Genomic DNA, 115,343 nt, shown 5'->3' with positions numbered 1-115,343 from the left:
GCCGTGGTCGGCATCACCCTGGTGCTGACTGCCGTGTTCATCCCCATGGCCTTGGCCAGCGGTTCCGTGGGCGCCATCTACCGCCAGTTTACGCTGGCCATGGCCGTGTCGATCCTGTTTTCGGCGTTTTTGGCGCTGACCCTGACGCCGGCCCTGTGCGCCACCATGCTGAAACCGATCGGCCCGCACGACCACGATAAAAAGGGATTCTTCCTGTGGTTCGACCGCCAGTTCGAGCGCATGACGGCCCGCTATGAAAAGGGCGTGGTGGCGATGCTGAAACGCGCCGGCCGTTCGATGGTGCTGTATGGCGCCATCGTCGCGGCGCTGGGCGTGGCCTTCATGCAGCTCCCATCGGCCTTTTTGCCCGAGGAAGACCAGGGTTATTTCATCACCTCGATCCAGCTGCCGTCCGACGCCACCATGGAGCGCACGCTCGATGTCGTCAAACTGTATGAGCAGCACGTGGCCACGCGGCCCGGCATTGAGGTGAATCAATCGATCCTCGGCTTCAGCTTTTCCGGCGCGGGACCAAATGCGGGCCTGGCGTTCACCATGCTGAAGGACTGGAAAGAGCGCAAGGGCGCCACGGCGCAGGAAGAAGTGGCGCTGGCGCAGGCCGCCATGTCGCAGGCGAAGGAGGGCGTGATCATGAGCCTGATGCCGCCCGCCATCGATGAACTGGGCAACTCGTCCGGCTTTTCCCTGCGCCTGCAAGACCGCGCCAACCAGGGTATCAACGCTTTGCAGGCGGCGCAGAACGAGTTGCTGGGCCTGGCCGCGCAAAGCAGCAAGGTGGCGGGCGTGTATCCGGACGGCTTGCCGCCCGGCGCCAGCGTGCGCCTCGATATCGACCGCACCAAGGCCGAGGCATTGGGCGTGTCATTTACAGCCATCGCCGACATGCTGACGGCGGCCATGGGCTCGACCTATGTCAATGATTTCCCGAATGCTGGCCGCATGCAGCAAGTGATCATCCAGGCCGATGCCGCCGCGCGCATGCAGTTGAACGACGTGCTGGCCTTGCGCATCCGCAACAACGCGGCCGGCATGGTGGCCTTGGGCGAGCTGGTGCGCCCCGTGTGGAGCGAATCGCCGCTGCAACTGGTGCGCTACCAGGGTTATCCGGCGGCGCGCATTTCGGGCAGCGCGGCGCCCGGCGTGTCCAGCGGCGAGGCCATGCTGGAAATGGAACGTCTGGTGAAACAGCTGCCGCCCGGCTTCACGCTGGCGTGGACGGGACAGTCGCTGCAAGAGAAGGAATCGGCTTCGCAGGCGCCCATGCTGATGGCACTGTCGATGCTGGTGGTCTTCCTCGTGCTGGCGGCCCTGTATGAAAGCTGGTCGATTCCCGTCTCCGTGATGCTGGTGGTGCCGCTGGGATTGCTTGGCGCCGTGCTGGCCGTGATGGTGCGCGGTATGCCGAACGATGTGTTCTTCAAGGTGGGCATGATCACGATCATCGGCCTGTCGGCGAAGAATGCCATTTTGATCGTCGAATATGCGCGCCAGTTGCAGGCGCAGGGCAAGGGGCTGGTCGAAGCGACAGTGGAAGCGGCCCGCTTGCGTCTGCGCCCGATTCTGATGACGTCTTTGGCGTTCGCGCTGGGCGTCGTGCCGCTGATGCTGGCCACGGGCGCCAGCGCCGAGACGCAGCATGCAATCGGCACGGGCGTGTTCGGCGGCATGATCACCGCCACCGTGCTGGCCGTGTTCTTCGTGCCCGTGTTCTTTGTCGTGGTGCTGGGCGCCGTGGACAAGATGGGCAGGTACTTCAACAAACGCAGTAATCGCATCGCCGTCAAGGCGGTGGAAGGAGAGTTGTAATGCGTTTATTTTTTATTACGCCGCTGGCTGCGCTGGCCTTGTCGGCGTGTTCCTTGACGCCGCCGCTGGTCAAGCCGGCGCCGCTCATTCCCGCCAGTTATGAGGCGACGCCGACAGTGGCGCCAGGCATGGCGGACACTGCGGCCGACCTGGGCTGGCGCCAGATGCTGCTCGATGCGCGCCTGCAGCGCCTGGTCGACATCGCACTGGAAAACAACCGCGACTTGCGCGTGGCCTCGCTCAACGTGGAAGCCGTGCGGGCCCAGTACCAGATCCAGGATGCGGGCCGCACTCCGGCCATCGGCGCCAATGCGGGCGGTGTGCGCCAGCGCGGCGCCGATGCGGTGACACAGAATCAGTTCACTTCGGGCATCGCCATGAGCGCGTTCGAGATCGACCTGTTCGGCCGCCTGCGTTCCCTGTCGGACGCCGCGTTTGCCCGCTACCTGGCCACGCAGCAGGGCCAGCGCGCCGCGCACATGGCCTTGATCGGGGCCGTGGCCGATGCCTACCTGGAACAGCGGCTGGCGGAAGAGCAACTGGCGCTGGCCCGGCAAACCCTGGCCGACTGGCGCCAGGCTTTGATCTTGACGCAGCGCCTGCACGGCGCGCAGCAGGGCAGTGGCCTGGACGTGGCGCAGGCCGAAGGGCAGGCCGCCACGGCGGAAGCGGATGTGCAGGCCCGGGAGCGGGCCAGCGCCTTGGCGCGCAACAACCTGGAGCTGCTGCTGGGCGCGCCCCTGCCAGCAGATTTGCCGGCCGGCCGCGCACTCGACGGCCAGCCCGTGCTGACGCAGCTGCCGCCCGGGCTGCCGTCGGACTTGCTGGTGCGCCGGCCCGATATTTTGCAAGCCGAGTACACGCTGGTGGCGGCAAATGCGGAAATCGGCGCCGCCCGCGCCGCCTTCTTCCCCCGTCTGTCCTTGACGGCGTCGCTGGGCATGGCCAGCCCGGAGCTCGGTGACCTGTTCCGTGGCAGCGCGCGCAGCTGGTCGTTCGCGCCGCAAATCACCCAGCCCCTGTTCCAGGGCGGCCAGCTGCGCGCGGAGCTGCAACTGTCGCGCCTGCGCAAGGACGTGGCCGTGCTGCAGTACGAGCAAGCGATCCAGGCGGCGTTTCGCGACGTGCGCGACGGCCTGGCCGGCAGCGCCACGTATGCGCAGCAAATCGATGCGCAGCAGCGCGTGGTGGTGGCGGCGCAGCAGCGCCAGCGCCTGTCGCAGCTGCGCTACGACGCGGGCCAGGACAGTCGCCTGGAATTGCTGGATGCGCAGCGCCAGTCATATGCGGCCCAGCAAACCTTGCTCGACGTGCGGCGCGACCAGTTCAAGTCGGCCGTGGCCCTGTACAAGGCGCTGGGGGGAGGGCTGGAAGAGTAGTCGCTGCGCGGGCCTGGCCCGTACACGCCCCGATCGATCGCTTGCGCTCCAGGCTCCAGCCCGTCGTGTGTTCGGCTGCAGGCTGGCCGTCCGCCTGGTGCAGGCTGTCGGTCCAGAGGATTTCCGTCAAGCGCAGCTTGAACTGCTCGGTCGGCATGTCATTGGGATGGGTTTGCAACTCGATTTCGCTGATCAGGGCGTCGCGCAGGGCGATGGCGATGACGGGGCGCCCCTGGATGCGCGCCGCGTTGCTGACGTCTGTCGTTAATTGCTGCTGTATGCCCTGGCCCTGGTGCAGCGAAACCAGTTCCATGCAGTTCGTCCTATCCTGGAATGTGGCGCCATCGTCCCAGATGGCATCGTTGCCAACCCTGACCTCGTGTTCGGCGCCTTGCCGAACACGAGGTCAGGGTTGGCGGGTTCCGGCAAAATCAAATCCATGACGCGCTCCTCCGCCTGATGTCAGGCGCCGCCGTGCGACAGGCAGCCCTTGTACCGATGTGGCCTGGCCCAGCCTGCCTCGCTGGCCTGGTCGACAAAACAGATGGTCAGCTGCGCAAAGCCTTGCGAGGTGAAATACACGCTGGCCGTGGCATCCTGGCGCTCACGGGTGATGAACCACTGCGCGTCGCCATGCGCCAGGCCCAGGCTGGCAACGCGGTGCACGAACAAGTCGGCGTTGCCGCGCGGCACGATGGCCACCCGCAAGTCGGCTTCGGCCATGTTGTTGGTCTGAAAGATGCGCGCCACTGTCCTGCCTCCTGTTTCAATCGTGCCTGCGACTATACATCGATTATGTTGCTTAACGACAATTAAAAACGGCGGTGGAGACACTTTTTTTCCACCGCTGCATCCAAAAGCGCGCATGGGGGGTAGTACCGGGGTGCGCTCGCTGCAACAGCGGCTTGGGCGGCACTTCCATTCACTCACTTACCGGAGTCACGCTCATGTCCACACTGCCATCCTTGCCATTTGCCAAGCTGTTGCTCGCTTCCGCCGTCGCCATCACCTTGTCCGCCTGCGGGGGCGGCGACAGCCACGATGATGTCGTCGTCACGCCTCCGCCGCCACCGCCGCCAGCGGTCGTCACGGGCGACGTGTTTGTGCTAACGGCCAGCAATAAACTGTTGTCGTTCGACCGCGCCGCGCCGGGCACCATTCGCAGCACGGTCACCGTGACGGGCCTGCAGGCGGGGGAAAACCTGCTGGGCATCGATTTCCGGCCCGCCGATGGCCAGCTGTATGGCGTTGGCAGCACGGGCCGCATCTACACCTTGAATGGCAGCACGGGCGCCGCCACCGTGAAAGCCAGCCTGGCGGCCGATGCAGCCGACACCACGGCGCCCTACACGGCGCTGGCCGGCACGGAATTTGGCGTCGATTTCAACCCCGTCGCCGACCGCCTGCGCATCGTCAGCAACACGGGCCAGAGCCTGCGCATCAATGTCGATACGGGCGCCACCACCACGGATGGCAACATCAATGGCGGCGTGGCCAGCACCGCCATCACGGCTGCCGCCTATACCAACAGTTTCGCCGGCACGGCCAGCACCACTTTATTTGTCATCGATGGGGTCAACGCTACCCTGTACACGCAAAATCCGCCGAACAACGGCACCCTGGCCGGCGCCGTGCCGCTGGGCGTCACCGCCACGGCGGTGGCCGGTTTCGACATCGATGCGCGCACGAACACGGGCTACGCCGTCATGACGGTGGCCGGTGCGCGCAAGCTGTACAGCGTCAACCTGGCGGCGGCCAGCGCCCCGGCGACCCTGGTAGCGGCCATCGGCGTGACGGAAGAGCTGCGCGGCATCGCCTTGACGCCGCTGGCGGCGCCCGTCGCCTACGGTTTGACGGACGATGGCCGCATCGTCACCTTCAAGACGGCTACGCCAAACACGCTCGATGCCAACGTGGCCGTCACGGGCCTGGCGGCGGGCGAGCGCCTGCTGGGCTTTGATATTCGTCCCAAGGATGGCCTGCTGTACGGGATATCCTCGACGGGCCGTATCGTCACCATCGACCCGGCTACGGGCGCCGTCACCGTCAAGGCGACGCTGGCGGCCGAAGCGGCGGACACCAGCGCGCCGTACACGGCCATCGCCGGCACGGCCTTCGGCGTCGACTTCAATCCCGTCGCCGACCGCCTGCGCGTGATCGGTAACACGGGGCAAAGCCTGCGCATCAATGTCGATACGGGCGCCACCACCACCGATGGCGCCATCAACCGCGCGGGTGCGGCGCCTGTCGTCACGGCAGCGGCCTATACCAACAGCTTTGCGGGCACGGTGACGACCATGCTGTTCGATATCGACACGGCCAGCGCCAGTCTCGCGCTGCAAAACCCGCCGAATGACGGCACCCTGGCCAATGTGGGGCTGCCGGGCGCGCTCGGTGTCGCCGTGGCGGGCGACGTAGGCTTCGATATCGCGGGCGGCGCCAACGGGCTGGCGCTGGCGGCCCTGCGCACGGCGGCCGGCGGCCCCAGCTCGCTGTACCGCATTGACCTGGCGACGGGGGCGGCGGTGCTGAGCGGCGGTGCGGCCACGCCGGCCCTGTCGGCTATCGGCAATGGGACGGTGGGATTGAGCGATATCGCCATCGTACTGAAATAGGGCAGCTTCGCCGCAGCCTTTGCATTCATTCAATAATTCCAGTATTATGGAATTATTGTTGACATTCACAGGCTGCGGCGCATGGTGCCCGCGATGCCGCATCGCACGGGACCATAGCCGCATGCTGACCGCTTTCCTCATCTTTCTCGCTACCCTGATCCTCGTCATCTGGCAACCGCGCGGCCTGGGTATCGGCTGGAGCGCCGTCATCGGCGCTTGCGTCGCCTTGCTGGCCGGCGTGATCCACTGGGGCGACATCCCCGTCGTCTGGCATATCGTGTGGAACGCCACTGGCACCTTCGTCGCCGTGATCATCATCAGCCTGCTGCTGGACGCGGCCGGCTTCTTTGAATGGGCCGCCTTGCACGTGGCGCGCTGGGGCGACGGCAGCGGGCGCAAGTTGTTTGTCTTGCTGGTCTTGCTGGGCGCCGCCGTGTCCGCCGTGTTCGCCAACGATGGGGCCGCGCTGATCCTGACGCCCATCGTCATCGCCATGTTGCGGGCGCTGAAGTTTTCCACCAGGGCCACGCTGGCCTACGTGATGGCGGCCGGTTTCATCGCCGACACGGCCAGCTTGCCGCTGGTGGTGTCGAACCTGGTGAATATCGTCTCGGCCGATTTCTTCAAGATCGGCTTTGCCGAGTACGCGTCTGTGATGGTGCCCGTCAACGTCGTCGCCGTGCTGGCAACCTTGGCGGCCTTGCTGCTCTTTTTCCGCCAGGATATTCCACGCGACTATGAAGTGGCGCAGCTGAAACGCCCGGACGCCGCCATTCGCGACCTGGCCACCTTCCGCGCCGGCTGGGTGGTGCTGGCGCTGCTGCTGGTGGGCTTTTTTTCCCAGGAACACCTCGGCGTGCCGATCAGCCTGATCGCCGCCGCCGGCGCCGCACTGCTGCTGGGCGTGGCGGCCAAGGGCCACGTGATTTCCACACGCCACGTGATCCGCCATGCGCCGTGGCATATCGTTGTCTTTTCGCTCGGCATGTATCTGGTCGTGTATGGCTTGCGCAATGCGGGCTTGACGGCTTACCTGACGGGCATGCTGAATCACTTTGCGCAGTACGGCGTGTGGGGCGCGGCCATGGGCACGGGCGTGCTGACGGCGTTATTATCTTCCGTGATGAACAACCTGCCGACGGTGCTGGTGGGTGCGCTGGCCATCGACCCCACGACGGCGCAGGGAGCTGTGCGCGAAGCAATGATCTACGCGAACGTCATCGGCAGCGACCTGGGGCCGAAGATCACGCCTATCGGCAGCCTGGCTACCTTGCTGTGGCTGCATGTGCTCGACAGCAAGGATATCCACATTTCCTGGGGCTACTATTTCCGTGTCGGCATCGTGCTGACCGTGCCCGTGCTGCTGGTGACCCTGGCGGCATTGGCGCTGCGCCTGGGGTGATGCCAGAGGCGAATATCGTTTACTAGACGATCGGTCAGATTTGTTGCTATACTGGTCGCATGAGCAAAAAATCCTCCGCTGACATGCGCCAGCACCTGATCAATATCGCCAAGGCACTGATGGCAGAGAAGGGCTACACGGCCGTGGGCCTGGCGGAACTGGTGGCGGCGGCCGGCGTGCCGAAAGGTTCCTTTTACTATTATTTCAAGTCGAAAGAAGAGTTTGGGCAAGCCTTGCTCGACGATTATTTCAGCAGCTATCTGCAGACGGTCGACGCCTTGCTGGCGGGGCCTGGCAATGCCCGTGAGCGCCTGCTGGCCTATTTTGACAACTGGAGCGCGACCCAGGCAAGCAGCGCGCCGGAAGGCAAATGCCTGGTGGTCAAGCTGGGTGCCGAAGTGTGCGACTTGTCGGTGGACATGGGCGCCGTGCTGCAGCGAGGCACGGGCGCCATCCTGGAACGCCTGATGCTGTGCGTGGAAGCGGGCCATCTCGACGGTTCCGTGGCGACGACGACGCCGGCGCGGATGCTGGCGGAGTCCCTTTACCAGTTGTGGCTGGGCGCTTCCCTGATGGTCAAGGTCGCCAGGAACGGCGGGCCGTTCGACTCGGCGATGGTGACCACGCAACGGCTGCTGTCGTAGGCATTTTTTTAATCACAAACTAGACGACCGGTCAGTTATGTCGGTTTTTTCTCACAGAACATGAAAGCAATACGATGATCGAGCAGCATGAAAGCGATTTGTTTTCTCCCGTCAAACTGGGTGCGCTGGCCCTGGCGAACCGCATCGTCATGGCGCCGCTGACGCGCAGCCGCATGGACGACGATGGCGTGGCGCTGGCCGTGGCACCGCGCGAGGCGTATTACGGTGGTGGCGCCCATGGCTACACCGACTGGCTCGCAAGCCCGTACTGATTTCTTTTTCACCCAACTAGGGAGCGCAACATGAACAACACCACTTATGTACAGGATTACCAGGCGATTGTCGCCGTGCTGAATCGATACAATGCGGGCGGCGCGCAGGCCGACAGCAGCATCATGCGCCCGGCTTTCAGCAGCCAGGCCACCATTTTCGGCGTCGATGGCGAAGATAAACTGACGGGCGGGCCTATCGAGGGCCTGTTCGAGATCATCGACAGTGCCTTCCGGCCATCGCCGCAGGCGCAGGCGGCTATCGTGCGCGTCGATATCGTGGGCACGGCCGCCAGTGCGCGCGTCGACACGGATGATATCTCGGGTTTCCGCTTCACCGACTTTTTCAACCTGCTCAAGGTGCAAGGCGAGTGGAGCATCGTCAGCAAAATCTATCACACGCACGCAGGCGCCTGACGCACAGGCGGGTACAGGGGCATCAGATGCTGTATCGTGTGGCGTCGAGCATGCGGGGAGAAGGAATGAAACTGATACTGATAGGCGCCACCGGCCTGGTGGGCCGCGAAGTACTGCGCCTGGCGCTGATGGACGCGCGCGTCAGCAAGGTTGTGGCGCCAGCGCGCAAGGCTTTGCCGGCGCATCCAAAACTGGAAGCGCCCGTCGTCGACTTCGATCACTTGCCGCCCGACGCGCCCTGGTGGCAGGCGGATGCCGTCATCTGCACCCTGGGCACGACCATGAAGGTGGCCGGCACGCGGCAGATGTTCATGCGCGTCGACCACGACTATCCCCTGGCCGTGGCGCGCCTGGCACTGGCGGCCGGCACGCGCACGTATGCGCTCAACTCCGCCGCCGGCGCCAACGCCGCTTCGCGCTTTTTCTACAACCGGGTCAAGGGCGAGCTGGAACGCGACCTGGAAGCGCTGGGCTTTGCCTCCCTCACGCATGTGCGCCCCGGCCTGATCGGCGGCGAGCGCGACCTGGCCCGGGCGGGCGAGGGCGCCGCCTTGCGCCTCCTGCGTGTGCTGGGCCCCGTGCTGCCGCGCCGCTGGCGCATCAATCCCGCACCGCGCATCGCCCGTGCCTTGCTGGAGGCGGCCATCGCCGCTGCGCCAGGCGTGCATGTGGTGACGTCGGAACATCTGCTGTGAAGGGCGGAGCCGACTAATTTCCCTTCCTGTTTTTGAAAGGATAACAATGCAGACAGTACGTCCTTACCGGGCCAGTGACCGCGATAGCTGCCTGGCCCTCTTCGATGGCAATACGCCGCGTTTTTTCGACCTCTCGGAGCGCGCCGGCTTTGCCGCCTGGCTCGATACGTCGACGAACCCGTATCTGGTCATCGAGCGCATCGTCGATGGTGACGCGCGCATCGTCGCCTGCGGCGGCCATGCGCTGGACGCGGGCGGCGCCGTTGCCAGCCTGTGCTGGGGCATGGTGGCGCAGGATCTGCATGGGCAGGGACTGGGCCGCGCGCTGACGCAGGCGCGCCTGGACGCCATCCGTGCCCTGCCGGGAGTCGCCAGCGTGAGCATGAATACCAGCCAGCACACGCAGGGTTTTTATGCGCGCTTCGGTTTTGAGACAGTTAAAGTGACGCCGGACGGCTTCGGGCCAGGCATCGACCAGTGGGATATGCACCTGTCCCTGAAAAACGGGGAGCCTGAACATGGTCATATCGCCCCCGTGCCACTGGAAAAAGCCTATCGCCTGCTCAACCACGGCCCGTCCATCCTCGTCTCTGCCCGCCATGCTGGCATCGACAACGTCATGGCCGCCGCCTGGGCTTGCGCCCTTGATTTTGCGCCACCGAAACTGACCGTGGTGCTGGACAAGGCCACGCGCACGCGCGCGCTGGTCGAGAGCAGTGGCACGTTTGTCATCCAGGTGCCGACGGCGGCGCAGCTGCAACTGACGTATGCCGTGGGCACGCACAGCCTCGACGCGCAGCCCGACAAGCTGGCGCGCGCCGGCGTGCAGCTGTTTCACATGGCAGGTTTTGATTTACCGTTCGTCGCCGGCTGCTCAGCCTGGCTGGCCTGCCGTTTGATTCCCGAGCCGCACAACCAGGCTGCGTATGATCTGTTCATCGGAGAGGTGGTGGGCGCCTGGGCCGATACGCGCGTGTTTCGCGACGGGCATTGGCATTTCGAGGAGGCCGATCCATCCTGGCGCAGCCTGCACTATATCGCGGGCGGGCGCTTTTACGCGATTGGCGAAGCGCTCGACGCGGATACCTAACTAATCGAGGGCGATGATACGGTCGTTTGCTCCGGGCACGCAGCCGTCGGCGATCGGTTCCCAGCCCCGGTGCACCACCACCTGCTTGCCGTCGTGGCAGATTTCCACGCGTTCGCTGGCGGGCAGGCGCTGGCGCGCGAACGCTTCCAGACTGGCCGGCAGGCTCACTGCCAGCTGCATCGTGCCGATGGCCTCCGGCGGATGGTCGTCCATATGTACCAGGGGGACGAAAATCGAACCGACCATCAGCCAGCGCGCGCCCACGTCGACGGGGGCGGGCGCATACGGCGCGGCGCGCAACCAGTCCTGGGCGCGCGCGCGCAAATCACTGCCCTCGGCCAGCTCGCCCCAGGCGGCGGCCAGCAATTCCACCACCCATTGATTGCAATTCTGGTATTTCAGGCTGAACGCATAGGCGTTGGCGCTGTAGCGGCCAGCCAGCAACTGCTGCACGCGCACCGGGTCGAGCAGGGCGCGGCGCAGGGGCGGCACGGTTTCCGCAGGCAGTTTCACGACAGAGATGTAGCCGAGTGAGGGATTGTCCGTACCCAGTGCGAAACCGGCCGTGCCCTGGTCGAAGATGCGCGGGCGGCCTTCGTCGCAGGCGTAGTAGAGCTGGCGCGCGGACCAGCCCTTGTCATCGTCATGACGCCAGGCCAGCGCAGCGTGCGAATAGCGGATGCCGAAGCGGGCCAGGTCCAGGCCGGAGCGGCTGATCAGGGCCACGCTGCCTTCGCTGGCGGCCAGCTCCTCGCGCACCACGGCGGCAAAGCGCAACAGGCGATCCTGCTCCGTGGCCGTGAGTTCCTGTGCGCGGTCGCAAAAGCGCGATGAGGCGAGCGAAGTAGCTGCCTGGGCGGTGCCAGCCAGGACCAGGGCGGCGCAGCAGGCCAGCAGCCGCGCCAGGTGACGCGAGGTCAAACGAGGGATCAAAGGCTGACGGGACGCGTGGCCAGTTCGCCGTACCAGTCATCGGCCAGCACGAGGAAGAAGGCGGCGCGCGTGTCGTCGCGCGAGAATTCGATGCCGTAGGCGCGGTTTTGCGCATGTACCATGTCGCCCTGCGCCAGCTGCTGCTTGTCGAGCGCCGCTTGCGGCAAGTCCAGCACCAGCGGCGTTGCCGTGGCATCGGCCTGCATCGTCAGGCGCGTCATGCCGTCGCGGCCCGGCATGGCGGCCACGTCGATGATGCGGTAAGGGCCATTGGCCACCTTGTTGTCGCGCGAGGAGCTGTTGCTCGAACCGTTGAGCGAATCGGAAATGCTGCCGCTCGACTGGGAACCGGCGCTGGAGGCCGAAGAAACGAAGCTGTCGGCGTTGGCGTTGCACGCCATGGTCAAAGCTGCGGCCAGGCCGAGCATGCGTAGGGAGGTAGTCAAGGCAGTTTTCCAGTGGACGTCAATGAAAGCGGGGCCGGGTCCATCCCGGCTGCGCCATCATAGCAGATCGGCTATCAGCTGAGCAGTACCTCGATCAGGCCCTTTGCTTCGGCCGACGGCTCGGTGCGCAGCGCCTGCAGCACGGGATCGTGCTCCAGGTAGGCTTGCAGCGGAGCGCTGACGGTGACGTTGGCCTGCGGTAGCGGCGAGGGCACGGGCGCGAGCGCCTTGGCCAGCAGCAGGGTATCGCGCAAGCCTTCGGGCGGCAGCATGATGGTCGAGCCGGGCAAGGCATTGACGGCATCAGCGACGGGCAGCGGCACGCTCAGCTGGCGCATCAGCGCGCGGCCAATCACTTCCAGGGTGGATGCCATCTGGATTTCCAGCTGGGCGTACAGGCCCGGGGTCTTGTCGGCCTGGGCCAGCATGTAAAAGCCGGCCACTTCATGCACGATGCCGGCGAACAGGGCCGTATCGGCATCCGTGTGCGTGACGGTGCCAGCCAGCGCATGCGCCAGCGCCGCCACGTGCACGGTGTGTGCCCACAGCTGGGTGGCCCGGGCGCGCAAGGCTTCGTCGCGGATGCCGGCGTTCAACTGGCGGATCACGGCCGCCGTCGCCAGCGCATACAGGTTGCGGTGGCCAAGCCGTTCGACGGCGGCGCGCACGCTGGTGATGGCGGGCGCCTGGCCCGGCGAGAACAGGGCCGAATTGGCCAGCGCCACGGCACGTGCCGACAAGGTCGGTTCGCACAGCAGCAGCCGGCTGATGTCGGACGAATGGCAATCCGGGTTGGCCAGTTCCTTTTGCAGGAGCAGGGCCGTGTTGATGCTGGTGGGAAAGGCCAGGGTTTCCGTTTCGGCACTGGCCAAAAGTTGCGCCAGGCTGCTGAGCGTGTTGACGTGCATGGATAGGGGGGAGCGAGAAGTAGCAATGCCCCATCTTATCAGGCAATCCGGCTCGCATGGCGCCCGCCAGCCTTTTCAGCCATGCGCCTGCCCGGGGGCAAGCTGTTGCGCGGCGTTGCCGAGGCCGTCACTGTCAAGGCAGCAGCAGCGTATGCTGGCTGGCCGTATGAAAATCGCGCCACACGCGGTTGATGGTGCTGTCTTCGCGGGCTGCGTACAGGCCGCAGTAAGGATACAACGCGTCGACGGCCGCGCGGCAGACGGCCACCAGGGCCAGCGAAGTGGTTTGCACGGCCTGCATGGCGTCGTCGTCCAGCGCCGCGCCGGCAGCCACTTGCGCCCAGCTGTCGTCCAGCACGGTGTAGTAGCGGGTGCGGGCGGCGGTGAACGCATCTTTCCTGTCCTGCAACATGTTGGCCACTTCCGGCACGTCCAGCAGCGGCAAGCCGGCGCGCGCATGGCGGCGATGGCGCATGCATGCTTCGGCCAATTCCATGAAATGCCCGGCCATGCCGGCCATATTCGCGGCCAGGGTCACATAGGCTAGCGAGTAAAACGGGTAGCGGTACAGGGGGCCGCCAGCCGTCGCGGCTGCGGGGCTGATCGTAAAACCGTGTTCCTTGCTCAGCCACTGGCCGTCGATGCGGTAGCTGTGCGAGGCGCTGGCGCGCATGCCGATGCTGTTCCACGATGGCACCAGTTGCACCAGCGCGGCAGGGACCAGGAAGGCGCGGATGCGCGGCTTGCCTTCTGCATCGAGCAGGGGCTGGCCATCGCGCTGCAGCCGGGCGTTCAGGGTGAAATGCGTGGCCATCGGCGCGCCGCTGGCGTAATCCCAGCTGCCCGTGATGCGGTAGCCGTCGCCTTCCTCGTCCGCGCAGCCCGTGGCCGCTCCGCTGCCGCCCAGGCAGACACGGGGCGTGCCGATGATGCTGCGCGCCATGTCAGGGGCCAGAAAACCCGCGAACCAGCCCGCGCCCGCGCACAGGGTCAATACCCAGCCCATGCTGCCGTCGACGGCGGCCACTGCTTCTTCCAGGCGCACCACGTGCGGCAAGGGCAGCTCGGCGCCGCCCGCGCTGCGCGGCGCCAGCATCGTCAGCCAGCCGCGCCGGTGCAGCAAGGCTTGCTGGGCCGGATGCAAAAAGCGGGCGGCGTCGGCTGCCGGCGCATGGCGGGCGATGCGGCGGGCGTCGCGCTCGCAAAGGGTATCGATGACAGCGTGCGGCATGGGCAGAATCCGGCAATGGCGAAGGCGGGCATTTTCGCACAGCCCGGCGCGCCGGGGCCAGCCTTCGCCCGTTATCGTCCCAGTCCGGTGCCTCCAAGCTGCAGGAACGGGGACGCCATGAGCAGATCGGGAACGTCATCTATGCCACCACCGCAGTGCTGCGCAGGTGACAGCGGTGATCGTTCCCGTCGGACAATAAGGGTGGCGATAGGGCCGGACGGCAAGGCTATTTGCCGATTTGTTTGCTGACCACATTTTCCTGCTGGTTCAGGGCGCGCTGGTCTGCCTTGGTGATATGGCCGTTATCGAGCTTGGCCATACTGCGCTCTTCGCGGCGGATGCTGCGGTCTTCGCGGTGCAGGGCGGCCGCCTGCCCTTTGGTGATGTCGCCTTCCTTGACTTCCTTGTGGATGCGCGCGTTTTGATGCGCGAGGCGGTTGTTCACCTGTTCGCGGCGCGGATGGTTTTTCTGCCAGGTCGTTTCTGCGGCAAAGCTGCTGGCGGTAGCCGAGGCAAGAGTCATCAGGAGGATGGCGGACAGAGTGGTGGTTTTCATTGCAGTCTCCAGGTGGATGGTCAGGGATGTGACCCTGCTCAAACGTGCCGCCGGGGCCGCTGGTGCACAGCATATTTGTTTCAAATGTAAGCAAATGTGGCTGGAACGGCGGTTTTGCCGCATCATTGAGCGGACCAGTGCCACCACCAGGAACATCGCCATGAGCGCATCGGCTGCGACGCAATTGAACCGCTGGCAAGATGTCAGTGCCGGCCTGTCGATCGCCGGCCTGCTGCTGCCGGAAGCGGTGGCGTATGCCAGCATCGGCAATCTGGCGCCCCAGGCGGGTATCCTGGCCCTGTTCGCCGGTTTACTCTGCTATGGCGTGCTGGGCACGAGCCGCTTTGCCATCGTTTCAGCCACGTCGTCATCTGCCGCCGTGCTGGCCGCCGCCATGGCGTCCATGCCGGGCGGTACGGCGGGGCACCGGCTCATGCTGATGGCGGGATTGGTGATGTTGACGGGGGCATTTTTCCTGCTGGCCTGGGTGGCCCGGCTGGGCAGCGTCACGCAATTCATCGCCAAGCCGGTATTGCGGGGCTTTTCCTTCGGCCTGGCCATCGTCATCATCGTGAAACAGCTGCCCGGCGTGCTGGGCGTGCAGCCGCCGCAGGGCGACATGCTGCACCTGGTGCCCGGCTTGCTGGCGCGGGCAGGGCAGTGGAACGGGGTTGGCGCGGGCCTGTGCGCGGCGGCCCTGCTGTTGCTGTTCCTGCTGCGGTGCCGGCGGCGCTGGCCCGCCGGCCTGATCGTCATTGCGCTGGGCATAATTGCAGGCCGCTGGCTGGATCTGCCTCGCCACGGCGTGGCCCTGGTGGGCGCCATCGATGTCAGCCTGGCCATGCCCGTCCTGCCGCGCCTGACGCAAGAGGAATGGACGCGCCTGGCCGAGCTGGCGTTTGCACTGGCGCTGATCCTGTATGCCGAATCGTATGGCGCCATCCGCAGTTTTGCCTTGAAGCACGGCGATCCTGTGGCGCCCGAGCGCGACTTGCTGGCGCTGGGCGCGGCGAATGTGTTGGCGGGATTGCTGCAAGCCATGCCGGTGGGCGCCGGCTATTCGGCCACCTCCGCCAACGAGGCGGCTGGCGCCACCTCGCGCCTGGCGGGCCTGGTGGCCGCCGCCGTGGTAGGCCTGATCGTGCTGACCCTGCTGCCGCTGGTGGCGTTCACGCCCGTACCCGTGCTGGCCGCCGTGGTCATCCACGCGGTCAGCCATACCCTGAATCCTGTTTCTTTGCAGCCATACTTTGCCTGGCGCCGCGACCGCCTGCTGGTGCTGGCGGCGATTGCCGGCGTGCTGCTGTTCGGTGTCCTCGACGGCTTGCTGGTGGCCATCGCCATCAGCCTTCTGCTGATGCTGCGCCGCCTGTCGCGGCCGGGCATGTCCGTGCTGGGGCGGCTGGGCAACAGCCACGACTACGTCAAGCTGGCGCTGCATCGCGATGCCCGGCCGCAGCCGGAGCTGCTGATACTGCGTCTCGATGAACCCCTGTTCTTTGTTAACGCCGAGCGCAGCCTGCACCTGGCGCGTGCCATGCTGGAAGAGCGGGCCGGTCCGCTGCGCAAGGTAATCCTCAGTCTGGAAGAGTCGCCCGACCTCGATGGCAGCAGCGTCGAAGCCTTGCGCGACTTTGCCGCGTTTGTGCGTCAGCAGGGGCTGGCGCTGGCGCTGGCGCGGCTGAAGGAGCCGGCCTGCAGCGTGCTGCAACTGGCCTTGCGCGACATGCTGGCTGTCCAAGCCGGGCCGGCACTGCTGCTCAGTGAGTTGAGCGTGGCCGAGGCCGTGCGACTGCTGGACGGCGCCACGCCTGAACAGTAGCGGCGACTATGCTACGCTGGCGGCCAGGCGATGCACCTTGGGAGATGGCATGACAAGCGCGAAACCGCAACTGGTCAAGGCAAGGCTGAACAAGCTGCTGCCCACGCAAATCACGGTCGGCATGGCTGAGGTGGCGCTCAAGCGCGCGCACTGGGCCAGCCTGGGCAGGAAGGCACGGACGGCGGCGCTGGCCGATCACTGGTTTCCCAGCATCATCGGCCCGGAAGGACGCCACTACATCGTCGACCATCACCATTTCGGCCTCGCGCTGCACCAGGAAGGCGTGAAAACCGTCAGCCTGATGATACTCAAGGATTTGTCCTGGCTGGAGCCGCTGCACTTCTGGCATGTGATGGACCACCACCAGTGGGTGCACCCCTACGACAGCGAGGGCTTGCGCCGCGATTTTTCCGCCATTCCCCGGCACCTGAGCGGCTTGCACGACGATCCTTACCGCAGCCTGGCCGGCGAATTGCGCGGCGCAGGCGGTTATGCCAAGGATGTGACGCCGTTCAGCGAGTTCCTGTGGGCCGATTTCCTGCGCAGCCGTATCGCGCCCGCAAGCCTGCAAAAGAATTTCTCCAAGGCACTGGCGCAAGCGATGAAGCTGGCGCGCGGCCAGCAGGCGCGCTATCTGCCAGGCTGGAGCGGCGTCGTGCCACCCGCCTGACAGCGTCTACAGCAGGAAGGCGCTGCCGGCCGCCAGTATGCCGGCCGCGGCCGCGGCCGCGCCCACGGAGTCCCACAGCCGCCAGCGGCGCCGCGTCAGCACCGTGATGGCGGCCAGCGCGACGGCGATCTGGATGAAGGTCAGGGCCATGGCCAGGCGTTCGTGCGGGCGCAGCTTGGCTTCCGATTCCTCGCCCAGCTTTCTTGATTGAACTTCCAGCTGGCGCGCGATGGATTGCACCACCAGTTTTTCCCTTTCCTGTCTGGCCTGCTTTTCGCGGGGGCAGGTGGGAACGAAGGAACTGGTATTGACATGATGTCACTACCGCATCTGCCATGCAAGCTGGCGAGCGCCGCAACATGGTGCGAACAGGCATAAGCGGGTACAGTACAGCGTTCCGTCCCTGAAAGCGTATAGCCCATGAGCACGACCCGTCTTCCCGACCCGCAATTTGCCGACAGAGTCCGCGCCAGTTTTGATTTGCAGAATGCCATGACCCTGATTCAGGCCAGCCTGCCCTTGGTGGCGCATGGCAGTACGGAAATCCACGTGCCGCACTGGAGCGGCATCGAGCAGCAGCACGGTTTTGTGCATGGCGGCGTGGTGGGCATGATCGCGGACTCGGCCGCCGGCTACGCGGCCATGAGCATGGTGCCGGACGGTGCTTCCGTGCTGACCGTGGAATACAAGATGAATCTGGTGGCGCCCGCCGATGGCGAGAAACTGATCGCGCGCGGCAAGGTGGTGCGCCCGGGCCGGACCCTGATCGTCACGCAGGCCGAAGTGTTCGCCGTCAAGGATGGCCGGGAAACGCTGTGCGCGCTGATGCAGCAAACCATCATGGTGATGCACGGCAAGTCGGAAAAAACCTGAACCGTACACCACGGCACGCGATTCAAGCGGCTTTTGCCAGGCCTTCCGCTTCCCAAGCAGCCTTGACGCTGTCGCGCTGGGCAATTCTGCCCAGGAAGGCCTGCATATTTGCCAGGCCCGACAAATCCACGCCCACGCGCGGCGCCCAGCCCGTGATGACGAACAGGTAGGCATCGGCCACGGTGAACGTGTCGCCCGTCAGGTAGGCCTGGCCTTCCAGGCGGCTGTCCACCCATTTGAACTTCTTGCCAAGTTGCTCAATGAATAAGGCCTTGGTGGCGGCGTCGTAGCGGGGATCGAACAGGGGACTGAACGATTTGTGCAGCTCGGACGTGATGTAGTTCTGCCATTCCAGCACCTTGTAGCGGGCAAAGTTGCCCACAGGGGGCAGCAAGTCCTGCCTGCCCGCCAGTTCGGCGATGTATTGGGCGATGACGGGGCCTTCGCTCAATGTCGTCCCATTGTCGAGCGCCAGCAGCGGCACCTGCCCCTTTGGGTTAAGTTCGTAGTAATTGCCGCCTTCCTGCGTCTGGTGCTGGCCCAGGTCGACCTTGACCAGAGTGAATGGTGTGCCCGTTTCGCGCAGGATGATGTGCGGTGCCTGGGAGCAGGCGCCCGGCGAGTAAAAGAGTTTCATGGCGATCCTTGAACAGGTGGGAAAGAAGCCACTATAGACCTGCATCGCCGCACGGTAAACGCGTGTTCGTGTGGTGACTGTGCACGTCGTGTGTCGTTTGCGCGTCAGTACGTTGTTCGAGCAAGCCACGCATAAAGAAAGTCGAGGTCACGTCCAAGTCCTATCCTTCCTCCTGTGGCTAGGGGGGCGATCACAGGAGCCGCACGACTGGCACGGTGGCTGTAGTGGACGGTGAGATTTTTCATCAAGCTGCCTTTGCTGCTGCTACTGTCATATCGCCGCAGCCGCTGACCACTCGCGCAGCAATTGCCCGAACGCTTCGGCCGCCGCCGTGGTACTCGCGGCACGCCAGAGCAGCTGGAACTGGGCGGCGGGCAGGGCGGGCAAGCCATGCTGGCCATCGATGACCACCATGCCCGGCTCCAGATCGCCCTGTGGCAGGGCCGTGATCGCCAGGCCCGCCAGCACGGCGGCGCGCAAGCCCTGCTGGCTGGGCGAGGTGAACGCCACGCGCCAGTCGAGGCCGGCGCCGTCGAGGGCGTCGACGCCCACTTGCCGGTGCATGCACGGCGCCGGTGAAAACGCCAGCGGCAGCGGCGCCTGGCCGTCATGGCGAAAATCCTGCGCCGCCGCCCAGACGAAGCGCGTGCGGCGCAGCACGGCCGGCTCATCTTGCCCGCCGGCCAGCGCCATGACGACGGCCAGGTCCAGCGCATCGGCGGCGACCAGTTTCTGCAAGTCGAGATACGTGCCGACTGTCACATCCAGGCGCACGGCGGGAAACAGGTGCGCAAACTGCGCCAGCAGGGCCGGCAGGCGCGCACCCATGAAATTTTCCGGTACGCCAAAACGCACGGCGCCAGCGATCGAGGAACGCTGGAAGCGCCGCGACAGCGCATCCTGGGCCGCCAGGATTTGCCGTGCGTGGCGCAGGAAATCCTCGCCATCTTCCGTCAGGCGCAGGCTGCGCGTCGTGCGTACCAGCAGCGCGGCGCCCGCCTGCTCTTCCAGGCGGCGGATCTGGTGGCTGATGGCGGACTGGCTCAGGTGCAGCCGTTCGGCGGCGCGCGTAAAGCCGCCTGTGTCCTGGACGGCGACGAAGGCGCGCAGCAGGGCGGTATCGAAGTCCATCGTGTCTGGCTCCTGTGATTCATGATGAAAATGAATGAATTGTACAAAACTTTATCATTTCCCTCATGAGTCGATGCTTTCTAAAATGGTGGCTCCAGCGCGCCGGCACCACGCGCTCCTCCATGACTACCGACATCAAGGCTTCGATGCACCTGACTACTTCGCAACAAAATGCACTGATCCTGGCCGCCGTGTGCCTGGCCTCGCTCATGTTCGGCCTGGAAATTTCCAGCGTACCCGTCATCCTGCCCACCCTGGAAACCGTGTTGCACGGCGACTTCAAGGACTTGCAATGGATCATGAACGCCTACACCCTGGCCTGCACCACGGTGCTGATGGCAACGGGCACCCTGGCCGACCGTTATGGCCGCAAGCGCTTGTTGCTCGCCAGCCTGGCACTGTTCGGCCTCAGTTCGCTGGCATGTGGATGGGCCGGCAGCACCGGCCTGCTGATCGCCGCGCGCGCGCTGCAGGGCATGGCCGGTGGCGCCATGCTGATTTGCCAGGTGGCCGTACTGTCGCAGCAATTTCCGGCCGGCGCCGCGCGGGGCAGGGCGTTTGGCGCCTGGGGCATCGTCTTTGGCCTGGGCCTGGGTTTTGGCCCTATCATAGGCGCGGCCATCGTCGCGCTGTCAAACTGGCAATGGGTATTTCTCGTGCACGGGCCGCTGGCGCTGGCGGCCCTGCTGCTGGTGGCGCTGTGCGTGAGCGAATCGCGCGATCCGCAGCAGCGCAAGCTGGACGTGGCGGGTATCTCCACCCTGTCGCTGGCCGTGTTCAGCCTGGCATGGTGCCTCACGCAGGGGCCGGCGCTGGGTTTCACGGACCCGCTCACGGTGGCCAGCCTGGCCGTGGCGCTGCTCAGCCTGATGCTCTTTGTCATGATCGAGCGGCGCCAGCCTGAACCGATGATCGACTTCAGCGTATTTCGCATTCGCCGTTTTTCGGGAGCACTGCTCGGTTCGGCGGGCATGAACTGCAGTTTCTGGCCGCTGATGATTTATCTTCCCCTGTACGTGCAACATGGCCTCGGCTACAGCAGCCTGGGCACGGGCCTGACCTTGCTGGCCTACACCTTGCCCACCTTGCTCGTGCCGCCCCTGGCCGAACGGCTGGCGCTGCGCTACCAGGCCGATACGGTCATTCCTGCCGGCTTGCTGGCCATCGGCCTGGGTTTTCTGCTGATGCTGTGGGGCAGCAGTGTGGATGCCGCCAACTGGCTGACGATCTTGCCCGGCTGCCTGCTGGCCGGCACGGGCCTGGGCTTGACGAATACACCCGTCACCAACACGACGACGGGCGCCGTGCCCGGCGAACGGGCCGGCATGGCGTCCAGCATCGACATCAGCGCGCGCATGGTCAGCCTGTCGATCAATATCGCGCTGATGGGCTTTATCCTCGTCGAAGCCATACAGTCCGCCTTGCGGCCCCATCTGCCAAATGGACTGGACGCGGCCACATTGCGCGCCATGGCGGAAGATTTGTCTGCCGGCAAGGGGGCCGTCGAACTGCCGGCCGGCGTGGCGCAGCTTGCGCTGGCACAAGGCTTCGGCGCCGTGATGCTGTACGGCGGCGTGGCCGCCTGCCTGTTCGCCGTGGCCAGCTGGCTGGTATTTGGCGCCGGGCGGACGCGGCAGGCAGCCGGGCAGCCGGTGCGCTGAAATCCAGGAGCAGGGGAGGCTATAATCTGGGCACGTTGGCAAGTGTTGCTCAACGTCATAACGAGGCTGCCCATGCATAAACTGATTTCCGAACTCACCCGCCTGTACCTGTTCGAGGAACAGCAGCATTATCTGGATGCGGATGGCGGCGCGCAAGCGCTGACGCCGGCTGTGCTGGCGCGCCATCTGTCGGGCGAGCAGACGGTGGCCGTAGAACTGGTACAGGATCGCGGCCATGGCGGGCTGACGCGCGCGCTGGTGCTGGAGTTTGGCGGCAAGGGCGGCGGCGAAGCGCACTGGAGCGCGCTGTGCACGATCGCCAATGCCGTGCAGCACGAGCTGGACTTGCCGGCGCCCGCCGTCAGCATCTCGGGCACGGCGTTCCAGTTATGGCTGTCGCTGGCCACGCCCGTACCCGTCGCCCAGGCGCGCCAGTTCGTGCAGCTGCTGCGCTCGACCTTTTTACCCGCCGCGACCGACATCCTTGCCGTCGCGCCGCCAGGCGACGTGGAACAGGTGGCGCTGCCGCCATGTTTGCAGCCGTCGGGCAAGTGGGCAGCTTTCATCCACCCCAGCATGGGGGCCGCCTTTGTCGACGAACCGGGCCTGGACATGCCGCCACCGCCAGCCGCCCAACTGGGCTTCCTGGAAAGCTTGCGCAGCATCAACCCGGCCCAGTTCGCGCAGGCGCTGGCGAAGTTGCAAAGACATGCGGGCTTGCTTGATGTCGTGTCAACTTCCGTGCCCGTGCCCGTGCCCGCTCCCGTCGCCGCCGCATTGCCAGCGCCTATGCCTGTTACACAACCAGGCTTGCTGCTGCAGGACGCCACCCTGGAAGACATCGTGCGCTGGCTGCACGCGCGCAATATCGAGCCCACTTTCCGGCACCGGCTGCCGTAACGGGGGAGCCTGCAGATAACGGCAGCGGGCGGCCAGCAGTGGATATTTCCACTGGTGTGACAATGTATGCATTTTTCTTACCGGCAATTTGCTATCGTTCACGGCCGCTCTCGACTCATGTTTTCAATGAAAAGCCAGGCCGAGCATCGCAACAAATCAAATCCAGGAAACCGTCAATGCAACTGCCAGCCGATAAAAATGCCCCCCGGGATTTTGATTTCATCATCGGTGACTGGCTCGTGAAACATCGCCGGCTCAATTCCAGATTCACCGATTGCAAGGAATGGACGGAATTTGACGGGCTATCTTCGACCGTAAAGACACTGGGTGGCTTTGGAAACCTGGAGGATAACGTACTCTACTTCCCGGAAGGCAGCTTCCGCGCCCTTGCACTGCGCTCGTTTTGTATTAAATCCGACACCTGGTCGATCTGGTGGCTCGATGCACGCAAGCCGACAACGCTCGATGTCCCAGTTGTTGGAAAATTCTCCAATCACGTCGGCGTATTTTTTGCCGATGACCTACTCGATGGTCAAGCAATAAAGGTGCGCTTTACCTGGACTGCAACACCTGGGAAAAATCCTCGCTGGGATCAGGCTTTTTCCAAGGACCAGGGAAGAACATGGGAAACGAACTGGACTATGGATTTCATGCGCACCGCACAGGCAAGGGCACCCATTCAGCCTTGAAGGCTGCCACTGCCAACGGTAGCAAGCGGCCAGAAGCGGACGTAGTGAAAATGAGGACAGATGGTTATGCTTCCAGCTATACAGATCTTCACAGCCATCATCAGTGCAGCGTGCGCCGTTATGATCGCCTCGTATGCAACGTGGTTGTTGATGCATCGGCTGAGGCAACAAGAGTCCAAACGCCTCGCGTTTAGAAATTGGGTTCGTCATCTCTTCGAGGCTGTTATGGGCCTCTAAGATTTATAGTGCTTGCGCCGGGTGAATGTCCGCAGGCGGAACCTGGCAACGGCGGCAACCGGCCACAAGCGGCCAGTCAATTTACCCTAGGCAAGCGGAATGAACAGAATCCCACGTGAATGGCTGAAACTTACTTACCATCGCCCTAGAATAATCTTAAATGGGTTGAGACGCATTCAATGTGGCGGACAGTTAAACGGCTTGCCATATACAATTGCAGCGCTTCGTACTCGTGAATTGAAGCCATTTTTGGAAGGTCGTCAAGCAGCTCTTTTTTGCCATGGCATTGGAACGCGTATCGGTCGGGAAGTGTCCTTCGCTCTCTTCGAGTCAGCGGACTATGACATTGTGGCTAGATACGAAGATGGCGGCGTTATGAGAATGGTGCCGGTTCAATTAAAAGAGCTTCCGCCTTCGGCGGTCAATTCAAATGTCGATTTACAGCAGATATTGGATAAGCTTGGAAAGAAGCTTCCAGACTCTAAGGATCTCGTGGTGGCCATTCACCTGAATCGAGATATACAGGGATTACATACAGAGGGGTTACGAATACCGACAGGGTTTGGTCAAATCTGGTTGTATGGTGGAAAAAATCATACGCAGCAGGCTTGGTCTTTGATAGGTGATTTGCTAAAGAATTCGAACCTTGTTAGCGACTTCCACTATCCTTCCGATATGATCTACTCGGCAATGTGGCAACAGGACATAATAGGACGTTGTTTAGGAAGCATCAGTTTGTCATTTGGATTAAATCCTATATGTCAGTAAAAAATATGAGCGTCTGCAAATTCGCCGGTCCGCAAGGGAGCGGCTTCAGCCCGGCGTGACAATTCGATAGCTTCTCACATAAGCAAAATGCTACCCCTGCTATGGACCGAGTTCGGCCAATAGCAGCCTCCGACATGAAATTTAAATTTTCAAACTTACCTCCGGTCCTTAAATGCATATAGTGAATTTCGTTGCGCGTGCGCCAACTGCCGCCGTTGGGTGGAGTGTATATGTTCCGTTGTATAGTGCACTCATAGCTTCGTTTGTAACAATTCTGGGGATAATCTTAAATAATTATTTTTCGCGGGTACACAAGAAGGAAGAACAAGCGCACTCCATTAAAAAGGAGATTTTTTTAAATTTTGCCGAATATATTTCTAGTTCGATGGCATTGTTGCAGTCTGTGGCAGACCCGAATTCTGACCTGCAAGGTCTACTTTCGAAGTATAAGGAGCAGACTGGGGTTATCGGAAAAATGTATGTGGTTGCAGAGCCAAGTCTTTTACTTGAGGCGAGGGCGCTGGTAACAGAACTCGAAGAATGCGGCTCTGAGATGGTTGCATTGCGCCAAGGTGTGGATCAAATAAAATTAAAGGTCGAAAGTTTGAAGGGGCAGCGTGTGGATACCTCGAAGGCGCTTGATAATCTTACCAATCATCATTTATCGCTGATTAGGACGGGAGTAATGCCTCCTGAAAATGTTCAGCTTGCTCTTCAGTGGGAACGTGATTTTACGACGAAGCGATTGGATAGTCTTAGCGATGAGATTTATAAAGCCGAGGTTGAGGCATATCATTCGGCATTATCTCTTTTCGAATTCGGTATCCTGGCCTCTCAGAAGGTGGAAGCCAGTACGTTACCAACTTTACGGCGAATAAAAAGTGAATTGGGCATTCCTCATGACGCGCTTAACTATGAAAAGGTAGTTGAAGCGCAGAATAAGAGGAGAATTGAAGCGGCGAGGAAGCAAATTGGGTTGCAAAAGACTACCAACCCTGATGCTCAGAAAAATGACTGAAATACATTGCCTCCAATTTTTCTCCAGCAATAGTCAAATCTCGAATTCCGCAAATTGCGGAAGGTCGGCTTTGGGGCGAATCCAGCATGACGATGCAGCCGCTAGATTTTCACCCTGACAACCTGCTATGCTGCCCGAACGGCCGGGTTCGGCCACAAGCGGCCAGTCAGCATACATCCTTTGGACCGATGATTATGAGCAATCTTGAACGGATCGATGAGTACAAGTATCTATGGGATGGATCTCAGCCAGGGTGGGTTTTGAAGCGGTTCTGCGGTAACTATATCGATCTTTCGCTGGCTTTTCCTAGCACCGGTCCATCGACACGTGAGCTAATGGCTGTAAGGCGGACTGTTGCGCCCTATAGGGCCCTGCCAGTGAAAGAAGTGGTGACCCAGTTGCGTGGGCAGGAATCGCTGCTTCTAGGGCGATTTGAGCCGAAAGAAGCCCGCGTAATTGCTGCAGCGTGTCGCCGCGAGGATTTGAACCTCGTCGAGAGTATCGTCGACGCGCCAGAATTTCTACCGATGAATGAGTTAACCGGCGTCGCATTGATCATCGAGGATGATCTACTTGCCGAGCATGTATATACCGAAGCGCTACTTCACGGGATACCTGTGCGTCAGGTTGAATTGTGAGAGCAGTGACTCACGCAAACAACGCGAACGGCTGCTATGGGGCGATTGCTGACGTAAAATCTGCGCTGTAGAATGAAGTAAATTTCAGAACTGTGTTAAGGATTTTTCAATGTTCCTATCTCTTCCAGATGTGTTGCGTACGCAAAGAATGATATTGCGTAAACCGCGTCAATCAGATGTCCGGATTATTTTTGATGCATATGCCCAAGATGTTGAAGTAGTACGCTACATGGTATGGCGTCCACACCGCACATTGGCCGAGACTGAAGCCTTCATTTCATATTGTATCGAGGAGTGGGATAGTGGTCGTAGCCGTCCTTATGTTTTGGCCCTTGAGGAAAATGACGACGAGCCAATTGGTATGTTGGAAGCAAGTTTGCATGATCACATGATAGATATTGGATACGTTTTGCAACGCAAGTATTGGGGCGCGAAACTCATGTCCGAGGCAATAAATACTTTGAGTGAAGCAGCCTTGGCGCTGCCGCACTGTTTTCGTATTCAGGCAACCTGTGACACAGAAAATTATGCATCTGCGCGTACATTGGAAAAGTCCGGGTTTGTACTTGAGGGCAAGCTTGCGCGACACCTGGTTCTACCAAATCTTGCTGACGAACCTCGGCCATCTCTGATGTATGCCCGCTGCAGGTAAGGCGCCAAAGGTACGGACTTGAAAGGAGGTCGCTACCGTTCAGGAGCAGATTTTTAAGAATCCGTATGCGTGTACCTTATGATTGCGCTCAGAAAATGTATACTCACTAGACATTCAATAGTTTGCGATAGGTGCCAGTGTGCATCTTCTGACGATTGGATGTCCGCAAAGGCGAAAGCGGATACTCCTGTGTAGCCGTAGCGCCGGGCCACCTTTTTATCTCCAGGTAACACATGGCCTGTGGCATAGCTGTCCTGGCGGCAATCATGTCAACGGCATGCTGAAATCAGCGCCCCATTTCCCTAGCCAAAGTCAACACCAGTTCCTCCGCGCCCATTTCCCGCGCCAGCGGCGCGCCCTGGCCGGCCCATTGCGCGGCGAATTCACTGTTGCCGTGCTGGCTGGCTGCTGCGTTCAATTGTTTTGCGGCATCGTAGGCGACCGGGTAGTCGGCCGGCGGTGGGCTGCCTGGCGCTTCGCCATGTTCGATCAAGCGGTTCACCATGCCGCGCGCCAGCCGGCCCGACAAGGTCGCCGTCAATCGCGTACTGGCGGCCCGTTCGCTTTTCAGGTTGGCGCGGTAGCCCGCGTTGGCCGCCGATTCCGGGCATAGCACGAATGCCGTGCCCAGTTGGACGGCGGCGGCGCCCAGGTCCAGCGCGGCGCGGATGCCTTGTCCATCCATGATGCCGCCGGCGGCGATGAGGGGCAGGGCAGTGCGGCCCGCCAGCAGGCGCAGCAGCACGCTGGTGCTGTGGCGCTCGTCGTGCGCTTGCGGATCGAAGACGCCGCGATGCCCGCCCGCTTCCACGCCCTGCGCCACGATGGCGTCGACCCCTGCCTGTTCGATCAGGATCGCTTCGCGCACGCTGGTGGCCGTGGCCATCGTGTAGATGCCGGCCTGGCGCAGGGCGGCAATCTGCTGCTGCGTCGGCAAGCCAAAATGAAAGCTGACGACGGCAGGGCGCTGCTCCAGCAACAGGGCGAATGCCGCCGCATCGCCGATAAACGTCCGGTAGATTTCTTCCAGTCCTGCCGGCACGGCCGCGCCCAGCTCCGCAAACAGGGGCGCCAGATGGGCCAGCCAAGCCGCTTCGCGCCGCGCATCCCTTGCCGCAGGCGCATGGCAAAACACATTGATGTTGAAGGGGCGGTCCGTCAGCGCGCGCGTCTCTTCGATCATCTGGCGCGCCTGCGCCACGCTGCCGGCGCCAATGCCCAGCGAACCGAGGCCGCCCGCATTCGAGACGGCGGCGGCGAGGCGCGGCGTGGAGACGCCCGCCATTGGCGCCTGGATGATGGGCAATTGCAGGCCGAGGCGGTCGAGGAAGCGCTGGGACGAGCTCATGATGTTTCCTTCAGGAAGTTGAGGATGCTGTGTCGTACGCATATTCGTATTCGTATTTTAAGAATATAATAGCATAATCATTTCGAATGAGAGAACATGATGGACATGGAGTCATTGACGATTTTTTGTGCCGTGGCCAGTGAACTGAGCGTCACCCAGGCCGCAGCCAGGCTGGGCCGCGCGCCGTCCAGCGTCACCACGCGCATCCAGCAGCTGGAAGCCGATATAGGCGCCGCACTGTTCGTGCGCACGAACAAGCGCATGGCCCTGACGGCGGCCGGCGAGCGCTTTCTCGAGTATGCGCAGCGTCTGCTGGCGCTGGCAGAAGAGGCCAGGCATGTCGTCACCGGCGGGCGCGAGGGCGGCACCTTGCGCGTCGGCAGCATGGACAGCACAGCGGCCAGCCGCCTGCCGGCGCTGCTGGCCGCATATCACGCCCGCTATCCGGCGACGCGGCTGGCGCTGAGCACGGGGCCGTCGCGCCCCCTGATCGAGCAGGTGCGCACAGGTTTGCTCGACTGTGCTTTTGTCGCCTTGCCGCCATCCTTCGGCGGCGCCGCCGCCTTGGCGGAGCTGGGCCTGGCCGCGACAGCCGTGTGGCGCGAGGAATTGTGTTTGCTGCTGCCGGCCAGCGAAGCGCAGGCGCGCCGCGCCGCGGACGTGCGCACGCGCTCGCTGGCGGCGTTTCCGCAGGGCTGCACCTATCGCGGCATCGCCGAAGAGTTGCTGGGCGTGGCCGGCGGCACGCAGTGGCGGGTGCAGGAAATGAGTTCGTATCACACTATGATCGCTTGCGTGGCGGCCGGCGCCTGCGTGACCCTGCTGCCGGCGAGCGTGCTGGCGCTGTCCGAGGCGCCGGCCGCCTTGGTGACGCTGTCCGCTGGACAAGCCGACACCTTGCTGGTGTGGCGCGCCGGATTCGACGTGCCCGCCTTTCAACACTTGCTGGCGCAGCTGGGCGAGGTGGCGCCGTGAGCGCGCCGGCCAGGCTGCGTGCAGCCATCGCCGCAGCGGCCATCCTCGCCATCGGCATGGGCTTCGGCCGCTTCGCCTTCACGGCCATCTACCCGCATATGCTCGGCGAAGGCGTCTTGAGCCTGCGCGATGGCAGCCTGGCCGCTTCGGCCAACTATGCCGGTTACTTGCTGGGCGCCATCCTGGCCATGCGCGCGCGGGCCCACAGCGCGCACCGGCTATGCCTGTGGTCGGTGGCTGGTACGGCGCTATGCCTTGGCGTGCTGGCCTTGACTATGCCGGTCTGGCTCATCGTGACGGTGCGGGGCGTGGCGGGCGTCTTCAGCGCCCTGGCCATGGTCGCCGCGTCATTGTGGCTGCTGGAACAGCGCCGGCATGGTCGCGGTGCGCCGCTGCTGTACGCGGGCGTGGGCGCTGGCATCGCCGTGTCGGCCGAATTGCTGGTGCTGGCATCGCACCTGGGCTGGGACAGCGCCGGCATGTGGCTGCTGCTGGCCGGCGTCACCGTGCTGCTGGGGCTGGCGGCTGCGCCCGCCATCGCCGCCAGTGGCCAGGCGACGCTGGATGCGCCGCCGCATGCCGCTGCATCAACCTTGGCGCCCGTGGCGCCGTGGCCGCTGGTGCTGATCTACGGACTGGCGGGGCTCGGTTACATCGTTACGGCCACGTATCTGCCCGTGATGGTGGGCGTCGCCTTGCCCGGGCTCAATTCCGCCCATGTGTGGGCCATGTTCGGCCTGGGCGCGGCGCCGTCGTGTTTCCTGTGGCACCGGCTGCACGAGCGCCTGGGCACGCGCCAGGCACTCAGGCTGAACTTGCTGCTGCAGGCGCTGGGCGTGGCCTTGCCCGTGCTGGCGCCTTCGGCCGCCGCTTATCTGCTCAGCGCCATCCTCGTCGGCGGCACGTTTGTCGGCACGGTGACCATCGCCATGCCCGCCGCGCAGCGGGCCGCCGGCAAGGTGGGCAAGTTTGGCACCAACATGATGGCCATCATGACGGTGGTGTATGGCATCGGCCAGATCATCGGCCCCGTGCTGGCGGCCAGCCTGTATGCGCAGTCGCACAGTTTTAATAGTGCACTATTGGCGGCGGCCGGCGCGCTGCTGCTGGCCATCGCCGTGAGCTTGCGCCTGTAAGAACGCCTATCAACACCTGCTGCGCGTCGTAATTTGCGGCCTGCGATGCTCGCTGCCTCGGCGGCCCCGTACTTCGTACAGTTGCGCTTCTCGAGCCAACGGGGCGCCGAGCCTTCCTTCCGCTCGCTACGGTTTGGTTAGGCGTTGTAAAACTTAGAGATCGAACGCGTAGCGCATGACGTCGCTCCGCAGCGCGTTGATCCTGGTGAAATCGCGCGTGTAATACAGCTTGTTCGTCAGCAGCACCGCATAGCGGCCGCGCCTGGGGCTGATCCACATGGCCGTGCCGGTGAAGCCCAGGTGGCACCAGACGTCGTCTTCCGGCCCGGTGCCTGCCGCCGGATGCCAGAACAGGCCGCGCGACGGAGTCAGCGAACCGGTCTGCACCGTCAGCGAAGCGCGCACCCAGTTGGCGTCCAGCACCTCGCCCTGCAGGTCCTGCGCCAGCATCGCCTGCAGGAAGCGCTGCAGGTCGGGTACGTTCGAAAACAGCCCGGAGATGCCGCACACGCCCCCCAGCAGGCGGGTGGAGAAATCATGCGTGACGCCAGAAAGGTGTGCACCCGCCTGCTCGCAATATTCAGTCGGCGCGACCTGCTTGCCATGCGCAGCTGCCAGCGGGCCGAAGCCCGTGGCAGCCATGCCCAGCGGCCGCAGGACATGCTCGGCCAAGGCCTGGTCCAGGGGCAGATCCAGCAACCGCTCGATGACCAGGCCGAGGATCAGGGCCGCGCGGTCCGTGTATTCCACGGCTAGTCCCGGCGTGCCTTCCAGCGGCTCGCGCAGTACGCCACGCACGATATCGTCGTACACCTCGCCATAGCTGGCCCGCAGGCGCGCGCGCAACGGCAAGCCAGCCGTATGGGTGAGCAGCTGGAAAATCGTGATGGGCGCCAGCGCATGGCCCTGCGTGCCGGGCAGCACGTCGGCCAGGCAGCTGTCCAGGCGCAGGCGATTTTTGCGCAGCAGCCAGCCCATCAGCGACCAGACGCTGATGATCTTGGTCAGCGAAGCGATGTCGAACAAGGTGTCGACCTGCATCGCTGCACTGCCGGGCTCGGGCGTGAGCCGCCCGGCCGCGCCCGCCACGCCGTGGTCGCTGGTGCCCATGGCCCAGGCCGCGCCTGGAAAAATCTGTTCCTGGACGCCGGCTTGCACCAGCGCTGTCAGCTGTTCTGTATGGTCCGTCAGGTTTGCTATTGGCATATTGATTGTGTCGTGGAGGTCTTGTCATGCACTGCCGCGTCCACCCCCAGCCAGCGCGCCACCGATTGCGCCACCCATTCCCCCTCGTCCAGCGGCAAGTCGTGCCCGGCGTCGCGGTGGATCAGGCAGTCGGCCTGCCAGGCGCGCGCCAGGCGCTGCGAGCAGCGGTGGTCGACCAGCCGGTCTTGCGCGCCGGCCATCACCAGCACGGGCATGGCGGGGCGGATGAGGGGGGCGCGGTAGCGGGCGGCCGACAGTAGCTGGCGCAGCGCGTTGCGGCGGCTGACGGGATATTCTTGCTGATATGCACACCAGTCGGCCAGCAGGGCGGCGTTGCCCTGTGCATGCCGGCGGCTGGTCAGGCGCAAGATCAGCGCTTCCTGGCTGCGTTGGTCGCCCAGCAGCAGTTGGCGCAGCAGGGCGCCGTAGTTTTGCCAGCGCAGGCGCCGGTAAAACGGATTGAACGGTCGCATGCTGGTGTTGAGCAGCACGCAGCGGGCGATTTCCTGCGGGTAGCGGCTAGCCCATTCGACGGCCACCATGCCGCCCAGCGACAGGGCCAGCAAGTGGTACGGTGCAGCGATGCCCCGCGCCGACAGGTCCTGGCGGCAAGCTGCCACCATATCTGCCACACGGGTGGCGCTGTCCTGCGCGTGGCGCCTGCCATTGCCGGGCAAGTCGGGCGTGACAATGCTGGCGCCGGGCAGGGCGCGCGCCAGGGTGGCGGGGAAGTCACCCCAGTGGCGTTGTTCGCGCATCAGGCCGCGCAATAAAATCCATGTGGGCTGCGTCATGACTCATACCATTGCGCCAGGGCGCGCCGGCGCTGCGCCTTGCGCAGCAAGCCTTCCGGCATCCAGCGGCCGTGGCTGCTGGCGGCGCGCATGAGGAAATCGAACCACACCAGGTGCCGCCGCAACACCCGCTGCAGGCGGTGCGCGGCCGTGGGGTTGAAGATGCTGACCCGGTTGAACAGCTGGCGCGGGTTTTTCTTGACCCACAGCCACGAGCCCATTTCCAGAGTCAGCGGCAGGAACACGCGCCCGCTGTAGCTGGTGCCGTTCAGGTACAGATAGTCCCACAGGTCGCCATGCGTGCGGTATTGCCGGCTTTGCGGCTCGAACACATAGTTGTGGTTGGGGTAGCTTTGGCTGAACAGTTCTTCCAGGGCGCCGATCTCGGCCAGGTGCTCTATCGGCACCTTGGTATGCGCATGGGGAAACCAGATGCGGTCGCGCAAGCCGAAGCCGGAATGGCAATCGAGGGCGATGCTGAACTGGCGCGACAGCAGCTCACGCTCGACCAGGTCGCACACGGCCTGGCTTTCCTGCTCCATGGGCGCATCGGCTGCGCCCCGGTACCAGGGCAGTCGGGCGCTGTAGCGCTGTCCACCCAGCATGAACGGCACTTTTTCGCGCGCGCTCAGCGGTGCGTTGCGCATCAGGTCCACGCCGCGCGGATTGCAGCGCGTGGCTTGCCACATGCCGCCCGGGTTGACCAGCGGCATGAATACGAGGCGCATGGTTTCCAGCTGCTGGTGCAGGGTGGCATCCCAGCGCAGGCGCGCGATCAGGCTTTCGAGGAAGGACAAAAGCACTTGCGTGCCGATGCGTTCGAGGCCGTGGATGCCGCCAAAAAAGCCCAGCACGGGCACGTCGGGGCCGGGATTGCCCAGGGCGATGGAGTACACGGGAAAGTCGCGCCCATCCATGGCGATGCTGCAGGGCGCGGCCACTTCCAGGTGGCTGCCACCTTCGTCAATGAGACGCTTTAGCATGACCAGCTCGGGCAGATTCTTTTCGATCATCAGGCGTCAGAAAGGGAAAGTAACAGCCAGTGTAGCCGAAATAATTGCTGCGCCAGACGTCCCGCATGGCGAAATTTATTGGTGGCAAGCATGTCACGAAGCCGTCATGTTTGCTGTGTAGGCTATTGCAGCTGACACAAGAATTATTACTCGGCACTACCCCATTTCCACGCCGTTCCACCCTCACGCAATAGCGACGCGATAGCAATATGACAGGCAGGTCGGCATCCGTCCATGTGCTGGCGCTGGGGGATATCTGGTGCTGCCGGGCTTCCTGATTGCGGTAGGGCCCGCACGGGCCATGCGGCGCTGGGCGGCGCCGGCACGACCCGGCGCAGCCTGAGGCTGAACGTTCGTTCGCGTACAGACGCGTCACATTCCTGCCGCCAGACTGGCACTTCGGGCCTGCATGCGCCCACCCAGCCAGTTAACAGCCAGGAGGAAGCGCGAGATGACAGAGTGTAATCACATCAATGCCGGCCGGCGCGGCTTGCTGATCGCCGGCGCGCTGTCGGCCACGGCCGTGGCTGTGCCCGGCGTGGCCGGGGCCGCTGAAGCTGCCCATGCTGCGGCCCAAGCCGGCCAGGCGCCGCCCGTCCTGATGAAGGTCAATCTGGATATCAACGGCCAGCGCCATAGCCTGGAACTCGACACGCGCACCACCTTGCTCGACGCCTTGCGCGAATACCTGCATCTGACGGGAACCAAAAAGGGCTGCGACCACGGCCAGTGCGGCGCCTGCACCGTCATGCTGGACGGCCAGCGCATCAACGCCTGCCTGAGCCTGGCCGTGATGCACGAGGGCGCCCGCATCACCACCATCGAGGGACTGGGCACGCCCGACAAGCTGCACCCGATGCAGGCCGCCTTCATTGCGCATGACGGCTATCAATGTGGCTATTGCACACCGGGGCAAATCTGCTCTGCCGTCGCTGCACTGGGAGAAATCCGCCAGGGCATCCCCAGCCACGTCAGCGTGGACTTGAACGCTGCCCCGCAGGCGACACCGGAAGAGTTGCGCGAACGCATGAGCGGCAATCTCTGCCGCTGCGGCGCCTATTCCAACATCATCGAGGCGATTTCCGAGGTGGCGGGGAGGCCGGCATGAGAGTGTTCAGCTACCAGAAGGCTGCCACGCCGGCCGAAGCGGCGGCCGCCGCCTTGAACACGCCGGGTGCCCGCTTTATAGCCGGCGGCACGAATCTGCTCGATCTGATGAAACTGGAGATCGAAACGCCTACGCATTTGATCGACGTCAATGGCCTCGCGCTCGATCGCATTGAAACGACTGCGGACGGCGGCTTGCGCATCGGCGCCCTGGTACGCAACACGGCGCTGGCCGCCCACGTCACGGTGCGGCGCGATTATGGCGTATTGTCGCGCGCCTTGCTGGCCGGTGCTTCGGCACAATTGCGCAACAAGGCGACGACGGCGGGCAACCTGCTGCAGCGCACGCGCTGCCCGTATTTTTATGACACCAACCAGGCCTGCAACAAGCGCGTGCCGGGCAGCGGCTGCTCCGCCATCGGGGGTTTCAGCCGGCCGCTGGCCATCCTGGGCGGCAGCGATACCTGCATCGCCACGCATCCCAGCGACATGGCCGTGGCCATGCGCGTACTCGACGCCGGCATCGATACCGTGCGGGCCGACGGTGCCGTGCGCACCATCCCGATTGCCGATTTTTACCGCTTGCCGGGCACCACGCCGCAGCTGGAAACGCTGCTGCAGCCGGGCGAACTGATCACCAGCGTGACCTTGCCCCCGCCCGTCGGCGGCACGCACGTCTATCGCAAGGTGCGCGACCGCGCTTCTTACGCGTTCGCGCTGGTGTCCGTGGCGGCGATTATCTTGCCCGATGGCACGGGCAGGCTGGCTCTGGGCGGCGTCGCGCCGCAGCCGTGGCGGGTTGCCGGCGCGGAGCAGGCGATGCCCGCTGGCGCCGCCGCCGTGAACGAACGCCTGCTGGCCGGCGCCAAACCGACTGCCGACAATGCCTACAAGCTCATCCTGGCGCAGCGTACCGTGGCAGCCGTGTTGAGGGAAACACCAGTAATGAAAGGCTAAGTCCATGAAATTCACGACACCCGCCACTACCAACCCCATCGACCAGCTGAAAGTCGTGGGCCGCCCCACGGACCGCATCGACGGCCCCCTGAAAACCACGGGCACGGCGCCGTACGCGTACGAGCAGCACGCCGCGGCGCCGCATGCCGCCTACGGCCATGTCGTCGGCGCGGCCATCGCCAAGGGGCGCATCGCCTCCATCAACACCAGCGCCGCGCGGCGCGCACCGGGGGTGCTGGCCGTGGTGACGGCGGAATCCGCAGGAAAACTGGGCAAAGGCAAGATGAACACGGCGCATCTGCTGGGCGGCCCGGAGATTGAGCATTATCACCAGGCCATCGCGCTGGTGGTGGCGGAAACCTTCGAACAAGCACGCTCGGCCGCGCAATTGCTCGACGTAAAGTATATCGAGCAGCCGGGCGCGTTCGACTTGGCCAAGGCGAAGAACACGGCGGCCAAGCCGAAGGACGGCAAGCCCGACAGCAAGGCTGGCAATTTTGCCGGCGCCTTTGCCCATGCCCCCGTGCGCCTGGACGCCAGCTACACGACGCCTGACCAGTCACATGCCATGATGGAGCCGCACGCCTCGATTGCCGCCTGGGAGGGGGACAAGCTGACGCTCTGGACGGCGAACCAGATGGTGGACTGGAGCAGGGGCGACCTGGCCCGCACCCTTGGCATTGCAAAAGACCAGGTGCGCATCGTCTCGCCCTATATCGGCGGCGGTTTCGGCGGCAAGCTGTTCTTGCGCGCCGAAGCGCTGCTGGCGGCCCTGGGCGCGCGCGCGGCACAGCGTCCCGTAAAGGTGGCCCTGACGCGGCCCTTGATGTTCAACAACACCACGCACCGGCCCGCCACCATCCAGCGACTGCGCATCGGCGCCACGCGCGACGGCAAGATCACGGCCATCGGCCACGAATCGTGGTCGGGCGATCTCAAAGGCGGGCAGCCGGAAACTGCCGTGATGCAGACGCGGCTGCTGTACGCGGGACCAAACCGCATGACGGCCATGCGCCTGGCCATACTCGACTTGCCGGAAGGTAATTCCATGCGGGCGCCGGGCGAGGCGCCGGGCCTGATGGCGCTGGAAATCGCCATGGACGAGATGGCGGAAAAGCTGAACATGGACCCTATCGTCTTGCGCATCCTGAACGACACGAAAGTGGACCCGGAAAAACCGGGCCGCCCGTTTTCCCAGCGCCGCCTGATCGATTGCCTGCGCACGGGCGCCGTGGAATTTGGCTGGAAGGAGCGGCAAGCACAGCCCGGCAAGCGGCGCGACGGCCGCTGGCTGGTGGGCATGGGCGTGGCGGCCGCCTTCCGCAATAATCTCGTCATGCGGTCCGCCGCCCGGGTGCGCCTGGACGGCAAGGGCATGATCACGGTGGAAACGGACATGACGGACATCGGCACGGGCAGCTACACCATCATTGCCCAGACGGCGGCGGAAATGCTGGGCGTGACCCTGAACCGTGTCGTGGTGCACCTGGGCGACTCGGATTTTCCCGTCTCGGCCGGTTCGGGTGGGCAATGGGGCGGCAACAGTTCCACGGCGGGCGTGTATGCGGCTTGCGTGCGCTTGCGCCAGGCCATCGCAGGCAAGCTGGGCTTTGACGAAAATCAAGCGCGCTTTTCCGATGGGCAAGTAAGTCAGGGCGAGCGCAGCGTGCCGCTCGCTGCCGCTGCCTTGCATGGCGATGTGGTGGCGGAAGACCACATGGAATACGGCGACCTCGACAAAAAATTCCAGCAATCCACGTTTGGCGCCCATTTCGTGGAAGTGGGCGTGGACAGCGACACGGGCGAAGTGCGCGTGCGCCGCATGCTGGCCGTCTGCGCGGCCGGCCGCATCCTGAATCCGAAAGCGGCGCGCAGCCAGGTGATCGGCGCCATGACCATGGGCGTGGGTGCGGCCCTGATGGAAGAACTGGTGGTCGACCGGCGCCGCGGCTTTTTCGTCAACCACGACCTGGCCGGCTACGAAGTGCCCGTGCACGCCGATATCCCGCACCAGGACGTCATTTTCCTGGACGAAACAGACCCCATATCCTCGCCCATGAAAGCCAAGGGCGTGGGCGAGCTGGGCATCTGCGGCGTGGCGGCGGCCATCGCGAATGCCGTGCATAACGCCACGGGGGTGAGGGTGCGCCACTATCCGCTGACCCTGGACAAGCTGCTGCGTGGGCTACCCGAGGTCACCTAGCACCGTTGCGCCGCCGCGCGCGTGACAAAGCGTGTATTTTTGGTAATTTTCAAGTGCTATGCTCGGAACGCATGCTGCGGGGCAAGTTCCCGGTCCGCAAGGTCATGCCGCCAGGAGAATGCATGAATAGCTCATCAATGCCGCCGCGTATCCTCATCGTCGATGACGAGCTGGCGCATGTGTACGCGCTGTGCGATACCTTGCGGGGGCAGGCGTATGACACGACGGGGCTGGCTTCGGGCGAGGCGGCGCTGTCCCTGCTAGCCGTCGAATCGTTCGATCTGCTGCTGGTCGACCTGATGATGCCGGGCATGAACGGCATCGCCGTGGTGGAAGCGGCGCGCCTGATAGATCCGGACCTGGCCTGCGTCATCATGACGGGCGAAGGCACGATTGCCTCGGCCGTGCAGGCCATGAAGGCGGGCGCGCTCGATTATGTGGTCAAGCCGTTCAAGGTATCGGGCATCCTGCTGATACTGGCGCGGGCGCTGGAAACGCGCCAGCTGCGCATCGCCAATGCGCGCCTGGAATTGCTGCTGCGCCAGCACACGGCCGAACTCGACGCCATGAACAAGGATTTGCAGCTGGCCCGCGAAGTGGCCGAGCGGGCGAACCAGGAAAAGACCAATTTCCTGTCCAGCATGAGCCACGAGCTGCGCACGCCGCTCAACGCCATCCTGGGCTTTTCGCAGATGCTGATGTCCGATTCCATCCCCTCGACGGCGCAGGAAAAGAAAACCTTTGCCTCGCACATTTTCGGCGCGGGCCGGCATTTGCTGACCCTGATCAACGATATCCTCGATATCGGCAGGATCGAGTCGGGCAATATGTCGCTGGCGATGGAAGCCGTGGAACTGGCCGGCATCTACCATGAATGCTGGCAAATGATGGAACCGCTGGCGCACAAGCGCGGCATCACCTTGACGTTCGTCGATGCGGGCGGCATGCATGTGCTGGCCGACCGCACGCGCCTCAAGCAGGTGCTGCTCAACCTGCTGTCGAACGCCGTCAAGTACAACCGTGAACAGGGCGAGATCCACGTTGATTGCCAGCCCGTCGATGCGCGGCAACTGCGCCTTTCCGTGCGCGACACGGGCGGTGGCATGAGTAGCGCGCAGCTGGAGGCGCTGTTCCAGCCCTACAACCGCCTGGGACGCGATGCGCGCGACGAAGAGGGCACGGGCCTGGGGCTGGTGGTCAGCAAGCGCCTGGCCGAAGCCATGCAGGCCAGGCTGGGCGTGGACAGCACGCCCGGACGCGGCACCACCTTCTGGCTCGATATCGCCAGTTGCCCGGCGCGCCAGCCGCTGCAGGAAAGCCCACGCCTGTCCGCCATTGCCCGACCCGCAGAAACGATACGGCTGCCGGACCGCAAGACGCTGCTGTATGTGGAAGACAATCCCCTGAATCTGGCCCTGGTGGCGGGCCTGATCCATTTTCGCCCCGATCTTGACCTGCTGTCGGCCGGCGACGGCCAGACGGGCCTGGAGCTGGCGCGCCGCCACCTGCCGCAACTGATACTGATGGACAGCGACCTGCCCGACATCAGCGGCACGCAAGTCATGCAGCTGCTGCGCGCCGATGCCCGCACCGCGCATATCCCCGTCATCGCCCTGACGGCCATGGCCGGGCCGGGCGATGTACGCCAGGGGCTGGCGGCGGGCTTCTACCGCTATCTCACCAAGCCGATCGACGTGGTGGCGTTTTCCGAGGCCATCAACAGTGCGCTGGAATCGGCCACGGCGCAGCGCAGCGCATGAATGGCGAGGCGCCGGTGCGGCGGGCGATCTGGCTGGCGGCCGCAGTGCTGCTGGCGCTGGCCGCTGCAGCCGTCTGGCTGCTCAATGCCCGTCCTGGCCCGCCGCCCGGCCCCGTGGAAGTATTGCGCGTGGCCGTGAATGCGGAATATGTGGGCAGCTGCCCCGTGCTGGCCGCGCGCGCACAGGGCTATTTTGCGCGTGAAGGCATCGACGCGCTGCTGCAACCGTATTCCTCGGGCAAGGCGTCGATGGAAGCCGTGTTGGGGGGCAGGGCCGACCTGGGCACCGTTTCCGACATCCCCGTGGTGCTGGCCAGCCTGAAGAACCAGTCCGTCGTCATCATCGCCAGCATTTTCGAGGCCGAGCGCGACCACGGCATCGTGGGGCGCCTGGACCGCGGCGTGTCCACGCCCGCCAGCCTGAAAGGCAAGCGCATCGGCGTCACCCTGGGCACCTCCGGCCATTTCACGCTGGACGCCTTTTTGAACCGCCAGAAACTGTTGCCCGCTGAAGTCACCTTGCGCAACTACACGCCGGACCAGCTGGCCGGTGCGCTGGCCCGGGGCGATGTCGACGCGGCGGCCGGCTGGGAACCGTTCCTGACGGGCATGACGCATGCTATCGCTGGCAACGCGGCCATCTTCTATGGCGAAGACGTGTATGCGGGCCTGTTCAACGTGGCCGGCACGGGCGATTATGTGCGCAGTCACCCGGCGACGATGCGCAAGGTGCTGCGCGCGCTGCTTGCCGGGGCGCGCTTTTGCCGCGACGAACCCGACGCCGCGCGCGCCCTGTTTACCACGGCGTCGGCCAGCGAGGCGGCGCGCCTGCAAGCGGCCTGGCACGGTTATCAGTTCGGCATCGTGCTCGACCAGGGCTTGCTGCTGGCGCTGGAAGACGAGGCGCGCTGGGCCATCAAGAACCGGCTGGCCGAACGCGGCGAGATGCCGAACTTCCTCGATGCCGTCTACCTGGACGGCCTGGAAGCCGTGGCGCCATCGGCCGTGACGGTCATTCATTGAGAAAGCCACCGTGAAAATCGTAACGCGCTTCAAGCTGGCAGAACTGTTTTGCGTGGTGCTCGTGGCCATCATCGTCGCCATGCTGTTCTCCACCACCATGGCGATGCAGCGCGAACTGGCGAAGAACAAGGCTGCGGGTGATATCCTGCAAGCCGTCACGTCGCTGCGCTACCTGTCGATCGAATATGCGCTGCACCACGGCGCGCGCACGCGCGCCCAGTGGCAGCTGCGCAGCGAATCGCTGTCCACGGGCTTGCTGGCCACGCCCGCCTTCAGCACCGGCGAGGAGCGCGCGCTGCTGCGCGAATTGCAGACCGACCTGGCCGGCGTGGGCGCTCTGTTCGAGCTGTTTGTGGCGAATCACCGCGAGCTGGGGCAGGACCCGCTGCGGCGCGAGGTGCTGGGCGAACTGGAGTCGCGCCTGTCCGGCCAGATCATGGGCAAGGTGCAGGGCATGATCTCGGACGCGATGCGGCTGTCCGAATTGAGCCGGCAAGGCGTGCTCGATGCGCAGCAGCGGGCCAATGTCGCCGTGATGTTGTTTGGCGGCGTGATCATCGCCCTGGTGGCCGGCCTGATTTACTTCACCATGACCAGCGTCACGGGACCGCTGGAAAAGCTGCGCCAGGGGACCTTGATCGTCGGCGCTGGCAAGCTCGATTTTGCGCTGGGCGTGCACACCAAAAATGAAATCGGCGACCTGGCGCGCGCCTTCGACGGCATGACGGAAAAGCTGCGCCGCACCACCGTCTCGCGCGACGAGCTGGCGCACACGAATGCCGCCCTGGAAACGCAGATCGCCGAGCGCCAGCTGGCCGAGCGCAAGGTGCATGAGCAGCTCGAGCGCCTGAACCTGCTGCAGCAGATCACGCGCTCTATCGGCGAGCGGCAGGACTTGCGCAGCATCTTCCAGGTGGTGGTGCGCAGCCTGGAAGACCAGCTGCCCATCGATTTCAGCTGCATCTGCCTGTACGAGCCGTCCCAGCACGCGCTGCAGGTAACGTGCGTGGGCGTACGCAGCGAAGCGCTGGCGCACGCCTTCATGATGGGCGAACAGGCGCACATTCCCATCGACGAGAATGGCCTGTCGAGCTGCGTGCGCGGCAAGCTCGTGTATGAAGCCGACATCGCCGAGGTAGCGTTTCCGTTCCCACAGCGGCTGGCGCAAGGAGGCTTGCGCGCCCTCGTCATGGCGCCGCTGCTGGCCGAAAACACGGTTTTCGGTATCCTGATCGTGGCGCGCCGCACCGCGCACAGCTTCACCAGCGGTGAATGCGAGTTCCTCAGCCAGCTGAGCGAGCACGTGGCGCTGGCCGCCAACCAGGCTCAGCTCTACGGCGCACTGCAGCGCGCGTATGATGATTTGCGCCAGACGCAGCAATCGGTGATGCAGCAGGAGCGCTTGCGCGCGCTGGGGCAGATGGCCAGCGGCATCGCGCACGACATCAATAACGCCATTTCCCCCGTGGCCCTGTACACGGAATCGCTACTGGAGACGGAAACCAGCCTCAGTCCACAGGGCCGGCATTGCCTGGAAGTGATCGAGCGCGCCATCGACGACGTGGCCGCCACGGTGGCGCGCATGCGCGAATTCTACCGCCAGCGCGAACCGCAACTGGCGCTGTCGCCCATCAATGCCAACCTGGTGGTGCAGCAGGTGCTCGACCTGACGCGCGCGCGCTGGAGCGACATGCCGCAGCAGCGCGGCATCGTCATCGCCCTGCGCACGGAGCTGGCGGACGAGCTGCCCATGCTGCCCGGCAGCGTGGGCGAACTGCGCGAAGCGCTGACCAACCTGGTCTTCAACGCCGTCGACGCCATGCCGGACGGCGGCACCCTGACTGTGCGCACCAGCTGCATTGGCGTGCCCGGTCAGGGGGCGCGCCAGGTGCAGATCGAGGTGGGCGATACGGGCATCGGCATGGACGAGAATACGCGCCGCCGCTGCCTGGAACCGTTTTTCACCACCAAGGGCGAGCGGGGAACGGGCCTGGGCCTGGCCATGGTGTACGGCATGATGGAGCGCCATGGCGCCAGCATCGACATCCTCACGGCGCCGGGGCAGGGCACGGCGGTGCGCCTGGCTTTTCCCGCCTGCGCGGCAGGCGAGGGGGAGGAAGCGCCCGACACGGCCCACGCCGTGCCGCCGCGCCTGCGTATCCTCGTGGTGGACGATGATCCGATGGTGCTCAAGTCCCTGCGCGACATCCTGGAAATCGATGGCCACGAAGTGGTGTCCGCCGATGGGGGGCAGGCCGGCATCGATTGCTTCCTGGCCGCGCGCGACCGGCACGAACACTTTGCGGTGGTCATCACGGACCTGGGCATGCCCCACGTGGACGGGCGCAAGGTGGCCAGCGCGGTGCGCCAGTGCTCGCCGGACACGCCCATCATCATGCTCACGGGCTGGGGCCAGCGCCTGGCTGCCGACAGCGATTTCCCCGAACACGTCAACTGCGTGCTGGGCAAGCCGCCCCGGCTGAAGGAGTTGCGGCGCGCGCTGAACGCGGTCATGTCGATAGGGTAAGGACATGCAGGCAGGAGCAAGGCCGTCGGCGCCTTGCCGCGTTGCCGGCCGGGGAGGGGCTTACTATGCTCCCGTGCAAGTCGTTTCGGTCATATTCATATTTGCGGGATTGATGCGGGCATTCAGGCGGAATTCCCGGCCCCGTCCAATTGGCGCATCTTGCGTGCTATAGATGCCGGCGCCGCCATCATGCGCGGCACCGGGACCCGTGATGATGCCCTGGTTAAGATTAGCGTGTGTACCGATGCCCCAGATACGGGTAGTGGGCGAGGCCAGATATCTGCAAGGTATCGCCGGCGCCGTCGGCGATCTGTCCCAGGGCCTGCGAGCCCGTTGCACACTTCCACTTGCCGTCCGATGTACCGCTGCTGATGGCCGCGATGCGCGATGGCGCGGTGGCATCGCCACCGCTATCGCTCTCTAGCAATGTAAAAAACCGGAGCCGTCGCGCCTGGCCTGCTCCGGTGCCGGGGTTCAGAACCGGTACGTCAAGGTTCCCCGCACGCTGCGCGGCGCGCCATACGTGCCTTGCGCATAGGTATTGATGTTGATGTATTTTTTATCCAGCACGTTTTCCACGTTCAGCTGGGCCGTCAACTGGCGCGACAGCTGGTACGTGGCCATCAGGCTCACCGTGCTGTAGGCCTCCTGCGTCACGCGCTCCTTGCCGTTCGGCCCTTCGTCGTCAAAGTAGAACTTGCTTTGCCAGTTGACGCCGCCGCCCACGGTGAGGCCGGGCTTGACTTTCCAGGTGGTAAACAATCGCGCCGTCGAGCGGGGCGACAGGGTGTTGATGTCCTGCTGCTCGCGGTCCCTGGCCCGGAAGTGGCTGGCGCTGGCCGTCACATTCCAGCCCGGCGCCACGCGGCCCGACAATTCCCCCTCGATGCCGCGGCTGGTGGCACCCCGCGCCGCATAATACGCTTGCGTGGTGGTGCCGGGGACGCGGTGCGCGCCGTCCGGCTGGGCCAGCTTGTCCTGCTTGATTTCAAAGATGCCGATGGAACCGTTGGCCCGGCCCTCCGCCAGTTCTCCCTTCAAGCCCACTTCCATGCTTTGCCCTGTCAGCGGGTCCAGCCAGGCACCTGTGCGGTCCTGGTTTTCCTGAGGGCGGAAGATGTCCGTGTAGCTGGCATACAGCGAATACGTGTCGTTGAGGTCCACCACCACGCCCGCGTAGGGAACAAACTTGCTCTTGGCGAAGGCAAAGCGGGCGCTGCCGTCAAAGCCGATGCGCTCCTTGTCCCAGCGGCTCAAGCGTCCACCGAGGATCAGCTTGGTGTTCTCGGCCAGATTCAGGCGCGCGGCGCCATACGCGCCATATTGCTTGGTGGTATATTTTTCCGACAGCACGGGTTCGCCCCAGGCCGGCTGCGGGTAGCTGCCATCCCAGGCGAGGAAATTGCCGATCGGTTCAGGGTCGAGCGCTTCCTTGACGCTGAACTCGGCGTGCTGCAGCGTGTAATTGGCGCCGACGATGACTTCATGCTGGCGTCCGCCCAGGGTAAGCGGGCCGGACAGCTTCACGTCGGCGCTGCTCTGGTCGCGCGCGCCGATGTAGCGGTTCGGGTAGCCGAGCATGCCCAGGCCCGTGATGCGGTCCGGCCGCTCGGCCAGGAACACCAGCGGCGTGTCTTCCGTGTGCTTGCTGTACATGGCTTGCGCCTGCGCCTTCCAGCCCTGGCCCAGCGCGTGTTCCAGGGTGGCGTGCACATTCGTCTGTTCCGTGGCCCAGGCGGCCCAGCGGGGCGCCGTCGTGACGGAACGGTCGAAATCGGTGCGCGAGCCGTCGCTGTACCACAGGGGGAAGCCGCCCCAGTTGCTGCCTTTCGGATCGTTCTTCTGGTAGCTGGCGCCCACCATGGCCACGCTGCCGGGAGCCAGGTCCGCCTCGACGGTCGCGTAGGCGAGCTGGCGCTGGTTCGAATAGCCATCGGTAAACGATTTGCGGTCCTGCCAGGCGCCCGCCACCCGGCCGCGCACGGAGCCGTCCCCGTTCAGCGGCGTGGCCAGGTCGAGCGTGCCCCGGTAATCGCTCCACGAGCCGGCCGCCAGCGACCATTGCCCTTCGAATTGCCTGGCGCTGGCGCGCTTGCGCACCAGGTTGATCGAGGCCGACGGGTAGCCGGCGCCCGTCAGCAAGCCCGTGGCGCCCCGCGTCACCTCCACGCGGTCGTAGATCAGCGAGTCCATTTCCGACTCGCCGCCAGAATACTGCACCTTGTAAGTGGTGGGCACGCCGTCGTACTGGAAATTGTCGACGTCGAAGCCGCGCGCGGAAAAGGTGCTGCGTTCCGTGTCGAACTGGTTGACGGCGATGCCGGGCGTGTTGCGCAGCACGTCGCGCACTGTCAGCAAGTCCTGGTCGTCCATGCGCTGGCGCGTGATGACGCTGACCGATTGCGGCGTCTCGCGCAACGACAGTACCAGTCCCGTGGCGCTGGCCGTGGCCGGCGTCGTGTACGAGCCCGTGCCTTCCGTGCTGGTGCTGCGTTCGGCCGTGGCGCGCACGGAGATGCCGGGCAGGGTGGCCGCGTCGGCTATCGAGGGCAGCCTGCGCACGGCGTAGTGGCCGCCGCCCTGGTCGACGGCAATGAGGCCGCTGCCATCGAGCAGGCGGGCGAAACCGTCAGCCACCTGGTAGTTGCCGTTCAAACCGCGGCTGTGCAAGCCCGCATACAGGCTGGCGGCGCCGGAAATGCTGACGCCGGCGTCGGCCGCAAACGCGGACAGGGCCGTGCCCAGGGGGCCGGGCGCCACCTGGTAGTGGCGCGCGGGCGCCTGCTGCGGTTGCTGCTGGGCGAATGCGGGCGCGGCCAGGGCCAGGCTGCCCAGCAGGGCCAGGGTCATGGTAGTGTGGCGGGGGTGCTTCATCAGGTGTTTCCCTTCGTTCATGTGTTGGTCCTGTGTGGATTGACGGGGTACATGCGCGAAAGGGACATACTTTTCCAAAAACTTTATGCGGACTCGACAGAAATCCACCAACGGCTGTGGCGCCGTACGCGGATGGGCAGCGACGCCTGCAACAGGGCCAGCAGGGCGTCCGTGTCGTGCAACTGGTACACGCCCGACACGCGCAGCCGCGCCACGACCGGATCGCAGCGCACCACGCCGGGGCGGTAGCGGGCCAGCTGCGTCAGCACCTCGGCCAGCGGCGTGTCGTCCGCGTACAGCAGGCCATTGAGCCAGGCGGCCGCATGCGGTGCCAGCGGCCGTGGCGCGCTGGCGGCCATTCCATCGAAACTGGCTTGCCAGCCCGCCTGCACGATGACGGGCCTTCCATCGGCAGGCCGCACTTCGACGGCGCCCTGTGACACGGCCACGTGGGTATGCGCGCCCAGCAGGCGGTCCTCATGGCGCACCGTGAAGCGCGTGCCGATGGCGCGGATGCTGCCATTGCTGGTGCGCACGAGGAAGGGCCGCCGCAGGGGATCGGGGCTGGTCGCCACGTGGATTTCGCCGGCACGCAGGTGGACCAGGCGCAGGGACGCGCCGAAGACGATGTCGGCGGTACTGGCCGTATTCAGGCTCAGCGCGCTGCCATCGGCCAGGGGGACATGGCGGATTTCTCCCGTGGCCGTGTGCAGGTCGGCCGTCCATGCCTGCCATGGCGCCACGCGCAGCAAGGCCCAGCCGGCTGGCCCTGCGACGATCAGCACGGCCAGGGTTCTCAGGATGGCGCGGCGCTGGGCGCGGGCCGGGCGGTCCAGCACTTGCCTGGACAACGGCATGGCCAGCGGCGGGGGCAGCATGCCAAAGGTGCGGCACACTTGCTCGGCCCGCTGCCACGCCGTTTCATGGTCAGCGTGAGCGGCGCGCCAGCGGGCCAGCCCCTGTTGCGCGGCAGCGTCCAGTTCGCCGCCTTGCAGGCGCATCATCCAGTGCGCCGCTTCGCGCGCGGCGCGCGCATCGATGGCTGCGCTCATGTCAGGCCAGCAGCAGGATGCATCGTTCGAACGCCTGCACCATGTAGCGCTTGACGGTGCGCTCGCTGACGCTCAGGCGCGCGGCGATGTCCGCATACGCCATGCCTTCCAGCTGCGACAGCAGGAAGGCCGTGCGCACTTTCGCACCCAGGCCGTCGAGCATGGCGTCGATCTGGTGCAGGGTTTCCAGGATCAGCAAGCGGTCTTCCGCCGACGGCGTGACGGGGGCGGGCAACTGCGCCAGGGTGGCCAGCCATGCCTGCTCCAGCGACTGGCGACGGTAATGGTCGATCAGCAGGCGGCGCGCCACGGTAGTCAGGTAGGCGCGCGGCTCGCGCAGGGTGACGGCGCGTTCGCCGGGCGTGGCCAGCAGCTTGACGAAGGTATCCTGCGCCAGGTCGGCCGCGTGATCCGTGCAAGACAATTTTCCGCGCAGCCAGCGCAGCAGCCAGGGGTGGTGCTGGACATACAGATGAGCTAAAGAATCGGCGGCAGGCGATACGGCATACGTCACGGCACACTCCAGGTTGGCGCGGAAGTCCCGTGCCGCTGGCGCATGCAGGCCCTTCTTAAATGCGAATGGTTCTCATTTTACATTGGCGCGCCTGAATGTCAATGCGGCAAGCTCCGTTGGCAGGGCAATCACGGTCTTTCCGCTATACTGGCCCCCCGATATTGCCGCCATTCTTAGAAAATCACCATGGACCTGAGTACCCACGCCGCCGTCGTCAATTGCGAAGCCTATCGCGATGGCAAGAAAATCGCCCATTTCGACATCGACAAGGTGGGCGACTTCCTCGGCGACTCCGATTGTTTCGTCTGGATCGGCATGGCCAGCCCCGACGTCACGGCCATGCAGGCGTTGCAATCGGCCTTCGGCTTGCATGAACTGGCGGTCGAGGATGCGCAGGGCGCGCACGAGCGGCCCAAGCTGGAAGAGTACGGCGACACCCTGTTCATGGTGATGCACACGGCTACCCTCGACGGCGACGCCATCGTTTACGGCGAAACCCACGTCTTTCTCGGCCCCCGCTTCATCATCACGGTGCGCCACGGCGCCTCGGCCGGCTATGCGAAGTTGCGTGAGCGCAAGGAAAGCGTGCCCGAGAAATTGGCGAGCGGCCCCGGCTACGTGCTGTATTCCATCATCGACTTCATCGTCGACCAGTACCAGCCCTGCATCGACCATTTGCAGTCCCGCTTCCAGCACTATGAGCTGCAACTGTTCAAGCCCAGTCTCTCCGAAGACAAGTTGCAGGATTTCTACCAGCTCAAGACGGAGCTGCTGAAGCTGGACGCGGCCGTCAATCCCCTGCATGACATTTGCACTCAGCTGATCCGTTTCCATGGCGATATCGTGCCCAAGGAAAACCGCATCTATTACCGCGATATTCTCGATCACGTCAAACGGGTCACGCACACGGCGGGACAGATGCGCGAACTGGTCAATTCGGCCATGCAGGTGGCGCTGGGGCAAATTTCGATCCGCCAGAACGAGGTGGTCAAACGCCTGGCCGCCTGGGCCGCCATCCTGGCCGTGCCCACCATGGTCTTCAGCCTGTATGGCATGAACTTCGAATTCATGCCGGAACTGAAGTGGCGCGGCAGCTATCCGGCCGTGATCGTTGTCATTATCGCCGGCTGTTACTGGCTGCACCGGCGCTTGAAGCGCGAAGGCTGGCTGTAGGCAGCAGGCCGATTTTTAGGCCACCGCGCCGCTTCCTGGATCGACGCAGCCGCTCCTGCTCATGTGCTACCCCTGGTGTGGGGTGGGAACATCGGCGCCGTGCATGAAGCACGGCTAAGCGCCGCATGAAGACAGGCTGAAGGGCGGTGCGCGCTACAGCATGCGCTGGAAGACGCCGTCCTTGTCCAGCAGCAGATGCTTGACGCCCGCCAGTACATGCAGCACGATCAGACCGGCCAGGGTCCAGGCGCCCAGTTCATGCAGGCCGAACCACTGTTCGGCCAGCGCATGGTTGGGCGCAAACCAGCGCGGCAGCACCAAACCGAAGAAGGCCACGCCGCTCTTGCTTAGCAGCGCCCCCGCCAGGCCAGCGGCAGGCACCAGCAGCATGCCCGCATACAGCAGGCCGTGGCCCAGGCGCGACAGGCGCGCCTGCAACGGCGCCACCGACGGCGGCAGGCTTGCCGGCCTGTGGCCCAGGCGCCAGGCGGCGCGCGCGGCGAGCAGCAGCAATAGCAGCAGGCCCAGCGATTTATGCAGATTGAAGTACACCTCGCTGCCGGGATCGTCTTCGACCTCCATCATATACCAGCCCAAGGCCAGCATAACGGGGATCAGCACCGCCATCAGCCAGTGCAGCAGCCGTGCCGGAGCTGCATAGCGCCAGTCTTGCGTCGTCCATTTCTCGGTGTTCATGGTGTTTCCTTTTCGGTGAGTCGCATGGATGAATCGTGTAAGCGCCGCATCAGTCGATGGACCAGATGGCGTGGGCGTCGAGCTGCAGGCGCGCCTGGGACGCCAGCGCCTCGATCTGGGCCGTCTGCGCCGTCAGCGCCGCGTCGAGCGCCTGCCGCCTGCCGGCCAGTGCTTCGGCCAGTGTGCATTCGCCCGCCTGGTAGGCGCGCTGCATCAGTTCGGCCTGGCGGATGGTTTGTTGTTGTACCTCTTGCAATGTAGTCCATATTGCGTGGCTATGCACGCTGTCGCTGGCGGCACGCCGGGCCGCCAAAGCGACGCGCAGCTGTGTCTGCGCCACCCGTTCGCGCGCCATCGAAGCCTTGATGGCCGCCGCCGACCTGTCCGCTGCACGTCCGGCGCCGGGCAGGGGAAACGACAGGCTGACGCCGAATACCCGCTCCTGGCCGTCGCGCTCGCGCGCGGCCCGCAGTGCCAGCGTCGGGTCGGGCATGGCGTCGCTGGCCAGCCGGCTGGCGCGCATGGCGTACAGGTCCGCTTCCGCCTGGGCCAGCTGCAGTTCGTGGTTGTCGTGCACGATGCGCTCGGCCAAGCCGTCTACGGCTTCGCTGCCGGCTTGCGGCAGTGGCAGCGAGTCGGCCAGCGGACGTGGCAAGCCGGGGTAGCTGATGGCCAGCAGCGTGAGCGTCTGTTCGCTGCGCTGGCGCGCCTGTTGCAGCAGGGCCAGCACGCGCCGCTGTTCCGTGTTGGCCTGCAGCAAGTCGAGCGCGGCGCCGTCGCCGGCCTGCACGCGGCGCGCGGCAATCGATTGCAAGCGCTGCGTCACGGCCAGCTGCTCTTCCAGCCGCGCTACGCCGGCCAGGTCGCGCAGCGCGTCGAACCAGTCGCGCAGCAGGGTGCGTCCCGCTTCGTGCCAGGCGTCGCCATGCAGCGCGCGCGCCACAGTCAGCCCTTGCTCGCCCAGCGCCTGGTCCAGGCTGGCCTTGCCGAACCAGCGCAGGGGCCGTTCCAGCGCCACTTCCTGCTCCAGGTAGCGTTCCGCGCCGGGGGCGGTGCGCCGGCTGGCGCCGGCACGCACCGTCCATTCATAGGGGCCGGCGGCCAGTTTGTCCCGTTCCGCGCCGGCCAGTGCGGTGTTTTGCATCCCCTGGCGCAGCGCAGGCAGGCTGGCCAGCACGCGCCGCACCTCGGCTTCGGGCGGCAGCGCGGAAGGGTTGCCAGGCGCCGCCTGCGCTCCCGCCGCGAGGAACAGCAGCGCCAGGGCGCGCGCCTTCATGCCAGCCTCCCGTGGCACAGCACGGGGCTGATCCAGTAGGCGATGTCGGGTTTGGGCAGCTGTGCCGCCAGCGCCTGCACGAGCAGGCGCAAGTTGGTATCGGCGCCGGCGATCAGGACCAGCTTGCGCCGTCCCCGTCCCCGTACTTGCTCCAGGCTGGAGGGGTAGGCGGCGCCCGGTCCCATGCCTTGCGCATCGAGCACGGAAAAACCGGCCGCCCAAGCCGGGTGCAGCAGCAGGAAATCGAGGACGTCCTCTTCGAGGGCTACGGGCATGGCCAGCGTCAGCATGGCGTCGCAGGGGGAATGGTCAGGGTGCTGCATGGTGGGCTCCAGTCAAGGCAATGGTAGGGACAGATGGCCGCGCCACGCCGTAGCGGCGGAACAGCAGGGGCAGCAGCACGAGGGTCAGCACGGTGGCGCTGAGCAGGCCACCGATGACGACGATGGCCAGCGGCTTCTGGATTTCCGAGCCAGGCCCCGTGGCCAGCAACAGCGGCACCAAGCCCAGGCCTGTAATACAGGCCGTCATCATGACGGGACGAAAACGCCGGACGGCGCCTTGCAGGACCAGGTCGCCGACGGCCGCGCCGCGCGCATGCAGATCGTTGAAACAGGTGATCATCACCAGGCCATTGAGCACGGCGATGCCCATCAGCGCGATGAAGCCCACCGAGGCGGGCACGGACAGGTATTCGCCCGTCAGGGCCAGCGCATACACGCCGCCCGTCAGCGCGAACGGGATGTTGACCAGCACCAGCAGGGTTTGCCGGATGCTGCGCAAGGTACAGAACAGCAGCAGGAAGATCAGTGCCAGCGCCACAGGCACGACCAGCGCCAGGCGGGCTGCCGCGCGCTGCTGGTTCTCGAACTGGCCGCCCCAGGCAATGCGGTAGCCGGGCGGCAGCGGCACCTGGCGCGCCACCAGGGCCTTGGCCTCGTCGACAAAGCCGACCAGGTCGCGGCCGCGCACATTGGCGCGCACCACCACCAGGCGCGCGGCGTTTTCCCGTTCCACCTTGACGGGGCCGTCGACTGTGCGCAGGCTGGCCACCTGGCTCAAGGCGATGGCCGGGCCGTCGGCCATGGGCAGGCGCAGCTGCTGGAACAGGTCGGCCGACAGCTGCAGCTGTTCGCCGCCGCGCAGCAGCAGGGGCAGCCGCTTGCCGCCTTCGATGACGATGCCCGCCTGGCGCCCTTCGACAAGGGTGCGCAAATCGCCCTGGATCTGTTCCACGGAGAGGCCCAGGCGGGCGGCCGCCACGCGGTCGATATCGACCTGCAGGTATTGCACGCCCGAGTTTTGCGTCGTCAGCACATCTTCACTGCCGGCCAGCGTTTGCAGCTGCGTCACGATGCGCGCGGCCAGCGCGCCCAGCGCCTTGCTGTCCGGGCCGTAGATCTTGACGGCCATGTCACCGCGCACGCCGGACAGCATTTCAGAGGTGCGCATTTCGATGGGCTGGGTAAAGCTGATGTTGACGCCTGGAAAGCTTGCCGTGGCCGCCCGCAAGGCATCGACCAGCGCTTCCTTGTCCGCGCTGCGCCATTGCGCGCGCGGTTTGAGCACGAGGAAGGAGTCCGTTTCGTTCAGGCCCATGGGATCGAGTCCCAGTTCGTCCGACCCCAGGCGTGCCACGATGCGCTGCACCTCGGGCACCTGTTCCAGGATGCGGCGCTGGATGGCCTGGTCCAGGCGCGCCGATTCCTGCAAGTTCACGGATGGCAGTTTTTCGATCTGCATGATGATGTCGCCTTCGTCCAGCGTGGGCATGAACGATTTGCCCACGTGCAGGAAGACGCCGGCGGCCAGCAGCAGCGCCGCCACGGCCACGCCGCCGACCAGGCGCTCGCGGCGCAGGGCGCGCCCGAGCAGAGCCAGGTAGGCCGCTTCCATTTTCTGCACCAGGCGCGGCGTGCCCGCGTGGCGTTCGGACAGCAGCAGCGAGGCGAGCACGGGAATGACGGTCAGCGACAGCAGCAGCGAGGCGGCCAGCGCGAAGAGGATGGTCAGCGCCACGGGGACGAACAGCTTGCCTTCCAGGCCCTGCAGGGTCAGCAGGGGCAGGAAGACGATCATGATCACCAGCATGCCGGCGCTGACGGGCAGGGCAACCTCGCGCACGGCCCGGTAGATGCGGTGCAGGCGCGGCACGCCCGGCTGGGCATGGGCGCCATGGGCCTCGATGTTTTCCACCACCACGACGGCCGCATCGACCAGCATGCCGATGGCGATGGCCAGGCCGCCCAGCGACATCAGGTTGGCGCTCAGGCCATATGCCTGCATGAGCAGGAAGGTGCCCAGCGCCGCCAGCGGCAGGATGCAGGCGACCACCAACGCCGAGCGCAAGTTGCCCAGAAAAACAGTCAGCAGCACGATCACCAGCACGGTGGCTTCGGCCAGGGCGCCCGTGACGCTGGCCACGGCCCGCTCCACCAGCTTGCCGCGGTCGTAGAAGGTGCTGATGCGGGTGCCTTTGGGCAGGCTGGGGCCCAGCGCATCGAGGCGGGCGCGCACTTGCTGCACCACTTGCTGTGCATTCGAGCCGCGCATGGCCAGCACCAGCGCCTGCACGGCTTCGCCGCGCCCATCCTGCGTGACGGCGCCGTAGCGCGTCAGCTGGCCGATGCGCACCGTGGCCACCTGGCCCACGTTCACCGCCATGTCGCCGCGCCGCGTGATGCCGATGGCGCGCACGTCAGCGAGCGTGCGGATGCCCGCGTCGCTGCGGATCAGCAGCGCCTCTTCGCCGCTGCCCAGGCGGCCCGCGCCATCGCTGCGGTTGTTCGCTTCCAGTACCTGCTGCAGCTGGGCCAGCGACAGGCCGCGCGCGGCCAGGGCGGCCAGGTCGGGTACCACTTCGAAGCTGCGCACCATGCCGCCAAGCGAATTGACGTCGGCTACGCCGGCGATGTTGCGCAGCTGGGGACGGATGGTCCATTCGAGCAAGGTGCGTTTTTCCATCAGGCTCAAAGGCCCCTCGATGGTGAACATGAAGATTTCACCCAGCGGCGTGGTGATGGGCGCCAGGCCGCCGCTGACGGAGGCAGGCAAGTCCTTCAGCACGCCGGCCAGCCGCTCGCTCACCTGCTGGCGCGCCCAGAAGACGTCCGTGCCTTCCTGGAAGTCCAGTGTGATGTCGGCGATCGCATACTTGGACTGCGAGCGCAGCACGGCCTGGCGCGGTATGCCCAGCAGTTCCTGCTCGATGGGGGCGACGATGCGCGCCTCGACTTCTTCCGGCGTCATGCCAGGCGCTTTCAGGATCAGCTTGACCTGGGTGCCGGCGACATCGGGAAAGGCGTCGATGGGGAGCGCGCGGAAGGCTTGCACGCCGGCCGCCGCCATCAGCGCGGCCAGTACCAGTACCAGCAGGCGCTGCGACAGCGACAGGGCGATCAGGCGGGCCAGCATCACTGGCCTCCTTGGGCGGGCGCGTCCGCAGCTTGTCCCAGGCCGCTCCAGCTGCCCTTGAGGGCCGCCAGGCCGCGTACCGCCACCGCGTCGCCTGCGGCCAGTGCGCCGCGCACCCAGGCCATGCCGCCGCCGGCCGGCGTGGCTTGCACGGGGGTGACCAGGAAGCCCCTGGCGTTGGCGACAAAGACATAGTCTTGCCGCGCCTCGCCCATGCCGCGCACCAGCGCCACGGCCGGTACGGCCACGCCGCCCACCGCGCCCGCCCGTTGCGCCGGGCGCAGCAGGCGCGCTTCGACAAAGGCGTTCACCTTCAGGCACGGATCCTGGCCCACTTGCTGTGCGCGCAGCTGCGCGCTTTGCGTGGCGCCGTCGACGACGGGAGAGATGGCCGTCACGCGCAGCCTTGCGCAGCCGTCCACCTGCAGCAGGTCGCCCACGTGCAGCAGCGGCAGTTGCACACGGCTCGCCTGCAGCTGCACCCACAGCGGGCCGCTGGCGGCCATGCGGGCCAGCAGCGCGCCCGCTTCGACATGCTGCCCCTCCTCGACAGGCAATGCCAGCACGCTGCCGGCGCGGCTGGCGCGCACCGTCAGCAGGGGCGACAGCGTGCGTTGTTCGCGCAGGCGCCGCAGCGCCACGCCATCGAGGCCGGCGCTGCGCAGCGCCTGTTCGCGTTCGCTGGCCGCCAGCGTGGCCAGCTGCGCCGCATCGCGGCTTTCATCGAGACGGGCACGGGCGATGATGCCGTCGCCGTACAGTCCTTCGTCGCGCGCCAGCCTGGCATGCGCCAGCCGCGCCGCACTGGCCTTTTCCAGGTAGGCGCGCTGCCACTCCAGCCAGCCCTGGCTGTACAGGGTCAGCAGCGGCATGCCGGCACGCACCTGTTGCAGCGGCGTCACGTGCACCTGCTGTACCACGCCGCCCTGCACGGCGCTGGCCACGGCGCCCGAGCTGGGCGGCGCCACCACGGTGCCCGACAGGACCAGGTCGTTGCCCGCCGGCGTCCCTTCGCCGGCCAGCGTGGCGACCGCCGGCGTGGTGGCGATGCCGGCACGGCTGATTTGTTGCGGATTCAGCAGAAGTTGCTGTGGCGCTGCCGCCGATAGCAGCGGCCAGCCGAACAGGGCCAGTATTGTCCAGCAAGGCTGGCAGCGGTTAAGATGGGGAGAAGCGGGCATGGGAGGCAGCCGGAAGTGGATGATGGACGGATAGTCGCCAGCAGATGTTAAGAAGTTCTTAATGTCCGGCGCCTACGCTGCCAGCATGAAATTCGGACACGACATCCAGACAGGACAAGCCACGATGCGCATATTGCTGACAGAAGACGACCCCCAGCTGGGGCGCGCCACGCAGATGGGGCTGGAGCAGGCCGGCTATGCGGTCGACTGGGTACAGACGGCTGAAAGCGCGCATATGGCCGTGCGCCTGCACCGCTATGGCTGTTTGCTGCTCGACCTGGCCCTGCCGGGCGAGGATGGCATGCAGGCGCTGGCGACCTTGCGCCGCGGCGGTTACGACGGGGCGATCCTGATCGTCACGGCGCGCGACCAGATTGCCGACCGCGTGACGGGCCTGGATGCGGGCGCCGACGACTTCATCGTCAAACCCTTCGACCTCGATGAGCTGGCGGCGCGCATGCGCAGCGCCTGCCGCCGCGCGGCCGGGCGCACGCACGAAGAACTCGTGCATGGCGATATCGTCATCGATGTCGCCGCCCGCCAGGTGCGGCAGGCTGGCGTGGCGGTGCCAGTGACGGGCAAGGAGTTCAGCATCCTGCTGATGCTTGTCGAGCAGCGCGGGCGCATCCTGAGCCGCGTGCAGCTGGAAGAAGGCGTCTATAGCTGGGGCGAGGAAGTCGACAGCAACGCGCTGCAGGTACATATCCACCATTTGCGGCGCAAGCTGGGCAAGGCGCTGATCCGCACCGTGCATGCCATCGGCTACAGCATCGACAAACCCGATACCCAGGAGTGTCCATGACGACGCGCGCCCTGCGCGCCGCCGGCGCATGGTCGCTGCGGCGCACGCTGCTGGCCGTGTTGCTGGGACTGACGTTCACCTTATGGGGCTTCAGCGCCGCCATCGTGTACCTGGAAGCGGGGCGCGAAAGCCAGGAACTGTTCGACCAGTCGCTGGCCGAGACGGGGCATTTGCTGCTCTCCCTGGCCGAGCACGAGGTGCAGGAACATGGCGCGAGCACGTCGCTGGTGATGCCGGTGGCGCAGAACCGCAACCACCGCCAGTATCTGCTGTTCCAGGTGTGGGATGCGCAGCGGCGCCTGTTGTACAAGAATGCCGGCGCGCCGGACCAGGCGTTCGCCGCGCCGGCCGATGTCGGCTACAGCTGGCACGACAACGATGGCCAGCTGTGGCGCATCTACACGAGCTGGAATCATGACGCGCAGCTGCAGATCCAGGTGGCGGAACCGGCCAGCCACCGCCAGGAAATCAGCAGCCGCTTCGCCCTGAAGCTGCTGGCCATCGGCTTGCCGATGGCGGCCCTGGCGGCGCTGGCCATCTGGTGGAGCATCAACCGCGTGTTTCGCGCCCTGCGCCGTAGCGCCGATGAAGTGGCGCAGCGCACGCCCGACGATCTCGCCAGTGTCAGCGTGACGGGCGCGCCGCTGGAAGTGCAGCCGCTGCTGCAGGCCATCAACCGCCTGTTCGTGCGCGTGCGCCAGACGCGCGAGCAGGAGCAGCGCTTCACGGCCGATGCCGCGCATGAATTGCGCACGCCGCTGGCGGCCATCAAGACCAACCTGCAGGTGTTGCAGCGCGCGCGCAGCGATGCGGAACGCAGCGAGTCCGTGACGGGCCTGGGCTTGAGCGTGGACCGTGCCACGCGCCTGGTGGGGCAGTTGCTGACCCTGTCCCGGCTCGACCCGCAGTCGCAGCCGCCGCCCGACCTGCCCGTGCTGGACCTGGCCGCCGTGCTGGCTGAACAGCTGCCTGGCTGGATGGCGCAGGCGCAGCGCCAGGATCTGCAACTGCGGGCCGACCTGGCCACGGCGCCGTGCCGCCTGCAGCTGGACCATGTCCTGATCCTGGTGCGCAACCTGATGGACAATGCCATGCGCTATACCCCGGCCGGCGGCACGCTGATGCTGGCCTGCCGCACCGAGGCCGATGGCGTGCTGCTGCGCGTGAGCGATACGGGGCCCGGCATCGCCGAGCAGTTGCGCGAGCGCGTGTTCGAACGCTTTTTCCGCGCCGCCGGCGCGCACCAGCCAGGCAGCGGCCTGGGCTTGTCGATCGTGCGGCGCATCGCCGAAACGCATGGCGCCAGCGTGCAGCTGGCCGCCGGACCGGATGGCGCGGGCCTGGTGGTGACGGTGCACTTCCCCGCGCCCGCCGGCGCGCCCATTCATGAATAAAGGAGGCTGACCATGCCATTGCGACACCGCGAGTTTCACCGGATGGACAACGTGGGCTGGCTGCGCGCCGCCGTGCTGGGCGCCAATGACGGCATCGTTTCGACGGCCAGCCTGGTGCTGGGCGTGGTGGCGGCGCACGCCACGCACGACAGCATCCTGGTGGCCGGCGTGGCTGGCCTGGTGGCGGGCGCCATGTCGATGGCCACGGGCGAATATGTCTCGGTGCAGTCGCAGGCCGATACGGAACAGGCGGCGCTGGAACGCGAGGGCGGCGAACTGTTCGATGATCCCAAGGGGGAGCTGCACGAGCTGACGCACATTTATGTGGCGCGCGGCCTGGAACCGGCGCTGGCCGCGCAAGTGGCCAGGGCCCTGACGGCGCACGACGCGCTCGGCGCGCATGCGCGCGATGAACTGGGCATCACCGAAAGCATGCGCGCGCGCCCGCTACAGGCGGCGCTGGCCTCGGCGCTCAGTTTTGCCGTCGGCGCGGCGTTGCCGCTGCTGGTGGTGCTGCTGGCGCCCATGCCCATGCTGGCGCCGGCCATCGTTGCTTCCGCGCTGCTATTTCTGGCGCTGCTCGGTGGCTTGGCGGCCAGGGCCGGCGGCGCGCGCTTGGGCCGGGGCGTGCTGCGCGTGGTGTTCTGGAGCGCGCTGTCGATGGCGGCGGCATCGGGCATCGGGGCGCTGTTCGGCGCCACGGTCGCGTGACGCTGTCAGTGTGATACCAGCACCGGCAAGGTCATCTCCTGTAACACCGTGCGCGTGACGCCGCCCAGCAGCGTCTCGCGCAGGCGCATGTGGCCGTAGCAGCCCATCACCACCAGGTCGCAGCGCCGCTGCGCCGCCATCGCCAGCAGGGCCGTGCCCACGTCCTGGCCAGGCGGCGTGTCATGCTGCAGCACTTCGACGTTGACGCCGTGGCGCGCCAGGTACAGGGCCAGGTCGGCACCCGGCTGCTCGCCGTGCGCGGCCGGCTGGGCGTGCGAATTGACGACGGCCAGGCTGACCTGCTGCGCGCGTTGCAGCAGCGGCAGCGCGTCCGTGATGGCGCGCAGCGCTTCGGCGCTGCCGTTCCAGGCCAGCAGGGGATGCTGCGCGCTGCCCGATAGTGCGGCGGACGGGGCGTGCGGCACCATCAGCACGGGCCGGCCGCAATGGAGCATCAGGTATTCGGGCGTGCCGGCGATGACGCGCGACGGCGTATCCTGCGCGTCGGTCTGGCCGAGGATCAGCAAGTCGCAATAGCGCGCCTGCAGCAGCAGAGCGCCTTGCGCGTCGTCGTCGACGAAGCGCGTTTCGTAGGTGCCAAGGCCTTCTTCGCGGGCGATGCGCTCGAATTCGTGCAGGGCTTCGCTGGCCTGGCTGCGCAGCGCCTGCATCTGCGCCGGCGCAAATTGCAGCGCGTTGACGCCGCCGCCATACGCATAGCGCGAGATGCCGCTCATGGCCGAGCCGATCAGGTGGGCGCCTTCTGCGACGGCCAGGCGTACGGCCAGGCGGATGCGCTGGGCACAGTGGCGGGAATTGTCTACGTGGACCAGCAGGGTAGTGTAGGGCATGGCGTTTTCCTCGGTTGTCTGAAGTCGGTTGTCAAGTCTGCAGCACGTAGTTGCCCGGCGCGTCGCCCAAGTCTGGGCCCATGGCTGGCGGCGCCACCTGCGCGCCCGAGCGCTCTGCCAGCCAGGCTTGCCAGGCAGGCCACCATGAACCGTCGTGACGCGTCGTGTCGCGCTGCCAGCTGTCCGCGTCGATGTAGGGCGCGTCGTGGGCGTGCGTGGCCAGCTGGTAGCTGCGGCGCGCCTGTCCCGGTGGCGAGACCACGCCTGCATTGTGCCCGCCCGAGGTGAGCAAAAAGGTGACGTCCGTGTCGGTCAGCAGCTGCAGCTTGTACACAGAGCGCCATGGCGCCACGTGGTCCGTCAGCGTGCCGACGGCAAAGATGGGCGCGTCGATGTCCGGCAGGGCGATATGGCGGCCTGCCGTGCGGTAGCGGCCTTCGGCCAGGTCGTTGTGCAGGAAAAGGCGGCGCAGGTATTCCGCATGCATGCGGCAGGGCATGCGCGTGGCGTCCGCATTCCAGGCCATCAGGTCGCTGTCCTGCTCGTCCAGCCCCAGCAGGTAATGGCGCAGCCGGCGCGACCAGATCAGATCGTTCGAACGCAGCAGCTGGAAGGCGCCCGCCATCTGCCGCGTATCGAGGTAACCCTGCTTCCACATGGCCGCCTCCAGGAAGCTCACCTGGCTCTCGTCGATGAACAGCGACAGTTCGCCCGGTTCCTTGAAGTCCACCTGCGACGCCAGCATGGTGAGGCTGGCCAGGCGCGCATCGCCGTCGCGCGCCATGCTTGCTGCGGCAACCGCCAGCAGGGTACCGCCCAGGCAGTAGCCGGCCGCGTGCACCTGCGGCGCGCCCGTGATGCGGGCAACGGCGTCGAGCGCGTCCATCACCCCCAGCTGGCGGTAGTCTTCCAGCGACAGCTCGCGGTCTTCTTCGAGCGGATTTTTCCATGAAATCATGAACACCGTGTGGCCTTGTTCCACCAGGTAGCGCACCAGCGAATTGTGCGGCGACAGGTCGAGTATGTAGTATTTCATGATCCAGGCCGGCACGAACAGCAGGGGCGTGGCATGCACGGTCGCTGTCGCTGGCGCGTACTGCAGCAGCTCGATCAGGTCATTGCGGTAGACCACCTTGCCGGGCGTGACGGCCACGTTGTCGCCTGCCTTGTAGCTGCGCTGGTCGGGCGCATGCGCGCCCATGGCGGCGCGGCGCCAGTCGTCGGCCAGGTGCCGTGCGCCATTCGCCAGGTTGGCGCCGCCGCTCGCCAGGGTTGCCTGCTGCACCACGGGATTGGTCAGCATGAAGTTCGACGGCGCCAGCATGTCGAGCCACTGGCGCACGGTGAACGTGACGACATCTTCGTGATGCGGCGAGACGCCGCGCACGCCAGTGGTGGCGCGGTGCCACCACTGCTGCTGCAGCAAGAAGCCCTGGTAGGCCAGGTTGTAGGGCCAGCGCTGCCAGGCCGGGTCTTCGAAGCGCCGGTCCTGCGGCAGCGGCGCGATGCAAGGCGGCTCACTGGCGCTGCCGGTCTGGGCCGATTGCAGCGCAGATTGCAGCGCGTACTGCTGCCAGCGGCCGATCTTCTTCCACGCTTCCTGCAGCAAGGTTAGCTGCTTCGATGGCGCCAGTGCCAGGTGGCTGAGCCAGTCGGCATAAGCATTGCCCAGCGCGGCCGGCGAAATGCCGCCCGTGAACTTGCCCAGCCAGGCGTTTAGCAGCAGGTCGAGAGTGGCGCCTTCCGGTGCGCTCTCCGGATAGTCGGGCGCCGGCACGCCTTGCCAGGCGCTGCCCTGGCGCTCATGTTCAACTTTTTGCTCCGCATTGCTCGGCTGCGTCTTGCTCATCCAGGACTCCTGTCATTTTTTTACAGGATAGCAAGAGCTTGTTCAAAAAATTATGATCTACATCAAGTTTGCCCGGATGCGTGCAGTGTCCCGCCTGTCGCCTCGATGGCCGCGCCCGTTTCTTGCACAAACAGCCGCAACTGTTCCTCCAGCGCATCGAGGCGCGCCAGCAACGCCGTTTGCGGGGCCTGGGCTGCTTCGCGCTCGATGGCTGCGACGATGGCGACGGCGGGGAGGGCATGGAAGTTGGCCAGCAAGCCAGCCAGGGTATGTGCCTGGCGGCTCGCGGTGGGCCGGTCGCCCGCCAGCATGGCTGCGCGCAAGGCCGTCAGCTGCTCCGGCAAGCCGGCCAGGAAGGAGGCGCCGATGATGCCGATCACGTCGGCGTCGGCGTTGGCCAGCGCGGCGGCGTAGTCGAAGCGCGGCGCGCTGCCGGTGGCCGGCGCTGCCACTTCCGGCGCCATGGCGGGCGGCAGCGTAAACTTGCTTATCTGCAACACATGCTGCTCGATCAGACTTTGGAAGGCGGCGGTGCGGAAAGGCTTGGACAGGTAATCGTCCATGCCGCCGGCGATGCAGCGTTCGCGGTCGCCTTCGAAGGCGCTGGCCGTCATGGCGATGATGACGCTCTTCGGCATGCCTTGCGCTTCGCGCTGGCGTATCTGCGCGGTGGCTTCGAAACCGCCCATTTCCGGCATCTGCAGGTCCATCAGGATCATGTCGAAATGGGCTGCCGCCTGGCAATCGAGGGCGATGCGGCCGTTCGCCGCATGCGTGACCCGGTGGCCCGCATTGGACAGCAGTACGGTGGCCAGTTCGCGGTTCATGGCGTTGTCCTCGACCAGCAGGATGTCCAGGCTGGACGTGCCTTCGCGCACGGAATGGCGCGTCACCACGGGCGCAGCGCTGGGCATGCCGCGGCAGGTGCCCAGCACGCTCATGGTGATGGCCAGCAATTCCTCGGGGCTGGCCGGCTTGAGCAGGTAGCCCTGGATGCCCAGTTCGCGGCAGCGCGCCGCGTCGCCCAGGCTGCCGCTGGAGGACAGCATGACGATGGGCACCTGGCTCCAGTGGGGCAGGGCGGCGAGGGCCGCTGCCGTGTCGAAGCCATTCAGGCCGGGCATGGCAAAGTCCATGATGATGCAGTCGACCGGCAGGGCGGTGCGGCAGTGCTCCAGCGCCGCCTCGCCCGACTCGCAGGCGGTGACGCTGGCGCCGCTGTGCCCGAAGATCTTGCGCAGGATGGTCAGGCTGCTGGAATTGTCGTCGACCAGCAGGATCGCCCGCCCCGCCAGCGAGGCAGCCGGCGGCGGCAGGCAAGGCTGATTCTCGCCGATGGGCAGGGCCAGATCCACGGTGAAGCTGCTACCCTTGCCCAGTTCGCTCGACAGGCCGATGCTGCCTTCCATCATCGTCACCAGGCGGCGCGTGATCGACAAGCCCAGTCCCGTGCCGCCGAAGCGCCGCGTGGTCGAACCGTCTTCCTGCTGGAAGGCATCGAAGACGGCCTCCTGCATGTCGGCGGCGATGCCGATGCCGGTGTCGCGCACGCACAGCTGCACCTGGGCCATGCCATCGGCGCAGGCGCGCAGCTGGGCACTGACAGTCACCTCGCCGCGGGGTGTGAACTTGATGGCGTTGCCCGCCAGGTTGGTCAGCACCTGGCGCAGCCGGCCAGGGTCGCCGAGCAAGGTTTGCGGCAGCGCGGGATCGACGTCGAGCACCAGTTCCAGGCCCTTGGCCTGGGCCCGCATGGCCTGGGCACGCATGGTTTCCTGCATCAGCTGGCGCAGATTGAAAGGAATGCTTTCCAGGGTCAGCATGCCCGCCTCGATCTTCGAGAAATCGAGGATGTCGTTGATAATGCACAGCAGGGCGTCGGCTGAAGCCTTGACGATTTCCAGGTATTTGCGCTGGTGGACGTCGAGTTCGGAATCGAGTACCAGATCCGTCATGCCCAGGATGCCATTCATCGGCGTGCGGATTTCGTGGCTCATGTTGGCCAGGAATTCGCTCTTCGAGCGGCTGGCCGATTCGGCCACTTCCTTGGCCAGCAACAGCGCGCGCTCTGCCGCCTTTTGGCTGGAAATGTCGACTATGGTGCCCACCAGGCCGAGCAGGCTGCCGTCCGACTTCAGCAGGGCCGCCTTGCTGAACAGGACATCGACCTGGCGCGTGCCGATGGTCAGGCGGTCTTCAAACGTCTGCTTGCCCTGGTCCTGCAGCAGGTGGCAATCGTGCAGAATCACTTGCTGCGCCCCCTGCTGCGGCAGGATGTCGGCCATCGTCATGCCCAGGATGTCCGTTTGAGCGAGATCGAAGAAGGCGCAAAAGGCGCGGTTGGCGCGCAGGTAGCGGCCCTGCACATCCTTCAGGTACAGGGGAATCGGGATGGTCTCGATCAGTGCATCGACGAAGTTGAGGTTGTGCTGCAGGTCGCGCGCCGCCAGGCGCCGTTCGGTGATATCGGTCAGGCTGCCGGTGATGCCAGCCAGGCGTCCCTGGCCATCGCGTTCGGCGCGTGCGCACACGTCGACCCAGCGCACGTTGCCGTCCTTGGTGACGTAGCGCGCTTCATGGCGCATCGTGTCCACCTGGCCTGCCAGAAGCTGTGCCAGGCCGATGCCGGCGCGCTCCCGGTCGCGCGCATCGATGAATTGCAGGACATTCTTGCCCATGCTGTCGGCGGCGCTGAAGCCGGTGATGGTGTGCCATGCGGGGTTCAGGAAGGTCCAGGCGCAGTCCAGGTCTGTGCGGAAGACCACTTCATTGAGGCTGTTGACAACGTTGCGGTATTCGCGCTCGCTTTTGGCGATGGTTTCGGCCATGCGCTTGCTTTCGCTGATTTCCGTGCGGATGGCGATGTACTGATAGGGCTTGCCGGCCGCATCGAGGAAGGGCACGATGGTGGCGTCGACCCAGTATTGCCCGCCATCCTTGGCGTGGTTGCAGATTTCCCCGTGCCACACCTGGCCGGCGGTAATGGTTTGCCACATCTGCGCAAAGAAGGCGTCAGGATGCGTGCGCGAATTGATCAGGCGGTGCGTCTTGCCGATCAGCTCTTCGCGCACGAACCCGCTGATGGCGCAGAACTTGTCGTTGACGTAAATGATGACGCCGGCTGTGTCGGTAATGCTGATAATGGCATGCTGGTCCATCGCAAAGCGCTGGTTCTGCAGTTCGATGCGGCGCAGTTCCTGTTGCGACACCAGCTCGGCGAGCAGCACCGAGAGGCCTTCGATATCGCCTTCCTGCGGCAGGTGCTGGCCGGAATCGTCGTTGTCGAGCAGGTGCACGGCCGCCACGCGCAGCGATTGCAGGACGCGGTTGCGGCTGGCCAGTTCCGTGCGCAGCAGATCGTTGGTCATGCTCAGTTCTGTCGAACTCAGCTCCAGGCTGCGCGAGCGCAAGTCCAGGTCGCGTTCGGACTGTTCGTAGGCGCTGTCGATGCGCAGCAGCAGGGCCGGCAGGCCGGCCAGGAAAGCGGCCAGTTCGGGGGGCGTGCCGGCTTGCGCCCCTAAGGCCTGGGCCTGTTCCAGCAAGGCGATGCAGGCGCTTTCCGAGTCGATATTGCAGACGCGGCTCAGTTGGCGGGCAAGGGTACGGTTCATGCTTCGCTCAGCACGGTCACGGTCATCGTCTGGTTATGCAGCTGGCACGCGCCATGCGGCTGCGTGATGCCGATTTCGCCGTTCGAGTAGAAACCGGCGATACAGGTGGCACCGCTGCCCAGTACGTCGGCCACCGCTTCGACCTCTTCCTCGACACTGTCGCCCATGACCAGCTTGCGCCCCACGCAGCTGACCAGCAGGGCCAGCTGGTCGCCCACCGAATCGGCGTGGAGCTGGACGCTGCGCGCGGCCGTTTCGGCCCCGTCTATCAGCCGGTTGGTACTGGAATGCATTAATTTCAGGTAGCCGTCGGCGAGGATGTCACCGGCCAGTGTCAGCGAACCCTGTTCTTCATCGACGGCGAGGATGGTGCGAAACACATTGCTTTTTTCATGCGCCGCCGTGAGCATTTCAAACGGAAACAGCAGGCCCGAGCCCGGCAGGTCGCGCGCATAGTCGCCCAGGTACAGTTTGTAGATGTCCAGCGCCCGCGCGCCATCCAGCCCATACAGCACGTTGTCGACGCAGCGCGTCACCTTGCGCGCCGGACCGAACGCTTCCCATCCCGCATGGCTGCCGTAGCCGAGGCGGATATGCTCGCCGTACAGGCCGACGGCGATGATGGTATTGTCGGCCGTACCGCGTGGACCCAGGGTCCAGGTCTGGCGGAAGGCGCCGCCGTCGGCGGCCAGCCCGCCGGATATGGTGACGCCCGGGGGAAGATTCGCCTGCAGGCCAGCGATGAGGGCACTGCCGTTGATGGCCACGCCCGTGCCCAGCATGAAGACCGCCGTCAGGTTTTCCTGCGGCAGCGCCTGCGCCAGGCGCTCGCCCGCATCGTGCGAGTCCGCCATGTCGCAGATAATGGCGTCGGCGATGGCCACCGCCGTGTGCGCGAAGGCGATGGCGGTGATGACGCAGCTGTCGTCATAGACGCGCTTGCCGGCGATCTCGCCGGCCGTGGAGCAGCCGGCGATAACGGCGCCGGGCAGTTGGCGGCGCAGCGCCGCCGTCAGCTCCGGGGTGGAGAAATAGGCGCAGGCGCCAAAGACAAGCACCAGCTGCGGCTGTATGGCGGCCAGGGGTGCCAGTGCGGCATCGATATCGGCACGATTTTTCAGGATCAGTTGTTGCACGCGCATGGCAGGGTCCTCGCTTACAGTGGGTGGGCGTGATGCTGGACGGGGTCGGGCAGGCTGCTGCGGATATCGAGCACCTCGTCCCAGGCGCCCAGGAAGGCGTCGATGCAGCGCGGGCAGAAATGACTGCCCGTATTCTGTTGGAGGAACAGGTACGCTTGCTCCACTGGCCAGGCCGGCTTGTACGGGCGTTCCGAACTGAGCGCGTCGAAGACGTCAGCCACGGCGACGATGCGCGCCGACAGTGGTATTTGTTCGCCCGCCAGGCCGTCCGGATAGCCGCTGCCGTCGTATTTTTCATGGTGGCTGCGGGCGATTTCCTCGGCCAGGCGGATCAGCGGCGCATCGCTGCCGGCGAGGATCTGGCCGCCGATTTCCGCGTGCTGGCGCATGATGGCCATTTCCTCGTGGTTCAGTCGCCCCGGCTTGAGCAGGATATGGTCGGGCGTGGCCAGCTTGCCCACGTCGTGCATGGGGGCTGCCTTGAGCAGCAGTTCCTGCCATTGCGCATCCATGCCCAGGTTCCTGGCGATCAGCGCCGAGTAGCGGGCCATGCGCATGATGTGAGCGCCCGTTTCAGGGTCGCGGAATTCGGCCGCCCGCGCCAGGCGCGTAACCAGTTCCATCTCGCGCGCCGTGACGTTGGCGATGGCCTCGCTCACTTCATGCTCGAGCAGCTTGGCACGGTCGGCCAGCATGGTTTGCGCTGTGCGCAGGGCCAGCAGATTGCGCACGCGCAGGCTGAACTCGATGGTGTCGACGGGCTTGGTGAGAAACTCCGTGACACCGAGCGAAAATGCCTGCTTGCGCACGGCGCGGTCGTTCTCGGTGGTGACCATGATGATGGGGATGTCGGCCATGCCTTGCATCTTGCGGAAAATGCTGAGAAATTCATTGCCCGACAGGCTGGGCATCCGGTAGTCGAGCAACACCAGGTCCGGCACATGCGACTCGCACCAGGTCAGCGCATCGATGGGGTCGTTCATGCAGACGGGCTCGATGCTGCTGGCCTTGCGCGCCAGGGTCGATAGCAGGCTCAGGTTGGTGTCGTTGTCATCGACGATCAGGATGCTCATATTGTCTCCGGAGGATGGCTGTCAGGTGGCGGCCGGGATGGCGATGGCTGCCTCAGGCAGCCAGTTTGCCCGTGGCGGGCATGCCCAAGCCTGACAGCAGGCTGTCCATGTCGAGCACGATCAGCAGCCGTTCATCCAGGCTGCCGATGGCCGTTACATGGCCGGCCATCGCCGAGCCGTGCAACTGCGGCGGGGGCTTGAGCTGTGCCGGCATCAACGGCACCACATCGGCCACGCGGTCGACCACGATGCCGGTGGCGCCATGCGCAAAGATGAGGATGATCACCACGGTCGAGGCGTCGTATGCGGGCGCGGCCTGGCCCAGTGCAATGCGCAGGTCGATCAGCGGCACGATGCTGCCGCGCAGGTGGATGAAGCCCTTGAGGAAGGCGGGCGCATTGGCGATACGGGTCACGGCGCCGTAGCCGCGGATTTCCTGCACCTGGCCGATGTCGATGGCGTATTCCTCATTGCCAAGGCCAAAGACCAGCAATTCCCGGGCGCCCGCTTGCGCCAGCTGGCTTGCTGCCGCGGCATGTGTTGTGGTGGTTTCCATGTGCTTGCTCCTGTCAGGTGATGCGTGATGCATGAAACTGCGAGGGTTACCGGGTGATGCTCAAACCTGCTCGATGCGGTTGCGGCCATTGCTCTTGGCCTGGTACAGGGCGGCGTCGGCTTGCATGAAGCCGGCTTTCCAGTCACCGTCTGCAGGCAGCGGCGCCAGGCCGATGCTGATCGTCACCGTGATGGGCGTGTGCTCGAAGTCGACGCACGTTTCGGCCACGGCAAGGCGGATGCGTTCGGCCACCTGGCGCGCCATGACCATGTCTGTATGGAGAAACAGCAGGCCAAATTCCTCGCCGCCCATGCGGGCGACGACATCGGATGCCCGCGCCTGGCTCTGGAGCACGGCCGAGATGGCTTGCAGCACGGCGTCGCCGGCGGCGTGGCCATGCCGGTCGTTGACGAGCTTGAAGAAATCGATGTCGGCGATGCCGATGGTCATCGGACTACCCGCGCGCCTGGCCCGCGTGGACGAACGCACGGCGTCTATCTCGAAGGCGCGGCGATTGGGCAGGTGAGTCAGGGGATCGCTCAGGGCGATGCGCTGCAACTGCTGCCAGCGGGCCGCGTTCTGCAGTTCGATGGCGCGTTCGTGGCGCTGGTCGATGAAGAAAGCGCCCATGTAGTTTTCATTATCCAGCTTGCCCAGATCCATGGCCTTGAGCATGATGGGCAGCATCGTGCCATCGCGATGGCGAATGGCGAAATGGCGCTTGTTGCCCAGCACCTTGGGGTTCTTGCAGCTGCCGGCCAGATAGGCGCCGATCTGCTCGCCATGCTGCTCGCGCACGGCGTTAGGCAGCAGCGTTTCGATCTGCTGGCCCGGCAGGCTGCCTGCGTCATAGCCGCTCAGCGCATACATGGCATCATTGGCATAGTGGATGCGTGAAGCGGCATCGATGATGATGGCTGCATCGTCGGCGACGTCGAGCAGGCGCAAGGCCAGGATTTGGTTCATGTACTTCTCCCCTGCAAAGAATACGGAGATGCCGGGTGGTCGAGGCTGCGATAGCTGTTGCACCACTTTGATTTCTCCTTGGAAATCATCATACATCAAATAAAATTGATTTCAACAAATATTTTGATTTTCATGATTTTATTTGGTTTTTTTGCACGCGACAAAATCCCGCTCTTGATCGCCTTGCCAGCGTACCGGTCGTCATTTCACTCTCCGGGCAGCTGTATTTTCCCAGTATTCGTTTGCCTGTCGGCAAAGGAAATTGTATTTTTCGGGTATATATTTATTGTATTTGGTAAATTTATGCAGCAAAATACCAGGGATACAGGTCAGTCACTGTAAATGGAGGAGATGGACATGCGTACGAAGATGCCGGTCAGGGGCAGGGCAGTGGTGCACAAGGGCGGGCCGGCATCCGGCAGCGCTCCCCATCGGCACAGGCTGGGCGATGGCGTCTCCCGTTCAGCGTCGCGGCGCCTGAAGGCGATCGCCTGTCTGATCTTGTTGCTGGCCGTGATACCGGCCGCGACTTGCATCGCCACGGGGCACGCCGGCGTGCCGAAGCTGTTCAGCACCGTGTGCGGCGTGGTGTCGTGCGCGGCCGCGGCTGGCAGCGTGCACGGCTGGTAGGTGGCGCTTACAGCGCCTGGCTGGCGGCGTAGATCAGCAAGCCGGCCAGGCCGCCCACGATGGTGCCGTTGATGCGGATGAATTGCAGGTCACGCCCGATGGCCAGCTCGATGCGCTCGCTCATTTCTTCCTTGCTCCACAGGTCCAGCCGACTGGCGATGAAGGCGCCCACTTCGCCACGGTAGCGGCGCACCAGCGCACCGCTGCCGGTGACGATGGCGTCGTTCAGCCATTGCCGCGCAGCCGTATCCGCGGCCAGCACCTGGCCCGTGTTGCGCGCCAGGCTGGCGATGGCTTGCGCCATCACAGGCTGGGCCGTGTGCAGGTCGGCCAGCAAGCGCGTACTGAGGTTGTTCCAGACGTCGCCCAGCATCGCTTGCACCGTATCGCTGGCGATCAGCTGCCGCTGGTAGCGGCGCACGGTCTCTTGCCACTGCGGGTCGGCCTTCAGGTGCAAGGCGCTGTCGGCGATCCAGCCGGCGATGCGCTGGCGCAGCGGGTGCTGCGGATCGACGCGCACGGCGAGGGCAAATTTTTGCAGCGAGGCGATCATGCGCGGCTCATACGCTTTCACGGCTTTTTTCACCAGCGTGTTTTCGATCTGGAAGGCGCCCAGCACGAAATCGCCGATGGCGGCGTGGTGGCGCTCGTCGTCCAGGTAGGCGGCGCTGCGGTCGAGCATGAAGTCCAGCAGTTCCTGCGGCTTGCCGTCAGCGATCAGCGCGTCGATACAGTCCGCCGCCACCTCCGATACATTCAATTGGCCCAGGTAGTTGCTGGCCTGTACACGCAGCAGCCGGCCCAGTGCTTCGTGGTCGGCCATTGCCAGCAGTTGCCTGGCGACGCCGGCGCTGGCCATGCCCAGCTGCTGCGCATGGGCAGGCTGGGCCAGCCAGGCGCCCAGGCGTGCGGCAGGATCGGCCTGCACGATGCGTTCGGCGATGCCTTGTTCGGTAATGAAATGGTTTTCCACGAAGGCACCCAGGCTGCGGCCGATGTCCGCCTTGCTGTTCGGGATGATGGCCGTATGCCACAGCGGGATGCCCAGCGGGTGGCGGAACAGGGCCACCACGGCGAACCAGTCGGCAATCGCACCCACCATAGACGCTTCGGCGAATGCCTCCACATAGCCCCAGGCGGGATGGCTGCCGCGCTGCGAACGGGCCACGGCGAAGACCAGCGCTGCGAGCAGCAGCAAGCCGACGGCCAGCCACTGCATGCTGCGCAGGCGCGCGCGCTTGAGCTGGTCCGTGCTCTGGTCCAGTTGTTTGATGAGGTCGGGGGAACGTTGCATGGATGGCGGCCTGTATTGCTGCGAGACCGCCATCTTAACTGGGACAGCGACAGAATATGTCGCAGCAGGGACTTTTACTGCGGCGGGTGCAGCAGCGAGCGCCGGCGCGCGTAGCCGAAGTAAATAACCAGGCCGATCGCCAGCCAGATGCTGAAGGCCATCCAGGTGACCCAGCTGAGGAAGGTCATCAGGCCCACGCACAGGATCACGGCCAGCGCCGGTACATAGGGCACGCCGGGGCAGCGGAAGGCGCGCGGCAGGTCGGGACGCTTCTTGCGCAGCACCACCACGGCGACGGAGACCATGGTGAAGGCGGCCAAAGTACCAATGTTGATCAGCTCGGCGAGGATATTGAGCGGGATCACGGCGGCGATCAGGCCGAAGACGATGCCGACCAGCCAGGTGGCGAAGAACGGCGTGTGGAAGCGCGGGTGCACGGTCGACAGGCGCTTTGGCAGCAAGCCGTCGCGTGACATGGCGAAGATGATGCGCGTCTGGCCGAAGGCCATCACCAGGATGACGGTCGTCATGCCAAGGATGGCGCCCAGGTCGACGAAGCCGGCGATCCAGTTTTCGCCCGCGTATTGCAGGGCCAGCGAGACGGGATGGTCGACGCCGAGGAATTTCTGATACGGCACGATGCCCGTCATGATGGCCGAGACCACCACGTACAGCACGGCGCACACGGCCAGGGAGCCGATAATGCCGATCGGCAAATCGCGCGATGGTTTCTTGACTTCCTCGGCCGCCGAGGTGACGGCGTCAAAGCCGATGAAGGCGAAGAACACGAGCGCGGCGGCGCTCAGCATGCCGTGGTAGCCGAACGGCATGTAGGGCTGCCAGTTGGCCGGCTGCACGTGGCGCGCACCGAAAATGATGAACAGCAGCACCACGCCCACCTTGATGGCCACCATGATGTTGTTCAGGCGCGCCGATTCGCGCACTCCCCAGCCCAGCATGGCCGTCAGCAGCAGCATGATGACCAGGGCCGGCAGGTTGATGAAGGTGGTGACGCCCGGCAGCGCGCCCGGCGCGGCCGTGAGGGCCGCAGGCAGGGCGATGCCAAAGCCCGACAGCAGCGACTGGAAGTAGCCGGACCAGCCGACGGAGACGGCGGCCGCGGCCAGGCCGTATTCGAGCAGCAAGTCCCAGCCTATCATCCAGGCGGCCAGCTCGCCCAAAGTCGCATAGCTATAGGTGTAGATGGAGCCGGCCACGGGCACGGTGGAGGCGAATTCCGCATAGCACAGGGCGGCGAAACAGCAGGCGACGGCGGCCACGACAAACGACAGCGAGAGGGCGGGGCCGGCCGTCAGCGCGCCCGTGCCGGTGAGCACGAAAATGCCGGTGCCGACGATGGCGCCTATGCCCATGAGCACCAGGTCGAAGGGCCCAAGCACCTTGGCCAGTCCTCCCGGCTTCTTGCTGTGGGCAATCATGTCATCCAAATTCTTGGTTCTAAATAAGCTCACTGTGTCTCCTGGTAGTTTTTGTCATGGCGCCATTGCCGCCTCGTGAGTAGCACGACGCAGCCAGATTCTAGCCCAGGCGGCGCGCATTCCAGAAGGAAAACTGTACTGTGCCGTGCCTGCCCGCCTGCAAGCTTGTCTGGCAGGCAAAAAAAAGCCCCGGGATGATGGACCGGGGCTGTAAAGGAGACTGCTTTATTTATCTATTTTGCTATTTTGCAAAATGGGCTTCGATCTCTTCCAGAGTCTTGCCCTTGGTCTCGGGCAGCAAAAACGCGGCCGCCAGGAAGTACAGCACGGTGCAGCCGGCGCCGAAGAAGAACAGTGTCGAATAGCCGTGCAAGCCCACCGTCGGCAGGAAGATGGCGGCGATCACCGTCGAGACGAACTGGTTCACCAGCAGGGCGATGCTCATGCCGTTCGAGCGGATACGGGTCGGCATCAGTTCGGACAGGGCCAGCCACACGCACACGCCCGGTCCCACGGCAAAGCTGGAGACAAACACGCAGATGGCGATCGCCACCAGCCAGCCGTGCGTGGACGAGGGCACGGGACCCAGGCTGGCCTTCTCGATGCGCAGCGGCGCTTCGCGGCCGGCGGCCGGGTCGGCGAACGGGTTCAGGTGCAGCTTGCGGAAGAACACGCCGATCACGCTGTCGGCCTGTACGGCGTCTTCGCGGGCGATGCTGACCTGGCGCAGCACGGGATCATCGCTGCGCAGGCTTTTCACATTCGTGAACGGGCCGTAGGCGTAGGCGATGGTCAGCTGCTGCGGCGTGCCGTCGGCCGCCGCGCCCAGGGCGGTCAAGGTGGCCGCATCGAGGCGCAAGGCCAGGGCGTCGTTCTGCACCTGGGTGGCGATGGCGGGGCGCACGTCAACCAGATGCGCTTCGGCGCCGCGGAACAGCAAACCGGCCGCCAGCAGAGAGACGACGATGCCGCCCGTGCCCAGCATCAGCAGGAATTTGCGGCCCTTGCGGTCCACCAGCAGCACAGCTACCACCGTCATCACGGCATTCAGTACTTTCAGCAGGACGTCCGCCATGTTGGCCGAGGCGCCGGACAGCCCCGCCTGGTTGAGGATGTTGACAACATACGCGAGGATGGAATTGATGCCCGTCGCCTGCGTGCAGGCCAGGATCAGGCAAGCGAGCAGGAAGGGCAGCACATAGCGGCGGCTCAGCAGCGGGTCCTTCGCCTTGCCGTTTCCGCTGGCCTTGGCCGCATTTTCGGGGGTATCGAGCATTTCGCGCAGCTCCAGGTCGGCAACGGCGGGCAGGCGCGTGCGCAGCAGCGACTGGCGCGCCTGTTCGATGCGGCCGCGTTGCGCCAGCCAGCGCGGCGATTCGGCCAGCAGCAGGGCACCGATGGTAAACACCAGGCCCGGCGTCAGGCAGACCCAGAAGATGCTGCGCCAGGCGTGGTCCTTGGCCGTGAAGATGGCGGCGATGCGGCCCGCTTCCGGCAAGGCTTGCGCCGCTTGCGTGGCCGTTTCCACCGTCTGCGCCTGCTGCAGGCCGATCAGGGCGGCGGCTACCAGGCCGATGGTCAGCAGCAGCTGGAACAGGGCGGCGCCCCGTCCGCGCTGTTGCGCGGGCAGGCATTCGGCCAGGTACAGGGGCACGACGACGCCGATCAAGCCGCCGCTGATGCCTTGCAGCAGACGGCCCAGCAGCAGTGGCGTGTAGCCATCGGCCAGGGCGATCAGGGGAATACTGGCGCTGAAAAGGGCGCCGGCCAGGAACATCACCCAGCGCCTGCCGAGGAGATCGGCCAGGGCGCCGGCGAACAGCGAAGAAAGAACTGAACCCAATAGCACGGCGGCGACGATAAAACTCAGCTGCTGGGCCGTCAGTTTCCACGCCACCGAGGCCGTCGATTCCAGGTAGGGCAGGGCGCCTGCGATGATGCCGATGTCTATGCCGTACAGCAATCCCCCCATGCCGGCAATGAATAGCAGGTAGCGCATGGCCCACACGGGGGCCTTGTGTGACGTGTCGTGCATGAAAACTCCGGGACGGGGTTGAGGTAGGTTGAGGTGGTCTAGCGGGTGGAAAGATCGATGGCCGCGCCTTCGACGAAGACGGACACTGGCTGCAAGTTGGTATCGAGGACAACGATATCGGCCCAGGCGCCGGGCGCCAATCGGCCCCGTTCGGATTCGCCCAGGTAATCGGCGGGGTACAGCGACAAACGGTTCGAGGCGTCGGCCAGGTCCAGCCCCAGCTCGACGAAATTGCGCAGGGCCTGGTCCATGGTCAGCACGCTGCCTGCCAGCGACCCCGTGGCCAGGCGCACGCAGCCCAGGCATTTGTAGACGCGCTGCGTGCCCAGACCATATTCGCCATCGGGCATGCCGGTGGCCGAGGTGGCGTCCGTCACGCCGTACAGGCGCGGAATGGCGCGCAGGGCCGCGCGCAGGGCGCCCTTGGCCACGTGCTGCAGGTCGGGGATGATTTCCGCGTACTCGGCATGCGCGAGCGCGGCGCCCACCATGCCCGGGTCGTAATGGGTCATGCCCGTCATGCCGTTGTACAGGTGGGTAAAGCCGGCGACGCCGGCTTTCAGGGCCGCCACGCCTTCGTCATACGTGCCGGCGCTATGGCCGATCTGCACGCGGATGCCCATCGCCGCCAGTTGCGGGATCAGTTCCATGTGGCCGGGGATTTCCGGCGCCATGGTGAGTACCTTGATGGGGGCGATGGCGTGAAAACGCTGCACCAGCGCCAGGCTGGCTTGCACTACGTCGGGCGGCTGCGCGCCCAGGCGGTGCAGGTTTAAAAAAGGTCCTTCCAGGTGCACGCCCAGCATGCGCGCGCCGTTGGCCGGGCGCTCGGCGATGACGCCGGCCAGACCTTGCAGGGCGCGCAGGATCGAGGGTTCCTTGGCCGTCAGGGTGGTGCCCAGCAGGGCGGTGGTGCCGTGGCGCGCATGCACTTGCGCCACGGTGGCGCCCGCGTCGCCCCCTTCCATGATGTCGACGCCGGCCGCGCCATGCACGTGCAGGTCGATAAAACCGGGCAAAATGGTCAGCGCGCTGTCGGCGGCAGGGTCTTCTTGTATCTGGACGATACGCTGGTCAAAAGTGATGGTGCCCGTGATCCAGCCAGATGGGGTAAGGATTCTGCCGCTCAGCATGTGTTATTCCGCTATAAAAAGTTCGATGCCCAGCTTTTGCAGCCCTTCGCGGTATTCCTGGCTGATGCTGGCATCGGTGATGACGGTATCGACGCGGTCCAGCTGCACGATGCGGTGCAGGCTGACGCGGCCGAACTTGGAGGCGTCCGTGAGGACGATGATTTTCTTGGCCCGTTCCACCATCTTGTGGTTCAGGCTCGCTTCCGCTTCGTGGTGGGTGGTGACGCCGAACTGCAGGTCGAAGCCGTCCACGCCCAAAAACAGCTTGTCGAAACTGTAGGCTTGCAAACAGGTTTCCGCCTGGCTGCCCTGGATCGACAGCGATTGCTTGCGCAGCAGGCCGCCCGTGAGGATCAGGTCCACGCCGGGCGCGTCGGCCAGTTCCCACGCGATGTTGAGGCCATTCGTGGCCACCGTCACGCCGGTCGCATCGCGCAAATGGCGCGCCAGCGAGATGGTGGTGGTGCCCGAGTCGATGATGATGTTGTCGCCCGGTTCCACCAGCCGCGCCGCATAGGCGCCGATGCGCTCCTTTTGCTCGTGGTTGATGGCGTCCTTCTGGCGTATCGTATGCTCGGGCGGCGGCGTGCGCGTCAGGGTCGCGCCGCCGTGGCTGCGTGTGGCCATGCCTTGCGCTTCCAGCGCATTCAAGTCGCTGCGGATGGTGACCGCGGACACGCCGAGTTTTTCCACCAAGTCGGTCACTTGTACCGAGCCCTGCTGGGTAAGCATTTGGAGGATGGATTCACGGCGTTGGCTGGTATTTCGCATGGTGGCGGGCTCAGTAAAAAATGAAAATATCGAGCTTAACAGATTGCCGCTTCGGCAACGACGGGGACTGCCGTATTGCGGTTGCAGGCACGCGCATATTGCGCCAGCAGGCTGCCGATCTTGTGCTCGATCAAGGCCGGCGCCTCCGCCCTCAAGCTGCCCTGCACCACAGCCAGGTACTGCTCCGGCAAATGCTGGCTCAGGAGCGGCAGCGGAATCGTCAAGGCGTCCAGGTTGGCCAGCAGCTTGTCGACGGTGGCTGCCACTTCCGGCTCGCCCCAGTAATAGCGGCAACGGTCGCTCAAGCCGTAGCGGCGCATCAGACGCTGTTCTTCCGGCGTGCCCAGGTAATGCTTGATCCAGTTCTTCGGCTTGGCCAGCATCACGTCGTCGAGTACCTGCATCAGCCGCGAGGTGGCGTGCGCCGGCAGCAGTTCCTCCTCGATCTGGCATAGTGCATACAGCGCCTCGCGCAGGGCGAAGGTGGCGGCCGGACCCACTTTCAGGATGGCGAAATGGTCGCGCACCATGGCGTGCAGGGCCGATTCGCGCTGGTAGTCGGTGGAATGGGCCTCAAATACCAGGCCAGGCTGCTCGGCAACAAAGGCCGACAGTTCGGCGGCCGCAGGCGCATCGTAGTGCTGGATGCTGCTTTGATCGAAATCAACGCCCGGCTGCACCACCATGGCGATGACGCGGCGCCAGGCGCCGTGCAAGTCATTTTCCAGGAAGGCGCTGCGGTGCACGTCCAGGGTGCGGCGCGCGGCCTGCGGGCTGGTGACGGCGCCGGCCTGCGCCAGCGATGCTTCGCCGCCGGGTATCGGCACTTCCGTGCCGATCACGTAGACGGGCGGCGCGAAGCCGGCGGCGGCGGCGGCCGCTTCGGCGACGATGCACAGGCGCGCCGAACGGGCGGCCACGGTTTCATCGTCGAGCTGCAAAGGGTCATCGGCACAGCGCATGCTGCAATCGAGGTGTATTTTATGGAAACCGGCCGACGCATACGCGGCGATCAGGGTCTCGGCGTGGTGCATGGCGGTGGCCGCATCGAGGTGCTGCCAGGCGTTCGGGCCAAGATGGTCGCCGCCCAGCACCAGGCGCTCGGTCGGGAAACCCTGTTCCCGCGCCAGTGCCAGCATGGTGTCGCGGAAAACGGCCGGCGTCATGCCCGTGTAGCCGCCGAACTGGTCGACCTGGTTCGAGGTCGCTTCGACCAGCAGCACGGTGTCGTAGTCGCTGGCCACGCGCATGGCGGCGCGCAGCACGCTCGGGTGGCTGCAGCAGACGGCGTACAGTCCCATGCGTTCGCCGCGGCGGTGCGCCTTGATCACTTGCTGGATGGGGGACAGTGTAAAGGTCGGGTTTTCCACTTGCTTCATCATGTTGACGCCTTTGTATGTTGTCGTATCAAAAGGGCCGCGCCGCGCGCGCCGCCGGCGTCGCCAAAGCGGGGCGGCAAAATGGGCGGCACGTGCACGCCGGGGAACAGATGGCGCTTGACGGCGGCCGGCAGCTTGTCGTACAGGTGGGGCAGCTTGGACAGGCCGCCACCGAGCACGATGACGTGCGGATCGTAGGCCAGCACCAGGCTGGCCAGCGCGTGGCCCAGCACATCGAGGTGCACGGCCACCGTGCGTTCGGCCACGGCATCGCCCATGTTGGCCCGGGCCACGATGGCCAGCGGCTCGGCGCCGTCGCCGCCGAAATGCGCGTGGATTTTGCTCATGGCTGGGCCGGAGACGTAGCGTTCCAGGCAGCCCGTCTTGCCGCATGGGCAGGGATAGTCGGCCAGGCCATGCTGCGTTAGCAGGGTGGCGGGCAGGCTCCAGTGGCCCCATTCGCCGGCCACGCCGTTAAAGCCGCGCAGCAGCTGGCCGCCCACGCAATAGCCGCCGCCGGCGCCCGTGCCGAGGATGGCGCCGAACATGCTGGCGGCATTCTCGGCCGCGCCGCCTTGCGCTTCGGACAGGGCGAAACACTGGCAATCGTTGCCGATGGCAACCGGGCGCTGCAAGGCCTGTTGCAGGGTTTGCGCCACCAGCCGGCCGTTCAGGGCGGGCACGTTGGAACTCAGTTGCCGGCCGCTGGCGCTGTCGATCACACCGGGCAAGCCGATGCCGACAGGCGCCGCCGTGCCCAGGGCGGCGTCGCCGCGCGCTACCAGGTCGACGATGGCTTGCACGAAGGCGGCAAAATCGTCACCGGGCGTGGCCACCCGTTCGCGGAACATTTCCGTCAGCGTGCCGTCGCGGTCGGCAAAGGCCACCAGCTCCATCTTGCTGCCGCCGATGTCGATGCCGTGGTAGCCCGCGGTAGGGTTAGAATTGGTCATGGCCATAGATGGTGACGCCCTGCACGACACGGTTGACGATGCCGCCGGCAAATGGATTGTCGGGGCGCAGTTGCAGCAGCGCGGACTGGTGCAGCGCATATTGCTGCGCCATCAGCAGCCACAGCGGAGCCAGCCACGCATCGGGCCAGGCCGGTGCATCGGCCGAGAGGTCGCCGCCGATGCCTACCGTCAGGCACGTCTGTGCCACGCTGTCGCGCTGCAGCTCTTTAAGCAAGTCATCTTCATACTGGCGCGCCAGCGGCTTGCTGCTGCGCAGCAGTATCACCAGCGACTCCGTGGTGACGGCCGATTTCGGGCCGTGGCGGAAACCCAATGGGGTATTCGCCATCGCCATCACGCGGCCACCCGTCAGTTCCAGGATCTTCAGGGCCGCTTCCTTGGCCAGCGCTTCCAGCGGACCGCTGCCCAGGTAGACGACGCGCTGCACCGGGGTTGATCCCAGGTCCGCCACAGGCGCCGACCAGTCGCGCAAGGCTTGTTCGCCCAGTTGCGCCAGCGTCTCCAGGCGGGTCAGGTCCGTGCCCTTGCCCAGCACCGACAGGGCCGCCAGCAGCATGCTGCTAAAGCTGCTGGTCATGGCGAAGCCGCGATCACAGCTGCCTTCCGGCATCAGCAGGTTATAGGTATTGCTGTCATTGGCGCCCTGGCGCGCCAGCTTGCCGTCCGCGTTGCAGGTGATGTTCAGGAAGCGCGCGCCGGGCACGACCTGGCGCAGCAATTCCACGGCGGCCAGGCTTTCCGGGCTATCGCCGCTGCGGGCAAACGAAACGAGCAGGGTGGGCGCGTCCGCTTCCAGGTACAGCTCGTGGTGCGTCAGCAGGGTGGTGGTGGCGATGGCGCGGATCTGCGCGGGCCAGGCGGCATTCAAGGTGTCGACGACGATTTCGCCCACGTAGGCCGAGCTGCCGGCGCCCGTCAGGATGACGCGCTGCACGGGATTGGACAGCGCGTCGCCCAGGAAGGCGGCCAGGCTGGCCTGCTCGCTGCGCAAAATGCCGGCCAGCGCACGCCAGATGGCCGGCTGGTGGGCGATTTCCTCGGCCGTGTGCAGGCCGCCGATGTCGCGCCAGGTTTGAATGTCACGCTGAAGTAGGGTAGTCATGGAGTGTCAGTAAAGTGTTTGTTGGAGAAAGCATAAATACTAAATTTCGAAAAGTCAAATACGAAAGTAAAACGAAAGTAAATTGTTTTTCGACTTGCGAAATAATGTCGTTTTATCGGGTCTGGATCGTGTTGCGGTGCCGCATGAAACCCAGTTGAGCTGCTGCTTGTCGCTGAAATGCGACGATAACGAAAGTATGTTTTGTGACATTTTGGTGAAACGTAAGGAAAATGCGCCAATTTTGGGCATTTTATTAATAAATTGCTTGCAAAACTTTGTTTTGATTGACGATATTTATTTTTCTTCTTAAAGTATTTCCATCACTTCGATTTTCTGAAAGCCGCCTGATGAATCCACTCCCGCTTCCCCGCCGCGTCCTTGCCGCCTGTGTCCTCGCCGCACTTGCCACCCTGGCTGCCCCTGGCCTGCATGCCGCGCCGCTCGGCAATTTGCAGTCGCTCTCCGCCGTGCACCTGGCCGACGTGGCCAAGGGCGAGGCGCTGGGCTGGGATGTGCGCAGCGATACGGGCATGCAGTTGCGTATCAGCCTGCCACAGGTGGACGTGCTGCGCATCCAGGCGGGCGGCAAGGCCGGTTTGACGGGGCCGGGCGACAAGGCCGCGCCCATCGTTGTCGGTCAGCCTGCGGCGCAGGTGGCGTATCAGCTCAGCGAGCAGGCCGACCATGTCCTGATCAGCACCGAGGCCCTGAGCTTGCGCATCGACCGCAAACCCTTGCGCTTTACCTTGTTCCGCAAGGGCGACGCGGTACCGCTGTGGCGCGAGGTGCAGCCTTTGTCGCTGGACGACAAGCAGGGCGTGCAGGTGCTTTCCAGCCTGCCGGGAGAACGCTATTTCGGTGGCGGCCAGCAAAATGGCCGCTTCGAATTCAAGGGCAAGCAGGTGCCCGTGTCGTATTCGGGCGGCTGGGAAGAGGGCGACCGCCCGAATCCCGCGCCATTTTTGATGAGTTCACGGGGCTGGGGCATGCTGCGCAATACCTGGTCCGACGGTAATTACGACTTGCGCGACAAGGAGCAGATCTCGCTGCAGCACGCGGAAGGCCGCTTCGATGCGTATTTCTTTGTCGGCAAGGACCTGCGCGACGTCGTCGCCCGCTACACTGACTTGACGGGCCGCGCGCGCATGTTGCCCCGCTGGGCACTGGAATACGGCGACGCCGATTGCTACAACGACGGCGACAATGTGAAAAAGCCCGGCTCCGTGCCGAAGGGCTGGACCGATGGCCCCACGGGCAAGACGCCGGACGTGGTGGAAACGGTGGCGCGCCAGTACCGCGAACACGACATGCCGGGCGGCTGGATCCTGCCCAACGATGGCTATGGCTGCGGCTATACGAACTTGCCGGAAACGGTGAAGGGACTGGCTGGCTATGGCTTCCGCACGGGCCTGTGGACGGAAAATGGTGTCGACAAGATCGCCTGGGAAGTGGGCCAGGCGGGCAGCCGCGTGCAAAAGCTGGACGTGGCGTGGACGGGCAAGGGCTACCAGTTCGCCATGGATGCGAACAAATCAGCCTACGACGGCATCCTGAACAATTCCGACAGCCGCCCCTTCCTGTGGACGGTGATGGGTTGGGCCGGTATCCAGCGCTACGCCGTGGCGTGGACGGGGGACCAGAGCGCCAGCTGGGACTACATCCGCTGGCACATTCCGACCCTGATCGGTTCGGGCCTGTCGGGCCAGGCGTATGCGTCCGGTGACGTCGATGCCATCTTCGGCGGCAGCCCGGAAACCTATCTGCGCGACCTGCAGTGGAAAAGCTTTACGCCCGTCCTGATGGGCATGTCCGGCTGGGCCGCGGCCGAGCGCAAGCATCCGTGGTGGTTCGATGCGCCGTACCGCGACATCAATCGCCGCTATTTGAAACTCAAGATGCGTTTGACACCGTATATGTATACGCTCGTGCGCGAAGCGGAGCAATCGGGCGCACCGCTGGTACGCGGCCTGATGTGGGATTACCCGCAAGACCCGGCCGCCTACACGGAAGCGTACAAATACCAATTCCTGCTGGGGCGCGACGTGCTGGTGGCGCCCGTTTACCGCAGCCAGGCCGTCAGCGGCGGCTGGCGCAAGGGCATCCACCTGCCGCAAGGTACGTGGTACGACTACTGGGATGGCCGCCAGGCCACGGCGGACGCGAAAGGGCGCGACCTGGATATGCAGGTGACGCTGGACAAGCTGCCCGTGTTTGTGCGCGCTGGCGCCATCCTGCCCATGTATCCGGAAATGTTGTACGACGGCCAGAAGCCCAAGGATCAGCTGACCCTCGATATCTACCCGCATGGCGATTCCGCGTATACGCTGTATGAAGACGACGGCAACACGCGCCAGTACCAGGGCGGCGCCTTCAGCCAGCAAGTCATCCGCATGCGCCAGACGGGCGGCGATGTGCAGGTCGACATCGGCGCCGTCGATGGCAAGTACCAGGGCCAGGAGGCGCGCCGCGGTTACGCGCTGCGCATGCTGGCGGGCAAGGCACCGGCCGCCGTGCGCGCGGGTGAGCGCCTGATCGCGGCATCCGGTGTCCGTGCCGCCTATGACAAGGCGATCGAAGGCTGGTATTTCGACGCGGCAGACCGGCAAGGCACCCTGCACGTGAAAGTGGCGTCGCAGGACATCCGCCAGCCTTTGATGCTGCAGGTCGCTGGTGCGCTGGCCGTGGCGAGAATCGATGCAGATTTCCCGGCCGCCCCCGTGCCGGGCCGCGCCTTGCCGGCCGACGCCATGCAGGTGGTGGCGCGTCCGTTTGAAGAAAGCGGCTATCCGCTGGAAAACGCCTTCGATGGCAAGCCGGAGACATGGTTCCGCACCGTGCGTAGCCCGTCCGTGAAAAGCGGTCCGCACGAATGGGTGATCGGTTTTACGGAACGGCGTTTGGTGGACGGCATCGAACTGGCGCCGCGCAACGACCAGCACTGGAAGCATGGCCAGGTGCGCGACTATGAAATCTACATCGGCGACAACAACGGCGAGTGGGGGGCGCCGCTGGTGCGCGGCACCCTCAAGCTGCAGGAAGGCAAGCAGACGATCAACTTTCCGGCCACGGCCGGGCGCTTGCTGCGCTTCCGCGTCATGAGCACGCAAAATCCGGAAGGTGACGGCGCAGCGTCCACCGATCCGATGGTCACTGCGGCGCAAGCGGGGCCGGTGGCGCGCGCGTTTGATGCGGCGCTGGCGACCGACGTGGCGCCAGTGACCTTGTCCGAATTCCGCGTGCTCGAACACCGCATGGCCGAAGGCGAGGAGGTGCTGCGCTACCTGTCGGACCTGGCGCTGCCGAAGAATATCGCGAAAGACCGGCCGGCCGGCAAGGCGGCCGAGATGCGCATGAACGGGCTGTGGTTCCGCAAGGGCCTTGGCGTGGGACCAGCCAGCCGCATCGACTTGCAGCTGGCTGGCAATTGGAATCTGCTGCGCGCCGACCTGGGCGTGGACGATAGCTGCCGCAGCGCGGGCGGCTTGCAATTCCAGGTATGGAGCGGTGAGCGGCTGCTGTACGACAGCGGCCTGGTCACGGCTCCCGGGGTGGTCAAACCCGAAATCGACGTGCGCGGCCTGAGCCAGCTCAGTTTGCGCACTCTGGGCGCGCGCGGCGCCCAACCGGCCCAGGTGTGCGGCAACTGGGCCAATGCCGTGCTGACCGGCACGGAAGGCGCGACAGTCAAGCCGCGCTAACCGGCCTTCAATCATTTCACTAAAAACGAGCCCCTCTTCGGACCGGGGAGGGGCTCTTGCAGCCTGACGAAAACAAATCACTTATAAGAGGGAGATGGGAATGCACTTGAAAAAACTGATGGCCGCCATGGTGGCGGTAGGGTTGGCGTCGACAGCGCTGGCAGCGGAGGAGGAGAAACTGGCGCGCGTCGAAGTGACGGGCTCGAGCCTGAAGCGCATCAACGCGGAAACGGCGTCGCCGGTACAGGTGATCAATGCCAAGCAGATCGAAAACATGGGCGCGCTCACCTTGCTGCAGGTGCTCGACAACCTGCCCGCCGCCCGCCCGGCGCAGCAGGACTTCCGCTCGATGTTCACGGGGTCGGACGGCGGTTCGCAAGCGAACTTGCGCGGCCTGGGGGCGCAGGGCACCTTGGTGCTGCTGAATGGCCGCCGCCTGTCGTTCTATGGCGCGCCAGCCGGCTTCCAGACCATGTTCGTCAATATCGACGCCATTCCTGCCGCCGCCATCGAGCGCATGGAAATTTTGACGGACGGCGCGTCGGCCGTGTATGGCTCCGATGCCGTGGCCGGCGTGATCAACGTGATCACCAAAAAGAGCTACCAGGGCCTGGAAGCGCGCGCCAACGGCGAGTTTTCTCCCCGCGTGAAAGCCTATGGCGAGCGCCAGGCCAGCGTGCTGTACGGCCTGGGCGACCTGGCCAGCGACGGCTACAACATCTACGGTTCCGTGAACGTCTACCAGCGCGACCGCATCGCGCTGGCCGATACCTACCAGAAGCGTCCCTCGTATTTTTATGTAAACAATCCCAATTTCATTCCGAACATGCGCGTGGGCGTCGGCAGCGAACCGGGTGTGATGAATCCCGGGACCTTCTTTGTCTTCGACAAGGCCAACAACAATGCCCGCACCCAGCGCGCCGCGCCAGGCTGCAACAACAGCATCACAGAGGCGTCGGGTAGTCGCTGCGTGTGGAATGCGCTGCCCAACCAGCTCGACACGGGCCCGACCTCGGAGCGTGCAACGGCTTACCTGAGCGGCCGGCTGAAACTGGGTGGCGACATGGAAGCGTTCGCGGAAGGCGCCTTCACTCACATCAAGATGCGCGGCGAGAATGGTCCGTCCAGCTTCAACAGTGGCAGCACAAATAACTGGTTCGCGCGTAACACAGGCAATACCCTCAACACCTTCGCCACGCCTTTCCTGAGCCCGAACAACGTCTACCTGAAAGGCAAGCTCGATGCCGACATGGTGGCCAAAATGGGCGGTGCGGCCGGCTTGAATTACCTGTTGCAGGATGCGACGAGCCACTTCGGCCAGAAGAATGTCGATGAAAACTACCGCGCGCTCGTCGGCTTGCGCGGCAGCATCGGCGGCGGCTGGGATTTTGAAACGGCGCTGAGCGTGGCGGGCAGCCACTCCACGCTGTTCCAGACGGCGAATATCAACATTAAGGGTTTTGAACAGGCGTTTGGCCCGTTCACGAAAGACCCTGTCAGCGGCCGCACGTATATCTCGGACAATCCCGCCTACAAGTTCGGCGAAATCAGCGACGCCAACGCGGCGCTCCTGCGTGCCGCCTACCCGACCTTCGCCATCGAATCCTGGACCAAGCTGATGACCTGGGATGCGAAGCTGGAAGGCACCTTGTTCAAGCTCGGTGAGCGCGAAGTGCGCGCCGCCGTGGGTACCAACATCATGCGTGAGAGCTTCCTCACGCCCGGCAACGCGGACGCGGCCAATGGCCTGATCACGCAGCAGGGCGGTTCCTGGTTTGATGGCCGGCGCACCATCGCCGCCGTGTTTGGCGAAGTGGTGGTGCCGCTCAGCGACACGCTGGAAGTCAATGCGGCCGCGCGCCTGGACAAATATCCGCATTTCGCCGCCAACCTGGCGCCCAAGCTGGGCGTGATCTGGCGCGCGCGGCCTGACCTGATGCTGCGCGGGACATATTCCGAGGGCTTCCGCGCGCCCAATCTGGCTGAAGCGGGTTCGGGCGGCGTCTTTGCGCAGGTGGGCGGCATCCGCGACACTGTGCGCTGCGATGAAACGAACGCCATGGCGCGCGCCCTGATGAAGTCCCGGGTGGCGACGGATGCGGACCTGGGCAAGAGCTTGCTCAATTCGAATTGCTCGACGACCGTGGGCGGCCTGACCCCGCCGAACCAGAACCTGCGTCCGGAGAAGGCCAAGATTTCGACCGTGGGCCTGGTCCTGCAGCCGGCCAAAGACGTGAGCATTTCGCTCGATTACTGGTTCATCAACCGCCGCGACGAAATCGTGCGCCAGGACTTCAACGAGCTGTTTACGGAGTTGGTGGACAAGTACGGCCCCACTCTGGCCGGCACGTCGAGCGCCATCCGCAATGGCTTGACCGACGCGGACCGGGGCAACATGGCGGCGGTGGCGGCCATGTGCGCCAATCCCGCCAACGCGGGCGTGTGCGCGGCTGGCGTGCCGGGCTACTCGGTGGGCAACCTGGGCGGCTTGATCAACTCGTATTCGAACCGTGGCCGTACCCTGATGGACGGCGTGGACATCGATGCGCGCACGCGCTTTGCGCTGGGCGACTGGGGCAAGCTGAGCACCGGCATCGCGGCCACCATCCGCAAGCGCGACACCCATGACAGCGAAGACGGCAGCGACATCAAGGGCAATACCGTCGGCTACTACGATTCGCCGCGCTACCGCGCTACCGTCAACGCCGACTGGAGCTACCACAACTTCGTCAGCAGCGTGTTCGTCAATTACTCGGGCAAGACGCGCTGGGCGTATGGTCCTTGGGACAAGGACAACACACCGGAAAACTGCACTGCGGCCTCCGTGGCCCTGCCTGCAGGACAGTGCAAGGGAGCGCCGTCGTACACCACGGTCAACCTGGCCTTCAGCTGGAAGCCGATCAAGCACCTGGACGTGGGCCTGAACGTGAAAAACGCGTTCAACAAGCAGCCGTACTACGACCCGAACGGATGGGAAGGCTACAACCATAGCCAGGACCTGTTCGGCCGCCAGTTTGCCCTCTCGGCCAGCTACAAGTTCTTTTAAGACGTGATGATGCCCCGGCCCGCCAGCGCGACCTGCGTTATGGCGAGCTGGGCTACTGTCATGAAAAGAAAAAGACAGCATTCCGAAATGCGCAATACGAAAGATAAGCGTAAGCGAAAGTGGATAGCCATGTCCACTTTCGCGTTTTTCTCCCCCGGTTCCTGTGCGAAATATGCGCTGCCGACCGTCTCCTTGCGTTCAGGTGTATCTGCCACACCACGGTAACGAAAGTTATCTGCCTCGACACTCATTCAATCGAAAGATAAATCGCCTTTTCGTGCCACGTTTAACGATAATTTTGCCTTATAACTTTCTTTTCATTGACGATACTTATTTTTCTTTTTAAAGTAATCCCAAGAAAACGAAAATCGGCCGATACGGACCGATTTCCCGAAAGGTGCGGTTGCCTGGCTGCACCGGCCGACGACCACCATAAAAATTGCGCCCCCGACTCCGCCCTGGAGCTGGGAGGGCGCGTAAAACCCTCGATATAGACGGAGAGACAATCATGCATACCACCCGACTCAAATTGCGCGACATCAGCCGCGCCGCCGCGATCGTGATCGCACTGGCGGCCGGCGTGCCAGGCCAGGCCTGGGCACAGTCGAACGCCACCAGTACCATTTTCGGCGAAGTGAGCGCACCTGCCGGCGCCACCGTGGTGCTGGAAAACCTGGCGACGGGCGTGCAGCGTACCCTGACGCCGGATACGTCGGGCCGCTATGTGGCCAACTCCATGCCGCCAGGCCGCTATGCGGTGCGCGTGCTGCGTGCCGGTTCGGTCGAGGCATCTCAGGAAGTCGAAGCGCTGATCGGCGCGGGCGCCGAAGCCAACTTCGGCCCTGCCAGCGCGGCCGGTACCGTGGGGCAGGAGCAGACCGTCGTGGTGAAAGCGTCGCGCAATCCGATCGACGTGTCGAATACGAACAATGGCGTGATCTTCACCGCCAAGGAATTGAAAGCGCTGCCAGTCGGTAACGACGTGGCTTCCATCGTGCAGCTGACGCCGGGCGTGGCGCGCGGCACCAACAGCGTGTACGGCAATGCGCCATCGATCGGCGGGTCGGGCCAGTCGGAAAACGCCTTTTACGTCAACGGCTTCCCCATCACCAACATCCTGACCCAGGTGGGCGCGTCGGAGCTGCCGTTTGGCGCGATCTCGAACCTGCAGGTGCTGTCGGGCGGCTATGGTTCGGAGTTTGGCCGCTCCACGGGCGGCGTGATCAACATCACCACCAAGAGCGGCGGCAACAAGGTCGAATTCGGCGGCAAGGTGTCCATCATCCCCCTCTCGCTGAAGGGCGAGCCGGAAAACACCTATTACCCGAATACGGGCGCCAATCCCAAGACGGACGGCAATCTGCTGTACTGGAACCGCGACAATGGCAGCACCAGCAAGGTGGTGGGCTTGTACGGCAGTGGCCCCCTGATCAAGAACAAGCTGTTCGCCTTCGTGGCGCTGGAACAGACGCGCACCGACAGCCAGGCCGTTGCCGCCACCGCCGACTCGGGCACGGCCCTGGCGCGCGGCTGGAGCACCAGCCAGAGCAAGGTGGACCGCATGATGGCCAAGCTCGACTACAACCTGACGGACGACCATCACTTCGAATACACCAAGCTGTATGACCGCACGAAGACGGACAGCCAGGCGTATGGCTACAGCTACGCCACGCATGCGAGCAACGGCGTACAGGCAGGCAAGGGCGAGACGACGGTCAACTGCTGCGGCTCATCGGCCGCGCCGGGCGCCAATATCGACATCTTCAAATACACGGGCTACCTGACGGACAATCTGACGGTGACGGCCATGATGGGCGAATCGCGCACTTCGCACACCCGTACGCCCAATGGCTACAATCCGCTGCTGGCGCAAACGTCGTCGAATGCATCGACACAGGTGCCTGGCCTGGCGTACGCCAATCCGCAAACGGTGACGGGCACCCTGGTCGACCCGTCGTCGGAAGACCGCCAGAAAGCCAAGCGCCTGGATCTCGAATACAAACTGGGCCAGCACTCGCTGCGCGGTGGCATCGATCGCATCGACGTGGAATCGAAGGTGGGCCTGAGTCTGGCCGGTGGCTACCGCTGGAGCTACCAGCGGGCGACCGATCCGAACCGGGCTATCAACGGCGCTTTTGAGACGCCGGCCCAGGGGGGCGGCTATGGCGCGCAAGGCTATTACGTCAGCAAGGACCTGAACGCCAACCTGGCGCGTCCGACCAGCGTGCAATCGGCGCAATACATTCAGGATCACTACCAGGTCACCGAACGGGTGCTGCTGGACCTGGGCCTGCGCCGCGAACAGTTCACCAACTACAGCACCGATGGCGTGGCTTTCATTTCGCAGCGCAACATGATTGCCCCGCGCGTGGGCGCCACCTGGGATTACCTGGGCGACGGCACCCTGAAATTCTTTGCCAACGGCGGCCGCTACCACTTGCCGGTGCCATCGAATTTGTCGAGCAACATGGCCAGCCCCTTCCTGGCCACCAGCGAGATGTACACTTACACGGGCGTCGATCCCGTCACTGGCGCACCGACGGGCCTGCATGCGATCAGCAAGCCATATTCGGCCAACAACGCTTATGGCCAGAGCCGCGATGCGCGCGAAGTGACGGCCATCGGCCTGAAACCGCTGTCGCAGGATGAATTCTCGCTGGGCTTCGAACGTGCCCTGAGCAAGAAACTGGTGGTGGGCGCCAGCGTCCTGTACCGCAAGCTGAACGATACCAACGACGACGTCTGCGACGCGCGTCCGCTGCAAGCCTGGGCCACGCGCAACAGCGTCGACACGAGCAACTGGGGCGGCTTCCAGTGCGCCATCATCAACCCGGGCCGCGACAACAGCCTGATGGTGGACTTCGATGACGGCAAGGGCTTGCGCCGCGTGGATATCTCGGCGGCAGAGTGGGGCAATCCGCTGCCATCGCGCACCTATCGCGCCTTGAACATGTTCGTCGAACATCCTTACACGAACGGCTGGTACGGCAAACTGACCTACACCCTGTCCGCGCTGAAGGGCAATATGGAAGGCCAGACGGACAGCATCGGCGGCGGCGACGTGGGCCTGACAGTCAGCGACGACCACAAGGAACTGATGTACAACGCCTATGGCTACCTGCCGGGCGACCACCGCCACGCCTTCAAGGCCTACGGCTTCATGCAGGTCATCCCGGACGTGACGGTGGGCGCCAACCTGTCGCTGACCTCGGGCGCGCCACGCAACTGCATCGGCGCGCTGCCCGATAACCTGAAGTTCGAGAACGATTACGGCGATTCCTACTTCTATTGCAATGGCAAGCCGGCGCCGCGCGGCAGCCAGGGCCGCCTGCCATGGCAAGCCCAGCTGGACATGAATGTGGCCTATACTCCCAGCGCCGTCAAGGGCCTGAGCCTGAAAGTGGACGTCTTCAATGTGTTCAACAGCCAGACCGTGACCCGCTATAACGAGACGCGCGAAGACCATGGAGCCATCGCCCGCAGCTATTTGCAGGTGGCCGGCCGCACGGCGCCGCGGTCCGTGCGCTTCACTGCTGAATACACCTATTAAACTGCAGCCGGTCTGCCAAGCGGCGGGCCGGCGACGATCATTACCAATGGAAGCGAGAAGAGACCAATGACGACAACACAATTCAATCGACGCAATTTCCTGTCCGCCAGCGCCGCGCTGGCCGGTGGCGCCATGGCCGGCAGCGCATTGCTGCCTGGCGCCGCCAACGCCGCCCCTGCCGCCGCCCGCGACAAGGTGCGCCTGGGTCTGATCGGCACGGGCATGCGTGGCCAGGTGCTGCTGGCGGAACTGGTGCGCCGCGATGATGTGGAAGTGGTTGCCCTGTGCGATATCGAACCGATCATGCTGAAACACGCGCTGGGCCAGGTGGAAAAAGCCGGCAAGCCGCGTCCGCGCACGTATGGCGAAGACCGCGACCAGAAAGCCTACAAGCGCATGCTGGACGCGGGCGGACTCGATGGCGTGATCATCGCCACGCCGTGGGAATTCCATGCGCCCATGGCGATCGCCGCCATGCAGGCCAAGATACCCGTCGGTTGCGAAGTGGTGGCCGGCATCACCCTGCAAGACCACTGGGATGTGCTCAACACCCAGCTGAAAACGGGCACGCCCTACATGTTGCTGGAAAACGTATGCTACCGCCGCGATGTGATGGCCGCGCTGCAGATGGTGCGCGCGGGGCTGTTCGGCGAACTGCTGCACCTGCAGGGCGGCTACCAGCACGATCTGCGCGCCGTCAAATTCAACAGCGGCAATCCGGCCAAGCCATATGGCGGTGGCGTGGAATTCGGCGAAAAGGGCTGGTCGGAAGCCCATTGGCGCACGCAGCACTCGGTCGAGCGCAATGGCGAACTGTATCCTAGCCACGGCATCGGCCCGTGCGCCATGTACACGAACATCAACCGCGGCAACCGTTTTACGCGCATCAACGCCTTCGCCACCAAGGCGCGCGGCCTGCACGACTACATCGTCAAGCAGCCGGGCGGCGCGCAGCATGCGAATGCCAAGGTGAAATTCAAGCTGGGCGATATCGTCACCACCACGCTGGCGTGCGAAAACGGCGAAACCATCATCCTGCAGCACGACACGAGCCTGCCGCGTCCGTATTCGCTGGGTTTCCGGGTGCAAGGCACGGACGGCCTGTGGATGGACTTGAACAACTCGATTCACATCGAAGGCGTCAGCAAGCCGCACCAGTGGGACGACTTCAAGGCCTACCAGGACAAGTATGACCACCCGGTCTGGCGCAAGTACGCGGCGCAGGCGGAAGGCGCGGGCCACGGCGGCATGGACTTCTTCGTCATCCACGCCTTTGTCGAAGCCCTCAAGGCCAACGCGCCGATGCCGATCGATATCTACGATGCCGTGACGTGGAGCGCCATCACGCCGCTGTCCGAACAGTCTATTGCCGCCAACTTCCAGACCCTGGACTTCCCGGACTTCACGGGCGGGCAGTGGAAATCGCGCAAGCCGATCTTTGCCCTCGACGGCAAGTACTAAGCCTTCACAACCCGCTACCGCGCCTGCCGCCGTAGCGGGTTTTTTCTATTCCAGGAGACGTTGATGAAACACCGAGGTTCATTGCTGTACGCAGTCCTTCCCGCCATGCCCTTGCTGCTGGCAGCCTGCGGCGGCGCCACCGCCACCACCAGCACGGGCGGAACCGCCTTGCTGGCCGCCAGCGTGGCTGCGCCCGCCACGTCCGCCAGCGTGGAACTGGCCGGCAATGCCTTCATCACCAGGGGGCAGGAGGGCGCCGTCATCGGCGAACATGGCCTGGCCGGCTGGAGTAATTCGGCTGCGATAGCCAGTACGTATTTCCGCGTGGACGGGGCGGGCCCCGTCCAGGTGGCGCTCGACGCCAGCCTGGCCGATGGCGGCAACAGCACCATTCGCGTGAAGATCAATGGCACGCCGTTCGACGTCAAGCTGGCCGGCAAGGCCAGCAAGACCTACGCCGTCGGCACCGTCAATGTGCCGGCGGCCGGCTATGTGAAGGTGGACTTGCAGGGATTGACGCGCGCCAAGGCCACGTTCGGCGACGTCACCGCGCTGAAAGTGACGGCGAATGCCACGCTCAATTATGCCAACGATCCGGCTAATTATTACTGGTCGCGGCGCGGACCTTCCGTGCACATGGGCTACACGGTGCCGGCCAATACCGAGTATTTTTATAACGAGATGACGATACCCAAGGGACAGGATGCGATCGGCTCCTATTTCATGGCCAACGGCTTCGGCCAGGGCTATATGGGCATCCAGGTGAAGTCACCGAGCGAGCGCTGGATATTGTTCTCGGTGTGGGATGCCGACAATGGCGCGAAGACCACCCTAGTCAGCAAGGGCGCCGGCGTGGTCGATAATGCTTTCGGTGGCGAAGGCACGGGCGGACAGACTTATCTGTCGTATGACTGGGCGGCCGGCACCACCTACCGTTTCATCACGCGCGCGCGGCCTGATGGCAAGGGCGGCAGCGATTACTCGGCCTGGTTCTTCGCGCCCGAAACGGGCAAGTGGCGCTACATCGCCACCTGGAAGCGGCCGGCCATCAGCACATATTTGACGGGCGTGCATTCCTTCCTCGAGAACTTCATCGATACCCTGGGGTACACGGAGCGCCGCGTCCAGTTCGGCAACCAGTGGGCGAGGAACGTTGCCGGCACCTGGTCGGAAGTGACGGCAGGGCGCTACACGGGCGACGCCACGGCCACCAACGCGCAGCGCATGGATTACGCAGGCGGCCTGGAAAACGGCAGGTTTTACCTGCATAACGGCGGCTTTTTTGCCGATGTCGTGAAAACCGGCCAGAACTTCACACGCCCGGCCACGGGCCAGGCGCCGGCCGTCGATGTGGCAGCCTTGCCGATGCAATAGGCGCCCTTAGCCCGGCCGCTTGCCCACCATCGCCTCGATGCCGCGATAGTAGGTGAGTGGCCGGCCTATCGTCACGCCCATCAATGCCGCCGCCTGGATGATGTCGTTTGTATCGCGCCGGTACACCAGCAGCGCATCCATTTCGTCGGAACCGTTGCCGTCGATCTGGATCAGGTCATAGCCGCCTTCTTCCACGGCGCGCTGCGCCAGTTCCGTGTCCAGCCACTCGAAATAGGGCAGCACGCTGCCGCCACTTTCCTTGAGCAGTTCGTACGGGAAGTCGGGGAATTCGTCGAACATGTCTTGTATCTGTTCGTGCAGTTCATCGAGCTTGTCGCTCGACGCGATATAGTCGACCAGGTGCGAGAGGATCGCCACCGCGTAGGCTTGCGCATCGCTGTCGATCCACTCGTCGCGTGGAGCGGAGGGCGCATCGGTGATGGCGGTGACAGCCTCGTCGAGCTCCTTTCCTTCCAGGTCACCGCAGGTCAGCTTGGTCAGCAGTTCAGATAGCAGCATGTTTGCCTTTCGATGGGGGCGGCATGGCCGGGATGGCCAGCTTGTGCAAGATGTCATAAATACTATCATTGCCGTGCAAGCTGGCGCGTTCTGCAGAACCGATCACGCGCCCTCCGCCGACCGCTTGCGCCGCAGCACCGCCTAGATATAGAATGCGAATCATTATTATTTGCGAACCAGGGAGTATGCGACGTGTCGGCTGCCCAATCCGGCGTCCACCAGGAGGTGGGCAGCCTGTATCACGAACACCACAGGTGGCTGCAAGGCTGGCTCAGGCACAAGTTGGGCAATGCGTTTGACGCGGCCGACGTGGCGCACGACACCTTCATGCGCCTGCTGAGCCGCGACGAGGCCATCGCCGCGCGCGAGCCGCGTGCCTTTCTGACGACGGTGGCCAAAGGCGTGCTGGGCAATCTGTACCGCCGCCGCGACCTGGAGGCGGCCTACCTGGAAACCCTGGCCAGCCTGCCGTCGCAAAGTGCGCCCGATCCCGAGGCGCAGGCGATTTTGCTCGAAGCCCTGTTCGACATCGACCGCCGCCTCGATGGCCTGGCGCCTGCCGTGCGCCGCGCCTTTCTGCTGTCGCAGCTCGATGGCATGCCGCAGGCGGCCATCGCGCTGGAACTGAATATCTCACTGGCCACCGTACAGCGCCACCTGGTTAAAGCCATGCACCAGTGTTTCTTTTCCCAGCCGGCGCCGTGATGGGCGCCTTGACGCCGGAAGCGGCCAGCTTGCAGGCGGTCGAATGGCTGGTGCGCCTGCAGGACGGTGACGCCACGCCGGAAGTGGAGCAGGCGTGGTGCGCCTGGCGCGGCAGCGACCCGAAAAACGAGCAAGCCTGGCAGCATGTGGAAGGCTGCATGGCGCGCATGCGTGCCTTGCCCGCGCCGCTGGCGCACGGCACCCTGGTGCGCAAGCCCGCGCATGCGCAGGCCAATGCGGCGCGCCGGCAGTCGCTCAAGTTGCTGGCGCTGCTGGCCGTGGGTGGCGGCGGCTGGCTGGCGGGCGGCGATGAGCAGGCGCGATACTGGCTGGCCGATTACCGCACCGGCACTGGCGAATTGCGCCACGTCGTGCTGGCGGACGGCACGCGCATCACCCTCAATACGGCCACCTCCATCGACGTGCGCTACGACGCGGACCAGCGCCTGGTGACCCTGTTAAAAGGCGAGATCATGGTCGCTACGGCGCGCGATGTGGCGGGCCGGCCTTTTTTCGTGCGCACGGCCCACGGCCGCTTGCAACCCGTGGGCACGCGCTTTGCCGTGCGAGCTGGCAGCGAAGTCACGCGCCTGGGCGTGTTTGCGGGCGCCGTCGACATGGTGCCGGAACAAGCGCCCGATGCGGCGCGCAGGCTGCAGGCCGGCCAGCAAACCAGCTTTACGGCGGCGCAGATCGGTGCAGTGCAAGCCCTGCCTGCCGGCGCGGATGCGTGGACGGCAGGCATGCTGGTGGCGCACGACATGCCGCTGGCCGATTTTGTCGGTGAGCTGGCCCGCTACCGCCATGGCCGCCTGGCCTGCGATCCCGCCATCGCCCACCTGCGCGTTTCGGGCATCTATCCGCTGGCCGATACGGTGCAAGTACTCGACATGCTGACGCGCACCTTGCCCGTCGACGTGCGCGAGAGCACGCGCTTCTGGGTGACCGTGGTGCCGCATCGGAAGAATTCATGATTAATTTCTGAAAAACTGAGGGGTTTTCGATTTTCGCGTGACATAGCAAGTGAACCCTTCATTCACTTTCAGGAAAACAGTCCGCATGCCCAGCACAACACCTATTTACGCCTCTTCCGCTTCCAGCACATGCCGCCGCAGCGTGGTGGCGCTGGCCGTCAGCCACGCCCTGTGGCTGCTCGCCGCCAGCGGCGCCTCGGCTGCCGCACCTATTGCCCAGGCAGCCAATGCGGCGCGCATCGAACTGGCGATACCCGCCGGCACCCTGGAACAGGTGCTGGTGCGCTTCGGCCAGGAGACGGGCACCATGATCTCTTACCAGGCCGCCACCGTGGCGGGCAAGCGCAGTGCCGGACTGACGGGCAGCTACAGCGTGCCCGAGGCGCTGGGCGCCATCGTCGCCGGTTCCGGCTTGCGCGCCGTGCCGCAGGCAAATGGCGGTTATGTGCTCGACGTGGCTGCGGCCGATGGCGGCCAGACCATGCCCGAGATGAAGGTCAGCGCGAGCGCCGAGGCGAATGGCGCGACGGAAGGCAGCGGCTCGTATACGACGCAGACCATGCGCTCGGCCACGCGCCTGGGCCTGTCCGTGCGCGAGACGCCGCAAGCCGTCAGCGTGGTCACGCGCCAGCAGATGGACGACCAAAATTTACAGACGGTGGAGGAGGTGCTGCAAAACGCGGCCGGCGTGGCCATCAACCGCTACGACAGCGACCGTACCTCATTCTTTGCGCGCGGCTTTTCCATCGCCAGCTACCAGTACGACGGCATTCCCACCACGGTCGACAATGCCTACAACGTGGGTGACAGCACTCTGGACATGACGGCCTACGACAGGGTCGAGATCGTGCGCGGCGCCACGGGCCTGCTCACTGGCGCTGGCGAGCCGTCGGCCACCATCAACCTGGTGCGCAAGCGCGCGTCTTCGAGGCAGCTGGCCGGGAATGCCGCCCTGAGCCTGGGTTCCTGGAACAATGCGCGCGCCAGCGCCGACCTGTCCACGCCCTTGAGCAGCGATGGCAAGGTGCGTGGGCGCGTCGTGGCCAGCTACCAGGACAGCGAATCGTATGTGAACCTGTATCACGGCAAGAAAGCCATGGCCTACGCCACCGTGGAAGCGGACCTGGCGCCCGGCAGCGTGCTGATCGCCGGCTATGAATACCAGGATAACCGCCCGCGCGGCGGCATGTATGGCGGCTTGCCGCTGTGGTATGCGGATGGCGAGCACGCCACGTTTTCCCGCTCCACCACGACGGCAGCCACCTGGAGCCGCTGGTTCAGCACCAGCCAGACGGCTTTCCTGCGCCTGGAGCAGGACCTGGGCAAGGGCTGGAACCTGACGGCCATGCTGAATCACGGCTGGGGCAATTATTCGGCCGCCGAGACCTTCGCCTATACCTGGCCAGACAAGGCCACGGGGCAGGGCGTGACGGGCAGCCCCGGGTTTTACTCGGGCACGCGGCGCCAGGATAGCGTCGACGCCTATGTGCAAGGGCCGCTGCAGCTGCTGGGCCGCACGCACGACCTGGCGTTCGGCGTCTCGGGCAGCAACCAGTTCGCCAGCAATCCTGGCATTTCGGGCGGCAGCGTCGATTACGCCAATTTCCATCAGTGGCAGGGCGTGGCGCCGGAGCCGGACTGGAATGACCCGAATTTTTACCGCTGGAAGCTGCTCGATACGGTGCAGCAGCGTGGCATCTATGGCACGGCGCGCTTGTCGCTGGCCGACCCATTGAAATTGATCGTCGGCGCGCGCTACAGCCGCTACAAGGCTGACCACGTCGATGACTGGGGCGGCAACTACTCCTATGCCAAGCACGCCGTCACGCCCTACGCGGGCCTCGTGTGGGATATTGATGCACAGCATGCGCTGTACACCAGCTACAGCAAGATCTTCAAGCCGCAGGGCTACCAGGACCGCTTCGGGCGCTACCTTGATCCCGTACAAGGCAAGAATTTGGAAGCGGGCGTGAAGGGCGAGTATTTCGGCGGCAAACTCAATGCGGCGCTGGCCGTGTTCCGCATCGCGCAAGATGGCCTGGCGCAGGAAGACACGGGCCATTTTGTCGGCAATTCGCTGACGCAGGCGTATTACGCGGCATCGGGCACCACCAGCAAGGGCGTGGAACTGGACGTCTCGGGCGAGCTGGCACAGGGTTGGAACGTATCGGCCAGCCTGTCGCACGCGGCGGCCGAGGACAACAAGGGAGCGCGCCTGAACAGCTATGTGCCGCAAACCCTGGCGCGCGTGTTTTCCACATACCAGCTGCCTGGCGGCTGGCGCGCATTGTCCGTGGGCGGCGGCGTGAACTGGCAAAGCGGCGCCTACCGCGACGCCACCGGACCGAAGGGCACGCAGCGCGTGGAGCAGGGCGGTTATGCCGTGGCCAGCCTGATGGCGAAATACGCGCTGTCGCGCCAGTTGTCCCTGCAGGCGAACATCAACAACCTGTTCGACAAGCATTACTACAGCCAGCTTGGCATGTACAACCAGGGTTACTGGGGCGCCCCGCGCAACGCCAGCGTCACCCTGCGCTATATCTTCTGATGTATCAGAGTGGCCATGCCTGTTTGGTGACGGCCACGGCGACGATGTAGGCAAATACCAGCACGGCGAGTGCGAAGGCGGCGCCGCGCACGGCTGGCGTCTTGCCACGTTTCAGGGCGATGGTGCCCAGCACGATGTAGGCCACCAGCGCGCACAGCTTGGCGGCCAGCCAGGGCTGGCTGCCCGGCGACTGGCCGCTCCACACGGCCAGGGCGATGGCGCTGGCCAGCAAGGCCGTGTCGACCAGGTGCGGCAGGATTTTTACCCAGCGCTGCTGCAAGGCGGGCGAGGCGCGCAACATCCAGGCGCCACGCAAGAGGAAAAGAAAGCCGCTGGCAGCGGCGCAACCCATGTGGAAATGCTTGAGGCTCAGATAATCCATGCGTGATGTGATGGGCGTTGATTGACGATGGCGCCAGCATAGCCGCCTTTGACGTGCCGCGCCATACGCCGTCGGGAGGACGCGCAATCAGCGGCACCATTTTACGTACACCAACTCCGGGTCACCCTCATCGAGATGGTCGATCTGGCCGCTGCGCACGAAGCCCGCGCGGGCGAACAACTGTTGCGCTGCCAGGTTGGACGCGTTGGTCGAGGTGAATATTTTCGCTGTCTGGCACGCGGCTTCGGCGGCCGCCAGCAGGCGCAAGCCCACGCCGCGCCGCTGCTGCCCGGGAGCGACTACCACCAGCGAGACAAAAGCGTAGCCAAAGAAGTCGTCGTGCGTGAGGACATAGCCGGCCACCTGGCCGGCGCAAATGGCCACCAGGCATTGCCCCTTGCCTACGGCGGCGCCCACGGCATCGCCCCGGCTGGCGTGCGCCTGCGCGTACGCATCGCAGGCCAGCATGGCTTCCACATCGCCAGCCTGGGCCGCGCGCGTGAGGACGGTGTCTGTTTCGTTCCTGTTCTCCATGCCGCTCCTATTCTCCAGGCGCCGAGTGTGCCAAAAATACGTCCGTTTGTAAAACGCCCGCCATCCAGGCTAGGTCCGCGTGCCTGCATCTAGTCACTTTTGCCGATGCGGCTATCCAGATTGCCTTCCCAAAATCACCCTGTGGCCGATAGTGCCTTTCGTCACTGCCACGTAAGCTGGTCGGGACGGCTGGCCAGACGGCCAGTGCATTCATGGAGAAACATCGTGGCTACCCTAGATGGCACTAAGAACAACAGTAGTAACAAGGCAGTCGAACCGGGCATGCGGCGCAAGCAGGCGTCCGTGCTGATCAGCAGTACCTTCGCGTTTACCATCTGCTTTGCGGTATGGATGATGTTTGCCGTGCTGGGCATCCCCATCAAGACCAGCCTGGGCTTGACGGAAACGCAATTCGGCCTTCTGGCCGCCATGCCCGTGCTGACGGGTTCCCTCGTGCGCGTGCCGCTGGGTATCTGGACGGACAAATACGGCGGACGCCGCGTTTTCTTCCTGCTGATGCTGGCCAGCGTGGTGCCGATTTACCTGATTTCCTACGCCACCGCCTACTGGCACTTCCTCTTGCTGGGCATGTTCGTGGGTCTGGCGGGCGGCTCGTTCTCCGTCGGTACGCCGTATGTGGCGCGCTGGTATGAAAAGGAGCGCCGCGGCCTGGCAATGGGCATTTTCGGTGCGGGGAACTCCGGTTCGGCGCTGACCAAGTTCGTCGCGCCGGGCATCGTCGCCGCCTTTGGCTGGCAAATGCTGCCGAAGGTGTATGCGGTGGCCATGCTGGCCACGGCCATCATCTTCTGGCTGTTTTCGTACACGGACAAATCACACCTGGCACCATCGGGCGAAAGCTTTTCGGCGCAGATGAAGGTGCTGAAGGACCCGCGCGTGTGGCGCTACTGCCAGTACTACTCGGTGGTGTTCGGCGGCTACGTGGCGCTGGCGCTGTGGATGACGAAGTACTACGTGGCCGAATACGGCTTCGACCTGAAGCATGCGGCGCTGCTGGCCGCCTGCTTCTCGCTGCCTGGCGGCGTGCTGCGCGCGCTGGGCGGCTGGATCTCGGACAAATACGGTGCGGCAAAGGTGACGTGGGCCGTGATGTGGGTGTGCTGGGTGTGCTTCTTCCTGCTGTCGTATCCGCAAACGCAGATGGTGGTGGAAACTGTCACGGGGCCGCTGGCTATCCACATCGGCCTGTCGCCGCTGTGGTTCACCGCGCTGCTGTTCATCGTCGGCATCGCCATGGCCGTGGGCAAGGCGTCCGTCTTCAAGTTCATCGGTGATGACTTTTCCGACAATATCGGTGCCGTTTCGGGCGTGGTGGGCCTGGCGGGCGGTCTCGGTGGCTTCATCTTGCCCGTGATGTTCGGCGCCCTGGTGGACTTCACCGGCGTGCGCTCGAGCGCCTTCATGCTCCTGTACGGCACCGTCTGCGTTTCCCTCGTCTGGATGTATTTCTCGTTCAAGCCGCTCCGTGCGGCGACTAACCCTCAACCTGCAGGAGTAACGTTATGAGTAAGCTCGTGAGCCGCTACATGATCAATACGTGGGAGCCGGAAACCCCGAGCTTCTGGCAAAACACGGGCAAGGCCACGGCCGCGCGCAACCTGTGGATTTCGATTCCCGCGCTGCTGCTGGCGTTCGCCGTGTGGATGGTGTGGAGCGTGGTGGTCGTCAACCTGCCCAACATCGGTTTCACCTACAGCAACAACCAGCTGTTCTGGCTGACGGCCTTGCCTGGCCTGTCCGGCGCCACCTTGCGCATCTTTTATTCGTTCATGGTGCCCATCTTTGGCGGCCGCCGCTGGACGGCCATTTCCACGGGATCGCTCCTGATTCCCGCGATCGGCATCGGCCTGGCCGTGCAGGATGTAAACACGGGCTATCCGACCATGCTGATCCTGGCGCTGCTGTGCGGCTTTGGCGGCGGCAATTTTGCCTCGTCGATGGCCAACATCAGCTTTTTCTATCCGAAGGCGAGCAAGGGCTTCGCGCTGGGCATGAATGCTGGCCTGGGCAACCTGGGCGTGTCGGTGGTGCAGTTCGTCGTGCCGCTGGTGATCACCTTCGCCGTCTTCGGCGCCTGGGGCGGCGATTCGCTCACCTGGATCAAGAATGGCGTGAGCAAGGACATGTGGCTGCAAAACGCGGGCTTCATCTGGGTGCCATTCATCGCCTTGAGTACCTTGCTGGCCTGGTTCGGCATGAATGACCTGGCCTCGGCCAAGGCTTCGTTTTCCGAACAGGCCGTGATCTTCAAGCGCAAGCACAACTGGCTCATGTGCTGGCTGTACACGGGCACCTTCGGCTCCTTCATCGGTTATTCGGCCGCCTTTCCGCTGCTGATCAAGATCCAGTTCCCCGACGTGAACCCGCTCGATTATGCCTTCCTCGGCCCCTTGGTAGGTGCGCTGGCGCGCGTGGCCGGTGGCGTGATTTCCGATAAATTGGGCGGCGCCCGCGTCACCCTGTGGTCCTTCCTGCTGATGATAGGCGCCGTGCTGGGCGTGCTGTACTTCATGCCGCAAGCCGGCGTGGGTGGTAGTTTTAGTGGCTTCTTCTGGATGTTCATGCTGCTGTTCGCCGGCACGGGCATCGGCAATGCGTCGACCTTCCGCATGATTCCCGTGATCTTTTTGACGGAGCATCAGCGCGCGGCCGCCGGCAAGGGCAAGGCGGCGCAGGAGCAAGCCATCGTCGACGCCAACAAGGAGGGGGCGGCAGTCCTGGGCTTCACGTCGGCCGTGGCGGCCTACGGTGCCTTCTTCATTCCGAAAAGCTATGGCACCTCGATTTCGCTGACGGGCAGCCCCGATGCGGCCCTGTGGTGCTTCATCGGCTTTTATGTCAGCTGCATCGCGATCACCTGGTGGTGCTATGCCCGCAAGAACGCGCCGATGCCTTGCTAGTTAGAACGTCTGGCAAGTCGTTCTTGCCAGACGTTGAGGAAATGAAAGTATGTCATGGAAGAACTGGAAAAATTCGTCAACGGCTTCAGCCTGTTTCAGCAGCAGTACTTCAGCGAGCCGCAGACCTTGTACGACAGCTTGCGCGATGGGCAGCGGCCCACGACCTTGCTGATCGGTTGCTGCGATTCGCGCGTCGACCCCATGCTGCTGACGGGCAGCGACCCGGGTGACATGTTCGTCGTGCGCAATATCGCCAACCTGGTGCCGCCGTGTACGCCCGACGCGCCGCCCGGCGTCAGCTCGGCCATCGAGTTCGCCGTCTGCAAGCTCGAAGTGGCCAGGGTGATCGTGCTCGGACATGCGCGCTGCGGCGGCATCCGCGCGTTGCTGGAACCGCAGCCGCGCGCGGAAGGCCAGGAAACGGACTTCGTCGGCCAGTGGATGCGCATTGCCGAACCGGTGGCGCAGCGCGTGCGGCGCGAGCTGGCGCACCGCTCATCGGAAGAGCAGCACCATGCGTGCGAACTGGCCAGCATCCTGCAGTCGCTGGACAATCTGCTGACCTACCCTTGGCTGAAGCGCCGGGTGGAGCAAGGGGTGTTGAAACTGCATGGCTGGTATTTCGACATCGACAGCGGCGCCCTGATGGCGTATTCGGCGCGCCAGCAGCAGTTTTTGCCCCTGGTATGCCCGATAGAGCGCGCGCGGCATCTGCATGAGCGCCCGTGGCCCGATGCGGCCAGGTAATCCGAAACGTGCCGCCAACAATGTGTCGGATTACGCTACGCTAATCCGACCTACCTTGCATAATTGGTGGAAGAATGATGTAGGTCGGATTAGCCCGCAGGGCGTAATCCGACAAGTTCCCTCAGCTAAAACGTAACAAATCCCCGCTGCGGTCAAACGCCAGCAGGCCGTCGATGCGCCCTTGCTCGATGGCTGTCACCATGGCGCGCAGGGGCGCTTCGCATTCCTGCGCGGCGGGCGGCTGGCCGTCCTGGCCCGCCAGTCCCGCCACGAAGACCACGTCCCAGTGCGTCTGCATCTGTTTCGACTCCTCCTTCAATGTATCGAAGCTGTCCAGCTCCTCGGGCAGCTTGTCTGCGCACATCACAGGCGTGAGGGACTTGCCCTGGCCGCCAGGCTGGGCCTGCGCCTGGGTAAAGGTGAACAGCAGGCGTTGCGGCTGCTCCTGGTTGCGGGCGCTGCGCAGCAGGCTGGCGTAATCGGTGATGGACATGGTTTTCTCCTGGTTGAACGATGGCGACAGGTATACCGCAGCAGGTCTGCGGTGCCCATAGGCAATAGTGACTACCCGCCTATGCATTCCTGGTGCGGGAAACCGACTTCTTGCCAATACCGCCGAGCAGGGCGCATCGATAGACTGTTTGTATCGACGCTTGAGCCATCCTGCTTGCAGCGTTTTTTAAGACCTGGCGCCGCTGTCCGCGGCGTAATGTGGAGGTAGCATGAGTCACTTTCTGGACCGCCTGAAATTTTTTAGCAAGCCCGCCGAGCCGTTTTCCAACGGCCATGGCACCGTGGTCGATGAAGACCGTACCTGGGAAAACGCCTATCGCCAGCGCTGGCAGCACGACAAGATCGTGCGTTCCACGCATGGCGTGAACTGTACCGGCTCGTGCAGCTGGAAGGTGTATGTCAAGAATGGCCTGATCACCTGGGAAACCCAGCAAACCGATTACCCGCGCACGCGGCCCGACCTGCCCAATCACGAGCCCCGCGGCTGCCCGCGCGGCGCCAGCTATTCCTGGTACGTGTATTCGGCGCAGCGCGTGAAGTATCCGATGGTGCGCGGCCGCCTGATGGAAATGTGGCGCGAGGCGCGCAAGACCATGGACCCCGTGACGGCCTGGGACTGGATCAGCCAGGATCCCGTGCGCTCGCAGCAGTACAAATCCATCCGCGGCCTGGGCGGCTTCGTGCGCGCCACGTGGGAAGAATCGAATGAAATCATCGCCGCCGCGAATGCGCTGACGATCAAAAAATATGGCCCGGACCGCATCGTCGGCTTCTCGCCGATTCCCGCCATGTCCATGGTCAGCTATGCCTCCGGCACGCGCTACCTGTCGCTGATCGGCGGCGTGGCCCTGAGCTTCTACGACTGGTACTGCGACTTGCCGCCCGCCAGCCCGCAAGTGTGGGGCGAACAGACGGACGTGCCGGAATCGGCCGACTGGTACAACTCGACCTATTTGATGGTGTGGGGCTCGAACGTGCCGATGACGCGCACGCCGGACGCCCACTTCTACACGGAAGTGCGCTACAAGGGCACGAAAACCGTGGCTATCTCTCCCGATTACGGCGAAATGGTGAAGTTCGGCGACATCTGGCTGGCGCCTAAACAAGGCACGGACGCCGCGCTGGCGCTGGCCATGGGGCACGTCATCCTCAAGGAATTCCACTCGGAAGGGCAGAGCGCCTACTTCCGCGAGTATGCGCGCCAGTACACGGACTTCCCCATGCTGGTGCTGCTCAAGGAGCATAACGGCACCCTGGTGCCCGACTACTTCCTGCGCGCTTCGCACCTGGACAACAACCTCGACGAAACCAATAACCCGGAATGGAAAACCCTGGTCATCGACGAAACCACGGGGACAATCACGGCGCCGGCCGGCTCCATCGGCTTCCGCTGGGGTGAGTCGGGCAAGTGGAACCTGGAACAGAAGGCGGGCGGCAGCGGCGTGCCCATCGTGCCGATGCTCTCCATGATCAACGACAGCGACGCCGTCACGGAAGTGGGTTTCGCCTACTTCGGCGGCAAGGATGCGGCTGACATGCTGCTGCGCAAAGTGCCGGTGAAGACCATCCGCCTGGCCGATGGCACGACGGGCCTGGTCACCACCGTGTTCGACCTGACCCTCGCCAACTACGGCATCGACCGTGGCCTCGGTGGCGGAAACGTGGCGGAAAGCTATGACGACGACGTGCCTTACACCCCCGCGTGGCAGGAAAAGCACACAGGCGTGAAGCGCGCCGACGTCATCACCGTGGCGCGCCAGTTCGCGCAAAACGCGGACCAGACGCGCGGCAAGAGCATGGTCATCGTGGGCGCCGGCCTGAATCACTGGTACCACATGGACATGACCTATCGCGGCATCATCAACATGCTGATGATGTGCGGCTGTATCGGCCAGTCCGGCGGCGGCTGGGCCCACTACGTGGGCCAGGAAAAACTGCGTCCGCAAACGGGCTGGACGCCATTGGCCTTCGCCCAGGACTGGGTGCGTCCGATGCGCCAGATGAACGGCACCTCGTTCTTCTATGCCCACACCAGCCAATGGCGCCACGAAAAGCTGGAAACGGGCGACATCGCCTCACCATCGGCGGCGGGCGGCACGGGTGACCTGACTCTGCTCGACTATAACGCCAAGGCTGAACGCATGGGCTGGCTGCCATCGGCGCCGCAGCTGCAAACCAATCCGCTGGAAGTGGCCAAGGCCGCCAAGGCGGCAGGGCAGGCACCGGCCGCGTATGCGCTCGATCAGATCAAGGCGGGCCAGCTGCAGTTCTCGTGCGACGATCCGGACAATCCAGCCAACTTCCCGCGCAATATGTTTGTCTGGCGCTCGAATATCCTGGGCAGCTCGGGCAAGGGCCACGAGTACTTCCTCAAGTATTTGCTGGGCACGCAGAATGGCTTGCTCAGCGACGAAGACGACTGCATCACGCCAAAGCAGGTGAAAGTGCGTCCCGCCGCCGAAGGCAAGCTCGATCTGCTGGTGGTGCTGGACTTCCGCATGTCGACCACCTGCCTGTATGGCGACGTGGTGCTGCCGACGGCCACCTGGTATGAAAAGGATGACTTGAATACCTCGGACATGCACCCCTTCATCCACCCGCTGTCGGAAGCCGTGCAGCCCCTGTGGCAATCGAAGTCGGACTGGGAAATCTACAAGGGCATCGCCGAGAAATTCTCGGAAATCGGTGGCGAACTTCTGGGCACCCAGCAAGACATCATCCTCACGCCGCTGATGCACGATACGCCAGGCGAGCTGGGCCAGCCTTTCGATCCCAAGGACTGGCGCGCCGGTGAATGCGAGGCCATCCCGGGCAAGACCATGCCGAACATGACCGTGGTCGAGCGCAATTACCGCGACGTGTACAAGAAGTTCACCTCGATCGGACCGCTGCTGGAGAGCATCGGCAACGGCGGCAAGGGCATTTCCTGGAAAACGGGCCATGAAGTCGAGGTACTGCGCGGCATCAACCGCACGGTGCTCGATGAAGGCGTGTCGAAGGGCCAGCCGCGCCTCGACACGGCCATCGATGCGGCCGAGATGATCCTGACGCTGGCGCCGGAAACGAATGGCCACGTGGCCGTCAAGGCCTGGGCCGCGCTGTCCGCCATCACGGGACGCGAGCACACGCATCTGGCCAAGCCGCGCGAGCATGACAGCATCCGCTTCCGCGATGTACAGGCGCAGCCGCGCAAGATCATTTCCTCGCCCACCTGGTCAGGACTGGAAAGCGAAGAAGTCAGCTACACGGCCGGCTATACCAACGTGCATGAAATGATCCCATGGCGCACCCTGACGGGCCGCCAGCAGTTTTACCAGGATCACCTGTGGATGCGTGATTTTGGCGAAGGGCTGTGCGTGTACAAGCCGGCCATCAACACGAAGACGACGGAAGCGCTGTTGGGTACCAAGCCGAACGGCAACAGGGAACTGGCGCTGAACTTTCTGACGCCGCACCAGAAATGGGGCATCCACTCCACGTATTCGGACAACCTGCGCATGCTGACCCTGTCACGCGGCGGGCCGCACGTATGGCTGTCGGAAATCGATGCGAAAACGGCCGGTATCGTCGACAACGACTGGATCGAAGTCTTCAACGTGAATGGCAGCCTGACGGCGCGTGCCATCGTCAGCCAGCGCATCCCGGCCGGCATGACGATGATGTACCACGCCCAGGAAAAGATCATCAACGTGCCCGGCGCGGAGATGACGGGCAAGCGGGGCGGCATCCATAACTCGGTGACGCGCGCCGTGCCCAAGCCGACGCACATGATCGGCGGCTACGCCCAGCTGGCCTACGGTTTCAATTACTACGGCACGGTGGGCTCCAACCGCGATGAATTCGTATTGGTGCGCAAGATGAACAAGGTTGACTGGCTCGAAGGCCCGTTGCAGGAAGAAGGAGCATAGTATGAAAATCAGAGCGCAAATCGGCATGGTGCTGAACCTGGACAAGTGCATCGGCTGCCACACCTGTTCCGTCACCTGCAAGAACGTATGGACCAGCCGCGACGGCGTCGAGTACGCATGGTTCAACAACGTTGAAACCAAGCCCGGCATCGGCTATCCGAAGCAGTGGGAAAACCAGGACAAATGGAATGGCGGCTGGCGCCGCACGGACGCAGGCAAGATCGAGCCGCGCCAGGGCAGCCGTCTGAAGATCCTGGCGAATATCTTCGCCAACCCGAACCTGCCGGCCATCGACGAGTACTACGAGCCGTTCACCTACGACTACGAGCACCTGCAAAGCGCACCGCTGTCGCAGACGCCGCCGACGGCCCGTCCGATCTCCGTGCTGACGGGGAAAAAGATGGAAAAAATCGAGTGGGGTCCGAATTGGGAAGATGACCTGGGTGGTGAATTTGCCCAGCGTAGCAAGGACAAGCTGTTCGACAACATGCAGAAGGAGATGTACGGCACCTTCGAAAACACCTTCATGATGTATTTGCCGCGCCTGTGCGAGCATTGTCTCAACCCGACGTGCGTGGCGTCCTGCCCTTCCGGCTCTGTGTACAAGCGCGAAGACGACGGCATCGTGCTGATCGACCAGGACAAGTGCCGCGGCTGGCGCATGTGCATCTCCGGTTGCCCGTACAAGAAGATTTACTACAATTGGTCGTCAGGCAAGGCGGAGAAGTGCACCTTCTGCTTCCCCCGCATCGAGGCAGGCCAACCTACCGTGTGCTCGGAAACGTGCGTGGGCCGCATCCGCTACCTGGGCGTGCTGCTGTACGACGCCGACAAGATCGAAGCTGCCGCCTCCGTGCCGCAGGAGCAGGACTTGTACCAGGCGCAGCTGGACCTGTTCCTCGATCCGCACGACCCGGCCATCATCGCCGAGGCGCGCCGCCAGGGCATTCCTGACCTTTGGCTGGAAGCGGCCGTCAAGTCGCCCGTCTACAAGATGGCCGTCGAGTGGAAAGTGGCGTTCCCGCTGCATCCCGAGTACCGTACCTTGCCGATGGTGTGGTACGTGCCGCCCCTTTCGCCGATCCAGGCGGCTGCCGAATCGGGCAAGCTGGGCGTGAATGGCGTGCTGCCGGACACGCAAAGCCTGCGCATTCCCGTGCAATACCTGGCCAATTTGCTGACGGCGGGCGACCAGCCGCCCATCATCTCGGCGCTGGACCGCATGCTGGCCATGCGCGCCTATATGCGCAGCAAAACCGTCGAGAAGGTGGAGAACATGACGGTATTGAAACAGGTGGGCCTGACCAAGGCGCAGGTGGAGGACATGTACCACATCATGGCCATCGCCAATTACGAAGACCGCTTCGTCATTCCCAGCAGCCACAAGGAAATGGCGGAAGACAGCTTCAACGAGAAGGGTTCGTGCGGCTTCAGCTTCGGCAATGGCTGCTCGGACGGCAGCAGCGAACCGACCTTGTTCGGCAAGAAAAAACATGGTTCGGCCATCTTCATGCAGATGCCGAAGTCGCGCAAAACGGCGCCAGGCGCTTAAGGAATCGATATGACACACGCTATGAATCACTATCAAATCCTCTCGCGCCTGCTGCTGTATCCCGAGCCCGAGCTGATCTCGCACCTGCCGCAGCTGGACGCGGCGCTGGCCGCCATGCCGGAACAGCACGCCTTGCTGCGGCCCTTGCTGTCGCACCTGGAAAGCAGCAGCCTGATCGACCTGCAGCAGCAGTACGTGGCCACGTTTGACCGCAATCCATCGCACTCGCTGCACCTGTTCGAGCATATCCACGGCGAATCGCGCGACCGGGGCCAGGCCATGGTTGACCTGATGGAGGAATACAAGCGCCATGGCTTGCAGATGACGGGGGACGATCTGCCCGACTTCGTGCCCTTGTTCCTGGAATTCCTGGCGCAGCTCGACGCGGCGGCATCGGCGCCGCTGCTGGGCGACGCCGTCCACGTACTGGCGCATATCGGCCGCAAGCTGACGGCCAACGGCAGTCCATATGCGCCCGTCTTCACGGTGCTCGAACGACTGAGCCCCGTGGCAGCCGAAATGCTGGCCGAACCGCCCATCCGCGACATGGATGAAGCGCTGGAAACCTTCGGTCCTGGTGCGGATGGCGTCGAGCCATTGCTGCGCCCAGGTCAGGGCCAGGTCGCAGGCGGCGTCCATCCCGTGCATTTTCACCCGCAGCCGCGGCGCGCAGCTTGAAGCGCGCCCGCATGAGGAGAGTACATCATGAATAATTATCTGCATCAATTTGTGTATGGCATCTATCCATACATCGCGCTGGCCATCTTTTTCCTTGGCAGCCTGATCCGTTTCGACCGCGAGCAATACACGTGGAAGTCCGACTCCAGCCAGCTGCTGCACCGTGGCAGTCTGCGCCTGGGCAATATCCTGTTCCACATCGGCATCATCGGCCTGCTGTTCGGCCATGCGGCCGGCTTGCTTACCCCCGTCTGGGTGTGGGATACCCTGGGCGTGACGCACAGCCTGAAGCAGGGCGTGGCCATGGCGGCAGGCGGCATCATGGGCGGACTGTGCCTTGCCGGCCTGCTGATCCTGCTGGTGCGCCGCTTTTCCAATGACCGGCTGCGCGCCGTCACCACGGCTGGCGACAAGCTGGTGATGGTGTGGATTTTGCTGACCTTGCTGCTGGGCCTGTCGTCGATCTTTGTCTCGGCTTCGCACATGGATGGTCACATGATGGTCTTGCTGATGAATTGGGCGCAGCACATCGTCACCTTCCGCGGCGATGCGGCCAGCTTCATCTTTGACGCGCCGCTGGTCTTCAAGCTGCATCTGTTCATGGGCATGTCCCTGTTCGTCATCTTCCCGTTCACCCGTCTGGTGCACGTGTGGAGCGGCTTTGGCGCAGTTGCCTATTTGGGCCGCGCCTATCAACTGGTGCGCCGCCGCTAAGAAAGGAGTCAGTCATGGGAATCTCCGTCAATGGCATCGATATCGACGATGCCGACATCGCGCAGGAACTGCCGCATCACGACCGTGCCGGCAATCCGCTGAAACAGGCTGTGCATGAACTGGTGCTGCGCCGGATGCTGCAAGACGAGGCCGAGCGCCTCGAGGTGCCGGGCGACAGTATCGACGACCGCATCGAGGCGCTGTTCGAGCAGGAAGTGCGCGTACCGCCCGCCGACGATGCGGCTTGCCGCACCTTTTATGCGCAGCGTCCGCAGCTGTTCCGCAGCGGCGCGCTGGTCGAGGCGCGCCACATCCTGTTCCAGGTGACGCCGGAAGCGCCACTGGAGCTGCTGCGCGCGACGGCACAAGCCGTGCTCGATGCCCTGAAACAGGCACCGGAACGCTTCGCCGAACTGGCAGCGCAGTATTCGAATTGCCCGTCAGGCGCGCTGGGGGGCAACCTGGGCCAGCTCTCACCGGGGCAGAGCGTGCCGGAATTCGACGCGCTGCTGTTCCGCCTGGAGGCGGGTGCGCTGGCCGGGCACTTGCTGGAAACGCGTTTCGGTTACCACATCGTGGAGGTGCAGCGCCGGGTCGAAGGCCAGGCTATCGCCTACGAGGCGGTGCAGGCACAGATCGCCGACCGCCTGTCGCGCGCCGCGTGGCAGCGCGCCGTGCACCAGTATCTGCACATGCTGGTGGCGCGCGCCGAGATCTCGGGCATTGAACTGGAAGGTGCAAGCGTCGAAGGCACCGCCAGCCCGCTGGTTCAGTAGGCTGAAATGCCTAGGCCGGAAGGCGTAGGCCGCTAGGCCTTATGGGGCACAGCCAGATCGTGCCCCAGCCTTTACAATCAAGGAAGAAACAGGAGTAGCGTCATGGGTAGCGTCAAGTTGCAGGACCGTTTTGGCCGTTCGATCGATTATGTGCGGCTGTCCGTTACCGACCGCTGTGATTTGCGTTGCAGTTATTGCATGCCCAAGGGCTTTCGCGGCTTCGAAGAGCCGAAGGACTGGCTGACGTTCGACGAGATCGAGCGCTTGCTGGGCATCTTTGTGCGCCTGGGCACGCGCCGCGTGCGCCTGACGGGCGGCGAGCCGCTGTTGCGGCGCGACCTGCCCGAACTGGCGCAGAAGCTGTCCGCGCTGCCCGGTTTGCAGGATTTGTCGCTGTCGACGAACGCTACCCAATTGGGCAAGCATGCCGTGGCACTGCGCGCGGCGGGCGTGGACCGCATCAATGTCAGCCTGGACTCTTTGGACCGCGCCTGCATGCAGCAGATCACGGGACGTGACAGCCTGCAGCCTATTTTGGACGGCCTGATGGCGGGCAAGGCGGCCGGTTTCGACCCGATCAAGATCAATATGGTGGCCATGCGCGGCATCAATGACGGCCAGATCGAGGCCATGGCGGCCTTCTGCATCGAGCAGCAGTTCATCCTGCGGCTGATCGAAGCCATGCCCATGGGCAGTACGGGCCGCAATGCCAGCTACATGCCGCTGGGGCCCGTGCGCGAGCGCCTGGCGTCCCGCTTTGGCCTGGTGCCGCAGGCGATGGAGCTCGGTGGCGGGCCGGCGCGCTACATGGCGACACCCGATGGACGCTCGAGCATCGGCTTCATCACGCCCATGTCGCAGCATTTCTGCGCCAGCTGCAACCGCGTGCGCCTGTCCGTCGATGGTACCCTGTATCTGTGCCTGGGCCAGGAAGAAAAATTCGCCTTTGGCCCCATGCTGCGTGGCGGGGCCACGGATGCGGAGATCGAAGCGGCAATCCGCGCCGCCATCGAACTGAAGCCGCAGCAGCATGATTTCAATACGCAGCCGGACAAGATCGTGCGCTTCATGGCGCAGACGGGCGGCTGAGTGGAGGTGTCACTGCCGGGGGTCAGACCCGCCGGGTCTGACCCCGGATCTTGGCCTGTGGGTGGAGTGATGTCGCTGACTTGACTGCATAAGGGCCACAAACAGGCATTTATTAGGGGTAGTATGAAAATCAAGGCGATGTTTTCCTCCTGGCAGAAGCTGTCGACCAAGATCGTCGGCGCGCTGCTGCTCATGCTGGTGCTGGCCTTGAGTGCCATCGGCTGTACCCTGTTCCTGTCGTGGCAGCTCGAAGGCAGCTCGGCCGCCATCAACGAGACGGGCCGATTGCGCATGCAGACTTACCGTCTGACCCTGCTGCTTGCCAGCGACGCCGATGAGCAGGCACGCCAGCAAGTGCTGCTGATCGACGAGACCCTGGCCAAGATCGGCCACGGCGACCCGCAGCGCCCCTTGTTTCTCCCCCCCAGCACGGCCATCAAGTCGGAATTCGAGCGCATCAGCGCCGCGTGGCGCGGCGCCTTGCGCCCGGCCGCACTGGCTGCCGCTTCCGCCGCGCGCGCGCGCCAGTTCGAGCACGACGCCGATACCTTTGTCGGCCAGGTCGACCAGCTGGTGCGCCTGATCGAGCATGATAGCGAACAGCGCACCTTCTGGCTGCGCGCCTCGCAGCTGATCCTGGTGGGCATGGCCGTCATCGGCACGGTCAGCATGATTTACCTGATGTTCATGCTCATCATCGAGCCTGTGACGCGGCTGCGCCTGGGCATGCAACGCATGAAGGAACGCGATTTCAGCGTGCGCCTGGCCGTCGAAAGCAATGACGAATTCGGCCAGCTGGCCAGTGGCTTCAACCAGATGGCCGACCGCCTGCAGGCCCTCTACGGCAACCTGGAAGAGGGCGTGCGCAGCAAGACAGCTACCCTGGAGTACCGCAACCGCGAATTGGCCCTGCTGTATGAAAGCTCAGCTTTCCTGCAGCGCCCCCAGCCCCTGGAAGATCTTTGCGGGGGCTTCATGCAGCGCATCGTCGATTATTTCGAGGCGGACGGCTCCACCGTGCGCGTGCTCGATGCGGAGCGGGGCAACCTGCACATGGTGGTGCACCACGGCCTGTCCGAGGAACTGGTGGCGTCCGAGCATTGCCTGAAAGTGGGCGACTGCCTGTGCGGCACGGCCGTCGAGATGAAGGTGGCGAAGGTGCATGACATGCGCCGTATCGACAAGGCGCATGAGCTGCGCTGCCACCGCGAGGGCTTTGCCACCGTCTCCGTCTTTCAACTCCACGCGCACGAACAGCACCTGGGCTTCTTCAACCTGCATTTCCGCCATGCGCGCGTGTTTTCCGCGCGCGAGCTGGCTTTGCTGGAAACCCTGGGCCAGTTGCTGGGTATCGCCCTGGAAAACATGCGCCTGGCCGCGCGCGAGCGCGAGATGGCCATTTCCGAAGAGCGCAACCTGGTAGCGCAGGGGCTGCACGACAGCATCGCGCAAAGCCTCAATTTCCTCAACCTGCAAGTGCAGATGCTCGACGATTCCGTGCGCAATGCGCGCTTCGATGAAGTGGCAGGCATCGTGCCGGCCCTGCATGCGGGCGTGAAGGAAAGCTATGAAGACGTGCGCGAACTGCTGGCCAACTTCCGCAGCCGCCTGATGGAGGATGATCTGATCGGCTCCCTGCGCGCGGCAATCGATAAATTCCGCCGCCAGACGGGCATCGAGGCCGAGCTGCTGGCCGATGTCGACGGCGCGCCATTCCCCCGGGAACAGCAATTGCAGTTACTATTCATCGTGCAGGAAGCGCTGTCGAACATCCGCAAGCACGCCCAGGCCAGCCATGTCGAGGTGCGCCTCGCCGATCACCAGGACTTTACGCTGACGATCAGCGACAACGGTGTCGGCTTCGATGCTTGCGCCTTGCTGGAAAAGGGCGACAGCCATGTCGGCATCCATATCATGCGCGAGCGCGCACAGCGCATCGAAGCGACGTTCGACGTGCACGCCTGTCCCGGTGGCGGCACGACCGTCGAACTGCATCTGTCGCGCGAGCAGCGCCGCGCCGCCTAAGCCACTATCTGAAAGTACAAAAAAAATGGAGATTCCCGATAAACCGATCACCGTCATGCTGGTGGACGACCACGCGCTGTTCCGCAGCGGCATACGCTCGTTGCTGCAGCGGCATACCGAATTTTCCGTGGTGGGCGAGGCGGCCGATGGCGTGGAAGGCATCAAGCGCGCCATCCAGCTGCAGCCCGACGTAGTCCTGCTGGACCTGAACATGGCCGGCATGTCGGGCGTCGAAGCGCTGCAGCTGATGCAGCATGACTGTCCCGACACGGCCATCGTCATGCTGACCGTGTCCGAAGATGCCGAGGACCTGGCGACAGCCCTGCGCGCGGGCGCCTGCGGTTATCTGATCAAGAATATCGACGCCGAGTACCTGGTGCGCGCCATCCGCCGCGCGGCCGCCGGCGAAGTCGTCATCGCCGAAGCCATGACGGGCAAACTGGTGGCGCAGCTCCAGGCGGGCACGCGGCGCGAGGAACCCGTGTCGGAACTCGACAAGCTCACGCCGCGCGAAAAGGAAATCATCGACTGCCTGTCACGCGGCGAGAGCAACAAGGGCATCGCGCGCACCCTTGACCTGGCCGAAAGCACGGTCAAGATCCACGTGCAGAACGTGCTGAAAAAACTCAATCTCACCAGCAGGGTGCAGGCCGCCGTGTATGCGGTCGAGCACCGCCAGGGCAAGTAGCCCGGTAAATGGGGTCGGACCCGCCGGGTCGGACCCCATGCCCACTTCCATCTATTTCGCTAGTTCTTTTTGCCGATAGCCGTCTTTGTGCTTTTAAAGTAGTATATTGAATATATCTTTAAAAACGAGTCCATCATGGCCATCACCCCGATCAGCGAACCTACCCCATCCTCTACGACAGCCGGCGCCGCGCCCTGGCATGCCCGCCATGCCGTCTGGCAGCTGGGTTTTAGACCGTTCTATCTGCTGGCGGCCGTGTTTGCGGCCCTCAGTATTCCGCTGTGGCTGGCCAGCTATGCCGGCTTGTTGACGGGCAGCCTGCAAGTGGGCCTGGGCTGGCACATGCATGAAATGGTGTTCGGCTTCGCGCTGGCCGTCGTCGTGGGTTTTTTGTACACGGCGGGCCGCAACTGGACGGGCTTGCCCACGCCGCATGGTGCCCAGCTGATGGCGCTGCTTGGCCTGTGGTTGGCGGGGCGCATCGCCATGCTGTGCGGGCCCGGGCTGGTGGCGGCGCTGGTCGATTGGCTGTTCCTGCCGCTGGCCGCCTGGCCCCTGTATCAGGTACTGCGCCGCTCCGGCAATACGCGCAATCTGTTTCTGGTGGGGCTGCTGGCCTTGCTGGCGTTGGCCAATGGCCTGTTCCACGCGGCCGTGCTGGGCTGGCTGACGCTATCCGTATTCCTACCCGTGCAGGCGGCCATCTTCCTCATCGTGCTGATCGAATCGGTGATCGGCGCGCGCGTCATTCCCATGTTTACCCGCAATGGAGCGCCTGGCAGTTCGCCCGTGGCCAGTCCGAAGCGTGCGCTGGTGGCCGTGGCCTGCATGGCGGCGGCGGCCATCGCGTGGCTGGCCGGCGCGCCAGCCTGGCTGACGGCGCCGCTAGCCCTGGCGGCAAGCGGCGTGTCGCTGGCCAATCTGCTGGCCTGGCAGCCGCATCGCACCGTGCGCGTGCCCTTGCTGTGGATTTTGCACCTGTCGTATGCGTGGATAGGCGTGGGCTTTGCGCTGCTGGCGCTGGCCAGCCTGGGGCTGCTGCCAGCCAGCGCCGTATTTCACGCGCTGACGGTGGGCTCGATGGCGGGATTGATCATCGGCATGATGACGCGCACCACGCTGGGCCACACGGGCCGCCCTTTGACGGGCGGCCGTGCAGAAGCGGCGATGTACTGGCTGATCCAACTCGGCGCGCTGGCACGCCTGCTGGCCGCCGTCGGTCCAGCAGCACTGGTCATGCCACTGCTGCTGGCTGCCGGCACGTGCTGGTCGCTGGCCTTTGGCGCGTATGTGTGCGTGTATGCACCCTATCTGTGGCGTGCCAGGGTGGACGGGCGCGAAGGGTAGGCGGCTGTCAGAAAGGGCGCCAGGCCATCAGTTTCCTGATTTCCGGCGACCAGTAAGACAGCGATTCGCCCACGACGAATAGCAGCAGGCCCAGCATCAAGGCTCTCAGCAGCACATCCCTGCACCAGATCATAGCGTCCCCCGAATTTTCATATTGGCAAGTTTACCATTGGTATGCGCTGGCAGGTTGAGTTTATGGCGCTGACCCTGCTCATTGCAGGCACAGCTTGCCTGGTTCATTGCACTACTCCTGCCCCCACGGCTGGCTGGCTGGGTGGCGGTGTTTGCGCCGTGAAGGCAGCGACGGCATCGATGGCGCGCGCCAGGGCCTGTTCCAGTGTGTCGAGCGCGGCCGACGCATCGTCGCCGGCATGCAGCAACTGCTCTGCTTGCTGTGCAGCGTGCAGGGTGGCGGGCAGGGCCAGGCTGCCAGCCTCGCCCGCCAGCTTGTGCGCGAGCGCGGCGGCATCGTCGCGCGCGTTGGCCGCCAACAGTTCGCGCATGGCGCCCACCGCGTTGCGGTAGTTGCGGCCAAAGCGCGACAGATGCTGGCGGTAGGGCGCCTCATCGGGCCACTGCGCCATGCCTTGCGCCAGGTCGATCACGGATGCCGCGCCGCATGGCGGCACGGGCATCGTCGCTTCGGCCACGACCGGGGCCAGGGCTGGCAGACCTTGCGCATGGCGGCGATGCGCGCGCGCGATCAGGGCGATGGTCTGCGGCACGTCGAATGGTTTGCTGATGAAATGATTCACGCCCGCTTCGAGTGCCGCCGTGCGCTGTGCCTGGAACGCCCCGGCCGTCAGCGCCACCACGGGCAAGTCTTGAAACTGCGGCAGCTGGCGCAACGCGCGCGTCGCCTGCAATCCATCCATGACGGGCATCTGCACATCCATCAGCACGATGTCGACGTCGGCGGGATGGGCCAGCAGCCAGTCCAGCGCCTGCCTGCCATCGCAAGCGAACGATGGCACTGCCCCCTGGTCGCACAGGATATGGTTGACCACATCGCGGTTGATTTCGCTGTCGTCGACCACCAGCACCCGCACGCCGGCAAGCACGCGTCCTTCCAGTGTATCCGGGCTGGCATCCACGCCGGCCGCCCGGGTGCGCTGCTGGCGCGCTTCCATCGTCGCGTTGTACAGGCTGGAAGCCGTCACCGGCTCGTTGAGGACGGCGTCGGCAGGATCGGCCGGGTCACTATGGCGCCGCGCCGGCCGCGTGGCTGGCACGTCGCTGGCCGCCAGGATGATGACGGGGCAGTCCTGCGGTGGCAGGTGTTCGCGCAGCGCGCGCGCCGTGGCTTCGCCGTCCAGCTCGGGCATGCGCGCGGCCAGCAGGACGACGCCGGGCCGCGCGCCCTCGGCGCAGGCGAGCGCATAGTCGAGGGCCGCCCGCCCGCCGGACACGGCATGCACGCTCCAGCCCAGGCCGCGCGCCACGGCGGCAACGGCATCGCGCGTGTCGGCATTGGCATCGGCCAGCAAGGCATGCAGGGCTTTCATGTCCGGCGAGGACAGGGCGCCGGCGGGCAGTAGTTGCAGCG

The 115,343-nt window shown here is 64.5% G+C and carries 94 protein-coding genes and 2 pseudogenes (2 of these 96 only partly in view); 53 read left to right on the top strand and 43 right to left on the bottom strand.

All coding sequences use genetic code 11. The features are described 5' to 3' along the window. Together C8C89_RS19440 and C8C89_RS19435 are read left to right on the top strand one after the other, a co-directional pair. Positions 1 to 1,827 carry the 3' portion of an efflux RND transporter permease subunit gene (locus C8C89_RS19440; RefSeq protein ID WP_133991944.1) on the top strand. It extends 1,320 nt beyond the left edge of the window, so only the last 1,827 of its 3,147 coding nucleotides appear in the window; the start codon falls outside the window, past its left edge; it ends in the stop codon at positions 1,825 to 1,827. Continuing rightward, positions 1,827 to 3,206: an efflux transporter outer membrane subunit gene (locus C8C89_RS19435; protein ID WP_133991941.1), complete on the top strand. Its 1,380-nt coding sequence runs from the start codon at positions 1,827 to 1,829 to the stop codon at positions 3,204 to 3,206. Before C8C89_RS19440 ends, C8C89_RS19435 begins: the two co-directional genes overlap by 1 nt. Here the strand turns inward: C8C89_RS19435 and C8C89_RS27195 are convergent. Together C8C89_RS27195 and C8C89_RS19425 are read right to left on the bottom strand one after the other, a co-directional pair. Continuing rightward, positions 3,154 to 3,519 (bottom strand): hypothetical protein, encoded by a 366-nt coding sequence (locus tag C8C89_RS27195; RefSeq protein ID WP_208327734.1) that lies wholly within the window; start codon positions 3,517 to 3,519, stop codon positions 3,154 to 3,156. The genes C8C89_RS19435 and C8C89_RS27195 overlap by 53 nt on opposite strands. A gap of 149 nt (positions 3,520 to 3,668) precedes the next feature. Continuing rightward, the gene (locus tag C8C89_RS19425; protein ID WP_133991938.1) at positions 3,669 to 3,956 is read right to left on the bottom strand and encodes a DUF6150 family protein; all 288 of its coding nucleotides are present in this window, start codon (positions 3,954 to 3,956) and stop codon (positions 3,669 to 3,671) included. 197 nt (positions 3,957 to 4,153) lie between these two features. On the opposite strand from C8C89_RS19425, the gene C8C89_RS19420 reads away from it, so the two are divergent. The 8 genes and pseudogenes from C8C89_RS19420 (at position 4,154) to C8C89_RS27400 (ending at position 10,338) form a co-directional block, all read left to right on the top strand. Further along, positions 4,154 to 5,821, top strand: a complete 1,668-nt coding sequence (locus tag C8C89_RS19420) for a DUF4394 domain-containing protein (protein WP_243858122.1) — start codon at positions 4,154 to 4,156, stop codon at positions 5,819 to 5,821. A gap of 121 nt (positions 5,822 to 5,942) precedes the next feature. Next, a complete protein-coding gene (locus C8C89_RS19415; protein WP_133991936.1) occupies positions 5,943 to 7,223 on the top strand; it encodes an arsenic transporter in 1,281 nt (426 codons plus the stop codon). A 59-nt stretch (positions 7,224 to 7,282) separates the two neighbouring features. Further along, the gene (locus tag C8C89_RS19410) at positions 7,283 to 7,867 is read left to right on the top strand and encodes a TetR/AcrR family transcriptional regulator (RefSeq protein WP_208327733.1); all 585 of its coding nucleotides are present in this window, start codon (positions 7,283 to 7,285) and stop codon (positions 7,865 to 7,867) included. 74 nt (positions 7,868 to 7,941) lie between these two features. Continuing rightward, positions 7,942 to 8,139 carry a hypothetical protein gene (locus C8C89_RS27540; RefSeq protein ID WP_279587399.1) on the top strand — a complete coding sequence of 66 codons (198 nt, stop codon included), beginning with the start codon at positions 7,942 to 7,944 and terminating at the stop codon, positions 8,137 to 8,139. A 30-nt stretch (positions 8,140 to 8,169) separates the two neighbouring features. Then, the gene (locus C8C89_RS19400; RefSeq protein ID WP_133991934.1) at positions 8,170 to 8,553 is read left to right on the top strand and encodes a nuclear transport factor 2 family protein; all 384 of its coding nucleotides are present in this window, start codon (positions 8,170 to 8,172) and stop codon (positions 8,551 to 8,553) included. 65 nt (positions 8,554 to 8,618) lie between these two features. Then, a complete protein-coding gene (locus tag C8C89_RS19395) occupies positions 8,619 to 9,248 on the top strand; it encodes an NAD-dependent dehydratase (protein ID WP_133991932.1) in 630 nt (209 codons plus the stop codon). A 46-nt stretch (positions 9,249 to 9,294) separates the two neighbouring features. After that, positions 9,295 to 9,732: pseudogene (locus C8C89_RS27405) on the top strand (GNAT family N-acetyltransferase); the annotation flags it as partial. Further along, on the top strand, positions 9,733 to 10,338 hold the full coding sequence (locus C8C89_RS27400; RefSeq protein WP_133993548.1) for a flavin reductase family protein: 606 nt from the start codon (positions 9,733 to 9,735) through the stop codon (positions 10,336 to 10,338). Here C8C89_RS27400 and C8C89_RS19385 read toward each other — a convergent pair whose 3' ends face one another. The 5 genes from C8C89_RS19385 to C8C89_RS19365 form a co-directional block, all read right to left on the bottom strand. After that, positions 10,339 to 11,259: a DUF2145 domain-containing protein gene (locus C8C89_RS19385; protein WP_133991930.1), complete on the bottom strand. Its 921-nt coding sequence runs from the start codon at positions 11,257 to 11,259 to the stop codon at positions 10,339 to 10,341. Positions 11,260 to 11,267: 8 nt separating this feature from the next. Further along, positions 11,268 to 11,699 (bottom strand): hypothetical protein, encoded by a 432-nt coding sequence (locus tag C8C89_RS19380; RefSeq protein ID WP_133993546.1) that lies wholly within the window; start codon positions 11,697 to 11,699, stop codon positions 11,268 to 11,270. Positions 11,700 to 11,791: 92 nt separating this feature from the next. Further along, entirely contained in the window at positions 11,792 to 12,625 is an 834-nt protein-coding gene (locus C8C89_RS19375) for an HDOD domain-containing protein (protein ID WP_243858120.1), read from the bottom strand. Between the two features lie 133 nt (positions 12,626 to 12,758). Beyond that, positions 12,759 to 13,856, bottom strand: a complete 1,098-nt coding sequence (locus C8C89_RS19370; RefSeq protein WP_133991928.1) for an acyl-CoA dehydrogenase — start codon at positions 13,854 to 13,856, stop codon at positions 12,759 to 12,761. A gap of 226 nt (positions 13,857 to 14,082) precedes the next feature. Continuing rightward, positions 14,083 to 14,379 (bottom strand): hypothetical protein, encoded by a 297-nt coding sequence (locus tag C8C89_RS19365; protein WP_243858314.1) that lies wholly within the window; start codon positions 14,377 to 14,379, stop codon positions 14,083 to 14,085. Positions 14,380 to 14,572: 193 nt separating this feature from the next. Here C8C89_RS19365 and C8C89_RS19360 point away from each other — a divergent pair, with 193 nt between their 5' ends. Beyond that, positions 14,573 to 16,234 (top strand): SulP family inorganic anion transporter, encoded by a 1,662-nt coding sequence (locus C8C89_RS19360; RefSeq protein WP_133991926.1) that lies wholly within the window; start codon positions 14,573 to 14,575, stop codon positions 16,232 to 16,234. 49 nt (positions 16,235 to 16,283) lie between these two features. Beyond that, entirely contained in the window at positions 16,284 to 16,904 is a 621-nt protein-coding gene (locus tag C8C89_RS19355; protein ID WP_133991925.1) for a ParB-like protein, read from the top strand. Positions 16,905 to 16,910: 6 nt separating this feature from the next. On the opposite strand, the pseudogene C8C89_RS19350 reads toward C8C89_RS19355, so the two are convergent. Further along, a pseudogene (locus C8C89_RS19350) lies at positions 16,911 to 17,168 on the bottom strand (DUF4337 family protein); the annotation flags it as partial. Between the two features lie 156 nt (positions 17,169 to 17,324). Between C8C89_RS19350 and C8C89_RS19345 the strand changes: the two are divergent. Further along, positions 17,325 to 17,777 (top strand): PaaI family thioesterase, encoded by a 453-nt coding sequence (locus C8C89_RS19345; RefSeq protein ID WP_133991921.1) that lies wholly within the window; start codon positions 17,325 to 17,327, stop codon positions 17,775 to 17,777. Positions 17,778 to 17,799: 22 nt separating this feature from the next. Here C8C89_RS19345 and gstA read toward each other — a convergent pair whose 3' ends face one another. Both gstA and C8C89_RS19335 read right to left on the bottom strand, forming a co-directional pair. Next, entirely contained in the window at positions 17,800 to 18,414 is a 615-nt protein-coding gene (gstA, locus tag C8C89_RS19340; RefSeq protein ID WP_101481041.1) for a glutathione transferase GstA, read from the bottom strand. A 270-nt stretch (positions 18,415 to 18,684) separates the two neighbouring features. After that, on the bottom strand, positions 18,685 to 19,545 hold the full coding sequence (locus C8C89_RS19335; protein ID WP_101481042.1) for a LysR substrate-binding domain-containing protein: 861 nt from the start codon (positions 19,543 to 19,545) through the stop codon (positions 18,685 to 18,687). Between the two features lie 122 nt (positions 19,546 to 19,667). On the opposite strand from C8C89_RS19335, the gene C8C89_RS19330 reads away from it, so the two are divergent. The 7 genes from C8C89_RS19330 (at position 19,668) to C8C89_RS19300 (ending at position 26,108) form a co-directional block, all read left to right on the top strand. Beyond that, positions 19,668 to 21,206 carry an MFS transporter gene (locus C8C89_RS19330; protein WP_243858118.1) on the top strand — a complete coding sequence of 513 codons (1,539 nt, stop codon included), beginning with the start codon at positions 19,668 to 19,670 and terminating at the stop codon, positions 21,204 to 21,206. Between the two features lie 72 nt (positions 21,207 to 21,278). Then, the gene (locus C8C89_RS19325) at positions 21,279 to 22,106 is read left to right on the top strand and encodes a hypothetical protein (protein ID WP_101481043.1); all 828 of its coding nucleotides are present in this window, start codon (positions 21,279 to 21,281) and stop codon (positions 22,104 to 22,106) included. Between the two features lie 176 nt (positions 22,107 to 22,282). After that, positions 22,283 to 22,795, top strand: a complete 513-nt coding sequence (locus C8C89_RS19320) for a DUF1579 domain-containing protein (RefSeq protein WP_101481044.1) — start codon at positions 22,283 to 22,285, stop codon at positions 22,793 to 22,795. Between the two features lie 336 nt (positions 22,796 to 23,131). Next, positions 23,132 to 23,800 (top strand): hypothetical protein, encoded by a 669-nt coding sequence (locus C8C89_RS19315; RefSeq protein WP_133991918.1) that lies wholly within the window; start codon positions 23,132 to 23,134, stop codon positions 23,798 to 23,800. Between the two features lie 172 nt (positions 23,801 to 23,972). Next, positions 23,973 to 24,818 carry a hypothetical protein gene (locus C8C89_RS19310; RefSeq protein WP_101481045.1) on the top strand — a complete coding sequence of 282 codons (846 nt, stop codon included), beginning with the start codon at positions 23,973 to 23,975 and terminating at the stop codon, positions 24,816 to 24,818. Positions 24,819 to 25,012: 194 nt separating this feature from the next. Further along, a complete protein-coding gene (locus tag C8C89_RS19305) occupies positions 25,013 to 25,456 on the top strand; it encodes a hypothetical protein (RefSeq protein WP_133991912.1) in 444 nt (147 codons plus the stop codon). 109 nt (positions 25,457 to 25,565) lie between these two features. Continuing rightward, positions 25,566 to 26,108, top strand: a complete 543-nt coding sequence (locus C8C89_RS19300) for a GNAT family N-acetyltransferase (protein ID WP_101481048.1) — start codon at positions 25,566 to 25,568, stop codon at positions 26,106 to 26,108. A gap of 286 nt (positions 26,109 to 26,394) precedes the next feature. Here the strand turns inward: C8C89_RS19300 and C8C89_RS19295 are convergent, their stop codons facing one another. Next, positions 26,395 to 27,456 carry a nitronate monooxygenase gene (locus C8C89_RS19295; RefSeq protein ID WP_133991909.1) on the bottom strand — a complete coding sequence of 354 codons (1,062 nt, stop codon included), beginning with the start codon at positions 27,454 to 27,456 and terminating at the stop codon, positions 26,395 to 26,397. 99 nt (positions 27,457 to 27,555) lie between these two features. On the opposite strand from C8C89_RS19295, the gene C8C89_RS19290 reads away from it, so the two are divergent. Further along, positions 27,556 to 28,431 carry a LysR substrate-binding domain-containing protein gene (locus C8C89_RS19290; protein ID WP_133993540.1) on the top strand — a complete coding sequence of 292 codons (876 nt, stop codon included), beginning with the start codon at positions 27,556 to 27,558 and terminating at the stop codon, positions 28,429 to 28,431. Then, a complete protein-coding gene (locus tag C8C89_RS19285; RefSeq protein WP_243858116.1) occupies positions 28,428 to 29,567 on the top strand; it encodes a YbfB/YjiJ family MFS transporter in 1,140 nt (379 codons plus the stop codon). Before C8C89_RS19290 ends, C8C89_RS19285 begins: the two co-directional genes overlap by 4 nt. A gap of 153 nt (positions 29,568 to 29,720) precedes the next feature. Here the strand turns inward: C8C89_RS19285 and C8C89_RS19280 are convergent, their stop codons facing one another. The 3 genes from C8C89_RS19280 to C8C89_RS19270 are packed head-to-tail and all read right to left on the bottom strand — an operon-like array spanning position 29,721 to position 32,580. After that, positions 29,721 to 30,773, bottom strand: coding sequence for a serine hydrolase domain-containing protein (locus C8C89_RS19280; protein ID WP_133991906.1), 1,053 nt, complete (start codon positions 30,771 to 30,773; stop codon positions 29,721 to 29,723). Next, positions 30,764 to 31,567, bottom strand: a complete 804-nt coding sequence (locus tag C8C89_RS19275) for an alpha/beta hydrolase (protein WP_133991903.1) — start codon at positions 31,565 to 31,567, stop codon at positions 30,764 to 30,766. Before C8C89_RS19275 ends, C8C89_RS19280 begins: the two co-directional genes overlap by 10 nt. Then, on the bottom strand, positions 31,564 to 32,580 hold the full coding sequence (locus tag C8C89_RS19270) for a M14 family zinc carboxypeptidase (protein WP_133991900.1): 1,017 nt from the start codon (positions 32,578 to 32,580) through the stop codon (positions 31,564 to 31,566). The genes C8C89_RS19275 and C8C89_RS19270 overlap by 4 nt, the downstream gene beginning before the upstream one ends. 451 nt (positions 32,581 to 33,031) lie before the next feature. On the opposite strand from C8C89_RS19270, the gene paoA reads away from it, so the two are divergent. The 6 genes from paoA to C8C89_RS19240 all read left to right on the top strand — a co-directional run bounded on the left by paoA (position 33,032) and on the right by C8C89_RS19240 (position 42,156). Beyond that, positions 33,032 to 33,688: an aldehyde dehydrogenase iron-sulfur subunit PaoA gene (gene paoA / locus C8C89_RS19265; RefSeq protein ID WP_133991897.1), complete on the top strand. Its 657-nt coding sequence runs from the start codon at positions 33,032 to 33,034 to the stop codon at positions 33,686 to 33,688. Further along, positions 33,685 to 34,644, top strand: coding sequence for a xanthine dehydrogenase family protein subunit M (locus tag C8C89_RS19260; protein ID WP_133991894.1), 960 nt, complete (start codon positions 33,685 to 33,687; stop codon positions 34,642 to 34,644). The genes paoA and C8C89_RS19260 overlap by 4 nt, the downstream gene beginning before the upstream one ends. Positions 34,645 to 34,648: 4 nt before the next feature. Then, positions 34,649 to 36,847: an aldehyde oxidoreductase molybdenum-binding subunit PaoC gene (gene paoC, locus C8C89_RS19255; protein ID WP_133991891.1), complete on the top strand. Its 2,199-nt coding sequence runs from the start codon at positions 34,649 to 34,651 to the stop codon at positions 36,845 to 36,847. A 122-nt stretch (positions 36,848 to 36,969) separates the two neighbouring features. Then, positions 36,970 to 38,607, top strand: a complete 1,638-nt coding sequence (locus tag C8C89_RS19250) for a response regulator (RefSeq protein WP_243858114.1) — start codon at positions 36,970 to 36,972, stop codon at positions 38,605 to 38,607. Then, positions 38,604 to 39,629, top strand: a complete 1,026-nt coding sequence (locus tag C8C89_RS19245; protein ID WP_133991888.1) for an NrtA/SsuA/CpmA family ABC transporter substrate-binding protein — start codon at positions 38,604 to 38,606, stop codon at positions 39,627 to 39,629. The genes C8C89_RS19250 and C8C89_RS19245 overlap by 4 nt, the downstream gene beginning before the upstream one ends. Positions 39,630 to 39,639: 10 nt before the next feature. Further along, positions 39,640 to 42,156, top strand: a complete 2,517-nt coding sequence (locus tag C8C89_RS19240) for an ATP-binding protein (RefSeq protein ID WP_133991885.1) — start codon at positions 39,640 to 39,642, stop codon at positions 42,154 to 42,156. A 229-nt stretch (positions 42,157 to 42,385) separates the two neighbouring features. On the opposite strand, the gene C8C89_RS19235 is transcribed toward C8C89_RS19240, so the two are convergent. From C8C89_RS19235 to C8C89_RS19220, 4 genes are all read right to left on the bottom strand, one after another. Beyond that, positions 42,386 to 42,583, bottom strand: a complete 198-nt coding sequence (locus C8C89_RS19235) for a hypothetical protein (protein ID WP_133991882.1) — start codon at positions 42,581 to 42,583, stop codon at positions 42,386 to 42,388. Positions 42,584 to 42,630: 47 nt separating this feature from the next. After that, positions 42,631 to 45,051, bottom strand: a complete 2,421-nt coding sequence (locus tag C8C89_RS19230; RefSeq protein WP_243858112.1) for a TonB-dependent receptor — start codon at positions 45,049 to 45,051, stop codon at positions 42,631 to 42,633. Positions 45,052 to 45,113: 62 nt separating this feature from the next. Continuing rightward, the gene (locus tag C8C89_RS19225) at positions 45,114 to 46,082 is read right to left on the bottom strand and encodes a FecR domain-containing protein (RefSeq protein ID WP_133991879.1); all 969 of its coding nucleotides are present in this window, start codon (positions 46,080 to 46,082) and stop codon (positions 45,114 to 45,116) included. 1 nt (position 46,083) lies between these two features. Next, positions 46,084 to 46,596 (bottom strand): sigma-70 family RNA polymerase sigma factor, encoded by a 513-nt coding sequence (locus C8C89_RS19220; protein ID WP_133991876.1) that lies wholly within the window; start codon positions 46,594 to 46,596, stop codon positions 46,084 to 46,086. A gap of 186 nt (positions 46,597 to 46,782) precedes the next feature. Here C8C89_RS19220 and C8C89_RS19215 point away from each other — a divergent pair, with 186 nt between their 5' ends. Continuing rightward, positions 46,783 to 47,769 carry a magnesium and cobalt transport protein CorA gene (locus C8C89_RS19215; RefSeq protein ID WP_133991873.1) on the top strand — a complete coding sequence of 329 codons (987 nt, stop codon included), beginning with the start codon at positions 46,783 to 46,785 and terminating at the stop codon, positions 47,767 to 47,769. A 153-nt stretch (positions 47,770 to 47,922) separates the two neighbouring features. Here the strand turns inward: C8C89_RS19215 and C8C89_RS19210 are convergent, their stop codons facing one another. Genes C8C89_RS19210 through C8C89_RS19190 form a run of 5 tightly spaced genes read right to left on the bottom strand, consistent with a single transcriptional unit; the run spans position 47,923 to position 54,336 of the window. Next, a complete protein-coding gene (locus tag C8C89_RS19210) occupies positions 47,923 to 48,465 on the bottom strand; it encodes a cytochrome b (protein ID WP_133991870.1) in 543 nt (180 codons plus the stop codon). Between the two features lie 49 nt (positions 48,466 to 48,514). Further along, positions 48,515 to 49,741, bottom strand: a complete 1,227-nt coding sequence (locus C8C89_RS19205; RefSeq protein ID WP_133991867.1) for a TolC family protein — start codon at positions 49,739 to 49,741, stop codon at positions 48,515 to 48,517. Further along, positions 49,738 to 50,064 (bottom strand): DUF3240 family protein, encoded by a 327-nt coding sequence (locus tag C8C89_RS19200; protein ID WP_101481066.1) that lies wholly within the window; start codon positions 50,062 to 50,064, stop codon positions 49,738 to 49,740. Before C8C89_RS19200 ends, C8C89_RS19205 begins: the two co-directional genes overlap by 4 nt. After that, a complete protein-coding gene (locus C8C89_RS19195; protein ID WP_133991864.1) occupies positions 50,051 to 53,155 on the bottom strand; it encodes a CusA/CzcA family heavy metal efflux RND transporter in 3,105 nt (1,034 codons plus the stop codon). The genes C8C89_RS19200 and C8C89_RS19195 overlap by 14 nt, the downstream gene beginning before the upstream one ends. Beyond that, positions 53,155 to 54,336 carry an efflux RND transporter periplasmic adaptor subunit gene (locus tag C8C89_RS19190; RefSeq protein ID WP_243858110.1) on the bottom strand — a complete coding sequence of 394 codons (1,182 nt, stop codon included), beginning with the start codon at positions 54,334 to 54,336 and terminating at the stop codon, positions 53,155 to 53,157. Before C8C89_RS19190 ends, C8C89_RS19195 begins: the two co-directional genes overlap by 1 nt. A 124-nt stretch (positions 54,337 to 54,460) precedes the next feature. Here C8C89_RS19190 and C8C89_RS19185 point away from each other — a divergent pair, with 124 nt between their 5' ends. From C8C89_RS19185 to C8C89_RS19175, 3 genes are read left to right on the top strand one after another with little or no spacing between them, the layout of a single operon-like run. Then, positions 54,461 to 55,138 (top strand): response regulator, encoded by a 678-nt coding sequence (locus C8C89_RS19185; RefSeq protein ID WP_101481068.1) that lies wholly within the window; start codon positions 54,461 to 54,463, stop codon positions 55,136 to 55,138. Then, a complete protein-coding gene (locus C8C89_RS19180) occupies positions 55,135 to 56,532 on the top strand; it encodes an ATP-binding protein (RefSeq protein ID WP_101481069.1) in 1,398 nt (465 codons plus the stop codon). Before C8C89_RS19185 ends, C8C89_RS19180 begins: the two co-directional genes overlap by 4 nt. A gap of 12 nt (positions 56,533 to 56,544) precedes the next feature. Next, on the top strand, positions 56,545 to 57,243 hold the full coding sequence (locus C8C89_RS19175) for a VIT family protein (RefSeq protein WP_133991861.1): 699 nt from the start codon (positions 56,545 to 56,547) through the stop codon (positions 57,241 to 57,243). A gap of 5 nt (positions 57,244 to 57,248) precedes the next feature. Here C8C89_RS19175 and C8C89_RS19170 read toward each other — a convergent pair whose 3' ends face one another. The 7 genes from C8C89_RS19170 to C8C89_RS19140 form a co-directional block, all read right to left on the bottom strand. After that, on the bottom strand, positions 57,249 to 58,094 hold the full coding sequence (locus C8C89_RS19170) for a universal stress protein (RefSeq protein WP_133991859.1): 846 nt from the start codon (positions 58,092 to 58,094) through the stop codon (positions 57,249 to 57,251). Positions 58,095 to 58,125: 31 nt separating this feature from the next. Beyond that, positions 58,126 to 59,943 carry an alpha/beta fold hydrolase gene (locus tag C8C89_RS19165; RefSeq protein WP_208327731.1) on the bottom strand — a complete coding sequence of 606 codons (1,818 nt, stop codon included), beginning with the start codon at positions 59,941 to 59,943 and terminating at the stop codon, positions 58,126 to 58,128. A gap of 62 nt (positions 59,944 to 60,005) precedes the next feature. Then, positions 60,006 to 63,554 carry a response regulator gene (locus tag C8C89_RS19160; protein WP_133991857.1) on the bottom strand — a complete coding sequence of 1,183 codons (3,549 nt, stop codon included), beginning with the start codon at positions 63,552 to 63,554 and terminating at the stop codon, positions 60,006 to 60,008. Next, complete coding sequence (locus tag C8C89_RS19155) at positions 63,551 to 64,696, bottom strand: FIST N-terminal domain-containing protein (protein WP_133991854.1); 1,146 nt, start codon at positions 64,694 to 64,696, stop codon at positions 63,551 to 63,553. The genes C8C89_RS19160 and C8C89_RS19155 overlap by 4 nt, the downstream gene beginning before the upstream one ends. Positions 64,697 to 64,710: 14 nt before the next feature. Beyond that, a complete protein-coding gene (locus C8C89_RS19150) occupies positions 64,711 to 65,769 on the bottom strand; it encodes an HD domain-containing phosphohydrolase (protein ID WP_133991851.1) in 1,059 nt (352 codons plus the stop codon). A 52-nt stretch (positions 65,770 to 65,821) separates the two neighbouring features. Continuing rightward, complete coding sequence (locus C8C89_RS19145; RefSeq protein WP_133991848.1) at positions 65,822 to 66,325, bottom strand: chemotaxis protein CheW; 504 nt, start codon at positions 66,323 to 66,325, stop codon at positions 65,822 to 65,824. 60 nt (positions 66,326 to 66,385) lie between these two features. Continuing rightward, on the bottom strand, positions 66,386 to 67,291 hold the full coding sequence (locus tag C8C89_RS19140; protein ID WP_166674801.1) for a GGDEF domain-containing protein: 906 nt from the start codon (positions 67,289 to 67,291) through the stop codon (positions 66,386 to 66,388). A 357-nt stretch (positions 67,292 to 67,648) separates the two neighbouring features. On the opposite strand from C8C89_RS19140, the gene C8C89_RS19135 reads away from it, so the two are divergent. Continuing rightward, a complete protein-coding gene (locus C8C89_RS19135) occupies positions 67,649 to 67,921 on the top strand; it encodes a hypothetical protein (RefSeq protein WP_133991842.1) in 273 nt (90 codons plus the stop codon). 7 nt (positions 67,922 to 67,928) lie between these two features. Here the strand turns inward: C8C89_RS19135 and C8C89_RS19130 are convergent, their stop codons facing one another. The 8 genes from C8C89_RS19130 to C8C89_RS19095 all read right to left on the bottom strand — a co-directional run bounded on the left by C8C89_RS19130 (position 67,929) and on the right by C8C89_RS19095 (position 78,048). After that, the gene (locus C8C89_RS19130) at positions 67,929 to 69,215 is read right to left on the bottom strand and encodes a DUF445 domain-containing protein (protein ID WP_133991839.1); all 1,287 of its coding nucleotides are present in this window, start codon (positions 69,213 to 69,215) and stop codon (positions 67,929 to 67,931) included. A gap of 74 nt (positions 69,216 to 69,289) precedes the next feature. Beyond that, on the bottom strand, positions 69,290 to 70,687 hold the full coding sequence (locus tag C8C89_RS19125; protein WP_101481079.1) for an amino acid permease: 1,398 nt from the start codon (positions 70,685 to 70,687) through the stop codon (positions 69,290 to 69,292). Between the two features lie 208 nt (positions 70,688 to 70,895). Further along, a complete protein-coding gene (locus C8C89_RS19120; protein WP_133991836.1) occupies positions 70,896 to 72,689 on the bottom strand; it encodes an MFS transporter in 1,794 nt (597 codons plus the stop codon). 38 nt (positions 72,690 to 72,727) lie between these two features. After that, positions 72,728 to 73,822 (bottom strand): N-acetylglucosamine-6-phosphate deacetylase, encoded by a 1,095-nt coding sequence (locus tag C8C89_RS19115; RefSeq protein WP_133991833.1) that lies wholly within the window; start codon positions 73,820 to 73,822, stop codon positions 72,728 to 72,730. A gap of 3 nt (positions 73,823 to 73,825) precedes the next feature. Continuing rightward, positions 73,826 to 74,593 carry a DeoR family transcriptional regulator gene (locus C8C89_RS19110; protein ID WP_101481082.1) on the bottom strand — a complete coding sequence of 256 codons (768 nt, stop codon included), beginning with the start codon at positions 74,591 to 74,593 and terminating at the stop codon, positions 73,826 to 73,828. 35 nt (positions 74,594 to 74,628) lie between these two features. Beyond that, on the bottom strand, positions 74,629 to 75,972 hold the full coding sequence (locus C8C89_RS19105; RefSeq protein WP_208327800.1) for a D-tagatose-bisphosphate aldolase, class II, non-catalytic subunit: 1,344 nt from the start codon (positions 75,970 to 75,972) through the stop codon (positions 74,629 to 74,631). Beyond that, positions 75,972 to 76,925: an ROK family protein gene (locus C8C89_RS19100; protein ID WP_133991830.1), complete on the bottom strand. Its 954-nt coding sequence runs from the start codon at positions 76,923 to 76,925 to the stop codon at positions 75,972 to 75,974. Before C8C89_RS19100 ends, C8C89_RS19105 begins: the two co-directional genes overlap by 1 nt. Then, positions 76,912 to 78,048, bottom strand: coding sequence for an SIS domain-containing protein (locus C8C89_RS19095; protein WP_133991827.1), 1,137 nt, complete (start codon positions 78,046 to 78,048; stop codon positions 76,912 to 76,914). The genes C8C89_RS19100 and C8C89_RS19095 overlap by 14 nt, the downstream gene beginning before the upstream one ends. Before the next feature lie 347 nt (positions 78,049 to 78,395). On the opposite strand from C8C89_RS19095, the gene C8C89_RS19090 reads away from it, so the two are divergent. The 5 genes from C8C89_RS19090 to C8C89_RS19070 all read left to right on the top strand — a co-directional run bounded on the left by C8C89_RS19090 (position 78,396) and on the right by C8C89_RS19070 (position 91,177). Continuing rightward, positions 78,396 to 81,746, top strand: a complete 3,351-nt coding sequence (locus tag C8C89_RS19090; RefSeq protein WP_133991824.1) for a TIM-barrel domain-containing protein — start codon at positions 78,396 to 78,398, stop codon at positions 81,744 to 81,746. Positions 81,747 to 81,846: 100 nt separating this feature from the next. After that, positions 81,847 to 84,792, top strand: coding sequence for a TonB-dependent receptor (locus tag C8C89_RS19085; protein WP_133991821.1), 2,946 nt, complete (start codon positions 81,847 to 81,849; stop codon positions 84,790 to 84,792). Between the two features lie 508 nt (positions 84,793 to 85,300). Next, positions 85,301 to 88,342 (top strand): TonB-dependent receptor, encoded by a 3,042-nt coding sequence (locus C8C89_RS19080; protein WP_133991818.1) that lies wholly within the window; start codon positions 85,301 to 85,303, stop codon positions 88,340 to 88,342. Between the two features lie 66 nt (positions 88,343 to 88,408). After that, positions 88,409 to 89,803, top strand: a complete 1,395-nt coding sequence (locus tag C8C89_RS19075) for a Gfo/Idh/MocA family oxidoreductase (RefSeq protein ID WP_133991815.1) — start codon at positions 88,409 to 88,411, stop codon at positions 89,801 to 89,803. Between the two features lie 63 nt (positions 89,804 to 89,866). Beyond that, positions 89,867 to 91,177, top strand: coding sequence for a DUF5077 domain-containing protein (locus C8C89_RS19070; RefSeq protein WP_243858107.1), 1,311 nt, complete (start codon positions 89,867 to 89,869; stop codon positions 91,175 to 91,177). Positions 91,178 to 91,183: 6 nt separating this feature from the next. Here C8C89_RS19070 and C8C89_RS19065 read toward each other — a convergent pair whose 3' ends face one another. Beyond that, entirely contained in the window at positions 91,184 to 91,696 is a 513-nt protein-coding gene (locus C8C89_RS19065; RefSeq protein WP_133991811.1) for a hypothetical protein, read from the bottom strand. A 192-nt stretch (positions 91,697 to 91,888) separates the two neighbouring features. Here C8C89_RS19065 and C8C89_RS19060 point away from each other — a divergent pair, with 192 nt between their 5' ends. The 3 genes from C8C89_RS19060 to C8C89_RS19050 all read left to right on the top strand — a co-directional run bounded on the left by C8C89_RS19060 (position 91,889) and on the right by C8C89_RS19050 (position 95,923). Beyond that, positions 91,889 to 92,401 (top strand): sigma-70 family RNA polymerase sigma factor, encoded by a 513-nt coding sequence (locus tag C8C89_RS19060; protein WP_101481090.1) that lies wholly within the window; start codon positions 91,889 to 91,891, stop codon positions 92,399 to 92,401. Beyond that, positions 92,374 to 93,375 carry a FecR domain-containing protein gene (locus C8C89_RS19055; protein WP_243858106.1) on the top strand — a complete coding sequence of 334 codons (1,002 nt, stop codon included), beginning with the start codon at positions 92,374 to 92,376 and terminating at the stop codon, positions 93,373 to 93,375. The genes C8C89_RS19060 and C8C89_RS19055 overlap by 28 nt, the downstream gene beginning before the upstream one ends. Positions 93,376 to 93,460: 85 nt before the next feature. Continuing rightward, on the top strand, positions 93,461 to 95,923 hold the full coding sequence (locus tag C8C89_RS19050; protein ID WP_133991808.1) for a TonB-dependent receptor: 2,463 nt from the start codon (positions 93,461 to 93,463) through the stop codon (positions 95,921 to 95,923). A 4-nt stretch (positions 95,924 to 95,927) separates the two neighbouring features. Here C8C89_RS19050 and C8C89_RS19045 read toward each other — a convergent pair whose 3' ends face one another. Both C8C89_RS19045 and C8C89_RS19040 read right to left on the bottom strand, forming a co-directional pair. Continuing rightward, on the bottom strand, positions 95,928 to 96,305 hold the full coding sequence (locus tag C8C89_RS19045; RefSeq protein ID WP_101481093.1) for a SirB2 family protein: 378 nt from the start codon (positions 96,303 to 96,305) through the stop codon (positions 95,928 to 95,930). 87 nt (positions 96,306 to 96,392) lie between these two features. Then, the gene (locus C8C89_RS19040) at positions 96,393 to 96,839 is read right to left on the bottom strand and encodes a GNAT family N-acetyltransferase (protein WP_133991805.1); all 447 of its coding nucleotides are present in this window, start codon (positions 96,837 to 96,839) and stop codon (positions 96,393 to 96,395) included. Between the two features lie 282 nt (positions 96,840 to 97,121). Here C8C89_RS19040 and C8C89_RS19035 point away from each other — a divergent pair, with 282 nt between their 5' ends. Genes C8C89_RS19035 through C8C89_RS19025 form a run of 3 tightly spaced genes read left to right on the top strand, consistent with a single transcriptional unit; the run spans position 97,122 to position 100,507 of the window. Further along, complete coding sequence (locus C8C89_RS19035; protein WP_101481095.1) at positions 97,122 to 98,366, top strand: nitrate/nitrite transporter; 1,245 nt, start codon at positions 97,122 to 97,124, stop codon at positions 98,364 to 98,366. Between the two features lie 8 nt (positions 98,367 to 98,374). Continuing rightward, complete coding sequence (locus tag C8C89_RS19030; RefSeq protein ID WP_133993522.1) at positions 98,375 to 99,760, top strand: NarK family nitrate/nitrite MFS transporter; 1,386 nt, start codon at positions 98,375 to 98,377, stop codon at positions 99,758 to 99,760. A 54-nt stretch (positions 99,761 to 99,814) separates the two neighbouring features. Continuing rightward, the gene (locus tag C8C89_RS19025) at positions 99,815 to 100,507 is read left to right on the top strand and encodes a carbonic anhydrase (protein ID WP_071077551.1); all 693 of its coding nucleotides are present in this window, start codon (positions 99,815 to 99,817) and stop codon (positions 100,505 to 100,507) included. A gap of 121 nt (positions 100,508 to 100,628) precedes the next feature. Here the strand turns inward: C8C89_RS19025 and C8C89_RS19020 are convergent, their stop codons facing one another. Next, entirely contained in the window at positions 100,629 to 101,000 is a 372-nt protein-coding gene (locus C8C89_RS19020) for a ribonucleotide reductase subunit alpha (protein ID WP_133991803.1), read from the bottom strand. Between the two features lie 229 nt (positions 101,001 to 101,229). On the opposite strand from C8C89_RS19020, the gene C8C89_RS19015 reads away from it, so the two are divergent. The 9 genes from C8C89_RS19015 (at position 101,230) to C8C89_RS18975 (ending at position 113,797) form a co-directional block, all read left to right on the top strand. Beyond that, positions 101,230 to 104,928 (top strand): nitrate reductase subunit alpha, encoded by a 3,699-nt coding sequence (locus C8C89_RS19015; RefSeq protein WP_133991799.1) that lies wholly within the window; start codon positions 101,230 to 101,232, stop codon positions 104,926 to 104,928. A gap of 1 nt (position 104,929) precedes the next feature. Continuing rightward, positions 104,930 to 106,480: a nitrate reductase subunit beta gene (narH, locus tag C8C89_RS19010; RefSeq protein ID WP_133991796.1), complete on the top strand. Its 1,551-nt coding sequence runs from the start codon at positions 104,930 to 104,932 to the stop codon at positions 106,478 to 106,480. A 9-nt stretch (positions 106,481 to 106,489) separates the two neighbouring features. Beyond that, entirely contained in the window at positions 106,490 to 107,158 is a 669-nt protein-coding gene (gene narJ, locus C8C89_RS19005; protein ID WP_243858104.1) for a nitrate reductase molybdenum cofactor assembly chaperone, read from the top strand. Between the two features lie 27 nt (positions 107,159 to 107,185). Continuing rightward, the gene (narI, locus tag C8C89_RS19000) at positions 107,186 to 107,872 is read left to right on the top strand and encodes a respiratory nitrate reductase subunit gamma (RefSeq protein ID WP_133991793.1); all 687 of its coding nucleotides are present in this window, start codon (positions 107,186 to 107,188) and stop codon (positions 107,870 to 107,872) included. A gap of 14 nt (positions 107,873 to 107,886) precedes the next feature. Next, positions 107,887 to 108,648, top strand: coding sequence for a peptidylprolyl isomerase (locus C8C89_RS18995; RefSeq protein ID WP_133991790.1), 762 nt, complete (start codon positions 107,887 to 107,889; stop codon positions 108,646 to 108,648). Positions 108,649 to 108,750: 102 nt separating this feature from the next. Next, on the top strand, positions 108,751 to 109,737 hold the full coding sequence (gene moaA, locus C8C89_RS18990; protein WP_133991787.1) for a GTP 3',8-cyclase MoaA: 987 nt from the start codon (positions 108,751 to 108,753) through the stop codon (positions 109,735 to 109,737). Between the two features lie 123 nt (positions 109,738 to 109,860). Next, entirely contained in the window at positions 109,861 to 111,762 is a 1,902-nt protein-coding gene (locus C8C89_RS18985; protein WP_101481103.1) for a type IV pili methyl-accepting chemotaxis transducer N-terminal domain-containing protein, read from the top strand. A 25-nt stretch (positions 111,763 to 111,787) separates the two neighbouring features. Further along, positions 111,788 to 112,450 (top strand): response regulator, encoded by a 663-nt coding sequence (locus C8C89_RS18980; RefSeq protein WP_208327729.1) that lies wholly within the window; start codon positions 111,788 to 111,790, stop codon positions 112,448 to 112,450. A gap of 135 nt (positions 112,451 to 112,585) precedes the next feature. Next, positions 112,586 to 113,797: an NnrS family protein gene (locus tag C8C89_RS18975; protein ID WP_133991784.1), complete on the top strand. Its 1,212-nt coding sequence runs from the start codon at positions 112,586 to 112,588 to the stop codon at positions 113,795 to 113,797. 236 nt (positions 113,798 to 114,033) lie between these two features. Here the strand turns inward: C8C89_RS18975 and C8C89_RS18970 are convergent, their stop codons facing one another. Then, a protein-coding gene (locus tag C8C89_RS18970) for a response regulator (protein ID WP_166674800.1) crosses the window boundary here: on the bottom strand, positions 114,034 to 115,343 show its 3' end. The gene runs 2,038 nt beyond the window's last position; only the last 1,310 of its 3,348 coding nucleotides appear in the window; its start codon lies off the right edge, out of view; its stop codon occupies positions 114,034 to 114,036.

Origin of the sequence: Janthinobacterium sp. 75 (assembly GCF_004365495.1) — a bacterium.
Classification (GTDB): domain Bacteria; phylum Pseudomonadota; class Gammaproteobacteria; order Burkholderiales; family Burkholderiaceae_D; genus Janthinobacterium.
This window is presented reverse-complemented; position numbering and strand designations above follow the sequence as displayed.

What these genes read in the sequence shown, in the direction of transcription:
- C8C89_RS19360 (WP_133991926.1), top strand. Translation starts at nt 14,573, where the DNA reads ATGAGCGCATCGGCTGCGACGCAATTGAACCGCTGGCAAGATGTCAGT.
- C8C89_RS19310 (WP_101481045.1), top strand. Translation starts at nt 23,973, where the DNA reads ATGCATATAGTGAATTTCGTTGCGCGTGCGCCAACTGCCGCCGTTGGG.
- C8C89_RS19345 (WP_133991921.1), top strand. Translation starts at nt 17,325, where the DNA reads ATGAGCACGACCCGTCTTCCCGACCCGCAATTTGCCGACAGAGTCCGC.
- C8C89_RS18995 (WP_133991790.1), top strand. Translation starts at nt 107,887, where the DNA reads ATGGGAATCTCCGTCAATGGCATCGATATCGACGATGCCGACATCGCG.
- narH (WP_133991796.1), top strand. Translation starts at nt 104,930, where the DNA reads ATGAAAATCAGAGCGCAAATCGGCATGGTGCTGAACCTGGACAAGTGC.
- C8C89_RS19325 (WP_101481043.1), top strand. Translation starts at nt 21,279, where the DNA reads ATGCATAAACTGATTTCCGAACTCACCCGCCTGTACCTGTTCGAGGAA.
- C8C89_RS19160 (WP_133991857.1), bottom strand. Translation starts at nt 63,554, where the DNA reads ATGAACCGTACCCTTGCCCGCCAACTGAGCCGCGTCTGCAATATCGAC.
- C8C89_RS19070 (WP_243858107.1), top strand. Translation starts at nt 89,867, where the DNA reads ATGAAACACCGAGGTTCATTGCTGTACGCAGTCCTTCCCGCCATGCCC.
- C8C89_RS19180 (WP_101481069.1), top strand. Translation starts at nt 55,135, where the DNA reads ATGACGACGCGCGCCCTGCGCGCCGCCGGCGCATGGTCGCTGCGGCGC.
- C8C89_RS19150 (WP_133991851.1), bottom strand. Translation starts at nt 65,769, where the DNA reads ATGAGCATCCTGATCGTCGATGACAACGACACCAACCTGAGCCTGCTA.
- C8C89_RS19080 (WP_133991818.1), top strand. Translation starts at nt 85,301, where the DNA reads ATGCATACCACCCGACTCAAATTGCGCGACATCAGCCGCGCCGCCGCG.
- C8C89_RS19025 (WP_071077551.1), top strand. Translation starts at nt 99,815, where the DNA reads ATGGAAGAACTGGAAAAATTCGTCAACGGCTTCAGCCTGTTTCAGCAG.
- C8C89_RS19275 (WP_133991903.1), bottom strand. Translation starts at nt 31,567, where the DNA reads ATGACGCAGCCCACATGGATTTTATTGCGCGGCCTGATGCGCGAACAA.
- C8C89_RS19410 (WP_208327733.1), top strand. Translation starts at nt 7,283, where the DNA reads ATGAGCAAAAAATCCTCCGCTGACATGCGCCAGCACCTGATCAATATC.
- C8C89_RS19300 (WP_101481048.1), top strand. Translation starts at nt 25,566, where the DNA reads ATGTTCCTATCTCTTCCAGATGTGTTGCGTACGCAAAGAATGATATTG.
- C8C89_RS19040 (WP_133991805.1), bottom strand. Translation starts at nt 96,839, where the DNA reads ATGGAGAACAGGAACGAAACAGACACCGTCCTCACGCGCGCGGCCCAG.
- C8C89_RS19400 (WP_133991934.1), top strand. Translation starts at nt 8,170, where the DNA reads ATGAACAACACCACTTATGTACAGGATTACCAGGCGATTGTCGCCGTG.
- C8C89_RS19050 (WP_133991808.1), top strand. Translation starts at nt 93,461, where the DNA reads ATGCCCAGCACAACACCTATTTACGCCTCTTCCGCTTCCAGCACATGC.
- C8C89_RS19365 (WP_243858314.1), bottom strand. Translation starts at nt 14,379, where the DNA reads ATGACTCTTGCCTCGGCTACCGCCAGCAGCTTTGCCGCAGAAACGACC.
- C8C89_RS19090 (WP_133991824.1), top strand. Translation starts at nt 78,396, where the DNA reads ATGAATCCACTCCCGCTTCCCCGCCGCGTCCTTGCCGCCTGTGTCCTC.
- C8C89_RS19015 (WP_133991799.1), top strand. Translation starts at nt 101,230, where the DNA reads ATGAGTCACTTTCTGGACCGCCTGAAATTTTTTAGCAAGCCCGCCGAG.
- C8C89_RS19200 (WP_101481066.1), bottom strand. Translation starts at nt 50,064, where the DNA reads ATGCAGCACCCTGACCATTCCCCCTGCGACGCCATGCTGACGCTGGCC.
- C8C89_RS19225 (WP_133991879.1), bottom strand. Translation starts at nt 46,082, where the DNA reads ATGAGCGCAGCCATCGATGCGCGCGCCGCGCGCGAAGCGGCGCACTGG.
- C8C89_RS19140 (WP_166674801.1), bottom strand. Translation starts at nt 67,291, where the DNA reads ATGAACCAAATCCTGGCCTTGCGCCTGCTCGACGTCGCCGACGATGCA.
- C8C89_RS19280 (WP_133991906.1), bottom strand. Translation starts at nt 30,773, where the DNA reads ATGCCAATAGCAAACCTGACGGACCATACAGAACAGCTGACAGCGCTG.
- C8C89_RS19110 (WP_101481082.1), bottom strand. Translation starts at nt 74,593, where the DNA reads ATGCGAAATACCAGCCAACGCCGTGAATCCATCCTCCAAATGCTTACC.
- C8C89_RS19245 (WP_133991888.1), top strand. Translation starts at nt 38,604, where the DNA reads ATGAATGGCGAGGCGCCGGTGCGGCGGGCGATCTGGCTGGCGGCCGCA.
- C8C89_RS19375 (WP_243858120.1), bottom strand. Translation starts at nt 12,625, where the DNA reads ATGCACGTCAACACGCTCAGCAGCCTGGCGCAACTTTTGGCCAGTGCC.
- C8C89_RS19020 (WP_133991803.1), bottom strand. Translation starts at nt 101,000, where the DNA reads ATGTCCATCACCGATTACGCCAGCCTGCTGCGCAGCGCCCGCAACCAG.
- C8C89_RS19195 (WP_133991864.1), bottom strand. Translation starts at nt 53,155, where the DNA reads ATGCTGGCCCGCCTGATCGCCCTGTCGCTGTCGCAGCGCCTGCTGGTA.
- C8C89_RS19320 (WP_101481044.1), top strand. Translation starts at nt 22,283, where the DNA reads ATGCAACTGCCAGCCGATAAAAATGCCCCCCGGGATTTTGATTTCATC.
- C8C89_RS19145 (WP_133991848.1), bottom strand. Translation starts at nt 66,325, where the DNA reads ATGGAAACCACCACAACACATGCCGCGGCAGCAAGCCAGCTGGCGCAA.
- C8C89_RS19190 (WP_243858110.1), bottom strand. Translation starts at nt 54,336, where the DNA reads ATGCCCGCTTCTCCCCATCTTAACCGCTGCCAGCCTTGCTGGACAATA.
- C8C89_RS19205 (WP_133991867.1), bottom strand. Translation starts at nt 49,741, where the DNA reads ATGAAGGCGCGCGCCCTGGCGCTGCTGTTCCTCGCGGCGGGAGCGCAG.
- C8C89_RS19415 (WP_133991936.1), top strand. Translation starts at nt 5,943, where the DNA reads ATGCTGACCGCTTTCCTCATCTTTCTCGCTACCCTGATCCTCGTCATC.
- C8C89_RS19100 (WP_133991830.1), bottom strand. Translation starts at nt 76,925, where the DNA reads ATGACCAATTCTAACCCTACCGCGGGCTACCACGGCATCGACATCGGC.
- C8C89_RS19085 (WP_133991821.1), top strand. Translation starts at nt 81,847, where the DNA reads ATGCACTTGAAAAAACTGATGGCCGCCATGGTGGCGGTAGGGTTGGCG.
- C8C89_RS19250 (WP_243858114.1), top strand. Translation starts at nt 36,970, where the DNA reads ATGAATAGCTCATCAATGCCGCCGCGTATCCTCATCGTCGATGACGAG.
- C8C89_RS19115 (WP_133991833.1), bottom strand. Translation starts at nt 73,822, where the DNA reads ATGCTGAGCGGCAGAATCCTTACCCCATCTGGCTGGATCACGGGCACC.
- C8C89_RS19305 (WP_133991912.1), top strand. Translation starts at nt 25,013, where the DNA reads ATGAGCAATCTTGAACGGATCGATGAGTACAAGTATCTATGGGATGGA.
- C8C89_RS19120 (WP_133991836.1), bottom strand. Translation starts at nt 72,689, where the DNA reads ATGCACGACACGTCACACAAGGCCCCCGTGTGGGCCATGCGCTACCTG.
- narI (WP_133991793.1), top strand. Translation starts at nt 107,186, where the DNA reads ATGAATAATTATCTGCATCAATTTGTGTATGGCATCTATCCATACATC.
- C8C89_RS19170 (WP_133991859.1), bottom strand. Translation starts at nt 58,094, where the DNA reads ATGCCCTACACTACCCTGCTGGTCCACGTAGACAATTCCCGCCACTGT.
- paoA (WP_133991897.1), top strand. Translation starts at nt 33,032, where the DNA reads ATGACAGAGTGTAATCACATCAATGCCGGCCGGCGCGGCTTGCTGATC.
- C8C89_RS19175 (WP_133991861.1), top strand. Translation starts at nt 56,545, where the DNA reads ATGCCATTGCGACACCGCGAGTTTCACCGGATGGACAACGTGGGCTGG.
- C8C89_RS19105 (WP_208327800.1), bottom strand. Translation starts at nt 75,972, where the DNA reads ATGAAGCAAGTGGAAAACCCGACCTTTACACTGTCCCCCATCCAGCAA.
- C8C89_RS19155 (WP_133991854.1), bottom strand. Translation starts at nt 64,696, where the DNA reads ATGCGCGTGCAACAACTGATCCTGAAAAATCGTGCCGATATCGATGCC.
- C8C89_RS18985 (WP_101481103.1), top strand. Translation starts at nt 109,861, where the DNA reads ATGAAAATCAAGGCGATGTTTTCCTCCTGGCAGAAGCTGTCGACCAAG.
- C8C89_RS19295 (WP_133991909.1), bottom strand. Translation starts at nt 27,456, where the DNA reads ATGAGCTCGTCCCAGCGCTTCCTCGACCGCCTCGGCCTGCAATTGCCC.
- gstA (WP_101481041.1), bottom strand. Translation starts at nt 18,414, where the DNA reads ATGAAACTCTTTTACTCGCCGGGCGCCTGCTCCCAGGCACCGCACATC.
- C8C89_RS19260 (WP_133991894.1), top strand. Translation starts at nt 33,685, where the DNA reads ATGAGAGTGTTCAGCTACCAGAAGGCTGCCACGCCGGCCGAAGCGGCG.
- moaA (WP_133991787.1), top strand. Translation starts at nt 108,751, where the DNA reads ATGGGTAGCGTCAAGTTGCAGGACCGTTTTGGCCGTTCGATCGATTAT.
- C8C89_RS19435 (WP_133991941.1), top strand. Translation starts at nt 1,827, where the DNA reads ATGCGTTTATTTTTTATTACGCCGCTGGCTGCGCTGGCCTTGTCGGCG.
- C8C89_RS19330 (WP_243858118.1), top strand. Translation starts at nt 19,668, where the DNA reads ATGACTACCGACATCAAGGCTTCGATGCACCTGACTACTTCGCAACAA.
- C8C89_RS19420 (WP_243858122.1), top strand. Translation starts at nt 4,154, where the DNA reads ATGTCCACACTGCCATCCTTGCCATTTGCCAAGCTGTTGCTCGCTTCC.
- C8C89_RS19045 (WP_101481093.1), bottom strand. Translation starts at nt 96,305, where the DNA reads ATGGATTATCTGAGCCTCAAGCATTTCCACATGGGTTGCGCCGCTGCC.
- C8C89_RS19335 (WP_101481042.1), bottom strand. Translation starts at nt 19,545, where the DNA reads ATGGACTTCGATACCGCCCTGCTGCGCGCCTTCGTCGCCGTCCAGGAC.
- C8C89_RS19185 (WP_101481068.1), top strand. Translation starts at nt 54,461, where the DNA reads ATGCGCATATTGCTGACAGAAGACGACCCCCAGCTGGGGCGCGCCACG.
- C8C89_RS27400 (WP_133993548.1), top strand. Translation starts at nt 9,733, where the DNA reads ATGCACCTGTCCCTGAAAAACGGGGAGCCTGAACATGGTCATATCGCC.
- C8C89_RS18975 (WP_133991784.1), top strand. Translation starts at nt 112,586, where the DNA reads ATGGCCATCACCCCGATCAGCGAACCTACCCCATCCTCTACGACAGCC.
- C8C89_RS19035 (WP_101481095.1), top strand. Translation starts at nt 97,122, where the DNA reads ATGCGGCGCAAGCAGGCGTCCGTGCTGATCAGCAGTACCTTCGCGTTT.
- C8C89_RS19075 (WP_133991815.1), top strand. Translation starts at nt 88,409, where the DNA reads ATGACGACAACACAATTCAATCGACGCAATTTCCTGTCCGCCAGCGCC.
- C8C89_RS19065 (WP_133991811.1), bottom strand. Translation starts at nt 91,696, where the DNA reads ATGCTGCTATCTGAACTGCTGACCAAGCTGACCTGCGGTGACCTGGAA.
- C8C89_RS19135 (WP_133991842.1), top strand. Translation starts at nt 67,649, where the DNA reads ATGCGTACGAAGATGCCGGTCAGGGGCAGGGCAGTGGTGCACAAGGGC.
- narJ (WP_243858104.1), top strand. Translation starts at nt 106,490, where the DNA reads ATGACACACGCTATGAATCACTATCAAATCCTCTCGCGCCTGCTGCTG.
- C8C89_RS19210 (WP_133991870.1), bottom strand. Translation starts at nt 48,465, where the DNA reads ATGAACACCGAGAAATGGACGACGCAAGACTGGCGCTATGCAGCTCCG.
- C8C89_RS19095 (WP_133991827.1), bottom strand. Translation starts at nt 78,048, where the DNA reads ATGACTACCCTACTTCAGCGTGACATTCAAACCTGGCGCGACATCGGC.
- C8C89_RS19165 (WP_208327731.1), bottom strand. Translation starts at nt 59,943, where the DNA reads ATGAGCAAGACGCAGCCGAGCAATGCGGAGCAAAAAGTTGAACATGAG.
- C8C89_RS19230 (WP_243858112.1), bottom strand. Translation starts at nt 45,051, where the DNA reads ATGAACGAAGGGAAACACCTGATGAAGCACCCCCGCCACACTACCATG.
- C8C89_RS19355 (WP_133991925.1), top strand. Translation starts at nt 16,284, where the DNA reads ATGACAAGCGCGAAACCGCAACTGGTCAAGGCAAGGCTGAACAAGCTG.
- C8C89_RS19290 (WP_133993540.1), top strand. Translation starts at nt 27,556, where the DNA reads ATGGACATGGAGTCATTGACGATTTTTTGTGCCGTGGCCAGTGAACTG.
- C8C89_RS19395 (WP_133991932.1), top strand. Translation starts at nt 8,619, where the DNA reads ATGAAACTGATACTGATAGGCGCCACCGGCCTGGTGGGCCGCGAAGTA.
- C8C89_RS19380 (WP_133993546.1), bottom strand. Translation starts at nt 11,699, where the DNA reads ATGCTCGGCCTGGCCGCAGCTTTGACCATGGCGTGCAACGCCAACGCC.
- C8C89_RS19270 (WP_133991900.1), bottom strand. Translation starts at nt 32,580, where the DNA reads ATGATCGAAAAGAATCTGCCCGAGCTGGTCATGCTAAAGCGTCTCATT.
- paoC (WP_133991891.1), top strand. Translation starts at nt 34,649, where the DNA reads ATGAAATTCACGACACCCGCCACTACCAACCCCATCGACCAGCTGAAA.
- C8C89_RS19130 (WP_133991839.1), bottom strand. Translation starts at nt 69,215, where the DNA reads ATGCAACGTTCCCCCGACCTCATCAAACAACTGGACCAGAGCACGGAC.
- C8C89_RS19215 (WP_133991873.1), top strand. Translation starts at nt 46,783, where the DNA reads ATGGACCTGAGTACCCACGCCGCCGTCGTCAATTGCGAAGCCTATCGC.
- C8C89_RS19315 (WP_133991918.1), top strand. Translation starts at nt 23,132, where the DNA reads ATGAACAGAATCCCACGTGAATGGCTGAAACTTACTTACCATCGCCCT.
- C8C89_RS27195 (WP_208327734.1), bottom strand. Translation starts at nt 3,519, where the DNA reads ATGGAACTGGTTTCGCTGCACCAGGGCCAGGGCATACAGCAGCAATTA.
- C8C89_RS19370 (WP_133991928.1), bottom strand. Translation starts at nt 13,856, where the DNA reads ATGCCGCACGCTGTCATCGATACCCTTTGCGAGCGCGACGCCCGCCGC.
- C8C89_RS18980 (WP_208327729.1), top strand. Translation starts at nt 111,788, where the DNA reads ATGGAGATTCCCGATAAACCGATCACCGTCATGCTGGTGGACGACCAC.
- C8C89_RS27540 (WP_279587399.1), top strand. Translation starts at nt 7,942, where the DNA reads ATGATCGAGCAGCATGAAAGCGATTTGTTTTCTCCCGTCAAACTGGGT.